At 53.1% G+C, this 115,343-nt stretch carries 99 protein-coding genes and 4 tRNA genes (3 of these 103 running past the window's edge); 43 read left to right on the forward strand and 60 right to left on the reverse strand.

All coding sequences use genetic code 11. The features are described from left to right. Window positions 1–11 carry the 3' end of an ABC transporter permease gene (locus tag J6J34_RS00250; protein ID WP_301719817.1) on the forward strand. It extends 1,657 nt beyond the left edge of the window, so 11 of the gene's 1,668 nt are visible here — the last part of the coding sequence; its start codon lies beyond the left edge, outside the window; it ends in the stop codon at window positions 9–11. Then, window positions 1–1,107, forward strand: the 3' portion of a protein-coding gene (locus tag J6J34_RS00255; RefSeq protein WP_301898534.1) for an ABC transporter ATP-binding protein. 3 nt of this gene lie to the left of the window's left edge; 1,107 of the gene's 1,110 nt are visible here — the last part of the coding sequence; its start codon lies beyond the left edge, outside the window; the stop codon is at window positions 1,105–1,107. Before J6J34_RS00250 ends, J6J34_RS00255 begins: the two co-directional genes overlap by 14 nt. On the opposite strand, the gene J6J34_RS00260 is transcribed toward J6J34_RS00255, so the two are convergent. Next, entirely contained in the window at window positions 1,084–2,040 is a 957-nt protein-coding gene (locus tag J6J34_RS00260) for a CorA family divalent cation transporter (RefSeq protein ID WP_301719815.1), read from the reverse strand. The genes J6J34_RS00255 and J6J34_RS00260 overlap by 24 nt on opposite strands. A 98-nt stretch (window positions 2,041–2,138) precedes the next feature. Between J6J34_RS00260 and J6J34_RS00265 the strand changes: the two genes are divergently transcribed. From J6J34_RS00265 to J6J34_RS00290, 6 genes are all read left to right on the forward strand, one after another. Beyond that, window positions 2,139–3,104 carry a calcium/sodium antiporter gene (locus tag J6J34_RS00265; RefSeq protein WP_301719814.1) on the forward strand — a complete coding sequence of 322 codons (966 nt, stop codon included), beginning with the start codon at window positions 2,139–2,141 and terminating at the stop codon, window positions 3,102–3,104. A gap of 1 nt (window position 3,105) precedes the next feature. After that, window positions 3,106–3,540 (forward strand): DUF3429 domain-containing protein, encoded by a 435-nt coding sequence (locus tag J6J34_RS00270; protein WP_301719813.1) that lies wholly within the window; start codon window positions 3,106–3,108, stop codon window positions 3,538–3,540. A gap of 91 nt (window positions 3,541–3,631) precedes the next feature. Next, on the forward strand, window positions 3,632–3,856 hold the full coding sequence (locus J6J34_RS00275) for a bacterioferritin-associated ferredoxin (RefSeq protein WP_301774544.1): 225 nt from the start codon (window positions 3,632–3,634) through the stop codon (window positions 3,854–3,856). Window positions 3,857–3,891: 35 nt separating this feature from the next. After that, window positions 3,892–4,368 (forward strand): bacterioferritin, encoded by a 477-nt coding sequence (gene bfr, locus J6J34_RS00280; protein WP_301719811.1) that lies wholly within the window; start codon window positions 3,892–3,894, stop codon window positions 4,366–4,368. A gap of 1 nt (window position 4,369) precedes the next feature. Further along, complete coding sequence (gene bfr, locus J6J34_RS00285) at window positions 4,370–4,840, forward strand: bacterioferritin (RefSeq protein WP_301719810.1); 471 nt, start codon at window positions 4,370–4,372, stop codon at window positions 4,838–4,840. Beyond that, window positions 4,837–5,850, forward strand: a complete 1,014-nt coding sequence (locus J6J34_RS00290) for a mechanosensitive ion channel family protein (RefSeq protein ID WP_301719809.1) — start codon at window positions 4,837–4,839, stop codon at window positions 5,848–5,850. Before bfr (J6J34_RS00285) ends, J6J34_RS00290 begins: the two co-directional genes overlap by 4 nt. On the opposite strand, the gene J6J34_RS00295 is transcribed toward J6J34_RS00290, so the two are convergent. Beyond that, entirely contained in the window at window positions 5,847–7,727 is a 1,881-nt protein-coding gene (locus J6J34_RS00295; RefSeq protein ID WP_301719807.1) for an acetate--CoA ligase, read from the reverse strand. The two genes, J6J34_RS00290 and J6J34_RS00295, sit on opposite strands and share 4 nt — an antisense overlap. Before the next feature lie 190 nt (window positions 7,728–7,917). On the opposite strand from J6J34_RS00295, the gene J6J34_RS00300 reads away from it, so the two are divergent. From J6J34_RS00300 to J6J34_RS00335, 8 genes are all read left to right on the forward strand, one after another. Beyond that, a tRNA-Ser gene (locus J6J34_RS00300) sits at window positions 7,918–8,005 on the forward strand. 503 nt (window positions 8,006–8,508) lie between these two features. Continuing rightward, on the forward strand, window positions 8,509–8,832 hold the full coding sequence (locus J6J34_RS00305) for a c-type cytochrome (RefSeq protein WP_301719806.1): 324 nt from the start codon (window positions 8,509–8,511) through the stop codon (window positions 8,830–8,832). Between the two features lie 102 nt (window positions 8,833–8,934). After that, window positions 8,935–10,650, forward strand: coding sequence for a gamma-glutamyltransferase (gene ggt / locus J6J34_RS00310; protein WP_418055274.1), 1,716 nt, complete (start codon window positions 8,935–8,937; stop codon window positions 10,648–10,650). A gap of 26 nt (window positions 10,651–10,676) precedes the next feature. After that, window positions 10,677–11,723 carry an MBL fold metallo-hydrolase gene (locus J6J34_RS00315; protein ID WP_301898280.1) on the forward strand — a complete coding sequence of 349 codons (1,047 nt, stop codon included), beginning with the start codon at window positions 10,677–10,679 and terminating at the stop codon, window positions 11,721–11,723. 72 nt (window positions 11,724–11,795) lie between these two features. Next, on the forward strand, window positions 11,796–12,194 hold the full coding sequence (locus tag J6J34_RS00320; protein ID WP_301719804.1) for a hypothetical protein: 399 nt from the start codon (window positions 11,796–11,798) through the stop codon (window positions 12,192–12,194). After that, window positions 12,191–12,391 (forward strand): helix-turn-helix transcriptional regulator, encoded by a 201-nt coding sequence (locus J6J34_RS00325; protein WP_301719803.1) that lies wholly within the window; start codon window positions 12,191–12,193, stop codon window positions 12,389–12,391. The genes J6J34_RS00320 and J6J34_RS00325 overlap by 4 nt, the downstream gene beginning before the upstream one ends. A 73-nt stretch (window positions 12,392–12,464) precedes the next feature. After that, a complete protein-coding gene (locus J6J34_RS00330) occupies window positions 12,465–13,241 on the forward strand; it encodes a ZIP family metal transporter (protein WP_301719802.1) in 777 nt (258 codons plus the stop codon). Then, entirely contained in the window at window positions 13,238–14,059 is an 822-nt protein-coding gene (locus tag J6J34_RS00335; protein WP_301719801.1) for an NAD(P)H-binding protein, read from the forward strand. The genes J6J34_RS00330 and J6J34_RS00335 overlap by 4 nt, the downstream gene beginning before the upstream one ends. Before the next feature lie 10 nt (window positions 14,060–14,069). Here J6J34_RS00335 and nadA read toward each other — a convergent pair whose 3' ends face one another. From nadA to aspS, 15 genes are all read right to left on the reverse strand, one after another. Beyond that, on the reverse strand, window positions 14,070–15,119 hold the full coding sequence (gene nadA, locus J6J34_RS00340; protein ID WP_301719800.1) for a quinolinate synthase NadA: 1,050 nt from the start codon (window positions 15,117–15,119) through the stop codon (window positions 14,070–14,072). A 68-nt stretch (window positions 15,120–15,187) separates the two neighbouring features. Next, a tRNA-Lys gene (locus tag J6J34_RS00345) sits at window positions 15,188–15,263 on the reverse strand. Window positions 15,264–15,293: 30 nt separating this feature from the next. After that, window positions 15,294–15,369, reverse strand: a tRNA-Lys gene (locus J6J34_RS00350). Between the two features lie 137 nt (window positions 15,370–15,506). Then, the gene (gene ybgF, locus J6J34_RS00355; protein ID WP_301719799.1) at window positions 15,507–16,253 is read right to left on the reverse strand and encodes a tol-pal system protein YbgF; all 747 of its coding nucleotides are present in this window, start codon (window positions 16,251–16,253) and stop codon (window positions 15,507–15,509) included. 10 nt (window positions 16,254–16,263) lie between these two features. Further along, window positions 16,264–16,803, reverse strand: coding sequence for a peptidoglycan-associated lipoprotein Pal (gene pal / locus J6J34_RS00360; RefSeq protein WP_301719798.1), 540 nt, complete (start codon window positions 16,801–16,803; stop codon window positions 16,264–16,266). 60 nt (window positions 16,804–16,863) lie between these two features. Continuing rightward, window positions 16,864–18,177 (reverse strand): Tol-Pal system beta propeller repeat protein TolB, encoded by a 1,314-nt coding sequence (gene tolB, locus J6J34_RS00365; RefSeq protein WP_301720786.1) that lies wholly within the window; start codon window positions 18,175–18,177, stop codon window positions 16,864–16,866. Window positions 18,178–18,247: 70 nt separating this feature from the next. Continuing rightward, the gene (tolA, locus tag J6J34_RS00370) at window positions 18,248–19,171 is read right to left on the reverse strand and encodes a cell envelope integrity protein TolA (RefSeq protein WP_301719797.1); all 924 of its coding nucleotides are present in this window, start codon (window positions 19,169–19,171) and stop codon (window positions 18,248–18,250) included. 10 nt (window positions 19,172–19,181) lie between these two features. Continuing rightward, window positions 19,182–19,619 carry a protein TolR gene (tolR, locus tag J6J34_RS00375; RefSeq protein ID WP_301720785.1) on the reverse strand — a complete coding sequence of 146 codons (438 nt, stop codon included), beginning with the start codon at window positions 19,617–19,619 and terminating at the stop codon, window positions 19,182–19,184. Between the two features lie 2 nt (window positions 19,620–19,621). Then, a complete protein-coding gene (tolQ, locus tag J6J34_RS00380; protein ID WP_301719796.1) occupies window positions 19,622–20,323 on the reverse strand; it encodes a protein TolQ in 702 nt (233 codons plus the stop codon). Continuing rightward, window positions 20,313–20,738: a tol-pal system-associated acyl-CoA thioesterase gene (gene ybgC / locus J6J34_RS00385; RefSeq protein WP_301720784.1), complete on the reverse strand. Its 426-nt coding sequence runs from the start codon at window positions 20,736–20,738 to the stop codon at window positions 20,313–20,315. Before ybgC ends, tolQ begins: the two co-directional genes overlap by 11 nt. A 390-nt stretch (window positions 20,739–21,128) precedes the next feature. Continuing rightward, window positions 21,129–22,139 carry a Holliday junction branch migration DNA helicase RuvB gene (gene ruvB / locus J6J34_RS00390; protein WP_301719795.1) on the reverse strand — a complete coding sequence of 337 codons (1,011 nt, stop codon included), beginning with the start codon at window positions 22,137–22,139 and terminating at the stop codon, window positions 21,129–21,131. 103 nt (window positions 22,140–22,242) lie between these two features. Further along, window positions 22,243–22,863, reverse strand: a complete 621-nt coding sequence (gene ruvA, locus J6J34_RS00395; protein WP_301719794.1) for a Holliday junction branch migration protein RuvA — start codon at window positions 22,861–22,863, stop codon at window positions 22,243–22,245. After that, window positions 22,860–23,396: a crossover junction endodeoxyribonuclease RuvC gene (gene ruvC / locus J6J34_RS00400; protein WP_301719793.1), complete on the reverse strand. Its 537-nt coding sequence runs from the start codon at window positions 23,394–23,396 to the stop codon at window positions 22,860–22,862. The genes ruvA and ruvC overlap by 4 nt, the downstream gene beginning before the upstream one ends. Further along, window positions 23,396–24,142 carry a YebC/PmpR family DNA-binding transcriptional regulator gene (locus J6J34_RS00405; RefSeq protein WP_301774539.1) on the reverse strand — a complete coding sequence of 249 codons (747 nt, stop codon included), beginning with the start codon at window positions 24,140–24,142 and terminating at the stop codon, window positions 23,396–23,398. Before J6J34_RS00405 ends, ruvC begins: the two co-directional genes overlap by 1 nt. Window positions 24,143–24,155: 13 nt before the next feature. After that, the gene (gene aspS / locus J6J34_RS00410) at window positions 24,156–25,928 is read right to left on the reverse strand and encodes an aspartate--tRNA ligase (protein ID WP_301719791.1); all 1,773 of its coding nucleotides are present in this window, start codon (window positions 25,926–25,928) and stop codon (window positions 24,156–24,158) included. A 168-nt stretch (window positions 25,929–26,096) separates the two neighbouring features. Here aspS and cmoA point away from each other — a divergent pair, with 168 nt between their 5' ends. From cmoA to J6J34_RS00425, 3 genes are read left to right on the forward strand one after another with little or no spacing between them, the layout of a single operon-like run. Next, window positions 26,097–26,834 carry a carboxy-S-adenosyl-L-methionine synthase CmoA gene (cmoA, locus tag J6J34_RS00415; protein ID WP_301898281.1) on the forward strand — a complete coding sequence of 246 codons (738 nt, stop codon included), beginning with the start codon at window positions 26,097–26,099 and terminating at the stop codon, window positions 26,832–26,834. Between the two features lie 44 nt (window positions 26,835–26,878). Continuing rightward, window positions 26,879–27,850, forward strand: coding sequence for a tRNA 5-methoxyuridine(34)/uridine 5-oxyacetic acid(34) synthase CmoB (gene cmoB / locus J6J34_RS00420; RefSeq protein ID WP_301719789.1), 972 nt, complete (start codon window positions 26,879–26,881; stop codon window positions 27,848–27,850). A 13-nt stretch (window positions 27,851–27,863) separates the two neighbouring features. Continuing rightward, complete coding sequence (locus J6J34_RS00425; RefSeq protein ID WP_301898282.1) at window positions 27,864–28,766, forward strand: LysR family transcriptional regulator; 903 nt, start codon at window positions 27,864–27,866, stop codon at window positions 28,764–28,766. A 1-nt stretch (window position 28,767) separates the two neighbouring features. Here J6J34_RS00425 and J6J34_RS00430 read toward each other — a convergent pair whose 3' ends face one another. From J6J34_RS00430 to J6J34_RS00505, 16 genes are all read right to left on the reverse strand, one after another. Next, window positions 28,768–30,318, reverse strand: a complete 1,551-nt coding sequence (locus J6J34_RS00430) for a peptide MFS transporter (RefSeq protein WP_301719787.1) — start codon at window positions 30,316–30,318, stop codon at window positions 28,768–28,770. Window positions 30,319–30,464: 146 nt separating this feature from the next. Next, a complete protein-coding gene (gene galU, locus J6J34_RS00435; protein WP_301719786.1) occupies window positions 30,465–31,349 on the reverse strand; it encodes a UTP--glucose-1-phosphate uridylyltransferase GalU in 885 nt (294 codons plus the stop codon). 15 nt (window positions 31,350–31,364) lie between these two features. Then, window positions 31,365–32,114, reverse strand: coding sequence for an MlaA family lipoprotein (locus J6J34_RS00440; RefSeq protein ID WP_301719784.1), 750 nt, complete (start codon window positions 32,112–32,114; stop codon window positions 31,365–31,367). A gap of 12 nt (window positions 32,115–32,126) precedes the next feature. Further along, window positions 32,127–33,362, reverse strand: coding sequence for a c-type cytochrome biogenesis protein CcmI (gene ccmI, locus J6J34_RS00445; protein WP_301898283.1), 1,236 nt, complete (start codon window positions 33,360–33,362; stop codon window positions 32,127–32,129). Next, window positions 33,359–33,853, reverse strand: a complete 495-nt coding sequence (locus J6J34_RS00450) for a cytochrome c-type biogenesis protein (protein ID WP_301898284.1) — start codon at window positions 33,851–33,853, stop codon at window positions 33,359–33,361. Before J6J34_RS00450 ends, ccmI begins: the two co-directional genes overlap by 4 nt. Further along, the gene (locus J6J34_RS00455; protein WP_301898285.1) at window positions 33,853–34,407 is read right to left on the reverse strand and encodes a DsbE family thiol:disulfide interchange protein; all 555 of its coding nucleotides are present in this window, start codon (window positions 34,405–34,407) and stop codon (window positions 33,853–33,855) included. The genes J6J34_RS00450 and J6J34_RS00455 overlap by 1 nt, the downstream gene beginning before the upstream one ends. Next, window positions 34,404–36,359, reverse strand: a complete 1,956-nt coding sequence (locus J6J34_RS00460) for a heme lyase CcmF/NrfE family subunit (protein ID WP_301898286.1) — start codon at window positions 36,357–36,359, stop codon at window positions 34,404–34,406. The genes J6J34_RS00455 and J6J34_RS00460 overlap by 4 nt, the downstream gene beginning before the upstream one ends. After that, window positions 36,356–36,844: a cytochrome c maturation protein CcmE gene (gene ccmE, locus J6J34_RS00465; RefSeq protein ID WP_301719779.1), complete on the reverse strand. Its 489-nt coding sequence runs from the start codon at window positions 36,842–36,844 to the stop codon at window positions 36,356–36,358. Before ccmE ends, J6J34_RS00460 begins: the two co-directional genes overlap by 4 nt. Before the next feature lie 5 nt (window positions 36,845–36,849). Next, window positions 36,850–37,050: a heme exporter protein CcmD gene (gene ccmD, locus J6J34_RS00470; protein WP_301719778.1), complete on the reverse strand. Its 201-nt coding sequence runs from the start codon at window positions 37,048–37,050 to the stop codon at window positions 36,850–36,852. Beyond that, a complete protein-coding gene (locus tag J6J34_RS00475; protein WP_301719777.1) occupies window positions 37,050–37,820 on the reverse strand; it encodes a heme ABC transporter permease in 771 nt (256 codons plus the stop codon). The genes ccmD and J6J34_RS00475 overlap by 1 nt, the downstream gene beginning before the upstream one ends. A 1-nt stretch (window position 37,821) precedes the next feature. Beyond that, window positions 37,822–38,505 (reverse strand): heme exporter protein CcmB, encoded by a 684-nt coding sequence (gene ccmB, locus J6J34_RS00480; RefSeq protein ID WP_301898287.1) that lies wholly within the window; start codon window positions 38,503–38,505, stop codon window positions 37,822–37,824. Next, on the reverse strand, window positions 38,502–39,125 hold the full coding sequence (gene ccmA, locus J6J34_RS00485; protein WP_301898288.1) for a cytochrome c biogenesis heme-transporting ATPase CcmA: 624 nt from the start codon (window positions 39,123–39,125) through the stop codon (window positions 38,502–38,504). Before ccmA ends, ccmB begins: the two co-directional genes overlap by 4 nt. Before the next feature lie 70 nt (window positions 39,126–39,195). Further along, window positions 39,196–41,145, reverse strand: coding sequence for a prepilin-type N-terminal cleavage/methylation domain-containing protein (locus J6J34_RS00490; protein WP_301719774.1), 1,950 nt, complete (start codon window positions 41,143–41,145; stop codon window positions 39,196–39,198). After that, entirely contained in the window at window positions 41,129–42,256 is a 1,128-nt protein-coding gene (locus tag J6J34_RS00495; protein WP_301719773.1) for a pilus assembly PilX N-terminal domain-containing protein, read from the reverse strand. The genes J6J34_RS00490 and J6J34_RS00495 overlap by 17 nt, the downstream gene beginning before the upstream one ends. After that, the gene (locus J6J34_RS00500; RefSeq protein WP_301719772.1) at window positions 42,246–42,863 is read right to left on the reverse strand and encodes a PilW family protein; all 618 of its coding nucleotides are present in this window, start codon (window positions 42,861–42,863) and stop codon (window positions 42,246–42,248) included. Before J6J34_RS00500 ends, J6J34_RS00495 begins: the two co-directional genes overlap by 11 nt. Further along, window positions 42,857–43,399 (reverse strand): GspH/FimT family pseudopilin, encoded by a 543-nt coding sequence (locus J6J34_RS00505; protein WP_301898289.1) that lies wholly within the window; start codon window positions 43,397–43,399, stop codon window positions 42,857–42,859. Before J6J34_RS00505 ends, J6J34_RS00500 begins: the two co-directional genes overlap by 7 nt. Before the next feature lie 104 nt (window positions 43,400–43,503). Between J6J34_RS00505 and J6J34_RS00510 the strand changes: the two genes are divergently transcribed. Continuing rightward, window positions 43,504–43,890 (forward strand): type IV pilin protein, encoded by a 387-nt coding sequence (locus J6J34_RS00510; protein WP_301898290.1) that lies wholly within the window; start codon window positions 43,504–43,506, stop codon window positions 43,888–43,890. A gap of 12 nt (window positions 43,891–43,902) precedes the next feature. On the opposite strand, the gene ispH is transcribed toward J6J34_RS00510, so the two are convergent. The 6 genes from ispH to murJ form a co-directional block, all read right to left on the reverse strand. Continuing rightward, window positions 43,903–44,844 (reverse strand): 4-hydroxy-3-methylbut-2-enyl diphosphate reductase, encoded by a 942-nt coding sequence (gene ispH / locus J6J34_RS00515; protein ID WP_301719769.1) that lies wholly within the window; start codon window positions 44,842–44,844, stop codon window positions 43,903–43,905. A gap of 47 nt (window positions 44,845–44,891) precedes the next feature. After that, the gene (fkpB, locus tag J6J34_RS00520; protein WP_418055170.1) at window positions 44,892–45,326 is read right to left on the reverse strand and encodes an FKBP-type peptidyl-prolyl cis-trans isomerase; all 435 of its coding nucleotides are present in this window, start codon (window positions 45,324–45,326) and stop codon (window positions 44,892–44,894) included. Then, entirely contained in the window at window positions 45,326–45,838 is a 513-nt protein-coding gene (lspA, locus tag J6J34_RS00525) for a signal peptidase II (RefSeq protein WP_301719767.1), read from the reverse strand. Before lspA ends, fkpB begins: the two co-directional genes overlap by 1 nt. Continuing rightward, window positions 45,831–48,683: an isoleucine--tRNA ligase gene (gene ileS / locus J6J34_RS00530; RefSeq protein ID WP_301898291.1), complete on the reverse strand. Its 2,853-nt coding sequence runs from the start codon at window positions 48,681–48,683 to the stop codon at window positions 45,831–45,833. Before ileS ends, lspA begins: the two co-directional genes overlap by 8 nt. Window positions 48,684–48,734: 51 nt before the next feature. After that, window positions 48,735–49,673 (reverse strand): bifunctional riboflavin kinase/FAD synthetase, encoded by a 939-nt coding sequence (ribF, locus tag J6J34_RS00535; RefSeq protein ID WP_301898292.1) that lies wholly within the window; start codon window positions 49,671–49,673, stop codon window positions 48,735–48,737. Window positions 49,674–49,792: 119 nt separating this feature from the next. Continuing rightward, a complete protein-coding gene (murJ, locus tag J6J34_RS00540; RefSeq protein WP_301898293.1) occupies window positions 49,793–51,334 on the reverse strand; it encodes a murein biosynthesis integral membrane protein MurJ in 1,542 nt (513 codons plus the stop codon). Between the two features lie 275 nt (window positions 51,335–51,609). Here murJ and rpsT point away from each other — a divergent pair, with 275 nt between their 5' ends. From rpsT to J6J34_RS00555, 3 genes are all read left to right on the forward strand, one after another. Then, entirely contained in the window at window positions 51,610–51,870 is a 261-nt protein-coding gene (gene rpsT / locus J6J34_RS00545; RefSeq protein ID WP_301719762.1) for a 30S ribosomal protein S20, read from the forward strand. A 78-nt stretch (window positions 51,871–51,948) separates the two neighbouring features. Then, window positions 51,949–52,025, forward strand: a tRNA-Arg gene (locus J6J34_RS00550). 68 nt (window positions 52,026–52,093) lie between these two features. Next, window positions 52,094–53,707: a tetratricopeptide repeat protein gene (locus J6J34_RS00555; protein WP_301774526.1), complete on the forward strand. Its 1,614-nt coding sequence runs from the start codon at window positions 52,094–52,096 to the stop codon at window positions 53,705–53,707. Between the two features lie 4 nt (window positions 53,708–53,711). Here the strand turns inward: J6J34_RS00555 and J6J34_RS00560 are convergent, their stop codons facing one another. From J6J34_RS00560 to J6J34_RS00570, 3 genes are all read right to left on the reverse strand, one after another. Beyond that, window positions 53,712–55,229, reverse strand: a complete 1,518-nt coding sequence (locus J6J34_RS00560) for a tetratricopeptide repeat-containing sulfotransferase family protein (RefSeq protein ID WP_301898294.1) — start codon at window positions 55,227–55,229, stop codon at window positions 53,712–53,714. 4 nt (window positions 55,230–55,233) lie between these two features. Continuing rightward, window positions 55,234–56,802, reverse strand: coding sequence for a tetratricopeptide repeat-containing sulfotransferase family protein (locus J6J34_RS00565; protein ID WP_301835888.1), 1,569 nt, complete (start codon window positions 56,800–56,802; stop codon window positions 55,234–55,236). A 100-nt stretch (window positions 56,803–56,902) separates the two neighbouring features. Continuing rightward, window positions 56,903–59,743 (reverse strand): TonB-dependent receptor domain-containing protein, encoded by a 2,841-nt coding sequence (locus tag J6J34_RS00570; protein WP_301719758.1) that lies wholly within the window; start codon window positions 59,741–59,743, stop codon window positions 56,903–56,905. Between the two features lie 386 nt (window positions 59,744–60,129). Here J6J34_RS00570 and J6J34_RS00575 point away from each other — a divergent pair, with 386 nt between their 5' ends. Further along, the gene (locus J6J34_RS00575; RefSeq protein ID WP_301835889.1) at window positions 60,130–63,003 is read left to right on the forward strand and encodes a TonB-dependent receptor plug domain-containing protein; all 2,874 of its coding nucleotides are present in this window, start codon (window positions 60,130–60,132) and stop codon (window positions 63,001–63,003) included. Window positions 63,004–63,077: 74 nt separating this feature from the next. Here the strand turns inward: J6J34_RS00575 and J6J34_RS00580 are convergent, their stop codons facing one another. Beyond that, the gene (locus J6J34_RS00580) at window positions 63,078–65,048 is read right to left on the reverse strand and encodes a S9 family peptidase (protein WP_301719756.1); all 1,971 of its coding nucleotides are present in this window, start codon (window positions 65,046–65,048) and stop codon (window positions 63,078–63,080) included. Between the two features lie 224 nt (window positions 65,049–65,272). On the opposite strand from J6J34_RS00580, the gene J6J34_RS00585 reads away from it, so the two are divergent. After that, entirely contained in the window at window positions 65,273–65,623 is a 351-nt protein-coding gene (locus J6J34_RS00585; RefSeq protein ID WP_301719755.1) for a LytR/AlgR family response regulator transcription factor, read from the forward strand. A gap of 185 nt (window positions 65,624–65,808) precedes the next feature. Here the strand turns inward: J6J34_RS00585 and J6J34_RS00590 are convergent, their stop codons facing one another. The 6 genes from J6J34_RS00590 to J6J34_RS00615 form a co-directional block, all read right to left on the reverse strand. Further along, window positions 65,809–66,462, reverse strand: a complete 654-nt coding sequence (locus J6J34_RS00590) for a 3'-5' exonuclease (protein ID WP_301898295.1) — start codon at window positions 66,460–66,462, stop codon at window positions 65,809–65,811. A 5-nt stretch (window positions 66,463–66,467) separates the two neighbouring features. Continuing rightward, window positions 66,468–68,360, reverse strand: coding sequence for a DUF294 nucleotidyltransferase-like domain-containing protein (locus J6J34_RS00595; RefSeq protein ID WP_301898296.1), 1,893 nt, complete (start codon window positions 68,358–68,360; stop codon window positions 66,468–66,470). Between the two features lie 54 nt (window positions 68,361–68,414). After that, window positions 68,415–70,130 (reverse strand): sodium:solute symporter family protein, encoded by a 1,716-nt coding sequence (locus tag J6J34_RS00600; RefSeq protein ID WP_301835892.1) that lies wholly within the window; start codon window positions 70,128–70,130, stop codon window positions 68,415–68,417. 12 nt (window positions 70,131–70,142) lie between these two features. Then, on the reverse strand, window positions 70,143–70,409 hold the full coding sequence (locus tag J6J34_RS00605) for a DUF4212 domain-containing protein (RefSeq protein WP_301719750.1): 267 nt from the start codon (window positions 70,407–70,409) through the stop codon (window positions 70,143–70,145). Window positions 70,410–70,576: 167 nt separating this feature from the next. Beyond that, window positions 70,577–72,541 carry a S9 family peptidase gene (locus J6J34_RS00610; RefSeq protein WP_301719749.1) on the reverse strand — a complete coding sequence of 655 codons (1,965 nt, stop codon included), beginning with the start codon at window positions 72,539–72,541 and terminating at the stop codon, window positions 70,577–70,579. 105 nt (window positions 72,542–72,646) lie between these two features. Further along, entirely contained in the window at window positions 72,647–75,631 is a 2,985-nt protein-coding gene (locus tag J6J34_RS00615; protein ID WP_301719748.1) for a TonB-dependent receptor domain-containing protein, read from the reverse strand. Window positions 75,632–76,215: 584 nt separating this feature from the next. Between J6J34_RS00615 and J6J34_RS00620 the strand changes: the two genes are divergently transcribed. Further along, on the forward strand, window positions 76,216–79,713 hold the full coding sequence (locus J6J34_RS00620; protein WP_301898297.1) for a hybrid sensor histidine kinase/response regulator: 3,498 nt from the start codon (window positions 76,216–76,218) through the stop codon (window positions 79,711–79,713). On the opposite strand, the gene J6J34_RS00625 is transcribed toward J6J34_RS00620, so the two are convergent. The 4 genes from J6J34_RS00625 to acs all read right to left on the reverse strand — a co-directional run bounded on the left by J6J34_RS00625 (window position 79,691) and on the right by acs (window position 87,096). After that, complete coding sequence (locus J6J34_RS00625; protein WP_301835894.1) at window positions 79,691–80,104, reverse strand: hypothetical protein; 414 nt, start codon at window positions 80,102–80,104, stop codon at window positions 79,691–79,693. The two genes, J6J34_RS00620 and J6J34_RS00625, sit on opposite strands and share 23 nt — an antisense overlap. Window positions 80,105–80,122: 18 nt before the next feature. Further along, window positions 80,123–84,361: a S8 family serine peptidase gene (locus tag J6J34_RS00630; RefSeq protein WP_301898298.1), complete on the reverse strand. Its 4,239-nt coding sequence runs from the start codon at window positions 84,359–84,361 to the stop codon at window positions 80,123–80,125. A gap of 104 nt (window positions 84,362–84,465) precedes the next feature. Continuing rightward, window positions 84,466–85,113 carry a response regulator transcription factor gene (locus J6J34_RS00635; RefSeq protein ID WP_301898299.1) on the reverse strand — a complete coding sequence of 216 codons (648 nt, stop codon included), beginning with the start codon at window positions 85,111–85,113 and terminating at the stop codon, window positions 84,466–84,468. A gap of 36 nt (window positions 85,114–85,149) precedes the next feature. Further along, window positions 85,150–87,096, reverse strand: a complete 1,947-nt coding sequence (gene acs, locus J6J34_RS00640) for an acetate--CoA ligase (protein ID WP_301719742.1) — start codon at window positions 87,094–87,096, stop codon at window positions 85,150–85,152. 188 nt (window positions 87,097–87,284) lie between these two features. On the opposite strand from acs, the gene J6J34_RS00645 reads away from it, so the two are divergent. Continuing rightward, window positions 87,285–88,445: a DcaP family trimeric outer membrane transporter gene (locus J6J34_RS00645; RefSeq protein WP_301719741.1), complete on the forward strand. Its 1,161-nt coding sequence runs from the start codon at window positions 87,285–87,287 to the stop codon at window positions 88,443–88,445. 12 nt (window positions 88,446–88,457) lie between these two features. On the opposite strand, the gene J6J34_RS00650 is transcribed toward J6J34_RS00645, so the two are convergent. Next, window positions 88,458–91,190, reverse strand: a complete 2,733-nt coding sequence (locus J6J34_RS00650; protein ID WP_301719740.1) for a putative bifunctional diguanylate cyclase/phosphodiesterase — start codon at window positions 91,188–91,190, stop codon at window positions 88,458–88,460. Window positions 91,191–91,262: 72 nt separating this feature from the next. Continuing rightward, window positions 91,263–91,502: a hypothetical protein gene (locus J6J34_RS00655; RefSeq protein WP_301719739.1), complete on the reverse strand. Its 240-nt coding sequence runs from the start codon at window positions 91,500–91,502 to the stop codon at window positions 91,263–91,265. Between the two features lie 321 nt (window positions 91,503–91,823). On the opposite strand from J6J34_RS00655, the gene csrA reads away from it, so the two are divergent. Beyond that, window positions 91,824–92,015 (forward strand): carbon storage regulator CsrA, encoded by a 192-nt coding sequence (gene csrA, locus J6J34_RS00660; protein ID WP_301719737.1) that lies wholly within the window; start codon window positions 91,824–91,826, stop codon window positions 92,013–92,015. Here the strand turns inward: csrA and gabT are convergent. Together gabT and J6J34_RS00670 are read right to left on the reverse strand one after the other, a co-directional pair. After that, on the reverse strand, window positions 91,976–93,259 hold the full coding sequence (gene gabT / locus J6J34_RS00665; protein ID WP_301898300.1) for a 4-aminobutyrate--2-oxoglutarate transaminase: 1,284 nt from the start codon (window positions 93,257–93,259) through the stop codon (window positions 91,976–91,978). The two genes, csrA and gabT, sit on opposite strands and share 40 nt — an antisense overlap. Next, window positions 93,256–94,737: an NAD-dependent succinate-semialdehyde dehydrogenase gene (locus J6J34_RS00670; RefSeq protein WP_301898301.1), complete on the reverse strand. Its 1,482-nt coding sequence runs from the start codon at window positions 94,735–94,737 to the stop codon at window positions 93,256–93,258. Before J6J34_RS00670 ends, gabT begins: the two co-directional genes overlap by 4 nt. A gap of 125 nt (window positions 94,738–94,862) precedes the next feature. Here J6J34_RS00670 and J6J34_RS00675 point away from each other — a divergent pair, with 125 nt between their 5' ends. The 7 genes from J6J34_RS00675 to J6J34_RS00705 all read left to right on the forward strand — a co-directional run bounded on the left by J6J34_RS00675 (window position 94,863) and on the right by J6J34_RS00705 (window position 105,100). Further along, window positions 94,863–95,807, forward strand: coding sequence for a LysR family transcriptional regulator (locus tag J6J34_RS00675; protein ID WP_301719734.1), 945 nt, complete (start codon window positions 94,863–94,865; stop codon window positions 95,805–95,807). Further along, on the forward strand, window positions 95,807–97,183 hold the full coding sequence (locus tag J6J34_RS00680; RefSeq protein WP_301898536.1) for a serine hydrolase: 1,377 nt from the start codon (window positions 95,807–95,809) through the stop codon (window positions 97,181–97,183). The genes J6J34_RS00675 and J6J34_RS00680 overlap by 1 nt, the downstream gene beginning before the upstream one ends. 137 nt (window positions 97,184–97,320) lie before the next feature. Continuing rightward, a complete protein-coding gene (locus J6J34_RS00685) occupies window positions 97,321–98,502 on the forward strand; it encodes an MFS transporter (RefSeq protein ID WP_301898302.1) in 1,182 nt (393 codons plus the stop codon). Between the two features lie 19 nt (window positions 98,503–98,521). Beyond that, window positions 98,522–100,399 carry a MocR-like pyridoxine biosynthesis transcription factor PdxR gene (pdxR, locus tag J6J34_RS00690; protein ID WP_301719731.1) on the forward strand — a complete coding sequence of 626 codons (1,878 nt, stop codon included), beginning with the start codon at window positions 98,522–98,524 and terminating at the stop codon, window positions 100,397–100,399. Between the two features lie 66 nt (window positions 100,400–100,465). Further along, window positions 100,466–101,323 (forward strand): carbon-nitrogen hydrolase family protein, encoded by an 858-nt coding sequence (locus tag J6J34_RS00695; protein ID WP_301898303.1) that lies wholly within the window; start codon window positions 100,466–100,468, stop codon window positions 101,321–101,323. Between the two features lie 32 nt (window positions 101,324–101,355). Beyond that, a complete protein-coding gene (locus J6J34_RS00700) occupies window positions 101,356–103,776 on the forward strand; it encodes a TonB-dependent receptor (protein WP_301898304.1) in 2,421 nt (806 codons plus the stop codon). Continuing rightward, window positions 103,760–105,100, forward strand: a complete 1,341-nt coding sequence (locus J6J34_RS00705) for a tetratricopeptide repeat-containing sulfotransferase family protein (RefSeq protein ID WP_301898305.1) — start codon at window positions 103,760–103,762, stop codon at window positions 105,098–105,100. Before J6J34_RS00700 ends, J6J34_RS00705 begins: the two co-directional genes overlap by 17 nt. Here J6J34_RS00705 and J6J34_RS00710 read toward each other — a convergent pair. Then, window positions 105,075–106,979, reverse strand: a complete 1,905-nt coding sequence (locus tag J6J34_RS00710; protein WP_301719727.1) for a polysaccharide biosynthesis protein — start codon at window positions 106,977–106,979, stop codon at window positions 105,075–105,077. The two genes, J6J34_RS00705 and J6J34_RS00710, sit on opposite strands and share 26 nt — an antisense overlap. A gap of 200 nt (window positions 106,980–107,179) precedes the next feature. Here J6J34_RS00710 and J6J34_RS00715 point away from each other — a divergent pair, with 200 nt between their 5' ends. Next, window positions 107,180–107,539 (forward strand): hypothetical protein, encoded by a 360-nt coding sequence (locus J6J34_RS00715; RefSeq protein ID WP_301719726.1) that lies wholly within the window; start codon window positions 107,180–107,182, stop codon window positions 107,537–107,539. Beyond that, on the forward strand, window positions 107,539–109,044 hold the full coding sequence (locus J6J34_RS00720; protein ID WP_418055275.1) for an MBL fold metallo-hydrolase RNA specificity domain-containing protein: 1,506 nt from the start codon (window positions 107,539–107,541) through the stop codon (window positions 109,042–109,044). The genes J6J34_RS00715 and J6J34_RS00720 overlap by 1 nt, the downstream gene beginning before the upstream one ends. A 60-nt stretch (window positions 109,045–109,104) precedes the next feature. On the opposite strand, the gene J6J34_RS00725 is transcribed toward J6J34_RS00720, so the two are convergent. Next, complete coding sequence (locus tag J6J34_RS00725; protein WP_301719724.1) at window positions 109,105–109,794, reverse strand: transposase; 690 nt, start codon at window positions 109,792–109,794, stop codon at window positions 109,105–109,107. A gap of 135 nt (window positions 109,795–109,929) precedes the next feature. Continuing rightward, a complete protein-coding gene (locus tag J6J34_RS00730) occupies window positions 109,930–110,319 on the reverse strand; it encodes a cytochrome c oxidase assembly factor Coa1 family protein (protein ID WP_301719723.1) in 390 nt (129 codons plus the stop codon). A 453-nt stretch (window positions 110,320–110,772) separates the two neighbouring features. Here J6J34_RS00730 and J6J34_RS00735 point away from each other — a divergent pair, with 453 nt between their 5' ends. From J6J34_RS00735 to J6J34_RS00760, 6 genes are all read left to right on the forward strand, one after another. Next, on the forward strand, window positions 110,773–111,318 hold the full coding sequence (locus J6J34_RS00735; protein ID WP_301719722.1) for a sigma-70 family RNA polymerase sigma factor: 546 nt from the start codon (window positions 110,773–110,775) through the stop codon (window positions 111,316–111,318). After that, window positions 111,315–112,001 carry an anti-sigma factor gene (locus tag J6J34_RS00740; RefSeq protein ID WP_301774506.1) on the forward strand — a complete coding sequence of 229 codons (687 nt, stop codon included), beginning with the start codon at window positions 111,315–111,317 and terminating at the stop codon, window positions 111,999–112,001. The genes J6J34_RS00735 and J6J34_RS00740 overlap by 4 nt, the downstream gene beginning before the upstream one ends. A 104-nt stretch (window positions 112,002–112,105) precedes the next feature. After that, window positions 112,106–113,722 carry a DUF4331 domain-containing protein gene (locus J6J34_RS00745; protein ID WP_301774505.1) on the forward strand — a complete coding sequence of 539 codons (1,617 nt, stop codon included), beginning with the start codon at window positions 112,106–112,108 and terminating at the stop codon, window positions 113,720–113,722. A gap of 12 nt (window positions 113,723–113,734) precedes the next feature. Beyond that, window positions 113,735–114,016, forward strand: coding sequence for a hypothetical protein (locus J6J34_RS00750; protein ID WP_301835914.1), 282 nt, complete (start codon window positions 113,735–113,737; stop codon window positions 114,014–114,016). Then, window positions 114,003–115,028 carry a tetratricopeptide repeat protein gene (locus tag J6J34_RS00755; RefSeq protein ID WP_301898307.1) on the forward strand — a complete coding sequence of 342 codons (1,026 nt, stop codon included), beginning with the start codon at window positions 114,003–114,005 and terminating at the stop codon, window positions 115,026–115,028. The genes J6J34_RS00750 and J6J34_RS00755 overlap by 14 nt, the downstream gene beginning before the upstream one ends. Before the next feature lie 9 nt (window positions 115,029–115,037). Then, a protein-coding gene (locus J6J34_RS00760) for a hypothetical protein (protein WP_301719717.1) crosses the window boundary here: on the forward strand, window positions 115,038–115,343 show its 5' portion. 126 nt of this gene lie beyond the right edge of the window; only the first 306 of its 432 coding nucleotides appear in the window; the start codon lies at window positions 115,038–115,040; its stop codon lies beyond the right edge, outside the window.

The raw sequence follows: 115,343 nt of genomic DNA on the forward strand, positions 1-115,343 counted from the left end.
TTACAGCTTGATCATTTACAAGTGAATATTGGTCAGCAGGCTATTGTCCGTAGCGTGACGGTGAGCCTGGAAGCAGGGGAAATCGGCTGTCTTCTCGGTCCCAGCGGCTGTGGTAAAACCACCCTACTCCGTGCCATTGCTGGCTTTCAGCCGGTGGCCACTGGCAGTATCAGTCTTGCTGGCAAAACGGTTTCAGCTCCCGCCTTCACCCAAGCCCCGGAAAAACGTGGCATTGGCATGGTATTTCAGGATTTTGCGCTATTTCCTCATCTCACCGTTGCCGACAACATTGGCTTCGGTATGCGCCATGCCAGTCATGCTGAAAAGCTTTTGCGGGTTGATGAACTGCTTGAGCGAATCAGCTTACCGGGTTATCAAAGCCGCTACCCCCACGAGCTTTCCGGCGGTCAGCAACAACGTATCGCGCTGGCCAGAGCACTGGCACCGCGGCCACGCCTGCTGTTACTTGATGAGCCTTTCTCTAGTCTCGATGCCGAGCTGCGCGAGCGACTTGCCATAGAAGTAAGGGAGCTGCTGAAAAAAGAACAAATTACCGCCTTACTGGTGACCCATGATCAGCAGGAGGCCTTTGCTATGGCCGATAAAGCCGGTGTGATGTACCAGGGGGAGTTGTTGCAGTGGGAAACGCCCTATCAGCTTTATCATCAGCCACGGCATCAGATGGTGGCTGACTTTATTGGTCACGGTGTGTTATTGCAAGGCACGGTCAACGCCAGCGGCGCGATGGCATCGCCGCTGGGGATGCTGGAACATCCAAGTCTGAACAACGTGGAGGGTGGAACTCCGGTCAATTTCCTGGTCCGCCCTGATGACCTGGTCCCGGATCCTAAGTCGCGGCTACGCGGCAGAATCAAAGCGCGTGGCTTTCGCGGTGCGCACAACCTGTACAGTGTCGAGCTGGTCAGTGGTGTCGAAGTACTCACTTTGAGCCCCTCCCACGAACAGCTGGAGGTCGGCTCTGAGATTGGCTTACGCCCCGACTTTGACCACCTGGTGGTGTTTGCTGCGGATCACTGCGAACTCCCCGGCTTCCATAGCCAGGCCCCGGCATTTAAACCGGTGTTACCAAAAGCGCAAACGGCGTAGTAAAAGGAATTCGACCACCGCAATCACCGCCAGCGAGCCACAAAAAATCCAGAAGGCCTGATCGCTTTCTACGCCCGGCATACCACCGATATTGATGCCAAAGACCCCGGTCAGGAAGCTGATCGGTAAAAACACACCAGCGATAACTGACAGCCAATAGGTATTACGATTCATTTTCTCGGCAACTTCCTGCTGCAGATGTTCTCGCAACATCCAGACCTGCTCCAGTAACATTTCCAGCGACTCTAACTCCCGCTGCGTACTATCGCGTTCGTTTACCAGCCACTGCACATTGTCTGTCTCCAGCCATTTCACCGCATCTACCGCCAGGCGCTCAATGGCTGTCAGCTGTGGGCGTACAAAGCGGACCAGCCGTAACATGCGCCGGTGTAACTGGGTGAGATGTCGTTGCCGCTCGCTGGTGCCACCAGTCGTATCGTCTTCCAGCTGCTCCATTTCAGCTTCAATCACGTCCAGCAGCTCTTCCAGCCTGTTGTTGATTTCTTCTATCAGCATCACCAGAAAGTCGTGCAGCGACTCTGGTCCTTGTTGCTGTTTTAACCGCTCGCGTAGCACTCCGACCGAGCGCAAAGGCCGTTTGCGGAAGCTGTAAATATTCCCTTTGTAATACAAGATCCGCAGACTCAGCATATCCTCAGGCCGCTCACCTTCGGTCAGATTGACCCCTTTTAAAATCAGTAAGAAACCATGGGCGTTGCGCTCGAACCGTGGCCGGGTATCCTCTTCCAGCACCGCATCAATTAAGGGTTCCGGGATGCCTGAGTTTTGCAACCACTCCTGGATACCGGGCTGATCACGTTGAATGTGAAACCAGCTATTTTGTCGATCATGGAAGTCGCTCTCAATCGCCTGGGCGGGATGAGTGCTGAAGTCCCAACTATCGATCATAAATTCGGGACGTTGCTCTGTCATACGTGCTCCTTGAAATCACATTCCCAACGACTAATGTTTAACGTTACAATAGCAGCCACAAGGCAATTCGACATCAACTATAATCAAAAGGACAGTACATGTTAATCGCTGTTGTCGCAGTACTTTTTGGTCTTGCTTTACTGGTCTGGAGCGCGGATCGCTTCGTTGATGGTGCAGCCGCAACCGCTGACCATTTAGGTATGCCGCCGCTACTTATCGGCATGGTTATTATCGGTTTTGGCACCTCGGCACCGGAGATGGTGGTCTCCGCGTTGGCGTCAATGCAGGGTAATCCAGGACTCGCTCTGGGTAACGCCTACGGTTCCAACATCACCAACATCGCGCTGGTGCTGGGTATTACTGCTGTGTTAGCGCCTATCGCCGTGAGCAGTCAGGTATTAAAGCGCGAAATGCCCATCCTTATTGCGGTTACCTTACTCGCCGCCTGGCCCCTTTACGATTTGACCATCACCGCTATTGAAGCCTGGATGTTACTGGCGATTTTCGCAGCCTACATGGGTTGGAGCATTTATCAGGGCATGCGCGGCAAAGACGACGCCCTCGCGGCAGAGTTCGATCAGGAGCTCAAAGCCCACAAGATGCCCATCGGCAGGTCTGTAGTGTGGCTGGTTGTCGGTTTAATTCTATTGGTCATCAGCTCAAGAATACTGGTCTGGGGCGCGGTTGATATTGCCACAGCACTTGGCGTCAGTGACCTGGTGATAGGCTTGACGGTGGTTGCTATCGGAACATCCTTGCCAGAATTAGCATCGGCCATCGCAGCGGTGCGTAAAAACGAGCATGATCTTGCCTTTGGCAACGTGATCGGCTCAAACATGTTCAACACATTGGCAGTAGTGGGTATCGCCGGGGCCATTCACCCTATTCAGCTCGAAGCTCTGGTCCTTAGCCGTGATTGGCTAACTATGACGGCGCTGACGTTCTTACTGGCAATCTTTAGTTTCCGCATTAATCGCCCCACCCGACTGAACCGAATTCAGGGTGTAATACTATTACTTTGCTATAGTACCTATACTATCTATCTTCTGAAAACGGGGTTCTAAAATGATGCAAGAACGAGCGATCAGTTCAGCACAGCGGCTGGGTTACGCCGGGCTTATACCTTTTCTCGTCTTTACCATGGGCGGGTTACTGGATGTTTACGCTGATCATTCGTTAAGACTCTTCGTCATTTACAGTGCACTCATTCTGAGTTTTCTCGGTGGTGTGCACTGGGGGCTGGCGATGGCACGGGATGATAGTCCCACCCGCGAATTGCGCTGGAGTATGTTACCGACCATCGTCGGTCTGGCACTTCTCTTTGCCGGAGTATGGATCACCCCACTGACCATGCTTATTGTGCTGGCCTTTGCCCACCTGTTCTGGCTCAACTTCGAAAAACGCCATGTTCGCAAACACCTTTGGTACATTGAGCTGCGCTCGCGGCTGACCTTTACGGTCGTAGCGTTGCATGTGATTTTGATCATTATTTCACTGTAACTTACCAGACAGCACAACACAGAAGCAAAACACGGTTGCGAATCGTTCGCATTTGTATTATTATTTGGATCAGGTTTGAAGCGAGGTCCTTATGTACGTTTGTCTCTGTAAAGGTGTAACAGATAAAACTATCCAGCGTGCCGTCCACGATGAAGGCGTCAGCAGCATGCGCGAACTTCGCCAGCAATACGGCGTTGCCTCGCAGTGTGGTTGCTGTAAAAGCTGTGCCAAAGACGTTTTGACTGAAGCTGTTAAAGAGCGAAATACTCGTTTTCTTGAAGATGCCTTATTGCAAACAACGGTATGCTACACTTAAGCTAGATATCATTATCATCTAGCTAGGAGTGTGTAATGCAAGGCGAACCTAAAGTTCTGCAAGAACTTAATCGAATTCTTACCCGCAAGCTCACAGCCATCAACCAGTACTTTCTACATGCGCGCATGTACAAGAACTGGGGTTTTGATGCGTTAAACAGCACCATTTACAAAGCGTCCATTGAAGAAATGAAGCACGCCGATGTCATCATCGAGCGGCTGCTCTTTCTTGGTGGTCTTCCCAATCTTCAGGATCTTAGCAAGCTCTTTATCGGCGAAGAGCCGCGCGAGATGCTTGAGTTAGATCACAAAATGCAGGCCGCTGACGTTGAAGCGTTGCGTGAAGCCATCACCCTTTGTGAAAAGCATCAGGACTACGTTACCCGCGATCAGCTGAGTGACATCCTGGACCAGCAAGAAGAGCATCTTGACTGGTTAGAGACGCAACTGGAACTGATTACCCATCTGGGTCTGAGCACCTACCTACAAACCAAACTTCATAAGGAGTCGTAACATGGCTTTAGATTCCTCCGCAGTTGTTACGCAACTCAATCGCCTGCTGGCCTTTGAACTCACGTCCATCGATCAGTACACGGCGCATTCGCGGCGCTATGAAGATATGGGCTTGAATAAGCTCTACGAGCGCATCAATCAGGAGATTGATGACGAGCGCCTGCATGCTGATCTGTTGATCCGTCGCATGCTGTTTCTCGGCGGCCGACCCGACATGGATAAACGCGAACCACATACCATCGCAGATGATGTGCCCACCATGCTCAGCAACGATCTTGAACTGGAGCGCAACAATGCCAAAACCTTGCGTGAAGTCATTGATTTCTGTGAGCAGGAAGGTGACTTTGTCACCCGCACCATGCTGGTTGGCATTTTACAGGACACAGAGGAAGATCATGCTTACTGGTTGCGTCAGCAACTCGAGTTGATTGATCGCCTTGGACTTGAGCTTTACCTGCAGGCACAAATGTGACGAAAGCGACTACCACAGACGTCGTATCGAACATCGTAACGACAATTAGAGAAGCATTTCACTGGCTCAATAGCGAGCTGTTCAGTGTTGGCGAAACCGCGGTCACTTATGGCGCGGTTTTGCGCTTTGTGCTCATTCTGGTGGCCGCCTGGATCGTCTCGGTACTGTTGCAAAAAGCCCTGCACCGCTATGCCAACTTCCGCAACAGTCTTGCACCTTCCTCGGTCTACGCGCTTAAGCGAATCACCCACTACGTCGTGTTGCTGGTGGGTTTTTTGCTGGCGGTTTCATCCATTGGTATTGATTTAACGAAGTTTGCTATCTTCGCCAGTGCCTTAGGTATAGGTGTTGGTTTTGGTCTGCAGAATCTGATCAGCAACTTTGTCTCGGGGATTATCCTTCTATTTGATAAGACCCTGAAAGTTGGTGATTTTGTTGAGCTGGAGTCAGGTGTCACCGGTGAAGTCCAGGAAATTAATATCCGTAGCACCATTATTACCACCAATGACAATATCGATATTATTGTTCCGAATTCGGAGTTTGTCAGTGGCCGGGTCACCAACTGGACCATGCGCGACACCTACCGGCGTATTAAAGTCTCTTTTGGGGTCGCCTATGGCACTGATAAAGAATTGGTCAAAAAAGCGGTGCTTGAAGCTGCTGAGCGCGTGCCGCATACCTTAACGGACACGCATCATCGTCCGCCACAGGTATGGCTGGTCGAATTTGGCGAAAGTGCCCTCAATTTCGAACTGGTGGTCTGGCTCAGACCAGAGGCGGTCAATCGCCCTGGTGCCGTGCAGGCAGCCTTTATGTGGGAAATTCACACGTCGCTGATGGAACACAAAATCGAGATCCCTTTCCCGCAACGCGACTTGCACGTCAAGACCTGGAACGGCGAGAAAGCACAAGTGCACTTTATGCAAGATCGCTCATCGACAGCATCGACGGAGAACGAGGAGCCCGCTCCGGAGCCTCCTTCCAAAAACGACGCTGCCGAGGAGCTCTAGTCACTTAAGCGTTGACGAAGCTCATCCACGCAACCAGGGTCATCAATGGTCGATGGAATAGCCACCTGGCTATCCCCATCGGCCAGTTGCCGTAACAGGCGCCGTAAGATTTTACCTGAACGTGTTTTTGGCAAGCGCGGCACCACATGGACCTGACGTAAACACGCCACCGCCCCAATTTCATCACGAACCCGCTGCACCAGTCGCTGACTCAACACCTCTGGCGCGATGGTCACACCATCTTTAACAATCACCAAGCCCAAGGGTACCTGACCTTTGAGCTCGTCGGCCACGCCAATGACAGCGCATTCTGCAACGGCCGGATCCATCGCCAGAATCTCTTCCATTTCACCGGTCGAAAAGCGATGACCAGCGACATTAATTACATCATCCGTTCGCCCCATGATGAACACATAACCGTCATCATCTTTGTAACCCCCGTCACCACTGCTGTAAAAACCTGAGAACTCACGCAGGTAGCCGGCCTGAAAGCGTGTTTCATCCCCCCAGATGGTGGTCAGGCAGCCAGGTGGCAATGGCAGCTTAACCGCCACCGCACCCTGCTGATTCGCTTCAAGCTCTGTACCGTCGGGCGCCAGAATACGAATATCGTAACCCGGCACAGGTAAGGTTGCCGAACCTGGCTTTGTGGGGTACTCGGCAATACCCACCGGATTAGCGCACATCGGCCAGCCTGACTCTGTCTGCCACCAGTGGTCATACACTGGCTTGCCGGTAACCTCCTGCGTCCATTCCAGGGTTGGCGGATCCAGCCGTTCACCGGCCATATAAATACGCTCCAGCTTATCCAGCGAGTGCTGCTGCAACAGCGTTGCTTGTGGATCTTCTTTTTTGACCGCACGAAAAGCGGTGGGGGCCGAAAACAAAACCTGCACACCGTACTCTTCACATATCCGCCAGAATGCTCCGGCATCTGGCGTACGAACCGGCTTGCCTTCGTAAAGAACGGTGGTCGCTCCACTGAGTAAGGGTCCGTAAACAATATACGAGTGCCCGACCACCCAGCCCACATCCGAGGCGACAAACATAACTTGCCCGGGTTCGACGCCATACACAGTCCTCATCGAGTAGCGCAGTGCCACAGCGTAGCCGCCCGTGTCACGCACCACTCCCTTAGGTTTGCCCGTAGTTCCTGAGGTATATAGCACATACAGAGGATCTGTCGCCTGCATCACCGCACACTCCGCGGGAGTTACCCCTGCCAGCGCCTGCTGCCAGTCGATATCGCGTGGCTCCTGCAGCCGCGCCTCACAGATTTCGCGCTGCCAGACAATCACATGCTGCGGGGGCGCTGCGGCTAACTCCAAAGCTTCGTCAACATAGGGCTTGTAAGGAATGACCTTGTCCACTTCCACCCCACAAGAAGCGGTGATGACAACTTTAGGCGTGGCATCATCAATGCGCACGGCGAGTTCATGCGGCGCAAAACCACCAAAGACCACCGAGTGCACAGCACCCAGACGCGCGCAGGCCAACATGGCGATGGCCGCTTGCGGGATCATTGGCATATAAATGACCACCCGGTCACCTTTTTTAACGTGTTGTTTCTTTAACAGTCCGGCAAATTGCGCCACTTCGTCACGCAGCTGGCGATAGGTATAGGTTGATTTCGTCGCAGTGACCGGAGAATCATAAATTAACGCGAGCTGGTCGCCTCGACCATTACCCACGTGGAAATCCAGTGCACAAAAAGCAATATTCAGCTCCCCGTCAACAAACCAGTCCGCCGTGCCATTTTCATTAGGCCGCAGTCCTTGCTTTGGTTCGGCAAACCAATGCAGCTGCTTCGCTTGCTGCAGCCAGAATTTCTCGGGTTGCTGCAGGGATAATTCGTATTCATGCGGATAATTGTTCATAACGGCGGTCCTTGACGTGCTGCGATAAAGATAACTTTAGCTCAGCCCCAGTTTTTTCCTATTCGACTTCGGTCGTACAAAATGACAGCACCGCTGGTCATTTCTTCGGCTTAATCGCTCAAACGAACCGCATTCCGCTGTTTTTGTCGTTGAAATTAAAGCCCTAATGCCCTATTATTGCGGCCGTTTTGGAGAGGTGTCCGAGTGGCTGAAGGAGCACGCCTGGAAAGTGTGTATACGGCAACGTATCGAGGGTTCGAATCCCTCTCTCTCCGCCAGATACAAAAGAACCGCCCTTGTGGCGGTTTTTTTGTGTCTGATGGAGTGAGCGGATTTGATGAGAAGCCTCAGGGTTCGACAAAACGGCAGGAGCCGTTTTGCACAGCGCAGCGCGCTGCCCGCAGGGCGAGGGCCATGGATGGCCCGAGTGAATCCCTCTCTCTCCGCCAGATACAAAAGAACCGCCCTTGTGGCGGTTTTTTTGTGTCTGATGGAGTGAGCGGATTTGATGAGAAGCCTCAGGGTTCGACAAAACGGCAGGAGCCGTTTTGCACAGCGCAGGGCGCTGCCCGCAGGGCGAGGGCCATGGATGGCCCGAGTGAATCCCTCTCTCTCCGCCAGATACAAAAGAACCGCCCTTGTGGCGGTTTTTTTGTGTCTGCTGCCTGCTTTTTCTTTGTTGTAAAGCAATCTAGCCAGCCAGAACTTGCGTACTCTTTAACATCGGGGCTATTTGCGGTTAAGATGGCTTTGATGTTTTTTTCACCAAGGAGTCGTAATCATGTTAGGTAAAATCTTAGGTTGTTCTTTGGTTCTCAGCGGTCTGATGCTGGCAGCGCCCGCGCACGCCAACGAAGCGGCTGAAAAACTCGCGAAGCAAAATGCGTGTACAGCGTGTCATGGCATCGACAATAAAATTGTCGGTCCGGCCTATAAAGATGTTGCAGCAAAATACGCAGATGACCCTGAAGGTCTCGCAAAAGTAAAAGACAGCATTAAAAACGGTGGTAAAGGCAAATGGGGACAGATCCCAATGCCCGCGCAGCCACAGTTAAGCGATGAGCAGGTCACTCTGTTGGCAGAATGGATTCTTGGTTTAAAGTAAGTCAGCTAAACTAAGCCGTAAGTCATCGAATGGATAGTGACATCTGTCGAATAAATTAACACCTTAAGCGTCGCCTCGTTATAGTGAAGCAACTTAGCTCACTTGGAGGCGACCATGAAATCCTCATTATTTTCCTTTGCACTAGCAACAAGTCTTACCCTGATGACCGGTGCCGCCGCAGCAGCGGATCGCATTACCGGCCATCATTTTGCTACCCGCTCTGAAGCGATGGCACCCAATGCTATGGCAGCGACCAGCCAGCCACTGGCTACCCAGGTAGCGCTGGATATTATGCAGCAAGGTGGTAACGCCATTGACGCCGCGATTGCCGCGAATGCCGTTCTGGGCCTGGTTGAACCCACCGGTAATGGCATTGGTGGCGATCTCTTCGCCATTGTCTGGGATGCAGAAAGCGAACAACTTTATGGTCTGAATGCTTCTGGCCGCTCACCTCAAAGCCTGTCTCTGGAGTACTTTACCGAGAACGGTTTCGATAAGATTCCGGCGCGCGGGGTACTGCCAATTTCAGTCCCCGGCACTGTCGACGGCTGGTTTGAGCTACACGATAAGTTTGGCCAGTTGCCTATGGAAAAAGTGCTGGCACCTGCCATTGAATACGCACGGCAGGGATTTCCAGTCACTGAAGTTATCGCCTACTACTTCGAACGCAATGCGGCAGTGATTGGCGATCAGCCAGGCTTCGCTGAAGTTTTCCTGAAAGATGGACAGCCGCCGCAAAAAGGTGAACGTTTCAAAAACCCTGACCTTGCCAATACCCTTGAAAAAATTGCCGAACAGGGACGCGACGTGTTTTACCAAGGTGATATTGCCAAAACCATCAGTGATTTTGTCGCCGAACATGGTGGTTTTCTCAGTTACGATGACTTAGCACAACATGAGTCAAGCTGGGTCGAGCCGGTCTCTACCAATTACCGTGGTTATGACCTTTGGGAGTTACCGCCGAATACACAGGGCATTGCCGCACAACAAATTCTGAATATGTTGGAGAACTACGATCTCGCAGCAATGGGATTCGACAGCCCGGAATATATCCATCATTTCGTTGAAGCTAAGAAATTAGCCTTCGCCGATCGTGCTAAATACTATGCTGACCCAGAGTTCAGTGACGTGCCGGTCGAAGGATTGCTGGATAAGGAGTACGCCAAACAACGTGCGCAACTCATCCACCCCAACCGTCCTGCCGCCGCAGTGGAGCCGGGTAACCCGCCAACAGAAGGCGATACCATCTACCTGACCACAGCTGATCAGCAAGGCAACATGGTGTCGCTGATCCAAAGTAATTACCGTGGTATGGGCTCGGGCGTGACTCCTACAGGACTCGGCTTTGTCCTGCAAAACCGTGGCGAGTTGTTTGCTCTGGAGGAAGGTCATGCCAATGTATTTGAACCGGGCAAGCGCCCCTTCCACACCATTATTCCTGCCTTTGTGACGAAAGATGATAAACCCATCATGAGTTATGGCGTCATGGGCGGTGCTACGCAACCACAGATGCATGCACAGATCCTGATCAACATCATCGACTTCGGTATGAACCTGCAAGAAGCCGGTGACGCGCCGCGCATCTTACACACTGGCTCAAGCCAGCCGACCGGTGAAGAGATGACCGATGGTGGGGTGATCAGCCTGGAAAATGGTTTTTCTGCTCATACGCGCCGTGAACTGATTAAAATGGGTCATACCCTGCAAGAAGCCGTGGGTCCTTTTGGAGGTTATCAGGCGATCTGGAAAAACCACGAAGAAGATGTCTATTATGGAGCTTCTGAAAGTCGCAAAGACGGCCACGCTGCTGGTTTCTAACCAGCAGCCACGTCAGGACAGTTATTGTGCGTTGGATCATTCTACTCGTTATCGGTGTTACCGCGTTAGTTGCGCTCAGCTCGTGCAGCTCACCGGGGATCTATGCAGATCGCAACCACTACATCGAGACTAAGGATACCAATGCCATTGATTTCTTTATGATGCGTTGGTTTGGAGAGGACGACTGGGCCGATCAACAGGCAGAAATCGCCGCAAATCCCGACTTGGTGCCGATGACTGAGATTTCCTTCGCCCGCATTCTGACGCCCTCAGCACAGCCCCAACTCACTTGGTTGGGGCACGCAAGTTTCCTGCTGCAATACAAAAATCTCAATGTTTTAACGGATCCTATTCTCAGCGAACGTGCCTCGCCAGTGAGCTTTGCTGGTCCTGAACGTTTAACCCCTGCTCCTTTAACTGCTGCTGAGCTCCCCCCTATTGATTACGTCGTCCTCAGTCACAATCATTATGACCATCTCGACGAAGAAACCATTTTGGCCCTGGGCGATAACGTGGTTTACCTGGTGCCCCTGGGCCTGACCGAATGGTTCGTTGCGCATGGTATCGAGGCCTCACGGGTGCGGGAGTTCGACTGGTGGCAGCAGGCCAGCATAGGTCCCTTGGAAATTACTTCCACGCCAAGCCAACACTGGTCGGCGCGTAGCCTTTGGGATAAAAACGACACGCTCTGGACCACCTGGCATATTGCAATTGCCGACTGGCAGGTCTGGTTTGCCGGAGACACCGGTTATAACGCCCATCAATTCAAAGAAATCGGCGAACGCTTTCCTGCTATTGACCTGGGACTCATTCCAATCGGAGCCTATCAACCGCGTTGGTTTATGAAGCCACAGCATGTCAATCCAGCAGAGGCATTACAAATGCATCTTGATATTGGCGCCCGGCATTCCTATGCCATGCATTGGGGCACCTATCAATTAGCTGCGGAAGGCCTTGCTGAGACCCATCAGGATTTTACCGATGCACTGGCGTCAGCTGAGCTTGAGAATCCTGGATTTACCCGGATCAAAATTGGTGAAACCCTGGTGATGGATAAAAAACCAGCAAATTAATGTAAAGCTCGCTTGACTTATAGAATGCTTTAGACAACTATATGTCAAACACACTTTACTTATAGGTCACTTATGTCTCGTCAATCAACACTTAAACATCTCACCACTCGACTCGCAGTCTGGACTGCTGCCTGGGTACTATCAACCGCTGTTGTGAGCTTCGGCTCCACCCTACTCTGGCCTGAACAGGAACTTCTTAAAGTAGGGGTTCTGCTGCTTAATTTGGCGTTGGGTGTGGGCATGATCGAATCCAACCGCCGCTATATTCTTGCGCTGGATGAGTTACAGCAAAAGATTCACCTACAAGCTGCGGCAATCAGTCTAGGTGCAGCAGTCATCGGAGGCATCGCCTACTCCCTTGCTGATATCACCAATGTCATTCCTGTTGACGCGGAAATTTCGTTTCTCATTATGCTGATAGGTATCACCTATCTGATCAGCTTACTGGTTGGCATGCGGAGCTACCGATGAAAAATCGTCTAAAGGTTTTACGCGCTGAGCGGAACTGGACTCAGGCCGACCTTGCCACCGCAGTGGACGTTTCCAGGCAAACGATTAACGCTATCGAGAAAGGTAAGTTCGACCCGAGCCTACCACTGGCGTTTAAATTCTCACGTTTGTTCGAACTTCCCATCGAAGCCATCTTTTTCGATGACGACGATAGTTAAATCAGGCTGCCATTCAGTCCGAGCCTAGGTTAAGCTAAGGTTTATTAGCTATTTTTTACCTGATGAGGGCTGTATGGATTTGGTCTTGACCGCACTGATAGCAAGTTTCCTCACTGGCGCACTGACTTCGGTCGGTGCGCTACCGGTTTTACTGGGTCGCAAACCGTCAGAGCGTTTCAACGATACCCTGCTGGGATTTGCTGCAGGGGTAATGTTGGCAGCTTCATTCTTCTCGCTGATTGTTCCCTCCATCGAAATTTCGACCCTTATGTATGGCGAAGGCCCAACCCCCGCTTTAATTGCCGTGTGTGGGATCTTGCTCGGTGCGGCGGCCATTGCTGCCTTGGACCGTTTATTACCGCACGAGCACTTCATTACCGGCCCTGAAGGTCTTGCCACCGATAAGATCGCCGGCGTCTGGCTATTTGTGTTTGCCATCGCTATTCATAACTTTCCCGAAGGACTCGCTGTCGGCGTGGCCTACGGCAGTGGCGATGTTGACGCGGCCTTCTCCCTGGCATTGGGCATTGGCTTGCAGAATATTCCTGAAGGGCTGGCGGTAGCAGTAGGACTGGTCGCAGTAGGTTACAGTCACCTGAAAAGTTTCGTGGTGGCCTCATTAACCGGTCTAATTGAGCCTATCGGTGGTGTCATTGGCGGTCTTTTTGTGAATATTTCGCAAGTTTTGCTGCCATGGGGGCTAGTTTTCGCTGCAGGTGCTATGCTGTTTGTTATCAGTCACGAAATCATTCCGGAAACGCATCGCCGCGGTCATCATCAACGTGCGACAGCTGGCCTGATGGTGGGTTTAGTGATCATGTTATTCCTTGACGTATGGTTAGCAGCATGAAAACAGTCGCATTTATTGGTTTTGGTGATATCGCCGAGCGTACCAGCATCGCCTTAAGCTTTGCCGGCTATACGCAACTGCGGGGGTTATGCCGACATCCTGAAGTAAAACGGAACCCCGCGCATGTCGAACTGATTGCAGGTGATGCCGCGAATGGCAGCGACCTGGCAAAATTAATCACGAGCGACACAGAGGTCGTCGTCATGACCCTCACCCCCGACCGTTCCAGTGACGACAGCTACTTCGACGGTTACGTCGTACCGGCGCGGTTGCTACAAAATCATCTGCAAAGTAATGGCCTGACGCCACGTATCATCTATATTTCCAGCACCGGCGTCTATGGCGAGCGCAATGGCGAGTGGATCGATGAGGAGACACCGGCGAGACCTAACGACCATCAAGGTGAAATGTTACTTCAAGCAGAACAAACCGTACAAAGTGCCAGTGAGAACGTAAGTATTTTGCGCTGCTCGGGAATTTACGGACCGAACCGTTCGCGGCTGGCTGAGTTGCTCATTTCTGGTAAAGCCGTCATTACCCCGGCATGGACCAATCGTATCCACGCGGACGATGTCGCCGGCTTTATTGCTTATTTAATCCAACACCCTGAGCAACAGCGGCCGCTGTTTCTGGTCAGTGATGATGAGCCCTTGCAGCAAGAGGATGCGTACGGACGACTCGCCAAGCGTTTAGGCGTAGATCTACGCGCCCTGTCGCGGGAGGATGAAATCGGACGCCGGGGAAGTAAGCGGATTAATAACCGCTCACTCCATGCGAGCGGTTACCAGTTACTGTTCCCAACTTACGCGCCCAAATAACTCAGGGAAGTTAACTGTTCTTGAAGTTCAGCATGCGCTGCAATGGTTTCATGGCTTTCTCAGCCAGCGCGGGGTCGACCTGTATTTCATGTGCCTTGCCGCCGTGCTCTAACGCCTCAGCAATCGCCACAAGGCCGTTCATGGCCATCCAGGGGCAATGGGCACAACTGCGACAAGTAGCACCGCTACCAGCTGTAGGCGCTTCGATAAAGTGCTTCTCAGGAGACAGTTGCTGCATTTTGTAAAATATGCCGCGGTCTGTGGCCACAATGAAAGTTTCATTGGGCATCTCCTGACTGGCTTTGATTAACTGAGAAGTCGAGCCTACCGCATCGGCCAATTCCACCACCGGCGCTGGCGACTCAGGATGCACCAGAATAGCGGCCTCAGGATAAACCTTCTTCAGATCTTCAAGGGCTTTGGTTTTAAACTCATCATGCACCACACAAGCACCTTGCCACATGATCATATCTGCGCCGGTCTGCTTCTGGATATAAGCGCCAAGATGCTTATCCGGGCCCCACAAGATGGTTTCCCCTTCCGCGTCTAAATGATCGACAATATCCAACGCAATGCTTGAGGTGACGACCCAGTCGGCACGCGCCTTAACTGCCGCTGAGGTATTGGCGTAGACGACCACGGTACGCTCAGGATGCGCGTCACAGAACGCTGAGAACTCTTCAATGGGGCAGCCAATGTCAAGGGAGCAGGTCGCTTCCAACGTTGGCATCAGAACGGTTTTGTTGGGTGTCAGTATCTTGGCGGTTTCGCCCATGAACTTCACGCCCGCCACGATCAGGGTGTCGGCAGTATGGTTGGCGCCAAATCGTGCCATTTCCAGCGAGTCAGAGACACAACCACCCGTTTCTTCAGCTAAGGCCTGAATCTCAGGATCCGTATAATAGTGTGCCACAAGCACAGCGTTCTTCTCTTGCAAGAGCTGCTTAATGCGCGCTTTATAAGCCGCTTGTTCCTGCTCGGTAAGCGGTTTCGGCTTGGCCGGGAACGCATAGTCAAGTTTGTCGATAACGCGGGCTTGGATTTCTTCAGTGATACTCATGCTACTACTTCACTACATGGGAAACGTTTGCATAGTATAAAGGAAAATTCAGTGCGGGTAAAAAATCGTGGTGGGTCGTGCAGGATTCGAACCTGCGACCAATTGATTAAAAGTCAACTGCTCTACCAACTGAGCTAACGACCCACGAAAGGATACTGATGTGCGACGAGAGAGTGGTGGGTCGTGCAGGATTCGAACCTGCGACCAATTGATTAAAAGTCAACTGCTCTACCAACTGAGCTAACGACCCAATCTCGTCTGTTGCTACTTATCAGCGGCAACGGCGGCATAGTTTACTTAAAATGCCGCACGTTGCAACTGCAAATTTCAGATAACCGGTGCGTTTGCTCAATTTGCGAACATTTACCGTGATTACTTACAAGGTTATTACAAATTCTCTAAGCGTTTTGCTGCTAAATCCGCCGGCGTACTGCCCGGGTAATCGGCAATGACCTTTTTAAAGTAGCTTTCAGCGAGTGCTTTTTCGCCCTGCTGCTGAGCAACAATACCCAACTTCAATAAGCTGTCAGCACGTTTGTTGCTGTCAGGGAAGCGCTCCGCCACAGTACTGAACTCTTGCTTAGCACCGCTATAGTCACCTTCGGCGTAAAGCAGTTGTCCTAACCAGTAGTGCGCATTAGGTACATAGGTTGAGTTCGGGAACTGCTCTATAAAACTGCGAAACTCGGGAATCGCTGCGTCGTAACGACGATCCTCCATCACCAGGCGGATCGCTTTGTCATAGGCATCGTTCTCGCTCAGATTACTCGAATAGGACGGTGAACCGTCTGCTCCTGAGCTTGCACTGGACGACGATGTGCCTACACTCGCAGAAGGCGCTGGTGTTGCAGTTAAGCGGCGATCGATCTCCTGATAAATCTCACGCTGCCGTTGCAAAATTTGTTCAAGCTGATAGGCATGCTCTTCAGTTCTGCCGCGCAGCTCTGCGACTTCATCTTGTAATGTCGACATTTGATCGAGCAGCGCCATTTGTGCAGCATTACGAGCATCCATCACTCGCTCGAGCTGCGCTAAGCGCTCCTCAACACTGCCACTACCTAACTTCGATACCGGAGCCTGCGCAAACAGGACTCCGGGAACAAGAAAGGCCACTACTAGAATTAGTTTTTGCATTGGCTTAACCTTAGTAAACTAGGACAGCACGGCGGTTTTTAGCGTAAGCAGCTTGAGTAGAAGCTTTGATCAGAGGCTTCTCTTCGCCGTAAGAAACTGTTTCCAGCTGGCTTGAGCTTACACCCAGATTTTGCAAGTACTGTGCAACGGCTTTCGCACGACGCTCACCCAAAGCAATGTTGTACTCAGGTGTACCGCGCTCATCCGCATGACCTTCGATGGTCACAGAAACATTTGGGTTCTGAACCAGAAATTCAGCATGATCAGCCAGCAGCTGACCGTACTCAGAACTTACCCGCGAATCATCAAATGCGAAGTAAATAATATTTTCGCGCTGCAGGGTTTCCATTTTCTCAGCACGAACTTCGGCTGGAGTTTTGGTCCGCTCTGCTGCATCAACTTCAACGCCAGAACCGCTTTGCTGACCCTGCTGTTGCTGATTGGTTTGCTGGCTTGCCGCATCATCTGCGCCCTGGCTAGAGCTACATGCTGCCAACGTCAGCATAGGTACAGCGATAAGAAGGCTTTTTAGTAACTGATTTGCGTTCATGTCCGCGATCCTTAGTTCAAATGTAATTTTAATTGTTAAGAGTAACTTTCACGTTTTGTATTAACGCAAAAACGGTGACCACGCGGGCGATTTCACCTCGCCTTCGCGCGCTGGAAGTCTTGCTTTAAAACGACCATCGACCGAAACCAACGCTAATACTTGCTGGTTATTATGTGTGGTGCTGTAAATCACCATGCTGCCATTCGGCGCTAAACTCGGTGACTCATCTAACGATGTCTGGGTGAGCACTTGCAACGCACCATTCGGATAATCCTGCTTAGCAATATGATAGTTGCCTTGCGTACGATTTACCATGACCACCTGCTGACCGTTTGGGGTCCAGGTACCGCCAAGGTTCTGCTCACCTTCGAATGTCAGGCGTCGCACCTGACCTGAATCTAAATTTACGCTATATAATTGCGGTCTGCCACCCCTTTCTGACGTGAAGATCAAGGATTTCCCATCTGGTGACCAGTTTGGTTCCGTATCAATCGCATGGTGTCGTGTTACCCGTTGCAACTCTTTACTGAAAATGTTCATCACATAGAGTTCAGGATTGCCATCTTTGGATAACACCATGGCCAGACTATTCCCATCGGGAGACCAGACCGGACTACTGTTTATGCCGGAGAAAGAGGTGATTTTTTCCCGCCGCGTAGTGTAGATATCCTGGGTGAAAATTTCCGGACGCTTATTTTCGAAGCTCACATAAGCAAGCTTGTTGCCATCGGGTGACCATGACGGTGACATCAATGGCTCGGGGCTGCGCAACAACACCTTCTCGTCATAACCGTCGTAGTCGGCGACGACCAGCTGATAAGGTTTTTCGTCGTTATAATTCACCGTGACGTAGGCGATTCGGGTCATAAAAGCACCGCGTTCACCGGTCATGGTTTCGTAAAAGACATCCGAGATTCGGTGCGCATATTGACGAAACTGTTCGCCATTAATAACGCTGCGTCGGGCATCCAGAATGTGATCTTGCGCGGTGACCAGCTCACCGTCGCGCAACATACGCGTACCACTGGTGATTTGTCCTCTGAGGATATCAATAATCTGGAAAGAGACCGTGTAGCGATCGACCGCATAAGGTTCAATGGTGCCCACCAGCACAGCTTCTACACCCAGACTCGCCCAGCTGGGATAATCAATCTCGCCCTCGCTGCTGGGAAACTGTGGCATGGCGTTGCGCGGGATCGGATTGAATTTACCACTGCGCATCAAGTCTGCGGCAATAACCTCGGTCAGCCCCTCCGGTGCGGGGCCGTCACCTAACCAACGAAAAGGTACAACCGCTATCGGTCGGGCACTGTTGACGCCATCGGTGATAACAATTTCCAACGAGGCATTAGCAGGCCGTTGCAGAACGGTCATTAACGCAACAGCGGTGATCAAGAGTAAAACAATTTTTTTCATCATAGTGTTATCACAATTACTTCACTGGTTAATTGAATTCGGGCTGTACCGTCAAAGAGATAGTTTCCATCTCTTTAAAGATCTCAGGGTCGTCCGATACTGGCAAGGTCCCTGCTTTAAATACCGCATTCTGGGTCGCCTGGCAAACCGCAGTGTCACCACTCAACGTGTCGACCGAGATAACGAAACCGCTGGACGCGACGCGGATCCGAACTTTACATTCTTTACCGCGCATCGACGGGTCCGTGATCAAATTACGTTGAATCGTGTTCTTAATGAGCGTGTTATATTTGCTAACTTCGCTTTGGATCTGTCGCGTCCGTGCCGCGGCACGGCGTTCACGTTCTGCTGCCAACTCTTCCTGCAGCTGACGTTCCCGCTCAGCGCGCTCGCGAGCTTCCTGTTCCTTACGTTTGCGCTCTTCTTCCAGCCGTCGGGCTTCTTCTTCACGCTTCTTTCGTTCCGCCTCAGCTTTACGGGCCGCCTCTTCTTCACGCTTACGCCGCTCAGCAGCGGCCTCAGCAGCTTGTTCCGCTTCCTGCTTTTTCTGCTGCGCTGCAGCTTGCTCACGGGCCAGGCGTTCACGCTCGGCACGTTGCTGTTCGGCCAGTTCGCGCTGGCGTTGCTGCTCGGCCTCGCGTTGCTTTTTGGCCGCTTCCGCGCGGCGCTCCAGCTCGGCAATCTCTTCCTCGCGCTTGGCTTCCTGTGCCTTAATCTCAGCAATCTGCTCGTTAATCTTTGCCTTGTCGACCGTCGCTGCACTGACGATCTCTTCTTCCGGCACGGCTTCGTCCTCTAAAGGCGCGGTCAGATGCGCTTCCATCGCTTCCGGAACGCTTGGCGAAAACTTAAAACCGGCGAACAAAATCACCACAATTCCCAGATGCAATGCAATTGAGAGCAGTAGCGGCACCGTTAGTTCAGTCGGCCATGTAAATTTCCCGATCTTCACATGTGCCTCTCTAATTATCCGTGTCTTCGGTCATCAGACCAACAGAATCAACACCGAGCTGTTGCAACAGCACCATCAGCCGCACAACCTGGTTGTAGGATACGCCGCCATCGCCGTTGACCATGATTCTGGTCTCAGGATCCAGTTGCAATTGTGCCTGTATACGCGCCGCCAGAGTCTCAATATCCAAAGGATCATTGGGATCGTTATAATCCGCCAGCGAGCTCACATAATACTGGCCATCACGATCGACTGAGACAATAATCGGCGGCTTGCTTTCCGCATCCAGCGGCTGCGCGTTAGCATTGGGCAAATCAACCTTAACCCCCTGCGTAATCAAAGGCGCAGTCACCATAAAAATGATCAACAGCACCAGCATCACGTCAATGTAGGGTACCACATTGATCTCGGAAACGGGCTTACGCCGTTTGCGATTCGCCGTCATCATCATCATGACGCGGCACCTGCGGCTTTCGGTTGGGCACTACCCTGGCGCTGCAAAATGGCCAACAGCTCATCCATAAAGTTCAGGTACTGGTTATCAACCTTCTCGACCCGATGGGCAAAGCGGTTGTAGGCAATGACGGCAGGAATTGCGGCAAACAGACCCATAGCGGTAGCAATCAGTGCTTCAGCGATACCCGGCGCGACCATGGCCAAGGTCGCCTGCTGCACTGCACCCAGACCAATAAAGGCATTCATGATGCCCCAGACGGTACCGAACAGGCCCACATAAGGACTGATGGAACCAATGGTCGCTAATAAACTTAAATTACTTTCTAACCTGTCCACTTCACGGGAGTGCACCACTCGCATAGCGCGGTAGGAGGCTTCAAGAACCTGCGGCTGACTCAATGAGGGGTTGCTGCGTAAGCGCGCAAACTCTTTAAAACCAGCGTAAAACAGCTTCTCCATACCACTGGCGTTTTGCGCGCGGGCGCCGATTTCCTGATACAAGCGCGCCAAATCCACGCCCGACCAAAACCGATCTTCGAAGGCTGTCGCCTGCTGACTGGCGGTCTGGATCACCTTGCGACGCTGGAAAATCATCATCCAGCCGGCCACGGAAAACGCAAGCAGCAATAACATCACCAACTGCACGACAAAACTAGCTTCCAAAATTAACGCAGTAATTGACATCTCAGCTTGCACGCTTAAGTACCTCTATGATTTCTGTTGGCATAGGTACGGCGCGAACCGCAGTACCTGCTTCCCCTAAATGAACGCAAGCCGCTTTAATTCTGGCTTGGCATAAAACCGTGCCGCTTTGATCCAGCACCTGTTGTGTAAATTCTACGGACGCCCGCTTCAACCGTTCGACCACAACGGTGACGTCCAGTTCCTGATTGAACTTCGCTGGTCGCAGTAACTCCATCTCGACCTTACGGACAACAAAGCCAAGCTTGAGCTCAAGCCAGGTATCTTGTTCAATCCCCAGTGAGCGTAACCACTCGGTGCGGGCCCGCTCAAGAAATTTGAGATAATTTGCATAATATACGATACCGCCAGCATCCGTGTCCTCGTAATAGACGCGGATCGGCCAGGAAAACCTATTCATCTCACTCATCATGACTACTTTTTCTGTTTTGGGTTCATGCTGCAAGTTAAACCAGCTAAATTTAATGTAAAAAATCAATCCGGTTAAAAAATAGCCAGACTTTTATTTATTTGTAAAATTTGACCATAAATTCATTACATGCTGATTTAAATGGACTTTAATGGTCTTACCAATTCAATGGTGGTTTATTTTTGTTCACTGGTTACATACTGCTATTAGAAAAACTTATCTGAACTACAATTTTTCTCGGTTGAACAGAGGTCGGTCCTCCGTATAATGCGCTGCATACCAGATACGAAGAGACCGGTTGTCGCTTCTTCCTGTTATTGTTCCCTGGATTTAACTTCCTTGTTGTTCTGTAGTTTTAGCCCGCTTCCCAGCGGGCTTTTTTTTTGCCTGTCAGTCAGCATTGCCCGGCGCCAGTCCGAAATGGGCATACGCATGCGGTGTTGCGATACGTCCGCGCGGTGTGCGCTGCAAGAACCCTTGCTGAATAAGGTAAGGTTCCAGCACGTCTTCTATGGTGTCTTTCTCTTCGCCAATGGCTGCCGCCAGATTATCCAACCCGACCGGACCACCCAGAAACTTCTCGATGATGGCTAATAATAGCTTGCGGTCCATGTAATCAAAACCCGCTTCATCAACATCCACCATTTTCAGTGCCGCCGAGGCCACAGGCAGGTCAATACGGCCATCGTTTCTGACCTCAGCAAAGTCACGTACCCGGCGTAACAAACGATTAGCAATACGCGGTGTGCCGCGCGAACGACGGGCAATTTCGCGCGCGCCGTCATCGTTCAGGTCCAGATTAAGATAGTTTGCGGAACGCCGGATAATAGTCGTCAACTCAGTTACATCGTAAAACTCAAGGCGTTGCACAATGCCAAAGCGGTCCCGTAACGGTGATGTTAATGCGCCGGCCCGCGTAGTGGCGCCGATCAAGGTAAACGGCGGCAGGTCCAGCTTGATCGAACGTGCCGCAGGCCCCTCGCCAATCATGATATCCAGCTGATAATCTTCCATGGCCGGATAGAGGATCTCTTCCACGACCGGACTCAAGCGATGAATTTCATCGATAAAGAGGACATCGTGCGCCTCGAGATTGGTCAGCAACGCCGCCAAATCACCTGCTTTTTCCAGTACCGGGCCAGAGGTTTGGCGAATATTAACGTCAAGTTCATTAGCAACGATATTCGCCAACGTGGTTTTGCCCAGTCCGGGCGGGCCAAAAATCAGTAAATGATCAAGCGCTTCCTGGCGTTGCCGCGCCGCCTGGATAAAGATTTCCATTTGTTCAACGACATGCTTCTGACCGGTGTAGTCGGCAAGCTTTTTCGGCCGTATAGCCCGGTCAACGACTTCGTCATCGTGTTGTTGTTGTGGCTGATTTATCCGATCCGGTTCAATCATTTTTACGGCAACTTAGTTCAAGGTTAATCCTGCGCGACGCGGTTTCAGCGTGGCAATGTTCATCGTCGCGCCCAACACTACCGGCCGCGACTGCATATTGGTTCTACATGGTTTTCAAAGCAGCCCGAATGAGCTCTTCGCTCGAAGCCTCGCCATGGGTCTTTAATGCCGCAGCAACAGCTTTCTCCGCTTGCGCCGGCTTGTACCCCAGCGCCATCAACGCGCCCGTCGCATCCTCGCGCGGTGAACTTGCAGTCACTGTCGATTGCATATCACCAAAATCGATAGGGGCAGCGTCTGTGGCTGGAGTCGCGCTGGTCCAGTTCTGTAGGCGGTCACGCATTTCCACCACCAATCGCTCTGCTGTTTTACGTCCGACGCCCGGCAGTTTAACCAAGCTCGACACATCATCATGACTGACAGCGGTCACAAACTGTTGCAGGGTCATACCGGACATAATCGTCAGGGCCAGCTTCGGTCCTACCCCTTGTGCTTTTATGAGCTGGCGAAATAAGCCGCGCTCAGCAAAGGTATTAAAGCCATATAAGAGTTGTGCGTCTTCACGCACCACAAAGTGGGTCACCACGGTCACCTGCTCGCCAATGTCAGGCAACTCATACAGGCAGGTCATCGGCATTTGCACTTCATACCCGACGCCCTGCACGTCGATTAAAATTTCTGGCGGCTGCTTACTGATCAGCAGCCCTGTGAGTCGTCCGATCAACGCCCTCTCCTTGTTTGTCTGGTTGCCCGGTTACTCGCCATAGTGGCAGCATACTTGCGGCTATGCGCATGACACAGCGCCACAGCTAAGGCGTCGGCAGCGTCGGCCTGCGGACGATGACTTAATTTCAGCATCGCCATGACCATATGCTGCACCTGAGTTTTATCTGCTGCGCCCGTACCTACCACCGCCTGCTTAATTAGCCGTGCGGCGTACTCTGCGACCGGGAGACTGGCCTGCGCCGCAGCAACAATTGCAGCGCCGCGTGCTTGCCCCAGTTTCAATGCAGAGTCGGGATTACGCGCCATAAAAACCTGTTCAATAGCGAACTCGTCCGGTTGAAACTGCGCGATCAGCTCGCTGACACCATCATGAATGACCTTGAGCTTTTCGGCAAGCGTGAAAGGATTGCGCGCCGTGCCTGCGGCATTGATGCAGCCACTGGCGACATAGGTTAATTGATTGCCCTGCTGGCGAATGATGCCATACCCGGTGAGCCGCGAACCTGGGTCAATACCCAGTATGATGGCCATTAACTGAGGCGCTCCAAAATAGCATCGTCGATGTCTGCGTTATGGTACACCTCCTGCACATCATCGAGCTCTTCAAGCGCGTCAATGAGTTTGAGAAAGGTTTCAGCGTCCGCTTCGGTAAGTGGCGAACGCGTATCCGGTAAGAGTCCGACTTCCGCGTGCAATGGCTCAAAACCTGCAGCTTTCAAGCTATCTTTCACTTTGCCAAAGGTCTCAGGTGTGGTGAATACGTCAAAACTGCCATCCTCGTTGGTGACAATATCCTCTGCGCCAGCCTCAAGGGCAGCTTCCATCAAGGCGTCTTCATCTACCTCTGCGGCAAAACTAAGTACCCCACGTTTGTGAAAGAGGTACGCAACGGACCCGTCAGTACCTAAATTGCCACCGTGCTTACTGAATGCATAACGCACCTCAGACACCGTGCGATTCCGGTTATCGGTCATGGTTTCCAGTAGGATTGCCACACCCCCCGGGCCGTAGCCTTCGTAGGTAAGTTCATCGAGGTTGTCGCCATCGAGGTCACCACTACCACGCTTCACTGCAGTATCAATGGTGTCTTTTTTCATGTTGTTGGCGAGCGCTTTGTCTATGGCTGCGCGTAATCTTGGGTTCGTATCGGCATCACCGCCACCCTCCCGGGCGGCGACCACGATTTCACGAATAAGACGGGTAAAGATTTTGCCGCGCTTAGCATCCTGCGCGGCTTTGCGATGTTTAATGTTGGCCCATTTCGAATGACCTGCCATCGTGCATCCCTCTTTAGTCGTTAGATTCCTCTGCTACCCTAACCGCAACGCCCAGCTCCTGCAAGGCGGCAGGGTTTGCCAGCCCCGGCGCATCGGTCAGTACACAAGCAGCGGTAGTAGTTTTCGGGAAGGCAATGACTTCACGAATAGAGCTCGCCCCCACCATTAACATCACCAGACGATCCAAACCAAATGCCAGACCTGCATGCGGAGGTGTACCGTACTTCAGGGCTTCCAGCAAGAAGCCGAATTTCTCCTGCGCTTCTTCTTTGTCGATGCCCAGAATTTCAAATACAGCTTGCTGCATTGCATTGTCGTGGATACGCACCGAACCGCCACCCACTTCAACACCGTTGAGCACCATATCGTAGGCATTGGATAAGGTCGTCGCCGGATTCGCTTTCAGTTCTTCAGGCGTCACGCCAACGGGTGCCGTAAATGGATGGTGAATCGCATGCAGGCTGCCGTCGTGCTCTTCAAACATTGGGAAGTCAACGACCCACAGCGGACGCCACTCATCACTAACGAATCCGTGCTCTTCACCGACTTTCAAGCGCAACGCGCCAAGGGCTTCAGCCACCACAGTGGCATTATCAGCACCGAAGAAAATAATATCGCCATCCGCAGCCTGAGTTCGCTCGAGGATCCCCTGCAAGGCGTCATCGGGGATAAACTTGAGTACCGGCGACTGCACGCCCTCGCGACCCGCGGCAAGGTCGTTGACCTTCATCCAGGCCAGTCCTTTAGCGCCGTAGATGCCAACAAAGTTAGTATACTCGTCGATGTTTTTACGCGAAATATCGCCGGCTTTACCCGGCACTTTAAGCGCTGCAACGCGACCTTTCGGGTCATTTGCCGGTGCGGCAAACACTTTAAATTCGACCTCTTTAAGCAAGTCGGCAACGTCCACTAGTTCTAACGGATTACGCAAATCCGGTTTGTCGCTGCCAAAGCGCTGCATGGCTTCATGCCAGCTCATACGGGGGAAATTCCCGAGGTCAATTTCGAGCAGTTCATTGAACAACTGACGCACCATCTGCTCGGTGATATCCATCACCTGATCGGCGCTCATAAACGAGGTCTCGATATCAATCTGGGTAAATTCCGGCTGCCGGTCCGCCCGCAAATCTTCGTCGCGGAAGCATTTGACGATTTGGTAATAACGATCAAAGCCTGACATCATCAGCAGTTGCTTAAACAGCTGTGGCGACTGCGGCAAAGCAAAGAACTTGCCTTTATAGGTCCGACTCGGCACTAAGTAATCCCGGGCGCCCTCTGGAGTGGCACGCGTCAGCATCGGCGTTTCAATATCCAGAAAACCGGCCGCGTCCATAAAGCGACGCACGGCACTGGTCACCCGCGCCCGAAACTGTAGATTGTGGTTCATGTTCGGACGGCGCAGATCCAGGTAGCGAAAACGCAGACGAGCTTCTTCGCTGACATGTTGGTTGAAATCGATCGGTAGTGGTTCCGAGCGGCTGAGAATTTCCAGCTCATCGGCCATCACTTCCACAGCGCCGGTAGCCATGGTGGTATTCACCTGACTGTCAGGTCGCGCGCGCACGGTGCCTTTAAGGCGGATACAAAATTCCTGACGCAATTTGTTCGCGGTCTCAAACAAGGCTGCTTGATCAGGGTCGAACACCACTTGCACCAGACCTGTGCGGTCACGCATATCGATAAAAATCAGACCGCCTAAGTCGCGACGTTTGTTGACCCAACCACACAGATTGACCTGCTGATCGACCAGACTTGTTTCAAGCTGTCCACAATAATGGCTACGCATGGGTTTTTCCCTACCACAAATTAAAATTTACAAAGCGCAACATTATAACGGACTGGCAGCGATTGTCAGTAGTACAGACCGGATCGGGCAAAGAAAAAAATGAAGTTTGCCTACCCGTTACGCTAAACTATGTGCATTAGCTTAAGCCAGTGAACAGAAGGATAGCCCGTGCACGAAAGCAAGAAAGATGCGATTTTTGCTGAACCCCTCACTCAGGTGAGCGATTTTGTATTTGATCAGCGCGTGGTTGAGGTCTTTCCCGATATGATTAATCGGTCGGTTCCCGGCTACCAGAGTATCCTGCATGGGATTGGCCAGCTGACTCAGCGCTTCGCGCAACCAGACAGCACCATCTACGATTTAGGCTGTTCACTGGGCGCGGCCACTTTAGCGATGCGACAAAACCTGTCCGGGCACGCCGGCGTGAAGATTATTGCCGCTGATAACTCAGCAGCGATGGTGGAACGTTGCCGCCTGCATCTGCAAGGTTACCGTAGCGATACGCCGGCCGAAGTCGTCTGTACTGACGTGCGCGAACTTGCCATCGACAACGCCTCAGTGGTCACCATGAATTTTACCCTGCAATTTATCCCCCAAGACGAACGCCAGCAGCTGTTACAACGCATCTACACGGGGTTGAAGCCGGGCGGCGTGTTACTACTCTCGGAGAAGTTTAAAAGCGACAATGAGCAACTTAACGAGGTGCTGGTCGATTTGCACCATGAGTTCAAACGCGCAAACGGGTACAGTGAGCTTGAGATAAGTCAAAAGCGTGCGGCCATTGAAAACGTGATGCGGGTCGACTCCCTGGCGACGCATCAGCAACGCTTGCAGGATGCCGGCTTTAAAGCGGTGCAGGTATGGTTTCAGTGCTATAACTTTGCCGCCCTGCTGGCAGTGAAATAACAGGCAGCTCGCCTTTTCATGTACCGAATGATAAATGGATAGCTATGGACGTATTCAAAGATGACCTGATTGCCCTGGCGCAATCGCCACTACGGCATTGGCTCACTCACTTACCGGCGCAGCTGGATCACTGGCAGCGCGAGCAACAACACGGGGAGCTGCGCAAATGGCTGCGCTGCGTCGAGCAACTCCCAACGCTGCCCGCAGAGCAGGTGCAGTTGACCGATACCGTGACCGTGCGTGCCGAGCAGGTCAGTGATGGCCAGCAGCAGCGCATCCGCGGGTTATTGCAGCAACTCACGCCCTGGCGCAAGGGCCCCTTCGATTTGCACGGCGTCAGCATCGACACCGAGTGGCGCTCAGATTATAAATGGCAGCGGGTCGCGCCGCATATCGGTGACCTGACCGGCCAGCAAGTGCTCGATGTGGGGTGCGGCAGCGGCTACCATTTATGGCGTATGCTTGAAAGTGGTGCTGCACAGGTTTGGGGGGTTGACCCCGGACAGTTATTTCTGGCGCAATTTCTCGCCGTTCGGCATTTTATGCCAGCAGAGCTGCAGGCCCGCGCGCACTGGTTTCCTGTCGGCGTGGAAGATCTGCCCGAACTGGCGGCTTTTGATACCGTTTTTAGCATGGGGGTACTTTATCACCGGCGTTCACCGATTGATTTTCTTACCCAGCTGCACGCACAACTACGTAAAGGTGGACAGCTGGTGCTGGAAACCTTAGTGGTTGAAGGCGACGTCACTACCGTACTTGTGCCTGGCCAAACCTATGCAAAAATGCGCAATGTCTGGTTTATCCCCAGTACTCAGGCCTTAGTACACTGGCTGGAGCGCTGCGGTTTTAGCAATGTGCGCGTGGTCGATGAGTCTATGACCGACGTCAGCGAACAGCGGGCTACCGAATGGATGACCGGACAATCTCTGGCTGATTTCCTTGACCCCGATGATCCCAGCAGAACCATCGAAGGCTACCCCGCGCCACGGCGCGCGGTGGTCATTGCTAACGTTTGAGGAAGTGCCGCTTATGTCTACGCCACCGAATTACCGTCCGAAAACCACGCTCGAACAATGGCGTATTCTGCAAGCGGTGGTCGACTACGGTGGTTATGCCCGGGCGGCTGAAGCTATCAACAAAAGCCAGAGTTCAATGAATCATGCTGTGGCGAAATTGCAGGAAAGCCTGGGCGTTAAACTGTTGCAGGTAGTAGGCCGCAAAGCTGAGTTAACCAACATTGGTGAGGTCATGTTGCGCCGCTCGCGGCAATTAACTGTGCTGGTCACCGAGCTCGAACAGCTGGCACAGAACCTGAAACAGGGCTGGGAGCCGGAGATTAAGCTCGCCGTTGAAATGGTCTTTGATCGCAACAAGTTATTACCGGTGCTGCGCGAGTTTCAGCTCCACAGCCGTGGTAGTCGTTTAGTCATTGAAGACACTGTTCTGACCGGCTCCGTTGAAGCCATCATTGACCAGTCTGCAGACATTGTCATCAGCCATCAGCTGCCCCGCGGCATCGTCGGCGAGCCATTAAGCAACTATCGGATGCAGTTGGTGGTGGCCAGTGACCATCCATTGGCACAATTTCCCCAACCCATCAGTCCGGATCAACTCAGTCAGTACCTGCAGGTCGTGATTCGCGATACCGCGCGTAAGCCCGTTGAAGCCGAAGGCTGGCTAAAGGCCGAGCAGCGCTGGACTGTGAACAATTTTAATGAAGCTTTACCGCTGGTAGAGGCCGGCATCGGCTTTTGTTGGCTACCGCCCTTTGTTACCAGAAATGCCGAAAACCTGGTTGAGTTGAGCCTTTCCGGCAGCTCCCGACGCGAGGGTGGCATGTATCTGGTCCTGCCTAAAAACGAAAAAACCGGGCCATGTGCCCGGTTACTTTACGCTATGTTGGTGAGCGAACTCACCAACACGCTAGCCTAATTTAGAATTTAGGTTTATCTATAGGCTCATTAGCATTGATCGCTACGTGCTCAGGATCAGGTTGACCCGCAAGCTCTTCCCATTTACGCGTTTTCAGCGAGACGAAGAAGACCACCACACCAACACCGATACCAAATAAGGTGATCTGCATGTACATGTCAGGCATGGTTGAGGTGTTTTCCGGATCCAGGTTACCAGCAATCAGACCCGCCAGCAGGCTACCGATGGAATAGGTCAGGACGAAAATACCCATCATCTGGCCAGCCATCCGCCGTGGCGCTAATTTACTTACCGCACTCAGTGCAACCGGGCTCAGGCACAGCTCACCAACTGTATGCAGGAAGTACACCGCAACCAGCCAGTTAGGTGATACTTTCATGCCTGATGCAGCTGCCTGTGACGCCAGGAACATCAGGATGAAGCCACTGGCCATGATGATCAGACCCAATGCGCTCTTAAAGCCATAAGATGGGTTAATCATACGTTTGGTCAGGTTGACCCATAACGCAGCAAAGAATGGCGACAACACAATCAGGAAGCCCGAGTTCAGCATCTGGAACCATGGCGTGGGGATTTCAAACGAACCCACCATACGGTCGGTCAGGTCGCGCGCAAACAGGTTCAATGACGACCCCGCCTGCTCGAACCCTGCCCAGAAGCAGATCGAAGCGATACACACCAGGAACAGAGCGCCCAGACGCTTGGCTTCATTTTTGGTAAGGTTGCCGAAAATGAAGATACTCAGGTAATAAACAAAGAACACGATGGTAGCAGCTAAGGCGACGTATTGTGCAATGGCAACCGGATCGATGGTCATTGCGCCGGTCGTGGTACCGATAAAGACAGCCCCCAGACCGATGAGGAACAACACGATCACAGACCAACTAATACGCTGACCACGAGGCGATAGTGGCTTAGGTGCATCAGAACCAATGGCTCCCAGCTTCGGTAAAGTCGCACGGTACTGCACCAAACCGAAGAACATACCTACCGCAGCGGCACCGAAGGCCCAATGCCAGCCTACATTTTCCATCAGATAACCGGTGACCAGGTAACCGATCAGTGAACCAATGTTGATACCCATGTAATACAGGGTGTAGCCAGCATCGCGACGGTCATCACCTTCGTCATAAAGCTGGCCGACCAACGCACTGATATTCGGCTTCAGCATACCAGTACCCAGCACCACCAGGATCAAACCAAGGAAGAACGAGGTATTAGAAGGGATGGCCAGAACAATGTGACCACACATGATCACGATACCGCCGTACCAGGTCGCACGCTGGCCACCGATCAGACGGTCAGCAATCCAGCCGCCGGGCAGGCCCATGAAATAAACTGCACCTGTGTAGAGACCATAGATAGCTGTTGCTACCGCTACAGTCATGCCTAATCCGCCTTCCTGAAGGGCAGCGGTCATAAAAAGTACTAAAAGCGCACGCATGCCGTAATAGCTCATGCGTTCCCACATTTCGGTAAAGAACAAGGTTTGCAAACCGGCCGGCTGGCCGAAAAAACCATTGTCCTGTGGTTGAATATTCTTAGGTTCCATACCTATTTGCCTTCACTAGTTGTTGTTATAAGCGTTCAAAACCGTATTACCCTACCGATTTCGCACGCAAAAGGAAATAGAAAACGATCAATTGCAGAATTAACAGGAGGGGCTGCCCTTAGCGTAAGGGCAGCCCTTGCTTGGAGTTAGAGTTGGGACTTGAGCCAGGCCTGCATCGCTTTGCCCAGTTCGGGGTGACGCAGGGCATGTTCTACGAATGCCTGCGCATAGCCAAGTTTGTTGCCACAATCGTTGCTGCGCCCTTTCATGTAATAGGCATGCACCGGTTGCCGCGCCAGCAGCATGTCCATTGCATCCGTCAGCTGGACTTCATTGCCAGCGCCAACGGGGGTGCGTTCGAGCAGCTCCCACAGCGCCGCAGGGAAGACATACCGGCCGACCACGGCAAGGTCTGACGGAGCTTTATCGACGGCGGGTTTCTCCACCAGCTGTTTGATAGGCGCCTGTTCACCTGGCGCAAGTTCGGCGCCGCTGATATCGGCAATACCGTACTGATTCACTTTGTCACGCGGTACTTTCTCCACCATGACCTGTGCCGCACCGCTATCATCGAAGTTGCGAATCATCTCGGCGAGGTTATCGCGCTTCATATCGCAGCTTGCGCTATCCACCAGTACGTCGGGCAGTACTACTGCAAACGGCTGATCATCAATCAAGGGGCGCGCGCATAACACCGCATGGCCCAGCCCTTTAGCAACGCCCTGCCGAACGTGCATAATGGTTACGCCTGGCGGGGTAATGGCCTGAACTTCAGCCAGCAATTGCCGCTTAACCCGCTGTTCTAGTGTGGTTTCCAGCTCAAAGCTGGTATCAAAATGGTTCTCAATCGAGTTCTTACTCGAATGGGTCACCAGAATAATGTCGGTAAGCCCCGCCGCCGCGCACTCTTCCACGATAAACTGGATCAGAGGTCGATCGACCAGCGGCAGCATTTCTTTTGGGATCGCCTTAGTGGCGGGTAACATCCGTGTACCAAGACCGGCAACGGGGATGACTACTTTTTTTACCATGTCATCAAGTCCTTGTTAGTCGTCAAACTGGTCATAAAAATCATCGCCTAGATCTTCCAGGCCTTCCTCTTCAGTCAACTCCGCTGGCGGGTTGCCGTCGTAGACCTGATCACGCCAGTTCTGAAAGTAAGCTTCGCGAACAAAGCTGTAGGGATCCAGAGAGTTTTGCATCAACGCTTGCTGTTCCTGCAACTGCAGGCGTTTTTCCAATAATTTAATGGACAGCCGGGCGATGCTCAGTGGGGAATTCAAATCGTCCAGCGGGAAATAGAGCCCATCAACCACATCACCGCCACGATCGACAGGGACCGTCGGCCCTAATGCGGGCAACATCAGGTAAGGACCGTCACTTACCCCCCATACCGCCAGCGTTTGGCCGAAAGCTTCTTCACGCACCGTCAGCCCCATCGGCGTGGCCACGTCAAATACCCCAAGCACGCCCACGGTACTGTTAATCAGAAAACGCCAGAACGATACCCCGGCATCCTTAAATTTACCTTGCAGCGTATTATTCAGCAGGTGCGAAGGTTCGCCCAGATTTTCGGCCGCATTAAGTAAGCCCGTACGCACCGGCTGCGGGATCTTGCCATAGGTGCGCGCCACCGGCCACACCACATAATCATCAAGGCTCTGGTTAAAGTCCCAGGCTTCCCGGTTGAATTCTTCAAAGGGGTCGCGAGGGTTGCTGTAGTTATCATCAGGGGCTGTCGCGCAACCGCTCAGCCCAAGTAAAACAATGAGTATAGGTAGAAAATAGGCTTTCAAGAGTCGCTCCTTCTAATCTTGCCGCGATGACGGTTCAAGGATCTGGTCAATGGTCAGGGTCACACTGGCATCTGGCTCCGCTGCGATGGTTTGCGCTGCAGTGCCCAGATCGCCGGCACTTATTTCGATTCGATCATCCGTTGAAATACGTGCCTCGACTTGCCACTGGCTGAGCTGGCTCATTTTATAGTCAGGCAGCATCGCGTTAGCATCAGACAGGCGAACCTCAACCGGGAATTCAGTCACAGCCTGTCGCACCACTGCCGCGGGCATAGGGGCGCCATCCGGCGCTTTCACGAACACGAATAAGGTCGCTTGCTCAGGCACTTGTTCGCGTAACTCGTCGGCGAGCGCGACAGTAACCACTAACTCCTGTTGCGTTCCGGCCAACCGTTGCTCGGCATCCGCTAAAGCGGTTTGCACCGCCGCATAGCGTGAGTCGTCCTCTGGCATCACCTGTAACAGGATTGACCAGGCCTGCACGGCCTGCTGCCAGTCCCCCAGCTGATAGGCGACGGCACCGGTGAGCGACAATGCGTCGGTATTTTGTGGGTCGACTCGCAGCAGTTTGGACAACAGCTGTGCGGCCTGTTGCAAGCGCTCGGCGCCGCCTACGTTAATCAGTAGCTGTGCATAACCCAATAACACCGCCGGACGCTCGTTATCCATCTGATAAGCGCGCTCATAGGCCGCCAGGGCCTCCTCATAACGTTGCAACGCTGCCGCGGCTCGCGCATACAACATCCACGCCAAAGCGTCACCACCGTCCTCTTGCAGACGTTGCCGCAGCCCTAACGCAAACAGCCGCAGTTCCTCGGCTGTAGGTGCTGCCTGCTGATTGGCAATAACTTTCTCAGCCAGTTGCGGCAGTGCCTGTCTGGCCTGCTCAGCGTAACTTTGCTGTTGCCAGCTGCCAAACAAAACGTAACCGATAATCCCCAGGCCGACAATAATAAACGCCGGCAGCCAGATGCCGCTGCCAATCGCTCGCTCCTGCAACTGTTCCAGCTCGGTATTTTCACTGATAAAGCGCTTATCAAGCTCATGTTCCGCAGCGCTGAGCGCCTTATCTGTTAATAAGCCTTCGGCGTGTTCCTGCGCCAGCTCCTGTCGCCGTTGCTCATACAATTCGCGGTTGACGTCCAGACGCGTGTGGCGCTGGGCCTGTTGCCGCGCACCGAACACCACCACCAGAACGAGCGCCAGCAGCGCCAGTACCACCATGCTGGTTATAATCATCCAGCTCATGAATCTTTATCCTCTTGTTGTGCGCTGCGCAGGTGCTCAAGGCGCGCACGATCTTCGTCACTTAGCTCAACTTCAGTTTTGCGCTGGCTACGTACCCGAACCAAAACCACCAATGCACCAATGGCCAATACCGCAAAGGGTCCCCACCACAGAATGCTGGTGGCAACCGTCATCGGCGGTTGATAGTGCACAAAGTCACCGTAACGCGCGACCATATAATCAATCACTTCCTGTTTGCTCGCGCCACGTTGCACCATTAAATAGGTGCGATCGCGTAAGTCCCGGGCCAGTTCGGCATCAGAGTCGGCAATACTTTGGTTCTGGCATTTAGGGCAGCGCAGTTCAGTAATGAGTTCCTTAAAAAGTGCGTCCTTGGCGGGCTCTTCAAAGGTGTAAACCTCCGTCTCCTGAGCCTGGACGGACGTAGCAACTGCCGCTGCCAAGACCACCAACAGCGCTGCGACTAAAGTTGCCTTACAGAAACTACGCATTAGCCTTCCCCTTTTCCAGTTAGCGCCCGATAACGTTGTCCCAGCTCACCTTGCCATACACGTTCATTGACATCACCAACGTGGCGGTATCGAATTCTGCCATCGGCATCAATCAGAAAGGTTTCTGGCGCACCATACACACCAAATTCAAGTGCAACGGCGCCATTTGCGTCAAATAGATTCAAACGATAAGGATCACCTAAGGTATTCAGCCAGTTGATCGCCTTATCTCGAGAATCGTCTTTATAATTCAGGCCGATAATGGTGACGCCCTCTGCGGCCAACTGATTCAGGTACTCATGCTCAGCCCGACAGGTCGGGCACCAGGTGGCCCAGACATTTAGCAACATCGGCTCGCCCTTGAGCACTTCTTCGGTATAAATCTGGGAGGGATCATAAATATCCGGCACGCTAAACTGTGGCACGGGCTTACCGACCAACGCTGAGCTCAGCTCTGTTGGATCGGAGAACAGACCGCGCATCAAAAAGCCCACCAGCACTAAAAATGCCAGCAGTGGCAACAACAATACTACCCATCGCCATTGCTTACTCATCGCTCACCTCCGGCCTTGCGAAAGGCCCGGTAACGTTTGTCGGTTATCGCTAACAAGCCGCCCAGTGCCATCAACAAGGCACCTAGCCAGATCCAACGGATAAAAGGCTTAACGTAGATTCGTACCGCCCACGCATCACTGTTATCCAGAGGCTCACCTAGCGCGACATAGAGGTCACGGGTAAAGCCTGCATCAAGACCTACTTCCGTCATACTCATCTTCTGTACGGTGTAAAAGCGCTTCTCGGTCACCAGCTCAGTGATTTTACGCTCACCGGAGTAGACTGAGAACTCAGCATAATCCGTGAGGTAGTTCGGCCCGCGGCGCTGGCTAAGTTCATCAAACTGGAAGCGGTAACCTTGTACCATGACGCTGTCCCCGGGCGCCAGGCGAACATCACGCTCGATCTCATATTGGGAGACTGCACCGATGCCAATCAACGCCACCGCGAAGCCTAAATGCCCCAGAACCATGCCCCAGTGACTGCGCCCGAGTTTGGTCAGCCCTGCCAGCCCCTGATTGCGCTGTTTGATGCGTAGCTTGAGTTCAGTCACCAGCGTCAGCGTGATCCAGAATGCCATCACCAGTCCCAGCACCGCCATCGCCTGCACCTGCTCGGCCAGCACCGCTGGCAGCAAATATCCCAATCCAAGTGCCAGCGCTAATGCCAATGCCAGACTGTTGCACAGCGGCTGTAAGTCCTGCCGGCGCCAGCGGAATAACGGCCCTAAGCCCATCAGCGCCACAAAGGGCACGATCAGCCAGGTAAACATCTGGTTGAAGAAAGGCACGCCAATGGAAATGGAGCCAAGCCCCAGTTCTTTATGCACCAGCGGCAGTAAAGTGCCCAGCAGCACCACCAGGGTGGCCGCCATCAGCAAGATATTATTGCCCAGCAACATGACTTCACGTGACACCGCTTCGTACTTGGTGTGGCTGTTGACCACGCCACCGCGTAGCGCGAACAACAGCAATGAGCCACCAATGACGACGCCTAATAAGCCCAGTATAAACAAACCACGGGCCGGGTCAGTCGCAAACGCATGCACGGAAACAATCACCCCTGAGCGGACCAGGAAGGTTCCCAGCAAACTCAGACTAAAGGCTGAGATAGCCAATAGCACCGTCCATGATTTAAAGGCGCCGCGTTTTTCTGTTACGGCTAAGGAGTGGATCAGTGCCGTACCCACCAGCCAAGGCATAAAGCTGGCATTTTCAACCGGATCCCAGAACCACCAACCGCCCCAACCGAGCTCGTAGTAGGCCCACCAGCTGCCCAGCGCAATACCCAGGGTCAAAAACGCCCAGGCAGCAGTAGCCCATGGCCGTGACCAGCGCGCCCAGGCGGCATCCAATTTACCGGTCAGCAATGCGGCAATGGCAAAGGCGAAAGCCACGGAAAAGCCAACATAACCCATGTAGAGCAATGGCGGGTGAATGATCATCCCCGGGTCTTGCAGTAACGGGTTCAAGTCACGGCCGTCGACCGGGATCCACGGCAGCACACGGTCGAACGGGTTCGACACGCTGAGCATAAATAAATAGAAGCCGACGCTGATCAGACCCAGAATTGCCAGAACGCGGGCCATCATGGTCACCGGCATACGCCGCGAGAACATCGCCACCGCCGCAATCCAGCCGGCCTGCATCAGCATCCACAACAGAAACGAACCTTCGTGAGAGCCCCAGACCGCGGTGATACGATAGGCCAGAGGCAATTGTGTGTTGGAGTTCGCCGCCACATAAGCAACGCTGAAGTCATTCACAACAAAAGCCCAGGTCAGCGCTGCGTAGGCGATCGCGGTGAACAAAAATTGACCATAGGCCAAAGGCCGCGCCAACAACATCGCGCCGCTATGGCCTTTGTAGGCTCCCCACATCGGATAAACTGCCAGTACCAGCGAGAATGCCAGCGCCAGCGCCAGGGCAAATTGTCCTACTTCAGCGATCATGGGGTGGATCCTTCGAACGCATCAGGCTGGTTCGGGTTGACGTGTTTGATACCTTTCATCTGTTCAGCAAGCTCTGGTGGCATGTATTCTTCATCATGTTTGGCTAACACCTCGGTCGCTTTCATCACCCGCGGCTCGACCATAACACCCTGCGCAACAATACCTTGTCCCTCCCGGAACAAGTCCGGCAGAATACCGGTGTATAAAATTTTGACTTCAGGACCTATGTCCGTAACCCGAAACTCCACCTCAAGGGTTTCCGGATCACGCTTGACCGAATCTTCAACCACCATACCGCCAATCCGCAGGCGTTGACCCACTTCAGGTTTAAGAGCATTTTTGCCTTTGCCCTCAACCACTTCAGTGGGGGTGTAGAACAGATCAATGTTCTGCGATAGCGCATACAGAATAATACTAAAGGCCACAGCCACGCCGGCAATTAAGCCAAGCGTCCAGGTTAACCGCTTTTTTCGTCGGGGATTCATCGCCACTAGGATACCTCTCTCTTCCGTTGCGCCAGACGCTCTTGTCGCCGTTGCTCTTTGACAAATTCACGCTGCAATTTACGCCGTGCAGTTAAACCACTAATGACCAATACGGCGATTGCAGCAAAACTGATCCCAAAGGCCAGCCAAACATAAAAGCCGTAGCCGCCCATTGCAATAAAGGCCTGCAAGTTATCGAACACCATTAGGCTTGCTCCGTCTTACTAAGTTCCGTTGCCCGGTCCTGATTCAACACGTGCTTGACCCAGGGGCGGCGCAGCTCCTGCCGCAGAATTTCATTGCGCATACGCTGCACAATCAAAGCGCCCGCGAGCAGGCCAAAACCCAAAATAGAAACTAATAAAGGAATGAGCATACTGGTTGCCATAGGTGGCCGCTCAAACACGGTCAATGTCGCACCCTGATGCAGAGTATTCCACCACTCCACAGAATAACGGATGATGGGAATGTTGATGACCCCCACCATGGCCAGAATCCCGGCAGCTTTGGCGCCATTCCGCTGATCACTGAAGGCATGATAGAGCGCCAGTACGCCAACGTAGAGAAAGAATAAAATCAGCTGCGAAGTGAGTCGTGCATCCCACTCCCACCAGGTGCCCCACATGGGTTTGCCCCAGATAGCGCCAGTCACCAGCGAGATGAAGGTGAACGTCAGTCCTACTGGTGCAATCGCTGCCAATCCCCAGTCCGCCATTTTCAGCTGCCACACACGTCCGACAAAGGCTGCTATGGCCAGAGCAATATAAAGACTCATGGAAAACATTGCAGTTGGCACATGCACAAAGATGATGCGGTAACTATCGCCTTGCTGATAGTCCGCCGGCGCAAACACTAATCCCCACACAATTCCTAGCCCCAGGGTCAGTGCTGCTGTGATGCTCAGCCAGGGTTGCCAGCGGCCAAGCAAATGATAGACAACTTCCGGTTTTGCGTAAGGATGTAACCAGCGCCACATGTTAATTCACACTCACTCGTATCGCCGCGGCCACTGCAAAAGGCGCCAACAGCAAGGTTAATAGACTTAAGCCTGCTAATAGTAACACTTGCGGCCAGGCAGCTGTACCCATTAGCGCCGCCTCTACCGCACCCGTTGCGAAAATCAGTAACGGAATGAATAACGGCAGCAGCAGCAAGCTCAGGAGCGCGCCCCCGCGGCCAAGGCTCACGGTTAGCGCTGCGCCAATTGCCGTCACCGCGCTAAGGATTGGTGTGCCGACCACCAAGGTCGCCATCAGCGTCAGCCATCCTTCAGCAGGTAGCTTCAGTAATAAGGCACAAAGAGGCGCGAGGATCACCAGCGGCAAGCCGCTCAGCAGCCAATGCACCACGATTTTTGCTCCTGCCAGCAGCGGTAATGGTTGGGGTAGCAGCGTTAACTGCTCCAGCGTGCCATCGAGAAAGTCATCGCGAAACAAACGCTCTGAACCCAGCAGCGCTGATAACAAAGCGGCGACCCAAATCACACCGGCGGCGATACGCCCCAATATATCCGGACCGGGCCCCACAGCCAGCGGGAATAAGCTCACCACCATAAGAATAAATAACAGTGGATTCAGCACATCACTGCGGCGGCGCATGACCACCATCAGGTCACGGCGCATGACCGCAGTAAAAGCTGCCCAGTTGGAGGTATCGTTCATGCGTCACCGCCAGTAATGCGCAAGCGTTGTAGCCGTGTCGGGGTCCAGGTTAAGAGCTGGTGCGAGGTCATGATGATGGCACCTCCTGCCGCCGTATGTTCGGCAAAGCGCTGTTGCAGCAGTTCAATACCATCGGTGTCGAGCGCCGTAAAAGGCTCGTCCAGAATCCATAAAGGCACATTGGAATACCATAGCCGGGTCAATGCAATGCGTCGCTGCTGGCCTGCCGATAACTGCCCTGCCGGCACGTCTTCAAGCCCTAATAAGCCAACCGTGGCAAGTAGCTGCCAGGCGTCATCTATGGCGCATCCGCACAGCTTGGCTTGCAGAGTGAGATTTTCAATTGCGGTGAGTTCGGCCTTGATGCCGGCCTTGTGCCCCATAAACAACAACTGGTTGCGCCAGTCATGGTCGTCAGCAGCATCGGGAAAGAATTCAATTTGTCCTGACTGCAACTGAACCAGACCGACTAAGGCGCGTAGCAATGTGGATTTGCCGGCGCCATTGACGCCTTCGATGTGCAGCACATCACCACGCTGCACGGTGAACGAAAGATCCGAGAATAGCGCACGGCCGGCGCGTTGGGAGGACAGTTGTTTAGCTGTTAAGAGGGTCGACATGATGAATAAGTACGACTACCGAGGCAACGTTAAATTGCCCCGATAGTAGCATAACTTAACCGCTGAAGGATCAGTTTATGCGCATTTCCGTGTTTTGTGTCACGTTGGCGCTAATCGACTGCACTGTGAAACTTGACGGCTCAAAGGTTGTGTTTGGCTGAGTACTGCCAAATGAAATCGTCAGGCTGGTGCCAGCGCGAATACCTTCGCAGGAATAGCCGGTGGTATTGGTGTTGCCAATGGTCGATAACGAACAGGTCACATTCGGTTCGGAGGAGTTCACGACCACATCGCGGAAGTCATTTGATTTACAGGCTTCCCAACTCGCACTATTCCCTTTGACTTTATAAAACAGGCAGTTAATTTCGCCGGTAATCGAGTAGAGCTCGACATTGTCATCCGTCTGCGCGATCACGGTCGCAGCAAGCGCGCTGGTGTAGTTGATACCGCTGTCGTCGGTGTGTATAGCGCCATTACCTAAGATACTGGCATTGCCCGCGGCGACGTCAATATCGACTGTGGTCGTGCCGCCGCTGACCGTCTGCAGGCGCCCGCGGCTGTAGGTGCCGTAATAGTTGTTCTCGGGGTCGACAATGGTCTCGATAGGCTCACTGGTGACGGTCGCGACGCCGGGATCCGATGACTGCCATTCCCCCAACAAGGTCAGGTTCACTTCATAAAAAGGAACTTTGGCTAACCAGTCGGATTCACCGTTCTGAATGGCGGTTTGAATTGCGGTCTGGTGAGCAGATGTCATCTGATCGAGGTAAATGGCGCGGCCAATCATCTGATAAGCGCCGGGCACTACCTCAATATCGCGATCAGCCGGCTGCGCCGGCAACGACTGTCCTAATACCAGCGCTTTAATCACTGCACGGACATAATTCGTGTAGTTGGAACTGGTCGCAGAGTTGACCAGATACTGCGAACTCATGACGCTTACTGCCTTGATATTCCAATCCGGGTAAGTGACATAATAACCATCTACACGACGCATGCGGCAGGACTCTTCATAGACATCGTCAAGTCCGGCCTGAACCAATACGCCGCCGGAATTGGTAAAGTGCCGATGATCGCCACTCGGTAAACGAAGGAAACCATTTTCCTGCCGGTAAACGTTGCCCGCCTGGTACATTTCATTGCTGTCGTGATGATCGCGACAACACAAGCTGCACAGTTCGGGCTGGTTGGTATCTGCTGGTACCCCCACCATTTTGGTGGTCGGCTGCACACCATTTGGATCAAGAACTAAGTAGTCGCCCTCAAGAATCAGGCGCGCCGGTGTTTTGCCGGTATCGCCCACGCCTGCAAACCGACAGGCACAGCTGACTGTGACAAAATCTTCAATGCGCTGGGTTTGCGTCGCCTCATCATAGGTCACCGTATTAAAAGTCACTTGCAAGCGATCACCTCGACGCTCAACCTGCGGCGTCGGCTTGGTGGTTTCTTTGACCTGATACTCTTGCGCACTGTCATCTTCAGTCAGCCGCACAGCGATAACTTCCGGTGCTGCACCTGGGTTATAGGTGACACTTGGCCGCTGTTGTGGACTCGGCTGCGTCACTGCCAGACCGCCATCACGCCCTTCCACACTGGTAAACCATGCGTCCAGAGTAAGCGACTCATTACCACCTGCACGCTCGGTCCAGCCGACCGTGACTAAGACTTCTTTTGCGTCCGGCTCTGCGGGTAGCGGGGTAGGAGCACTTGGATGACTTGCAGTCACCCATGTTCCGGAAACCAGATACTGATCGGTCGCCGTCCAGGCCAGGTTATAGGTCTTGCCTGCACGCTGTTCGGTGTCAGTACCCGCCGCCAGCGAGCTGAAGCGAGTAAAGCGCAGTTCTTCTATTTTCTCCTGCGCCATTTCCATGGCTGCGGTACGCTCGGTCGCGCGGGTCGATGACTGAATAAACATCCGTTGCAGACTAACCAAGCCCGCCACACCTATTGCGATAATGACTAACGCAACCAGCACTTCAACAAAAGTGAAGCCTCGTGCTTTATGTTTTAAAATCATGCCAACTACCTCCTACTCGGTACACGCGCCGAAACTCTTCATTCGTCTCCATGCTTTGGAGTACTTCTGAACTGTAACGGATGGTCAGGTTACCATTGGACAGTTTAGGGTCTTGGCTTGCCAGAATGGAGCCCTCAACAAAGGCTCCACCATTAAGAGTAATCTCGTACTGCGGTGGTGATGCCTGGCCCGGGGTGACGAACTGAAACACCATGCCATACAGGGTGACGCTCCCATTCATTTTAAAGTCGCCATCGTGCACAATAATCAGTGCTGGTGCGTCGGGTCTGCCAATATCGCCATTGGGTGTGTCACAGTCACCATTGATCCAGATGAGGCCGGTGGTATTTGGGCTTAGCGAATTGCAGTTATCAAATTCGTGATTGGCCATCGCCCGCAAGTCTTCCCAGTTTTCCTCCGGCACGCCAAATAAATAATCCAACAGGTCATCGGGAAATGCCGGATCAGCGTCGAGGATATCGATACCGTGATCACCACGCTCACTCAATGTCTGTGACTCACACACACCGTTGTCAAACTCCCACTGCCCACAGGTGGTACCGTTACCGTTGATATCCACATCATCCTTACTCCAAATCGATAAAGGCACGCCATCGCCGCCGCCATTCGGGTTGGCTGCTATCTGGAAACTACCCGACACGTTCACGCCACCGCGAATCGCTAGAGGAACAGTGGGACCACTACGAATCAAAGACATGGCGATCAACTCGATCGCTGCCCGCTGAGTAGCTGAGCCATCGGCAGAATTAGCCACGACCTGCACCTGGACCACATCTACATTACCGCGAGGTGTATTCGGATAGTTTACGTTGGTGATGGTGGCGGTATAGTTTGCGCCGCCAATACTGCTGTTAATAGTACGGTCAAGGTTATTACGATCTTTATCGATTTCCATGATGGTTTGCTCAAGCGCTGCGTCAGCGACAGTGCGAGCTTCCATCAACGCCATGTGGTTGCGCATAATGCGCTGTTCCTGCGCTTTAAACTTAGCAGTATACAAAGTCACCAGAATAATAATGGCCAACAGCAACACCGTCAGTGTTACCGTAGCGAACCCTTGCGGGTGATGTGGCAGTTGCTTAAAACGCATTTCGAATCACCACTTCTGTTGCTAAAACACGATTAATATCATTATCTTCTGGCATCGCAACCTGCAATACCACAGTGACCTGTTGCTCATTGACCAAGCTGAACATCTGCTCGGTCAAGGTAAAATCGAGATCCGTGACCTCAATCATTTCGTTGGTGGTCAGGTTCTGCCAGCCTGTCGCTGTGCAGCCCGCTGAGCTTTGCCGACGCTGTATTCGCCCTGCAACGACGCGATAGCCGAAAGCTTCCGAAGCACCGTCATGAACCCCATCGCCATCCGCATCGTAACTGAATAAAATGCAACTATTGAGCTCTTCACCGGCGAAATTGCCAATCACAATAGTATCGTTAAAGGCAACGCTGGCATTCGTCGGGTCATAGATGAGGGCCGCCGCATCCCCGCGATAGCCGGTGCGGCGCAGGTCCCCAACCATTAAGTCCATAATGGCAGTGGCCTCTTCCTGCAGCTGACTTAACTTTAAACTGCGGGCGTTCACGCCCAGGGTATTTGCGAATACCGCTGTCAACGCCGCCATCAGTAATAATCCCAGGGAAATGGTGATCATCAACTCAACGATGGATAAGCCCTTCTGCTGCCGCTTTAACATGCTGGATAATCCCCAATCTCACCGGACTGCTTACAATAACGGATACGGCCAAGTACGCTGACCACCACCCGAACTTCGGCTTCCACTGTCGCATCGTCCATCAACTGATAGCGGGCAGTACCTGCGTGCCCCTCGGCAAGACCGCGCATACCGTCAAAACGAGTATAGTCGCCCGCGGCAAAAACTGCATTAGCATCGACATTAGTATAGTCGCTACTATTGATTTGCCTTAACACCCCATTGATGCTGCAATCTTCGGTCAGGCAATCACAGTCATTGGTGGTCGCAACCGCTGCGCACCACTGTGTTGCGTTCTCGTCCCAGACCACAAAGCGATCCTCTGTGGTTCGCAATGCGTCCGAGCGGGCGTACTGTAATAACGCATAGGTATCCTGAGCAGCGCCTTGCAAGCGCATCGATTTGGCCAGACCTAACATCATAGGTACGCCGGCCCCGAGAATAATCGAAAGGATCAACAAGGTGACCAACAATTCAAGCAAGGTAAAACCACGGCGTGGAATTACTGAAAACTTCATAAGCTGTCTGCGCATTGCGTATTTGCCAAAAATAGCGTATCTATTAAGGTTAATAGTAACTAGAGTGTAGTTTAAAAAATCATCTTTGACGACAAGGCAAACAAATGCAAGCGAAATCTAACCAGCGCGGTATGACTCTGATCGAAGTAATGATCGTTATCGTCATTATCGGCATCATCGCGGCGGTTGCCTACCCGAACTATGTAAATTACGTTCGTGAAGCTCGTCGTGCGGATGCCATGGCACAGTTGCTGACATTGCAGATGGCAGAAGAAGAGTATCGATTGAAGAATACTACCTACGCCGATGTCGCTACTTTAGGTACCGGCGTAAGCAGTGATTATTATACGTTTTCGGCAACTAATATTGGTGCTGAGACCTATACGCTGACGGCGACCGCGACGGGCAGCCAGACCAATGACACCGGCTGCACGACCATTTCCATTAATCAAAACGACCAGAAAACACCCGCCGCCTGCTGGCAGCGCTAAGCTCGCTGGCAACTATAGTTCAACCACCCGTAATTCCGGTGGAATAGAAAAGGTGATGTTCTCTTCGCGACCACTGCGTTCACTGACCGTGTCGCCGCCCCATTGCTGCAACTGCCCAATGACGTTTTTCACCAACACTTCCGGCGCTGAAGCCCCCGCGGTTACCCCAACCCGCTCAACACCTTCGAGCCAGGCAGGATCAATGCAGCTGGCATCATCAATTAAAAATGCCCGCGTGCCCATTTTTTCTGATAGCTCACGTAAGCGATTGGAGTTCGAGCTATTGCGGGCACCTACCACCAGCAGCAGATCGACTTCCGCGGCAAGCTCGCGCACGGCGTCCTGACGATTCTGAGTGGCGTAACATATATCATCCTTGCGTGGCCCCTGAACCTCAGGGAACTTTTCCCGCAAGGCATCAATGACATCCGCAGTGTCGTCGACGGACAAAGTGGTCTGGCTCATGTAATGCAGCTGCTGTGGATTTTTCACTTCCAGTTTAGCGACGTCGGCCACCGACTCGACCAGATAAATGCCACCCTCTGCATTGGCATATTGCCCCATGGTGCCTTCCACTTCCGGGTGCCCAGCGTGGCCAATCAACACACATTCATGACCTTTGCGACTGGCCCGGGTGACTTCCATATGCACTTTGGTCACTAACGGACAGGTGGCATCAAAAACTTTCAGTCCGCGATTTTTGGCTTCCTGACGCACCGCCTGAGACACGCCATGAGCAGAGAAAATCACAATACTGTCGTCCGGTACTTCTTCGAGCTCATCGACAAATACAGCGCCAGCGTCACGCAGCGAGTCCACCACGTACTTATTGTGAACCACTTCGTGGCGCACATAAATCGGCGGCTCAAAAATTTCCAGCGCGCGCTCAACAATAGTGATCGCACGGTCAACGCCCGCGCAAAAACCACGCGGATTGGCTAGCAAAATCTGCATAAATACTCCAAAAGCCCGCACAACCGCTCATCAATAAACATTGGCGATTACGGATTAACTTCAATAATTTCAACGGCGAAACGTACCCGCTGTCCAGCCAGAGGATGGTTAAAATCTATGGTCACAAACTGTTCGTTAATGGAACGAACTATGCCCGGCAATTCAGTGCCATCGGGTTGCGGAAAGGTAAAGATTTGACCTTCCTCAGGCCGCTCCGCAAACTTTTGCGTCTCTACCTGATAGTAGTTGTCTTTATTGGGCATGCCAAATGCATCTTCCGGCGCCAGTTCAAACTCGCGCGCATCGCCAGCTTTTAAACCGACCAGACAACTTTCAAAATTTTCCGTCAGCGAGCCATCGCCCATCCGGAACTTGGCCGGCTTATTGGACATTTTGGTGCTATCGGCCACGGACTCATCTGCGAGCTTAATGGTAAAGTGCAACACCACCTCACGGCCATGCTCGATAGGAAGACGACTGATCATCCCTGCTGCTCCTGACGTTGTTCAAAGAATGCTTCGAGTAACATCAGCACCGCACCAATGGTAATGGCCATATCGGCCACATTAAATGCCGGCCAGTGCCAGTTGTCGATGTAGACATCAATAAAGTCGATCACATAGCCGTAGACCAGGCGATCGATGACATTACCCACGGCACCGGCCAAAATCAGTGAAAAAGCGAGGTTCTGACGCCACAAATTGGCGGGATTCCGCCGTAACCAAATCAGTAAGATAGCACTCACTGCAATGGCTAACAGGGTAAACAACCAGCGTTGCCAGCCACCCTGATCGCTTAGGAAGCTAAAGGCTGCGCCAAAGTTCTGAACATAGGTGAAGTTCAGGTACGGCATAATGGCCACGCTTTCGTAGAGATCGAAAACGCGGATCACCCACTGCTTGGTCACCTGATCAATGATAATTAACGCCAGCGATAACCACAAAAACTGCAGTCCGCTAATACGCTTTTTAAAATCGGCTTTTTGCTTAGGCAAAATGGCGCTCCTCACCAGCTCCGTCGACATTGGTTACACAGCGCTGACATAGCCCCGGATGCTCGGCAATAGTGCCGACCTCTGGACGATGGTGCCAGCAGCGTTCACATTTTTCATAGCTGGTTTTCGTAACTTTTACCGACAGACCAGCAACCTCTGTTGCCGTGGCATCTTCCGGTGCTGTATCTACCGCCTCCACGACGGCTGCTGAAGTCAACAGCACAAAGCGTAACTCTTCATCCAGACGCTGCAATTGCGCGGCAAGCTCAGGCTTAGCATACAGGGTCACTGTGGCCTGCAACGAGCCACCGATGACATCGTCGCGACGGGCTTGTTCGAGCGCGCGATTGACTGCATCGCGAACTTCCAGTAACTGTTGCCAGAAGGCATTGTCCACGGCACTGACTTTGATCTCCGCGGCATCACGATACCAGGCTTCGGTAAACACATACTCACTGCGCTTCTCGCCGGCACCATTGTGCGCTGGCAATGCCGTCCAGATCTCCTGGGCAGTAAAGCTGCAGATCGGCGCTAACCAGCGCACCAGCAGTTCAGCAATATGGTACAAGGCGGTCTGACATGAGCGCTGTGCGACACTGTTACGTTTCGCGGTGTACTGACGGTCTTTGATCACATCCAGATAGAAACTACCCAGCTCAATCGAGCAGAAGTGCATGAGTTTTTGCACCACGATGTGGAACTGGTAGTCGTCATAGTCACGTAGCAGCTCTTCCTGCAGCTCAACCGCACGCGCAACAATCCAGCGATCCATCGCCACCATGTCTGGCTCTGGCACCGCATGCTGGGTCGGATCAAAATCATTCAGGTTGGCTAATAAGAAGCGCGCGGTGTTGCGGATCCGACGGTAGCTATCTGCTGAGCGTTTCAGAATTTCATCAGAGACGGTCATTTCGCCCGAGTAATCCGTCGCCGCAACCCATAGCCGCAGAATATCGCCACCAAGCTTGTTCATAACTTCCTGTGGCGCCACCACGTTGCCGATCGACTTCGACATTTTCCGGCCCTGACCATCCACGGTAAAACCATGCGTCAATACCTGTTTATAAGGGGCTTCCTGGTACATCGCCACGCCGGTAAGTAGCGAGGACTGGAACCAGCCACGATGCTGATCAGAACCTTCCAGATACAAATCCGCCGGCCACTGCAGGCCAGGTGTCTGGTTCAACACGGCTTCATGGGTAACGCCTGAATCAAACCAGACATCAAGAGTATCGGTGACCTTGCGGTAGTCTTTAGCCTCATCGCCAAGTAACTCTTCAGGCTCTAAATCAAACCAGGCCTGCACGCCGTCTTTCTCAACGCGCTGGGCCACCTGCTCCAGTAATTCCAGGGTACGTGGGTGCAGCTCATCGTTATCACGACGGACAAAGACGGCAATCGGGTTGCCCCAGGTACGCTGGCGGGAAATACACCAGTCCGGGCGACCTTCCACCATACTTTCGATCCGGCTCTGCCCCCACGCGGGTACCCAGCGCACACGCTTGATCTGATCCAGTGCTTTACTGCGCAAGCCCTGCTTGTCCATGCTGATAAACCACTGCGGTGTAGCACGGAAAATAATAGGCGTCTTGTGGCGCCAGCAATGCGGGTAGGAGTGATTGTAGGCTTCGTGATGCACTAAACGGCCAGCGGCCAATAGCGCATCCACAATGTTCGGATTCGCTTTCATCACGTGCTGTCCGGCAAACAACGGGGTGTCGTCTTTGTAGACGCCGTTATCCGCAACCGGGTTGTACACTTCAATACCGTACCGTTGGCCGACCAAAAAGTCGTCCACACCGTGGCCAGGGGCCGTGTGCACACAACCGGTACCGGATTCTGTGGTCACGTGTTCACCAAGGATTAGCGGCACCTGAATGTCACTGTACAGCGGGTGATGAACCTTCATGTTTTCCAGGGTTTCGCCTTTGGCAAAACCAAGCTTGTGATAGTCATCAATGCCCCAGCGCGCCATCGCCGCCGTGACCAGGTCATCGGCCATGACAAAACGTTGCGCCGGACGCTCTTCCGAGGCTTCCACCTGCACCAGTGCATAATCCAATGACGGATGCAGAGAGATCGCGCGGTTTGCCGGAATAGTCCAGGGCGTCGTGGTCCAGATCACCACACTCACTTCGCCTTCACCGGCGTGACCCTCAGGGTGGTTAAAAACATCAACCAGTTGCTGTTGATTGACCGCAGCGAAACTGACATCAATCGCTGGCGAGTGTTTATCCTGATATTCAACTTCTGCTTCAGCCAGCGCTGAACCGCAGTCCGTACACCAATGCACCGGCTTAAAGCCCTGTTGCATATGGCCGTTGGCAATAATTTTACCCAGCGCCCGGATGCTGTCCGCTTCCTGCTTTGGATTCATGGTCAGATAGGGGTTGTCCCAGTCACCAAACACGCCCAACCGCTTAAAATCTTCCCGTTGCTGTTCCACCTGGCCCATGGCGTAGGTACGACACTTTTCACGAAATTCGGCAATCGACAGTTTCTTGCCCGGCTTGCCGTGTTTTTTCTCCACTTGCAGCTCGATAGGCAAACCGTGACAGTCCCAGCCCGGCACATAAGGCGCATCGAAACCACCCAGGGTTTTCGCTTTTACGATGACGTCTTTCAGAATTTTGTTGACCGCATGGCCGATGTGGATCTGACCGTTGGCGTAAGGAGGGCCATCGTGCAGAATAAAGACCGGCTGACCCGCTTTCGCACTTCGAATTTTGCCGTAAAGATCATCGGCATACCACTGTTGCAGCATTTGCGGCTCGCGTTGCGCGAGGTTACCACGCATAGGAAACTCAGTTTCCGGCAAGTTCAGCGTGTGTTTGTAGTCGGTCATTTCGTCGGTTCCTTTTGCTGGGCCCTGTTGGCCCGATACATCATTCTCTGGTTAGGATTTCGTCTGTGCAGTAACCTGGCCTCTGGCGTTTTCTGCGTCGCAGGCGATTTGCGCCTTCAGCTCAGCAAAATCACTGAACTTTTGCTCCGCCCGAATAAAGCGCGTCGGTGTTACTTTTAACTGCTGGCCGTACAAGTCACCAGCGAAGTCGAACAGGTGTACTTCGAGTTGCACCTGCTCACCATTTAGTGTCGGTCTGCGCCCAATGTTAGCAACACCTGGGTGCTCTATGCCATCCTTTGTTGCAACAGTCACGGCAAAAACTCCCTGCAGCGGAGAGCGCAGCCGTTTTAACTGAATATTCGCAGTCGGAAAACCAATGGTGCGGCCTTTTTTCTCGCCATGCACCACCCGCCCGTGAAACTCATAAGGGCGACCCAGCATGGCCGCCGCATCGGCAAAATCACCTTCACTGAGCGCCTGCCGAATCGCTGTGCTGCTCACGCGGCGCTGCTGCTGCCGATAACTATGGGTATCGACCACTTCAAAACCAAGTTCCGCACCTGCTTTTTGCAACAGGGCAAAGTCGCCCTCGCGGCCCCGGCCAAAACGAAAATCATCGCCGACCACCAGAAACTCAACGCCCAGTTGTGCGACCAGCACCTGCTCGATAAATTCCCTTGCCGGCAGGCTGGCAAACTTCCGGTTAAACTCAATCACGATATGTTGGTCCAGCACCTGTGCACGTAAAGCCAGGTGTTTTTCCCGAAAGTTAGTCAGCCGCGCGGGAGCCTGCTCGGGCTGAAACAGCTCTTGTGGCTGCGGTTCAAACGTCATCACTGCAGCCGCTACGCCTCGTGCCAGTGCTTGTTGTTTTACCTGCGCCAGCACCGCCTGATGGCCTAAATGCACGCCATCAAAGTTACCGATGGTCAGCACGCAACCGCGTTGCTCGCGAGAAATGTTGTGGATGCCACGAATTAATTGCATAAGACTCGAGGTTTGTATCAGGTACGGCGACCAAATGTGTTCAAGAAAGCCGCGATTATAGCAGGCTCGGCACGCCGCCACCAGAGAGGCGACCTGCATTTGCTAGCAAGCCGGAGCGATTAGCGAATCTTCACGCGCAACACCAACAAACTGACCAGGTAGAGCAAGCCCCCCGAACCGATCAACATGGCTAACTGCCAGACCCGGGTCATAAACTCTGCACTCAGCCACCAGTCACGACCCGGCAACAGGTACAGCAGTAGCGCAATCATCACCGCCACCGCCAGCGCCACCCTGCCCAGATAGGTAAAGGTGCCCGGATAACGCTGCAGTACCCCGTCCCGCCACAGGTTGTAGCCAAGTAGGCCAGCATTGACCGCGGCCGATAAGGACGTCGCAATCGCCAGCCCTACGTAACCATAAGGAATAGCGAAGATGACGTTGAAGACCATATTCAGAGCCATGGCAATGATGCCGTACTTCACCGGCCGTCTGGTGTCCTGCCGCGAATAAAAACCAGTGGCCAGTACTTTCACCAACATAAAGCTAAGTAAGCCTGAACCGTAAGCATACAGACTATAGGACGCGAACCTTGCGTCTTCAGGTGAAAACTCGCCGCGCATGAACAGCACCATTAGCATGGGCTCAGCCAGCACAATCAGACCCGCCATGGCCGGCAAGCCGAGTAACACAACTTTACGAATTCCCCAGTCCAGCGTACGGCTGAATTCATCCGCCGACTTATCCGAGTGCCGCGATGACAAGGCCGGTAAAATGACCGTCGCGATGGCAATGCCAAAGAGCCCCAGTGGGAACTCGAGCAGACGGTCAGAATAATACAGCCAGCTGATTGAGCCGGACATTAAAAAGGATGCGATAAAGGTATCCAGCAGCAGGTTGATCTGACTCACCGAAACCCCAAACAACGCGGGAATCATTAACTTGCGGATGCGGGTTACGCCGGGATCCCGCCATCCCCAGCGCGGCCTGACCAGCAGTCCGGCGCGTTTCAAAAAGGGGATCTGAAACAGAAACTGTACGGCACCACCGGTAAAGACACCCCAGGCCAGTGCATACTCCGGATTCTCTAACTGTGGACCCAGCCACAGCGCAAACACAATAATCGAAATATTTAAAAATACCGGGGTAAAGGCCGCAACGGCGAACTTGCCCAGAGTATTGAGGATCGAGCCGGCCAATGCGGTAAAGGTGATAAACCACAGGTAAGGGAAGGTTATGCGCAGCAGATCCGAGGCCAGCACGAATTTATGCCCCTGCGGGCCGTCATAATACCAATCCAGAAACCAGCCGGTACCAAATAGCGCGGCCACTACGGGTGAAGCTATTACCCCGACTAAGGTCACCAGGGTCACCAAGGTTCCTAAAGTGCCCGAGACCCGCGCGATCAGTAACCGCTGCTCGTCAATACTTTTGCCCTGCCGATACTCGCTCAAGACCGGTACGAAGGCCTGCGCAAATGCGCCTTCTGCGAACAAACGGCGTAAAAAATTCGGAATTTTATTGGCGAAGAAGAAAACGTCAGCGGCCGCCCCTGCCCCCATCAAATTGGCGATCACAATATCCCGCACCAACCCCATCACCCGCGAGATGAAGGTCATAGCGCTGACAATAATCCCCGATTTCATCAGTGACTTGGACAAAATAACCCCGTTTTTGTTGTTTTTTCGCGCACTTTTTTACCAGAATTCGGTATAATTGCTAGCGATTGTTTGGGTGATAATAAATGATTTTGGCACGATCGAATATAGCCAAATGCGTAAGTAACTGGTTAGGACTGCTCTGGCTGTGTTTACTGGCCACTGGCAGGTACAGGTCAATTCTAACGCGATTCAGGCTTGACTTTGATTCCAAAAACAGGCATATTCCCCGCCCTATTAAACCAATGCACACAGATAACGAATTTTAGGAGTTCACCTTGGCTAACATTAAGTCTGCTAAAAAGCGTGCGGTACAAGCGGAAAAGAACCGTCGCCACAACGCGAGCCGTCGCTCAATGATGCGTACCCAGTTGAAGAAAGTAATTGTTGCGATTGAAGCAGGCGATAAAGCCGCTGCCCAGCAGGCATTTACTGGCCTTCAACCGATTCTTGACCGTTACGCAACTAAAGGCCTTATCGGCAAGAATAAAGCTGCTCGTCATAAGAGCCGCTTAAACGCGAAAATCAACGCGTTGTAAGATTCCTTCCCGGAATCGAACACCCTATTTTGAAAAAACCGGCCTCGTTGCCGGTTTTTTTACGTCCCTACTTTTTACGTCTCCGTAGCTCAGCTGGATAGAGCAGCCCCCTCCTAAGGGGCAGGTCGCAGGTTCGACTCCTGCCGGGGACGCCATTACCAAAACTTGCTAACTTTCCTACACTCTGTTAAAAAAACTGCATAACAATTAAACAAAGCAGTTTATGAGTGACTTACAGCAGCTCTACCAACAAGCAGGAAAGGCATTCCAAACAGGTCATTTTAGTGACGCGGAGCACCACTGCCGCAAGCTTTTACGCTATAACGGCAAGCACTCTGACGTCCTGCATTTACTGGCACTTAGCCTGCAAAATCAGCATCAGGTAAAAGCCGCGGCCACACACCTCAACAATGCCCTTAAGTATCAGCCGCTGCATCATCCTTCGCGTAAAACCCTGATTAGCCTCTATACCGAAAACGGCCAGTTTGACCTTGCCCAGAAACACTGTCAGATTCTCCTTGGCCAACAATCGCAAAACCCGGACGCCTACTTCCTGGTCGCCAAGCTTTACCGTTCCATGGGGCTGACTGAGCGCGCGCTAAAGGCGTTATTAACCGCACGGCAGGCGCTGCCTGAGCCATCACCGCTGATCGACTACCTGTTGGCCTGTGTCTACTATGACATGGATGAGCACCAGCAGACCGAAGCGATTTTGCAAAACCTGGTCCGCCAGCTACCTGAGTACATTGATGCCCACATTGCTTTGAATAAACTGTATTGGGAGCATGGCCCTGACGATAAGTTTCTGACCTCGCTGCAGGATGCACTTGCCCAGCATCCCGATTCCAGACCCTTGCATCATAGTTTGTGTGCTCACTTGCTGATGGCCGGACGCCCTGAAGACTGTGAGCAGGCCTGCGAACAAACGTTAAGCAAATTTCCTGACGGTGCGGAATTTTTTCATCTGCGTGGTTCGGCCTTATGCCGTTTGCAGCGTAGTGACGAAGCTTTGCGCTGCTATCAGCGCGCAGTCGAACTACAGCCCGACGTACTGCGCCATCGCATTGATTATGGCACCTCATTGCTACGTAGTGGTGACTTTAAGGCAGCGCTAGCTCAGTACCTTGCCGTTGAGAAAATGCACCCTGACAGCCAGGAAATGCTGGCGTATAAGGCGCTTTGCTTGCATGCTCTGGGCGATCCTGAGGCGGAGCAACTGAACAACTACAATGATTTCGTCCAAATCATTGCGCTTGAGCCACCGGCCCATTATCCGAGCCGCGAAGCCTTCATGGCTGAACTTGCTGATACCTTACAGGGCTTGCATAAAACCCAACAACAGCCGCTGGATCAAAGCGTGCGTAATGGCACCCAGACCGTGGGTAACTTACTGGCCCAGCAGGCACCAGTTATTGGCGAATTCAAAACCATGCTGGAGCACGCAGCCAAAACCTATCTGGCCAAGCTACCTGACGATGCCCGGCACCCGCTGTTACGGCGCAAAACTAACGGTGTGCGCTTCACCGGGGCCTGGTCCGTGCGACTTAGCGAAAATGGCTTTCACTCCAATCATGTTCACCCCGAAGGCTGGGTCTCTTGCTGCACCTATATTCAACTACCCGCGCAGGTTCGCGCCGATGACGACAGCCGCGCGGGTTGGATCAAATTTGGTGACTCCGGGTTGGAATTGCCCGGTACGGAAATTCCTCAGCATGCAGTCTGTCCGCAGGTGGGCTATTGCGTGTTCTTTCCCAGCTACTTCTTCCACGGCACTGTGCCGTTTCAGGGAGAAGGTGTGCGCATGACCGCGCCCTGCGATATTTCCCCGGCCTGGTAACCGTCTAAGGCTGCTTCGGCAGCTCTGGCAACTCTGGCAGAAAGTCGGCGTAGTTGCGCCAACGTCCTGACGAGCTTTGATAAAGCGGCTGCCGCACCTGCCACACACTGGCCGTACGAACGCTATTGTTACGCCGGTGAAAGTCCAGACAACTCTCCTGCCAGTCTAAACCAAGCTCGGCAAGCACCGGCTCCAGCTGCTGCTGTGGGGCTGCGACCAATTGATCGTAATTGACCACCTGTAAATCATCGCCGAGTACCTGCTGCCAGTGTCGTAACAGATCGTTCTCAAGCTCTATATAGCACAGGATATCCTCGAACCGGTTGGCATACGCCATCGAAGAACCCAATCGGGTAAAGTACACCGATAAGGCATTATCCAGGGGGTGGCGACGGGTGACGATAAATTTTGCCTGCGGCAAAGCACGCTTAATTAAACCAAGCAACCAGATACTGTCAGGACGCTTATCGGTAAAATAGCGAACATCGCCTAATCGTTCCCTCACAAAGGCAAGGTAGTCACGTCCCAGCGAGACAAAGTCCTGATCACGTTGCTGCGCGAGGTAGTCCCTCAGGCCGCCATCGCCCTGCGCCTGAATCCGCTGCCACAAGCGCGGGAAAAATTCTAACTCGCCACCGCTACTTATCGCACTATGACCGCCCAGCATTTGCTCAAGCAAAGTTGAGCCCGAGCGGAACATACCGCAAACAAAGACCGGTTGCTGGGCCGCGTCTGCATCGACGGTAGCGCGCGGTAACGGCAGGTTGAATTCAACCTGCAAACTCTGCAGCAACGCTCGCTGCCGGGTCTCATCCCAGGCGGGCATGGTGGTCGCGTTCCATTGATTCGCTTGTTGATAATACTGCCACGCCTCAGCGTAAGCGCCACAATCGTTGCACAACTTGCCCAGCGCATAAGCCGCATCAATACGCTCGTTTAACGGCACCCGCTGGGTGGTCACCAACTGTTGCAACTTAGCAATGAGGGGATCAGCGCTGGTCTCTGCCCTATGCACGTCCGCAAGACGCACGTAGGCCATGGCAAAATTTGGGGCATAATGAATGACCCTGGAAAAATAGTGTGCCGCCTGTTTTTTGTCACCGTTTTGTTCATAGCAATTGGCGAGATTATAAAGTGCCGGCACGTAGCCAGGCGCGATGCGCAGGGCTTCCTGAAAGGCTGCGATGGCATTGTCGTTCTGCAGTAAGCCTTCGTTGTAGATCACACCAATATTGGTGTACACCTCTTCCGGCTGGCTAATCCCCAGCTCCAATGCCCGCTGGTAGTGAGCAATAGCTTGCGGATACAGACCCGCAGCGCGGCAATAATAACCGCAATTAAACTGCGCACCCGCATGGCGCTGGTGGTGCGCGATATAATCAAGGTAAAGCGTTGCCGCCCGCGCCTGATCGCCCTGCTGTACCGCTAATGCGGCAGCTTCGTCCAACAACTCCAGCCGCTGCGGAGACGCAGCAAGCCGCTGACAGAGCGCATCAAACTGGCGGGCAACTGCGGGGTTCACCGAATCAAACCTCGCCGTCTAACGCGCTTTGCAGCGCCTGTAGCTGTTTTGCATAAGCTTTGCTATGACCGATGCCATGCTGGTAGATACGCGTCGTCAGCGGCTCGCCACGAGCTGTGGTGACACTTGGTACCTGCTTGACGAAGTCATCCTGCGCAGAGGCGGCTTGCAAACCACAGAAATCGAGAATTTTTTGCTCTGTCGTTTCGGTGTCTTCAACAAAGGCCTCGTAGGTCACTGTAAGCAGCTCGTCACCCAGACTCTGCTGCCAGGCGGACATAATCGCCTGATAATGGCGATAATAACGGCCAAGCTCTTCCTGATCGTAGGCGAACGCATAACGGTCGGCGAACAAGGTGCGATAAATCGACCAGCAGGTGTCGAGTGCATCACGCTCTACATGAATGATTTTGGCGTTCGGTAAGGCTTTTTTTAACATGCCACAGTAAAGGAAGTTAAACGGCAGTTTATCCACGACGTAACTGTTTCCGTCGGCAACGTCCTGCAGCTGTTTCAGATAGGCTTTGCCGAGTTCGCCGTAGTTGATCGCGGCGATGGCCTGCGCCCGTGTTGCGCCCGGATGCGCCGCCAGATAGGCACTGATCGCCTCACCCAATAACTGTGGAAAATCTGGAAACTCACCGGCGGAGGTCACTTGCGGATGCGCATGCAAGTAGCGCTCAATTAAAGTTGCGCCACTGCCTGGCATACTCACGACAAAAATAGGGGTCAATTCGGCGTTTTTGTTGGCGCGTCCCTGGCTCTTCCAGGTGCTGGCAACATCCGCCATTTGCGTCAGCGCATCAAGCTCTGCCGCTTCATTGTAGGGGGTAATCTTCTTCTGTAAGGCATTCCCCGAGGTTACAGCGGCAAATGCTTGTTCGTGCAGCCCCAAGTCGTCGGCTTCTTTGCCTAACGCAAACCAGATCGGTGTGTCCGCGACTTCATCCTTACGTGCACGATCTGCCAGTTGCTCCACGTGATTTTTTGTTTTGGTTTGTTTACGGAGCAGTGCGCGGACGTAAAACGCCATACTCGGCGCATCTTTTTGCTCACAGACAGCATTCGCCAGCTTCTCTGCAGCTTTGTGTTTACCAACGAACCACTGATTCAAAGCCTCATCGAAGGCTAACACAGAGTCTTCTTCGTGCGCTTTGCGAAGGAGTGTAAGCAGTTCAAGGGCCTGCTCAGGTCGATTAAGTTGGGTGTAGAAACGGGCAAGCTGTTGCTGGTAGTTTTTGTTGTCCGTGGCTAACTTCTTCGCGTGTTCTAATGCTTTAGCCAGCTGTTTACGCTCGCGCAGGCTGGTTAATAAATGCAGTTTATCGATGTGCAAGGCAGGCTGATCGGGCATCAGCTCAATGGCGCGATTCAAATGGGCCAGGGAGCTTCTGAGTGCGCCTGTTTTATGATGCAGCTGTGCCGCTAAATGCACTACCGCTGCTGAATCCGGTGCACGTTGCACCTGCGCATCAATATAATCCCGGGCTGCTTGCTGTTGCCCACCTTTCAACAACGCATTCAGGTACTGACCAAGCTGTTGTACTGAAGGAACCTCTGACTGATCATTCATACTTTCATTCCCTATGCATGACAGGTGTCATTTTTCGATCTGACAAATAAAAACGGCGACAAAAATGTCGCCGTTTTATTTAACGCTAATTTACTCGCTATTAGAAGCGGAAAGTCACGTTTGCGTGGATGTAACGACCCAATGTGTCGTAGAAACCAGCAATTGTGTTTGCGTTAGTTGCGATTGCACCGCCAACCAGTGGTGGCTCTTTGTCAAGGATGTTGTTCACACCGAATAACAATGACGTGTTCTCGTTCAGATCGAACGTGGTTACGATATCAAGGTAGCTTTGCGCTTTGATACCGCCGTCAGCGATCAACAGTTGGTCGACATCTTCGTCATAGCCGATATCGCCGAAGTAACGCCATTTCGCCTGAGCAGTCCAGAACGAGTCAGACGAGTAGGTTACTGTTAACGAGTGACGCCAATCTGGCTGCGGGAAACATACTGAGTTAACTAAGCCAGCACAATCCTGACCAGTGCTATCAGCGTATTTCTCAAGGTAGTATGAACCGTTCATACGTGCAGTGACTGTACCGCCCATCACGTCTTCCATGATGTAGTTAGCGTTCAAGTCAACACCACGGTAGGTTTCTTCACCAACGTTTACGTTAGTTGCGATGACGAAGCCATTGCTACCACGCCACAAGCTGCCTGATGGTGCACGGACAACGTTGTCACAGTACTGAGCTTGACCTGTCAGAGCACACTGATCAAGAGTGTTTTGTGCACCAACAGTACCGATAACGTCAGCGATATCGATCGCCCAGTAGTCAACGGTGAAGTTCAGGTTGTCAGTTGGGTTAGCAACGATACCAACGGTGTAGGTATCAGCAACTTCTGGCTCAAGGTTGACGTTACCGCCGAACAAGCCGTTGTACTGAGACGCTGGGTTAGCATCAACGTTACCGTACTGAGAAGCGCTCACGCCAGTGTTCGCACACTGTGCCTGAGTGAACTCAGGGTTGGCGCCGGCACATGGGTCAGTACCCTGCCATAGACCAACTGAAGTTGCAGAGAACAATTCAGCAACGTTTGGAGCACGTACCGCGCGGTTGTAGCTTGCACGCAGTTTCCAATCAGAAGTGATGTTGTAGTCTAAAGCAACTTTATAAGTTGTCTCTTTACCTGAACTGCTGTAATCAGAGAAACGCAGACCTAAATCAACAGTCATGCTCTCGATACCAGCGCGACCTTCAGCGATAGGAACACTCAACTCACTGAAGATTTCTTTAACGGTGTAACCACCAGCTAAGCTGTTAGTAGGACCGCCCTGGCCAGCCAATGCACCTTCTTGATAGATGGTGTCAGCAGTACGTTCGAAGTCGATTTCACGTGACTCGACACCGATTACTGCAGCAGTAGGCAGATCAGATGTTGGGAACGTCGCGTCCAGCTCACCAGTTAAGTAACCGTTCACGATACGCTGTGAAGTGGTACCAGTCATGATGGCAACACCACCAAGTGTGTCAGCCGCTGCACCAGTTACGCCACCTGGAGTGAATACGTTATACGGAGTACAGCCTTCACCACAAGCGTCATAGCCTTCAGCGCCTAACGCCTGACCTACATATGGAATGTAGAAGTCATTAACGTAAGCAGTGCTTGATGAAGTTGAGCCATACTGGAATGACAGGTCATAAGACCAGTTAGCACTCAGGTAACCTTCAGCACCAGCAACGATACGGAACGCGTTGTGCTCAAGGTTGTTCATACGAGGACCGCCCTCAACGTTACGCTTACCGATGTAGGCACCGACTTGCTCAACGTCTGGACCAAACTGGTCATAGAATTGTGAACGTTGCGTGTCGCTAAACAGCGGGCTGTCCACATCTAAAACTGCCTGGAATGCGTAGAACGTACCAGATTCAGCGATTTGCGCTGCAGTACGGTCATGCATGTAGCTGATTTCCATGTATGGACGGAAAGCGTCGCTCACATCATAGTCTACGAAAGCACCCATAGTGTAACGAGTGTCAGGACGCATGAAGTGGTTGACTGGCGCGTAGTTATAAACGTTGCTGCCGTCATATGGAGAGAAGCTACCGTCTTGATTCAGTGACCACCAAACTTCCTGGTCAAGATCATATTCACCATCAACGATTGGTGCGAAGAAGGTATTAGGTAATGGCGCAGTTGAAGAACCACCACAAGCAGTACCCGCTGCGTTCAGTGCACATGACGAGTAGTCACGCGTTTCCTGACGCATTTCGTTGATTTGACGCCATGTTGCATAGGCTGTCGCTTGACCTTTACCGCCAGCGAAGCTGCCACCCATGGTCAGGTCGATGTTGTACGTTTTACCTTCGATACCTGAACCACCGTTCGGGTAATCAAAGTTACGCTCATCCATCAAACCCTGGATGTATTCGTTGTTGTTGTTGTGCTGGTAACCTGAAGCGCCGACGTTGATTTCAACGCCTTCAAAGTCATCTTTCATGACAAAGTTAACAACACCAGCTACCGCATCGGCGCCGTAAGTTGCAGAACCACCACCAGTCAGAACTTCTACACGCTCAACCAAAGCAGCTGGTACTTGGTTAACGTCAGGTGCTTGTGAATAAACACCACCTGGCTGTAGGCGACGGCCGTTCATCAGAACCAAGGTACGGTTAACACCGATACCACGAAGGTCAAGTGTAGCAACACCAGACGCGCCGTTAGCGATGAATGAAGTTTGCGCAGCTTCTACCTGAGGCAGGCTGTTCATCAAATCTTCGATACGGGTAAAACCAGAAGCTTTAATTTCTTCTGAAGAGGTGATTTGTACTGGGCTTGATGATTCATAGTCAGTACGTTTGATACGCGAACCTGTTACCGTGATTCGCTCTTGAGCTTCTTCTGCTTGCTCGTCGTCAGCCTGCGCTTGAGCTGCAGCAGTTCCTGACATGGCAAGAGAAGCGCCACCGAACATTAATGCTAAGCGGATAGACTTAGCCATTTTGCTATTCTTATACATTATTTCTTCTCCCTGGATCACTTAGGATTAGTGATTTTCAAACAAACTAAACCGCTTTAAAACCGCTGGTCTAGCAAGTACTTGAATCGACAGTAAGCATGATTTTCAGGCCTAATTACGATCAAGTCTCCTTGATACTAATTAAAAAGTAGTGAGAGCGCAAGCACCTAAAGTGTACGAATTTACGCCAGGAGCGGCATTACAGTAAGATTAACCTTTAGGCTAACTTCTCCCTACATTTGCTTTTTTCTTCACCTATAAACTCCGTTTGATACCTTTTTTGCCGCATCGCTCACCTGAGCCGCTAGCTTGCCGCCTGCTTTAGCAAAGCGAAATAAAACAACAATCCATCTCTAGGGAGTATCACCATGATGCAAAAATCCTTTGTTGCGCGGTCAGTGCAGGCAGCCTTAACACTTGCCGTGCTGGCAACGACGCCAGCGATAGCGCAAGATATCAGTAATGATGAGCAGGGTGAACCGGCACCAGAACGTATTCAGGTTACCGGCTCAAGAATTCCCCAATCCACTAACGTGGTCAGCTCCAGTCCGGTATCTCAGGTTACCGCCGAAGAGTTTGAATTTTCCGGTGCTGTCCGTACCGAGGACCTGGTCAACGATCTGCCGCAGGTGTTTCCTGGTCAGGCTTCCACAGATACCAACGGCGCCACTGGCACCGCCACTGTATCTTTGCGCGGGTTAGGTTCTTATCGCACACTAGCTTTGATTAATGGCCGGCGCATGGTCATGGGGTCGCCCGCACAGTCGGGTATCGCTGCCGACTTGAACCAGATCCCCGCAGCACTCATCAAAAACGTCGAGCTTCTTACTGGCGGCGCCTCAGCAACCTATGGTTCCGATGCCGTGGCGGGTGTCGTCAACTTCATCATGGACGATGAATTCGAAGGGGTTAAATTCAGCTACCAGAACAGCTTTTACCAGCATAACAACAATAATAACGGTCCCGCGGCACAAGCCAACAAAGCATCGGGCTTTGCGTTACCTGATAGCAGCGTTACTGACGGCCATATGAATGACTACTCCTTGATCATGGGTGCTAACTCAGCCGATGGTAAAGGCAACGTCACCGTCTACGCCACCTATCGGGATATTCAGGGTATTACTCAGGACCAGCGTGAGAACAGTGCCTGCGCCTTAGCCGGTTCACCGGATAATTGGCGTTGCTCAGGCTCGGCCACCATTCCCGATGGGCTTTGGCTCGCGGGTAACAATGCATGGGTTCATGATGGCGCCGACTTCATCAATTACGATGGCCGCGTCTACAACTATGCCCCATTAAACTACTTCCAGCGGCCTGATACCCGTACCACTCTGGGTGGCTTTGCCAAGTACTACGTCAATGAACATGCGGAGTTCTTTGCTGAAGTCGGTTACATGAAAGATCACAGCCTGGCGCAAATTGCCCAGTCTGGCTCGTTCTTCCTCGATGTAAACTTCAACTGTAGCAACCCACTGTTATCGGAAGCACACTATCAGGCTATGTGCGCCGACCGTGGCTACGGCCCCGATGACAGCTTCAGCGCTACCTTTGCGAAACGCAACGTCGAAGGCGGGCCCCGCTATGCTGACTTACAGCATATCTCCCATCGACTGGTGGCCGGTGTACGTGGCGAAATCACGCGCGACTGGACCTACGATCTGTCCTTCAATGCTGGGGATGTGGCCTATAGCGAAATGTATCAAAACGATTTGAGTAACACGGCCATCAAGCGCGCTTTAGACATCGTTGCCGATCCAGCAACCGGTGAAGCGGTATGCCGTTCGGCCCTTGAAGGTCTGGACCCCAGCTGCGTGCCATGGAATGTATTCCAGCCAAATGGCATTACCGATGAGCAACTGGCTTACCTGACCCTACCTTTATATGCTAACGGTGAAACTCAGCTTCGTGAGTTTAACGTTTTTACGGTAGGCGATTTGAGCATGAGCGAGCTGAAATCCCCCTGGGCTTATATGGGGCCGTCGATTCTATTCGGCTACACCCATCGTAGTGAAGCTTTACGCTATCAACCCGACTCAGCATTTCAGAGCGGTGACGGTGCTGGTCAGGGTGGCCCGTCCGTGCCGGTAAATGGTGACCTGAGTGTTGACGAAATCTACACCGAGATCCAGATCCCATTAGTCACTGAAGCCAGTTTTGCGGATACCATGATGCTCGATCTGGGCTATCGCTACTCCGACTACTCGACAGGCATCGATACTGATACCTATAAAGTCGCGCTGGGCTGGGACGTCACCGACACCTTTAAAATTCGTAGCAGTTTCCAAAGCGCTGTGCGCCACGCCAATATCCGTGAGCTGTTCCAGCCGCAGGGACTGAACCTGTTCGATATGGCAGAAGACCCTTGTGCCGGTGCCAACCCAACCGCCAGTCTGGAAGCTTGTGCGAATACCGGTGTCACTGCCGAACAGTACGGTTCGATTTTTGACAATCCAGCCGGTCAGTATAACTACATGCAAGGCGGTAACCCGAACCTGGATGCCGAAAAGTCTGAGACCAAGGCTATTGGTTTTGTCTGGCGCCCGCACCTGGCAAACGATTTTGATATCTCGGTGGACTACTTTGATATCGATGTCGAAGACGCGGTTGGCATTGTGGACCCGATCTTTTCACTCAACCAGTGTCTGGAAACGGGTGATGCCACCTACTGTGACCTGATCAATCGCAACGAAAACGGTTCCATCTGGCAAGGTGCTGAAGGCTATATTACCGCCACTAACGTGAACATCGGTTACTTGCGCCGCACTGGTGTCGACATTAACTCAAACTACCTTGTCCGACTGAGTGATATGGGTCGTCTGAAGTTTAACCTGGTGGGTACTTACTTCATGAACTTCGATGAACTGCCGCAACCTGGCAGCGACCTCATCCAGTGTGCGGGCCTTTGGGGCGGCAGCTGTGGCGGTCCGAATCCTGAGTGGCAGCATAACTTGCGTTCAACCTGGGTCACCCCATGGGATATGACACTGTCGATGAATTGGCGTTACCTGGGTGGTGTTGATCACATCAACAGTGATTTTAACCTCGGCGCTGAAAACTACATTGACCTCACCGCACAGTTTAGTGTGTTAAGCGGTGGCCAAATCAATGTCGGGGTCAACAACGTGTTTGATAACGATGCGCCATTAGTGCCGAATCAATTAGGCGATAACGGTAATACCTTTCCATCTTTCTATGATGCTTTAGGTCGTTACTTCTTTGCCGGCTTTGAATACAAATTCTAAAGCTGTGCAGTTCACCAAAAGAAAAGCCCCGCCAGCTGGCGGGGCTTTGTTCTATTTTGGGCGCACCAACCTTGCTAGTCTTTTGGCAATAAATAGCTCTCGAAAAACAGCACCGTCGCCTGTTCATAAATATCGCGGTTCTCTTTTTTCCGATAACCATGACCTTCGTTGAGGGCATTCATGTACCAGACGGTTTTGTTATTGGCCTTAAGGGCAGCAACAATCTGGTCGGCTTCAGAAACAGGAACACGGGGGTCATTTTCGCCCTGCACAACAAACATAGGGACGTCGATTTTATCGACATGATTATTCGGACTAATGGCTGTCAGATGCGCCCGCATTTCTGGGTCCCGCTCGTCGCCATATTCCGCGCGGCGCAGGTCGCGCCGGTAATCCTCGGTATTGGTCAAGAAGGTGACAAAGTTGGAAATACCTACGATATCGACGGCAGCTTGCAAGCGATCGCTGTAATGCACCGCGCTGGCAAGCACCATATAGCCTCCGTAGCTGCCACCTATGACTGCCACCCTGCTCGCGTCAAGATCCGGCTGGGCCTCGACCCAGTCCAGCAGTGCGCCGATATCCTTGACTGAGTCTTCACGGTTAAAGCCATTGTCCAGACTCACGTACTCGCTGCCATACCCTGCCGAACCACGGACATTCGGTGCGATCACTGCCGCGCCAAGCTGCTGGATCCACATTTGAATGGTGCCACTGAAATAAGGCCGGTACTGGGATTCCGGTCCGCCATGAATAGAGATAATCACCGGGTGCGGGCCTTGCTGTTGGGGTTTGTACACAAAAGCTGGCACTTGCAGGCCATCAAAACTGTTGAATTTAACCAGCTCCGGCTCGACAAAGTTCTCTGTATTCAAACCGCCAACTTCACTGTAAGTCCAGCGAGTTAACTGATCCTCATTATTCAGCACATACACATCAGTGGGAGATTTGGGAGTGTTAATACTTAGCGCCAGGCGGCTGCCGTCCGGACTGTAGGTCAGGCCCCCTACTACGCCAACCGGAAGCCCCTCGACGCGCTGCATGGCAAAGGTTTCCGGGTTCAGCCGATAGAGCTGACTGATGCCCTCCTCATTAATCGTAAACGCAGCCCGCTCACCATCATCGCTCAAGGCAAAGTTATCGACATTCCAGGCAATGTCATCGGTAATAACCGCAACTTCGCCCGTTGTCGTATTACGAAACGCTAGCTGAGTAAAGTCCGAAAACTGATCCGTAGTAAAGAAAAAGCCCTCACCATCTTTGCGGTAGGCGAGCGGGAAATTGGCATTGCTGCCCATCTCATTCCCTTCGAGCAAACTTAATTCACCTTCTTGCACGTCAAGCTCATGGATACGCACATCGGTAATGCTACGGTATTGCACCACCAACAGTTTGCTTCCGTCATGATTCCAGTCGACTGGGCCCCACCAACTGCCATCAGGCGCAGCAACGACCAGCTCAGCTTGTTCCGGTTGCTCAGGGTCCATGACCCAGATGTCGTTGGAGCGCCCATCACGCCGGGTACTCTGGTAAGCAAACTTACTGCCATCATGGCTCCAGACCACTGCCCCATTACGGGACTCACCATCACTGAGCATGTGGTAGTCGCCGGACGCCGGATCCAGCTTGAACAGCTGACTAAACTCATTACCACCGGCATCCATGCTGAAAATCATGGCGTTACTGCCCGGCTGACGGGCAATACCTCCGACCGGTTCAGCAAAAAAGGTTAACTGCTGCCGATAACCCCCTGCTTCGCTCACTTTGTGGATCTGTGCTACATCGCCAAACCTTGTGCTGATATAAATCGCATCACCATCAGCGTTAAAACTGCGAAAAGCGGCCGAACGAATATTCTGATAGCGGGTCAATTGTTCGCCAATACGGACTGGAATTGTTGGAATACTCTCCAGTACCAGATTGCCATTGTTAAGGGTTCGGGTTGCAGATGGCTCAGTGCTGTCCTCCGTCTGTGCCAGTAAATTAGCGGAATAACTTAAGGTCAAACCGAGCAGAGCAACACTGAACATACGAAAGTTCGCCATCGAAGGTCTCCTGATGCAAAGGTAATAAGAAGATTAACCATAGAACTTTTTTCTGAAAAAGAACAATCCACTTCGTGCCGGTCAAATATTATCTCATTGTTTTTGCTCCGTTTTAATGGAATTTAAGAACTTTTCAGAAAGCTTAAATACCTTTCTTTTGCTGACCCTGCCATAGTCTTCACCAATTCAACCACTCACATAACATAACGACAACGAGGTGATGTATGGCGAGCACGATCAACTATATTCCGGTGAAATCTATCGGCCGAATCCGCTTTATCGCGATTGAAGATATCGTTTGGATCAAGGGCGCAGCGAACTATGTTGAAATTCATCTCCAGGACAGCATGGTGCTGCATCGTGAGACCCTGACCTCACTTGCGGAAAAACTTGGGGACGAGCAATTTGTGCGCGTTCATCGTTCGGCAATTGTGAATATTGATCATTTACATGAAATTTCCAGTGAACTTGGCCGCTACTCGCTGGTCGAATTGAAGAACGGGCAAGAAATTCGCATTGGTAATGCTTATCGGCGCGACTTGTTCCAGAGTTTGGGGTTAGAGCAGGCGAGTTAATGCCAAGTCTTGCTCCATTCGTCACAAATGAAGTCACACAGCGCATTGAAGTAGTAGGATGAATACAGGTTCTACAGACAGTTATCACGTTTCTCCCTGGATCACGATAACTTTGTAAGTTAGCCTGCCTTCCGTTTTGACTGCTCTCTGTGGGGATCCCTAGGGTGACCACATTGAGCAGTTTTTTATTTTGCCTTAGCTAATAACTCCTGCAATGACGCCTCGCTACTCCCGGCATATTGATACGCCTGAGCCAGAAACAGCTCGCCGCAGGCTACGGCATCGCTGTAGGCATGATGCGCTTCATACATGGGTAAACCAAACCGCTGCCGACACGCAACCAAGGTTAAACTGCCTCTGGCGATATGATGTTGTTGCTGCCGTAACCGCGCGGCTTCGAAGGTTAAGGTGTCGAATTTTGCTAACGGCTGTAGTTTAACCTGATGCTGCTTGGCCAACCGTTGCAAAAATTGCCAGTCAAACTGCACGTGGTGGCAGACCAGAACCGCCCCGTTTAACACTGTCGCTAATTGCTCCAGCGCTTGCTGAGGCGGCGTGGCATCAAGAAAGTCCCGACGCACCAGACCGTGCACCACGGGCGACTGCTTCAAATCAGGTTGCGCCTGAGTGACAAAGTACTGCGCCTGCTGGTAATCCAACACTGGCGGCTCGATGACCACCCAGCCCATCGCCAGCACTTGGTCGGACTTTGGCTCAAGCCCACTGGTCTCCAGATCGAGCGCCACATAACGCTGTTGGCGCCAGCTCTTACGCAACCGTCGCTGCCGCTGCCAATAGTTCTGTAAGGCTGCTTTCCACTTGCCCAGCAACGCTTTCATTTGCATTACCCAATGCGGCCAAATTTCAGGCCGACCCCTTGCTGGCAATCCTTCACGATGCGAAACGCTGATTTCAGCTGCCGCCGTTTTAGTGTACTCAACTCATCAGGGTCCAGCGCATTCTTCGGTTGCGCGGTGCCCCACACCGCCAGCTGATGCTGCAAGCGCAACTGCGTCAGAAATTGCCAGGCCTCGGCAAGCGCTTGGTTGTCTTTGCGATTAAGCAGCTTGCAGGATTCCAATAATTGCAACCGGGTCAGCGTGCGCGGCTCGGTTAACCCTTCGTGCAAGCTATAGAGACGCACAATGTCATTGATAAGCGCAATCCCGTAGCGTTTGATATCCACCCAGTCACTGTCTTTACCTGACTCGGTGCCGCGGAACCTGTTAAATAAGCCTAATGGCACCTGTACGTTACTCTGTAAGCGGGCCAGATTGCCCAGGAAAAAGTCCGAGCGTCCCAGCTTCGCGACATCCTCGCGGTAGGCTTGATAAAGACGTTTATTGCCGCGCACATTGCGGCTGTCGAAAAATATCTGGCAATACATCAGCGCTTTCGGCGTCGGACTCTCTGTCCAGCTCTGGAAACGTTCAAGCCAGCCAGCGCGAGTGCGCCGGCACTCGGGATTAGAGGCCATAATATTACCCGGGCATTTTGGCACACCACAGTCGGCCAGGCCCTCACAAACAAATTCTCCCAGCCCCGCAAACCAGTCTAACTGTGCTTGGTTCAAATCATTGGCCAGCAATAAGCCATTGTCCTGATCAGAGCTTAAGGTCTGATCTTCCCGTCCTTGCGAGCCGAACGCCAGCCACACATACGAGGCCGGCGCGACACCGTGCTCCTGCTCGTAGAAATCAATCAATTTGCGCGTCATGGTATCGGTAAGACTGGCCAGCAAGCGTCCCACCGCAGCAGCATCATTGACCCGCGCCGCAAAGCTGTGCATGTACTCCGGGATGTGAGCCGCCTCGGCAACCAATGCCTCGCGGTCGCCAACCTTATTCAAAGCACTGATGAGCATCACCGGTTCGCTCTTCTGCTCGCGCATCATGTCCGTATTGGTCAACATGCCGATAGGTTTGCCGTCCTCTTCAACCACCGGGAGGTGATGAATATTCTCCTGAGTCATCAATGCCAGCGCATCCACCAGACTCTGTTTCGCGCCGATCGTCGCAGGCGCCTGCGTCATCACCGCGTTGATATGAATGTCATAATTCAGCCCCTGGGCCACCACGCGATTGCGTAAATCGCGATCCGTCAGAATACCCACCAGGCGTCCGTCATCGACCACCATAATCGACGACACCTTCTCCGCACGCATCGCCTGCGCCGCCTCCTGAATCGTCGCCGTACTACACAAACACACCGCCGCCCTCTGCACCACCTCCCCAGCAAGGGCAGCCCTCTGTGGATAACTCGCCGAAGAAAGGGCTGCCCTTTCTGGATAAGTTTTGGGGTGGGGTTGGGGCTGGCTGAAGCTGGATTCGGTTAAGAACCGTTGTTCGTGTGCGCGAATGAAGTAATGTTCGAAGGCGCGGGAGGTCTGGCGCAAGTGATCAAAATCGGCGGCGGCGACGATGTAAATGATACCGTCCTCGACGACCTCCAGTTGATTGACGATCGCACGGCCAGTCAACAATGAGGGGTAACCAAATAAGTCATGGGACTCGAGTCGCTCAATAAGCTGGCCATCGGGAGCAAGCAAATCAAAACCGCCTGAACGAACGATGTATAACGCGGGACTGTAGTTGGCGAACAGTTCATCCACGTTATGTTCGTTGATATAGGCGGCTTTGATTTGCCCGGCTATCCACTGACGTTGGTCAGCATTGAGCTGATCAAACGGCGGACAGTCCAGTAAAAAACGATTTAATTCCGCGAAATCCGGCTGCATATAAACTCCTTTGCGGAGGTGATAAAAAAGCCCGGCCGAAGCCGGGCTAAACACTTAGTGGCTGGTTGCCACACCCGCACCTTTCGGATACCGGATAGATTCAACCAAATCCTGTGTTGCTTGCGGGGCATCACCCGTTAACTTGTGCACGATATAAGATACCGCAAAGTTTATGAGCATACCTAAAGTTCCGATACCTTCCGGCGAGATACCAAACAGCCAGTTCTCAGCGTTGTTCGCCGCCGGGTTCATGAACTTGAAGTAAATAATATACGCCAGGGTGAACAGCACACCCACCACCATACCAGCAATAGCACCGGTACTGTTCATGCGCTTGTAGAAGATACCCAGAATGATCGCAGGGAAGAAGCTCGCCGCGGCTAAGCCGAAGGCAAAGGCCACCACCTGCGCCACGAAGCCGGGCGGATTAATACCAAACCAGGTCGACAATGCAATCGCCAGCCCGGCCGCAATCCGCGCCCACATCAACTCTTGCCGGTCAGTAATATTCGGTGCCAGAGTTCGCTTCAGTAGGTCGTGCGAAACCGACGTCGAAATAACCAGTAACAAGCCTGCTGATGTTGACAATGCGGCGGCAACACCACCGGCTGCCACCAAGGCCACCACCCATGCTGGAAGATCAGCGATTTCCGGGTTAGCAAGAACCATAATGTCACGGTCCACGGTCATTTCGTTGCGCTCATCGCCCGAGTAGAACATACGACCATCATCATTCTTATCTTCCCAGGTAATGAGTCCGGTTTGCTCCCAGGTTTTAATCCAGGAAGGCGCCTGCTCATACTTCACACCCGTCAGGTCAGGACCATTGACGGTATTGATCAGGTTGACCTTAGCAAAGGCGGCAATCGATGGTGCCGTCAGATAGACCACGGAAATGAATACCAGTGCCCAACCGGCCGAGCGACGCGCGTCACGTACCTTAGGCACGGTAAAAAAGCGTACGATAACGTGCGGCAGACCGGCAGTACCGACCATCAGTGCAGCGGTAATCGCAAACACATCGATCTTCGATTTCACCCCGGAGGTATAGGCCGCCAGCCCCAACTCTTCGGACAAACCATCGAGTCGCTGCAACAGGTATTGACCTTCACCCGCCACGCCTTCGGCGATAGTGGCGCCAAAGCCAGTTTGCGGCAGGAAGTGTCCGGTCATGTAGATGGAGATGAAGATCGCAGGAACCAGATACGCGAAGGCAAGCACGCAGTATTGGGCAACCTGAGTGTAAGTAATCCCTTTCATGCCGCCAAGAACGGTATAGAAAAATACAATCACGGCGCCGATGAAGACACCCGTCGCAATCTCAACTTCCAGAAAGCGTGAAAACACCACACCCACACCACGCATCTGACCGGCAATATAGGTGAAGCTGATCAGGATGGCACAGATAACAGCAATGGTACGCGCGGTTTGCGAGTAATAACGGTCGCCAATAAAATCAGGCACCGTGAACTTACCGAACTTGCGCAAATAAGGCGCAAGACACAGGGCAAGCAACACGTAGCCACCGGTCCAGCCCATCAAATACACGCTACCGTCATAACCGGCGAAAGAGATAATCCCCGCCATGGAAATAAAGGATGCCGCTGACATCCAGTCGGCCGCAGTTGCCATCCCGTTCATGACAGGATGAACACCACCACTGGCAACATAAAAATCATTTGTCGAGCCCGCTCGCGACCACACCGCAATAGCGATATAAAGTGCGAAGGTGAGGCCGACGATAATAAACGTGAGCGTTTGAATATCCATGAATCGGCCCCTTTAGTCTTCGTGAACTTCGTATTTGTTATCGAGCGCCGCCATTCGTTTGATGTAAATAAAAATCAAAATGACGAAAGTAATAATTGACCCTTGCTGCGCGAACCAGAAGCCCAGCTTAAAGCCAAAAAAGGTGATCTGGTTCAGCCAGTCCACCAAAATGATTCCAAAACCATAAGACACGAGGAACCAGACTGCTAATAGCTTCAGTACCAGTCCAATGTTCTCGCGCCAGTAGGCTTTAGCGAGTTCTTCGCTCTTAAAAGCCATAACGCCTCCAGGTTGTTCTGTTGTTATTGTGATTTGTTCATCTAGCAATCTAGTCGGCTTCCGCACAAACACAAATACGACATTGGTCGAATGCAGCTAATTTCAGCAACCCACAGGCATAAAAAAAACACCGCCAGAGCGGTGTTTTTAAAGAACTAACGGGAGACTTACTCGCCGATATACTTATCGAAAAACGCGAGCATTTTTTGCCAGCGTTCGACATTGTTCTCTGGCTTGTAAAAACCATGCCCTTCGGCCTCTTTGTACATCCACTCGTACGGATGGTCTCGCTCTTTGAGCGCATCGCGCAAGGCAAATGCGTGAGCTTCAGGTACGCGCACATCAGCACCACCCTGGATGATAAATACTGGTGCCTTCAACTTGTCCACGTTATAGACAGGTGACTGGGCTTCACGGCCTTCTTCCGCTGACGGTAACACCTGGTCCAGGTAGTTGCGACCCGCACGCGCTTGCTGAATATCCCCTTGCTCGTACATCAGGTTCAAATCGTAAACGCCAACAAAACCAACGATGCACTGATAAAGGTCAGGCTCGCGCACACCACTTTGTACCGCTGCGTAGCCACCATAAGAGGCGCCATACACACAAACACGGTCTTGGTCTGCAATACCTTCTTTAATCAAATGCTGCACACCATCGGTCATATCGTTGATCATGGTGGTGCCCCAGTTTTTATAGCCAAGTTCCAGGAACTCACGACCATAACCACCTGAGCCACGGAAGTTGGGCTGAAATACCGCATAGCCGTGCTCGGCAAAGACCTTGGCATCACTGTCCATACGCGACATGGTATCGCGAATGCCGTGCGGGCCACCGTGAGGTAATAAAATCAACGGCAAGTCCTTGGCGTCGCTGCCATTAGGTAAGGTCAGCAAGCCGTAGATATCCAGACCATCGCGGCTTTTGTAGACGATGGTTTTGGTTTTCGGAATCGGGTGCCCTTCCAGCCATGGTTTCGCCGCAGCGATCGAGGCTAGTTTGCCTTTGTCGCGGTCAAACATGTAAAACTTAGTAGGCGAATTCACCGACTCCACCCGTACCGTCAAAATACGATTGTCGCGAGTTGATGAATTAATGGATACGGACTGCCCCGGGAAGGTTGCAATCAAGCTCTGCACCAGGTTCGAGTAATCCTTATCTTTCACATCAGAAAAGAAAAAGGTATCGATGCCCTGCTGTTCAAAGGCAGCACCAATCACTTCGTTGGCACGACCATTTTTCACACTCATGATCGGCATCAGGTCGGTTGCCGGATGCTCGGCAAGGATAGTTTCTTCTTTACTGCTGATATCCAACACGCTCAGCGCGCGGGTATCAGATTCACTATCACTTAACCCAACCACCTGGTCGGTGCCAGGCAACATCAGCAGAGGGACAAAACCGCCCTCTTCTTCATAATAACTGGTCACTTCGTACCAGTCCTGATTAGCACCGTCACGGCCCAAAATCACAGTTTTATTACCGTCTTCTGGATCGATGCCCAATACCATGCGCGATACACCCTGATCGTCGAGAACCACCTGCACGTTAGTGCTGCGGTAAGCTTTGAGCGGGATCCGACCTTCCGAACGTTTACGCCCAGAGGTTATTTTCATGGTGTACAAATCAAGGTAAGGCTCGGCCGAGGTGAACGAACGCTGATAAATCATAATGGCATCAGGTTGTTCTGGTAGATAATCCACCACCTGGGCAAACACGTATTCACCGCTTTCTGAGCGAGGTCCAGTCAGAATCACTTGCTTGGAACCGTCAGCGTCCATCGCAAACAGTTCACCGGTTGGCACCGGTTGATCCAGAGAGCCCACTTCGCGCACCATGGTCATGACCAAACGCTCGTTGTTGGCCCATTGAAAGGAGCCGACTGACTCATTTCCCTGCCCCTGAGTGACAGAAAGAATTTTGCTGTCATCGATATCGATGACCGTCAACTGCACAGAACCATCAGTAATGCGTGAGGTCGCTGCCAGGTAATCACCTTTAGGCGAAATTTTTACATCAAGGTACTGCGCATGCTTTGCGTAATTTTCCAACAGCTCCGTGTCTACTGTAGAGCTGAAGCTCAATGCCGGGATGACTAACGCCGCCAGCCCCACCAATATTGAATACTTCATAAAGCCCTCGTTCTCTGTAGTTATAAATTATTGTAGTTATTCAATAAAAAAGCCCCACCAAGGTGGGGCTTTGGTCATTCAAATTTACATATCGAATCTAATTTCTTAGAAGCTGTATGAAAGGTTGAAGAACGCACGACGGCCTAAGTAGTCAAGCTGTGATGCGAACAACGGCACATTACCAAATGTGTACGATGCTGTAGGGCTAACTTTAGGCGGCTGCTTGTCGAACAAGTTACCGATACCGAAGGTTACGTCCATATTGTCATTGAACGTAGTTGTCGCTGACAATGAGTGCAGGACGTAGGTCGGAGTTTCGGCTACGAATCGAACCTGGTTTTCACGATAAGTCGTGTCGTCAAAACCGTAGTACGAGTAGTCTTCAGTTTTGTCGTAGTACGACATATTCCAGTTGAAGCTCCAGTCATCACGGTTCAACGTGGTGTTCAAGCTACCAACATGGCGTGGGTTACCCACTAAGCCGATGTTATTCTGTGGTTCATCCGTTGGGAACTGCTGGAATGAACGTTGGATCTGATTCGTATGATCCAATTTCACGCGCAGGTCACCAAAGTCAAACGAGTCTTGGTAAGTGACCACGATGTCAACACCGCGAACCACTTGTTCAGCTGTGTTCAAGTAACCACCACGAACCTGGATGATGCTCCAGTCGCCGTCATCAGAACCGTCGTTACGTTGGAACTGATCACAGAATGGTTCGTTTGCGAAGTCTTCTGAGTTGTAACACTGGCTCAGCACTGCGCCACCAGAAACGTTCGAGATCTGGTTGTTGATGACCACGTCATAGTAATCGATTGACGCCGCGAAAACGCCTTCTGGGCTGGTGTAAACCAAGCCGATACCTTCAGAGATTGAAGTCTCAGCTTTCAGCTGACCTGCACCACCACCAGAGATAGACAGAATTGAACCTGAGCTACCTAAAGTATCGGTGTAAGTTTCTGGAACGCCGTCTGCCGCACAGTTTTGACGTACGCGTTCGTTGGTTGATTCAACCCAGTTCAAACATGGATCAGAATTTTGACTAATGAAGCCTGTTTGATTCTCTAAGTACAGCTCATAAAGTGCCGGAGCACGGAACGAAGACCCACGTGATGCACGAACACGGAAGCCCGCACCGATAGTCCAGTTAGCGCTTACTTTAAACGTAGTATCGCTACCGTAGGCACTTACGTCAGTCCAACGACCAGAAGCGGTCAAATCAAGGCTTTCAACGCCTGGAAGGTCACGCAATAGTGGCATTTGGAATTCAGCATAAACTGCACGAGTAATTGCGCTACCTTGAGTGATACCAGCGCCGCTCAAGCCCCAAGAGTTCCCTGCAAGAGTGTTTTCTCCAGGAGTGTCTTTAAGCTCATCACGCTGCCAGTAAACACCAGCCGCAACACCCACAGGACCCGCAGGCATGTTGAACAAGTCGCCAGTGATGTAAGCATCAAAGGTATCTTGCTTATAGGTTGTGTTACCTACGTCCTGACCAAACAAGAAGTCACGTGCTTCCTGGTTTTGGTTACCAAACATATTTTGTGGATCGAACCAGTCGTATTCGTAACAAGCACGACCCGATGTCTCAGTGACACGGCCTTCACAAGGAATACCCAACAGGTTTTCCTGAGCCATGATCATAGAGTCAAATAAGATGATGTCTTGCTTGTATTCGCCGCTGTTGTGCGAACGCTGGTAAGACGCATCCCAGTTCCAGAAACCGATTGAACCTTCTAAGCCAACCACTGCACGTGAGTAATCGACAGTAGTGTCGTTACCGTAGTGGTCAGTGTAATGTACTGGAAGTACGAAACTGCTACCTTCAAAACCTGGTACTGCGCTAATTGCCGAATAACCAATTTCCCGGGTCCAGAATTGACGTACGCTTTCAGATTTAGTGTTACGGCTGCTGTGTAACAACTCACCATACATAGAGGTGGTGTCAGTCAGGTCGTAATCACCCTGAAGGTAAACAGAGGCTACTGTCGTTTCAGGAATAACTGTTGCGTTCATACGTGCTGGGTGACGACCGCCATCCAACAAGCCGTCACCTTCTTTGTTATAGCCAGCCCAGTACCAACCGTCTGGCACAGCAGTTACGTAAGGGTTAGAGCCTTCACTGCCAATCTCTGGGTAGTAAGGGTTGATTGTAGTCGGGTCCTGAGCGTCGAAACCATCGTAGTTATACTGGAAACGGCCGCCAGAAGTACCGGGCGGAAGACGGGTACCGGTTGCATGGAACAAACCAAAGCCACTTTCAGAACAGTGGTATTCACCGGTGCGTGGATCGATTGGATCGGCACGCTCACCTGTTTCATAATCGAACAGGTAACGCTCTGAACAGTCAAAGTAATCGCGGTCACCACGCTTAACACCCGTGTTCACGTTGTAGTCAGCAACTACACGCCATGAACCACGGTCAAACGCTTTACCGTAAGTACCGTTTACACGATAAGTTTCACCGCCACCTTCGAAAGGAGCAAGGCCAGAAACGTTAACTTCACCGCCTTCGCCTTTTTTAGTGATGATGTTGATAACACCAGCAACAGCGTCAGAGCCGTAAAGTGAAGAAGCACCGTCTTTCAGGATTTCAACACGCTCGATGATGCTGATAGGTAATGCGTTCATGTCAAATGCAGAAACCGCACCACGTGTACCTGCAGGACCGGCACGACGGCCGTTCAACAGGACGAGGGTACGACTTGCACCTAAACCACGCATAGAGATTGACTCTGCACCACTACCACCGTTGGTAACGAAACCAACAGAGTAGGCTGCGATCAACTGGTCAGAACCAGCCGCCACAGTTGAGGTACGAAGTAATTCACCAAGAGTGCTTAAGCCCTGGTCTTCAGCGATATCAGTAGTGATAATCTCGATTGGAGTAGCGCTATCAAGACCGTCGGTACGGATACGTGAACCCGTAACCTGAATTTTCTCAACAACTGTTTCTTTTTCATCCGCACCTTGATCTTCTTCAGACTGTTGGTCTTGCGCAAAAGCTGGAGCGCCAGCCAATAACGCAGTACCAAAACCTGCCATCATGATAGAACGGATTGAACTCGACAAATATGACTGCTTAGCCATGTGAGTCTCCCTGATAATTTTTATTGTAAGTTAGGTTTCAATGGAACTTTTTATAAAATTCAATTGGTACAACCGTAGATTATGGTTCCACAGAAGATGCTGCTAGGCTGCAGCTTGCCTTCCGAGTCTCAGTCAACCACAGTTCCAGGCCTTTTACAATAGTTTTAAGGCAAGTTGTAAACACTTTGAATGTAATAATTCGGTGTAATAATTTGTGAGTATTTTTCAATCGAGCTCTATTCTATTTTGTTATGTAGCTAAGCCAATGTTTTTCTTTACATTTTTGACTTTAACCCCCTCTAAATATACCATATGTTATGTGTGAGCTGCGATTTCACAATTTTTGTCTATACAGCCTGCCAAGAGCAGCTTTCCGGTGGATGCCGCCAACGCCTATGTTTCGAGATGTTAATCAGTCAAATCGCCGGATAGTGCCGAGCGAAGGCACGTTCGGGACACGCGCTATGACGTTGTATAACTTTTAACCAGCCGGTAAGGCTCGTCGCTAGACCAAGGTCGTGCTTGACCGCTTCCCCTCCCCAAGCTACTGTTTTTGCTTTCGCCGAGAGTCCAGAACCACGACCATGACCTTACTCCTGATTGTCGCAGCGCTCGCCTACGTTGCCGCCTTATTTGCAGTAGCACACTTTGGCGATAAAACCGGCTCCTGGGCCAACCGCCTCAGCTATAAGCCGACGGTCTACAGTATGTCGCTGGCAATCTACTGCACCTCATGGACCTACTATGGTGCGGTTGGCAACGCGGCGAACTTTGGCTGGGCCTACCTGCCTATTTTGCTCGGCCCTATGCTGCTCTTTTTATTCGGTCTGCCGCTGGTCGAAAAGCTGGTTTCGGTAAGTAAGCAGCAGAACATTACCTCCATCGCCGACTTTATCGCTAGTCGTTACGGCAAGCGCCAGCGCCTGGCCTTATTTGTCACGCTTATCGCCGCTTTGGCAACCATTCCCTACATCGCGCTGCAGCTCAAAGCCGTAGGGCTGACCTTTGTGGTGCTGACCGAAAACACCACCGCTCTTACCGAGTTTTCAATCAACGAGCTCGCAGCAGCGGCACTGATGGCGGTGTTCGCCATGCTATTTGGCACGCGGCACATCGAAGTTACTGAATATCGCAATGGTATGATTCTGGCCATTGCCTTTGAATCGGCAGTCAAGCTCATTGCGCTACTGGCCGCGGCGTGGTTTGCCTGGTCAGTGTTTAGCGATGCCTCACCATTGAGCATGCTCGAGAGCATCCCGCTTGACGAGCGCAGCGACTGGTCCTGGCAGGCTTTCACCCGCTTTGACTTCATTGTGCAGACCCTGATGGCCGCCGGAGTTATTCTTTGCCTCCCCCGGCAATTTCACGTCACCGTCGTGGATAATGTAAATATTGACCATTTACGCACCGCGCGTTGGGGTTTCCCGCTGTATTTATTCCTCATCGCGGCCGCCATAGTGCCTATCGCCGTCGCCGGTCAATACTTCTTCGGCAACAGCGTGGACGTCTCAACCTATGCGCTGCAACTGCCGCTCCTGCATGATCAGACCTGGCTAGCCGTAGTGATTTTTATCGGTGGTTTCTCGGCCGCCACGGCAATGGTGATTATCGCGTCCGTGACCCTAAGTACCATGATCACTAACGATGTGATCATGCCACTGATTCTGCAGCGCGGTCATCGCTTCCCGTTCGGCATGCCCGCCGGACAGCAGCAAACAGAAGTACGCTCGTTTCAGGGGAGGTTGCTGTTAATTCGCCGCATCGCCATTGCCACCATCTTATTGTTTTCCTACTTGTGTTATTACCTGTGGGCAGCCAATACCAGCCTGGTCAGCATCGGCTTACTGGCCTTTTCCGTGGTGCTGCAGCTACTACCTGCCATTATTGGCGGTATGTATTGGCGCCGCGGTCACGCCCGCGGCGTCTATATTGGCCTGGCCCTCGGCCTGTTGGCCTGGCTGTTCGCGGTCGCCTTCCCCATGTATCTGCCGCATACCACCAGCGACACCAGTATCATCACCCAGGGCACCGTCATCAGCCTCAGCCTCAATCTCGCTGCCTATATCATTTTCTCGCTCGTGGCCCAGCCACGCCTGGTCGATCGCATCCAGGCCACGGCTTTTGTCACGCCGCGGAAGGTGGTACAGGAACATTCCATTAGTCGTCATCATCAGGCCACTAACGGCGACATGGTGCTGCTCCTCAAGACCTTCGTCGGCAATGAACGCACCGCGCAGTTGCTGGCATTTTACAGTGACGCCCAGCAGATCGTGATTAACGACACCAACAAGGACGATGTCGCCAGCCGGGAATTTATCGATTACGTGGAGCGCGCCTTATCCGGCGTGCTGGGAGCCGCTACCGCACGTTCCCTGGTCGAAGCCGCGTTACGTGATCGCCGCTTGCACTTAGAAGAAGTTGTGCACTTTTTCGATGACACCACCCAGGCACTGCAGACCCAGCAATCGATACTGTTCAGCTCGCTGGAAAATCTAGCGCAGGGCATCAGTGTAGTGGATGCCGAACTGCGTCTGGTGGCCTGGAACAAGCGCTATCTGGATCTGTTTGACTACCCCGACGGCATGGTTAAACCCGGCCAGCCCATCGCTGCCCTCATCCGCTATAACGCGGAGCGCGGCGAATGCGGCCCCGGGGAAACCGATGAACTGGTCGCTAAACGTCTGAACTACATGCAAATGGGCTCTCCCCATCGTTTTATCCGTCGCCGTGGCGACGGGCGCGTCATTGAAATGGTCGGCAACCCCCTACCCAACGGCGGTTTCGTGACCAGTTTCACCGATATCACCGAACACGTGGAAACCGCGCAGGCGCTGGAAGAAGCCAACATCGACCTGGAACAGCGTATTCACGTGCGCCAGCGCAAAATCCGGGAAATCAACAACGAACTCACGGAAGAAATTGACCGTCGCCGCAAAGTTGAAGTTGAGTTGAAAAAAGCCAAGCAAGAAGCCGAAGAGGCCAACGCCTCAAAAACCCGGTTTTTGGCACTGGCCAGTCACGACATTCTGCAGCCGCTGAATGCCGCACGTCTGTATTTGTCGGCCATGGATGAAACCACCTTATCCACTCAGAACTTGCAGCTGACAGGTAAACTCGATACCGCCCTGGCCTCCACCGAGCACTTGCTCAGTACCCTGTTGCAAATTGCCAAAATGGACCAGGGCGCGTTGCAGCCAAACTTTCGCCACGTGCAGCTCAGCAGCATCGTGCAGCCGCTGATCCATGAATACAGCGTACTGGCCCAACAGCGCGGTATTGAACTCAAAACAAGCTGGCAGGATGCAGTCATCTATACAGATCCTACTTACCTGCGGCGCATCATCCAGAACTTTCTGTCCAATGCCATCAAGTACAACCGCGAGCAGGGCAAAGTGTTGTTGGGTATTCGCCGACGCGGTAGCAATCTGCGAATTTCAGTTTGGGACACGGGCCCCGGCATTACCCAGCAGCAGCGGCATCGCATTTTTGATGCTTTCTACCGCGGTCAGAACACCCGGGTCGAAGGCGTCGGCCTCGGTCTTAGTGTCGCCAAGCGTATGAGTGAGCAGTTGCACTGCGAGCTCAAGCTGAAGAGTACCGAAGGTAAAGGCAGCTGTTTTTCAGTTACTGTGCCACTTGGCTCGGCGGCAGAGGTCGTCAGCCAACCCTATGAACGGGAGCAGGCCCAACCCACGAATGCCCTGACTCTGGTTTGTGTTGATGATGATCAGGAAAACCTCAGTGCGCTACGCGCCCTGCTTGAAAAATGGGGCTGTACAGTAGAAACCTTTACCAGCAGCGCCACTGCACTGGAGTATGCCCGCACCCATGAGCGACCGGATGGTATCTTGCTGGATTACCAGTTAGGCGATGACGAACACGACGGTTTGAGTCTTGCAGGGGCGTTACGTGAACGGTGGGGAGAGCGCCTTCATGGAGCCCTGGTGACCGCTATGCGGGACGATAATTTAAGGAAAGAAGTGCGGGCCTGCCAGTTACACTTTTTGGCGAAACCGGTCAAACCCGCGGCTTTAAAGGCATTACTGAACCACTTGCAGGTTAACGCTCAGCGGTCGGACTAGCGATACAACGCCCACCCTGCATGGTCAGTTGTGGACGCGGAATCACTTCACAGGTACCGACCACATCGTGCCGTTGCTGATAGTTGATCTGCAACTGCCGATGTTCGGCGATCAACTTCTGTAACACCGCTTCGTCGACGGTAGTCGTTGAATAGGCGATGTAGTACTGGGGCCCACCACAAGGCCGGTGGCCAACTTCCGCCAACCGGCATTGCTCGAGATTATCAGCGTACGCCATACCAATCATCGAGCGGATCTGCTGGTCCAGCCCCGCCATTTGCGCCTGAGGATCCTCCGCAGCCGCAGTTGGCTGGGATTGTAACGGTTCCTCACTGGGTCCGTTACAGCCCGTCAACAGCGCTAGCGTTGCTCCTGCGATAAGGTATTTCATAGCTGCTCCTTGTCTGTTTTAAGACTGCGTCCGACGACGCAGCCAAATCAGTGGTAGTGCCAGCAGGCCTAACCAGGCGCCAAAGCTGCCTGATGACTCGTCGCCATCAGTGCCAGACTCCTGAGGAAAGACACTAATGGTCACTTCATCGGTGTCTTCCAGGGAACCATCGCTGACAGTTAACCGGAACGTCAAATCCTGTTCAGTGCTCACTGAAGGGGCGGTAAAGGTCGCCGTGACCTCGTCAGTGCTGGATAGGGTCACGGCTGGTCCTGCGGTTTGTTCCCAGCTGTAAGCCAGCGTATCGCCGTCTGGATCGCCACTACTTTCACCGCTTAACGTCACTTGCTGCCCACTAGGTACGCGCGACAGCGCACTATTCGCATTAGCGTTAGGTGCAGTGTTCGCTCCCTTAAAGGTCACAGTGACAGTAGCGGTATCCTGTTGCTGACCGTCGGAAACCGTTACCTCAAACTCTGCAGTTGCACTCTGCTCCAGCGCTGGCACCACGATACTGGCGATGGCCTGATCGCTGTCGGCAATTTCAACATCAGGTCCTGACAGCTGTTGCCAGCTGAAGCTCAGGGTGTCGCCGTCAGGGTCGCTACTGCCGCTGGCATCAAGTTCGACGATAGCGTCGGCTTCTTTGGCCCCGTCAACCGGTGCCACCACGGCTTCCGGTGGATTATTGACCACCGTTACCTGCACCGTACCTGTTGTGGTTGACTGTCCCGCCGCATCAACACCGCGGTAGGTAAAGCTGTCCGTACCGACAAAGTTTGCGTTGGGCAGGTAACGCAGGTTGTTGTTACTTAACACTTCTACGGAACCATTGCTGGCAGTGCCAACGACTTCCACAGTAACATCGCCATCGGCAGCAATCTGCTGTGGCAGCGCAGCACTGTAGCTTGCTGAACCTGAGCTCACTGTTGCCATGGTCAGCAAGTCGCGACCTGGTGCAGCAAATTCGCTGCTCAAGTCAACAGTGACTGACTCATCACGCGTTGTCTGCACGGCACGATTTGGCGCATCGGCGATAGTGTCCACCACCAAGTCGAAGCTCAACTCAACAGCGGCGCGTTCGCCACGCTCAAGGCTGGGTTGCAATGCCGTGCCGGCATTCGGATAAGTTCCCAAACCGTCGTGATAACGTTGAATCCCAAGAATACCCAGAGCATCGGCAGGCGTCTGCGCGCCGATAGTCAGGCTTGCCGGTGCGCCCGTTGGTAAATCGATGTAATTGAAGTAAACGTTCGCGGTACCCAGCTCGTACCAGACCGAGAAGGTGTAACGATCACCTGAGTCATCGTTCCACTCACGCACACTTGCAAATTCAATCACCAGATAGTCGGTGGTGCCATCACTCAGCACTGCGTAGTTAATTTGACCACCGCCCACATTGGATCCCATCTCCAGATCGGTCCAGAACGGCGCCCAGAAACCTGCCGAGCGACTGTCATCGGGAATGGGATTATTGCTTGCCGTGCCACTCATCGCCCCAGACTGTTCGCCGGCGGCAATAATACCGTTGGTCGAAAGCGTCAGACTGTTATAGAGCACGTTATCCAGGTAAACGCCACCAGCATCGCCAATCGGCAGGGTAAAAATGTCGTCATCACAGCCATCTGCGCAGAGGAAATTCGCAGGCGCAGAACCGGTTAAGTCTTCAATCGTCTGACCAGCAAAAAACTCACTGCTCGCCGCAGTAATGGTGTTGATGCTTTCTTCGTCAGTTTGCGAGCCGGTCCAGCTGATGCTGCGGCCGTCTGCTGCCAGCCCTTTTGAGGTCGCCGCGGAACGCGTTTCGGTGAAGCTCAGTGAGCCATCCACCACGGTCGCACCTTCCGGGATCTGCACATCAATAGTGACCGGATCACTGGTGCTGCCCAGTGCTCCACGGGCATCAATGGTAAACGGCGTGCCCACTTCGACAGTACCGGCCGAATGCGCCACAGTAACAATGGCTTCGTTATCGGAAGACGAAGCATACACCGCCACCGGCAGACGCAGGTTCGGGTGGCTGCTTGAGCTGCCAGTCACCAGCACCTCGGCAAAGGCCCAGCCGTCCGGCAACCAGCGGGTATCAAGGTCGAACTGGATTTCCTTACTCTCGCCCGCGGCCAGGTTGAAAATAGGCTCATCAATTACCGCAGTCATTTCCGGGTTTGCACTGGCAAACTCAACCGAAAAACTGACCGCTGCAGTGCCGGTGTTGGTGAAAGTGCGGGTGAACGAGCAGCTCAGTGAGCAGGCATTATTCGCCAGCGAAGGCTTGTCTACTACCACAAAGCTGTCTGCGGCAGTACTTACGTTAAGCCGGCCAGCACCGCGATCGAACGGGGTGGTTGCACTGACAAAGTCATCGTCGCGCAGCCCGCTGTCCGTTGAGGTCATCAATAATGACTTCAGCTCATCAGCATCCAGATTGGGGCGCTGATCTAACAATAAAGCTGCCGCGCCGGCAACGTGAGGCGATGCCATGGAAGTGCCTGATAAACTACCGATACTGTCATCAGGTACCGGTGCCAGAATATTGCTACCCGGCGCAGTAATATCAGGCTTGAGGAAGCTTGAGTCGCCATTTGGTCCGCGTGAGCTAAACAAGGACATGCTATCTTCAGCATCTTCATTAATGCGCGCTTCTGGCGCGTTAATGGTCGCCGTCGCTGCAGATGTCCATTCGGCGCGAATCGCGTCACCGGCCTGTTGGGTGATCATCACCGAAGGCAAGGTGGTCGCATTCATCGACATAGTTAGCAAACCGGCTTCGTTGTTGTACACGATCATGGCGACCGCGCCAGCATTTTGCACGTTCGTTGCTTTGCTTTCAAAAGTACAGGTGCCACGTTGCACCAGCACAATCTGGTTATTAAAACTGCCCGCAGGAAATGCCGAGCAGGCAAGGTTATCACCGGCATTACTGGCCAGCGCCAGCGCCGCAGAAATATCCTGAGAGATAGTGAAGTTACCGTCACCAATGACCGCATTCACTTCAGGCAATCCAGCCGCTGCAACCGTAGGACTGAGGTCCCGGCCATGCTGGCTACTGGCGACGGTCAAGCCGTCTTCGATACAGGCCGGACAGCCAATGGTGCGATCACCCGGGCCATCGTTTCCTGCTGCTGTGACCGTCAACACCCCAGCTGCACGCGCCGCCGCAAATGCGGCCTGGTACGGACTATCGGCCGGATCGCCGCCAGGACCACCGCCCCAGGAGTTATTAATCACATCCGCGCCATCAGCAACGGCATCTTCCAGAGCAGGCAGCAGCATAGACGAACTGCCGCTGCCGCGGCCATCGGGGTCACTGAAAAGCGCTTTATACACCATCAGGTGCGCACCCGGTGCAACACCGGTAATATTCAGACTCACTCCATTGATGGTATAAGTACCGGGATTGCCCGCTGCAGTGCCTGCTACGTGGCTACCATGGCCATTGTAATCCGCCGGCGTTTCGGTTTCGTCGGGATGCACATCACCCGTTGGCTCATACCAGCGCGCGACAATAATTTTGTCATTACAGAAGGTAGGTGTGGTGGTGCAATAATCGGCTTTGCTGGGGCGACTGACACTCGGGTGACCGTTGTCTTCGAACAGCGGATGGTCGTGATCAATACCGCCATCGATGATAGCGATTTTGACATTACGCCCGGCCTGACTCTGGCCGCCAAGTTGACTCCACACGCCGGGTGCCTGAATCAGATCCATTGACGTGGGCGTCGAAGCATAATATTTCGTGTCGGGGTAAACGCGTTTCACCCCCGGCACTTGTTGTAACTGAGCAAGGAGGGCCTGCTGGTCATGTTGCTTACCTGGCAACTCCACCACCATACCGTTGAAGGTCAGAGTTAAGTGATGCTTCACATTCAATTGACCAACGCGCGCTTGCAGGCCACGCAGAACCTCGTTCTGCTGACTCAGCAAATGTTGCTGATAGGTCTTGACCGGTTGCGAGCCTAACTGCAGACGCTCACTGCCGTTCGCCTTAGCTGAGGTCGGCGCAAATCCTGCGATACCTCCCTTGTACACTGCGGCGGCCGGGTCTTTGAGCTCAACAATAAAGCGGGTGACATCATATTTTTTCACCACGCCCTGCGCCAGCGCGGACTTTTTCTCCACACCGTGCTGCTGAACCAGTTGCGGCGACTGCATCGTTTTCATACGCAATTCCTGCGCCGATGCCGCCGTCACTGTCAACGAGGACAGTACCGCCAGCGCGACCAGTGCAGGCCGCATCGCTTGAGAAGCATCTTTCATAATAACTACCTTCCTGTTTATCGTTTTTATAGTTAAACGATACCACGACATGCAAGGATCAGGTACAGAAAGTGTGTAAAGAATGTTACAAAACTTAACAGGATTTAACTGACAGGAGCTTCCAGCTGCAGCCGCTCGGCTAACAGTACCGCCTGGGTGCGGCTATACACGCCAAGTTTGCGAAAAATAGCAGTAATATGAGCTTTCACTGTAGCTTCGGTGATGTTGAGCTGGTAGGCGATTTGTTTATTCAGCAAGCCCTCATGCAATAGGTAAAGTACGCGGTATTGCTGTGGAGTCAGAGCTGCAACCTTACGCGCCAGTTGCTGGTCTTCGGCACTGATGCCATCCAAACGTCCGCGCATCGCCTCGGGCACCCAGGTATCGCCTTGTAAAATGGTATCGATGGCCTGCGCGATTTGGGCGGACGGTAGCGACTTCGGGATAAACCCTAAGGCTCCAAAGCCCATACACTTGGCGACCACACTGGTATCGTCCGAGCCGGAAATAATGGCAACGGGCAACAACGGATAGTCTTCGCGGATGCGGATAAGTCCATACAAATCGCCGCTACCCGGCATATGCAGATCAAGCAACAACAGATCGAGATCATCGTCCTCGCCTAACGCCGCCAACGTTGCCTCAAGATCACCCGCCTCACGCAACTCAAGGTCGTCATAGTGATTCGCGAGCGCGCCTTGCAGCGCCTCGCGAAACAGTGGATGATCATCAGCAATTAAAAACTTCGCCATTTCAGATGGATACCATTAGTGGTGCGCGGTTGTCTGTTAGTCGCGGTTCAAGCGATTGTCTATCAGCGAATCTACCACAGTTGGATCGGCAAGCGTAGACGTATCGCCGAGGTTGTTAAACTCATTGGCAGCGATCTTACGCAAAATGCGCCGCATGATCTTTCCTGAGCGGGTCTTCGGCAGATCCGGCGCCCAGTGAATGAAGTCAGGCGTAGCAATCGGGCTGAGCTCTTTCCGTACCCACTCGCGCACTTCTTTGGTTAAATCTTCGCTGATTTCCGTGCCCGACATGGCGATCAGATAGACATAGATGCCCTGCCCCTTAAGGTCGTGGGGATACCCCACCACGGCAGCTTCTGAAACCGCCGGATGCTCGACCAATACACTTTCAATTTCGGCGGTGCCGAGGCGGTGACCGGAAACGTTCAACACATCGTCAACGCGACCGGTGATCCAGTAGTAACCATCCTCGTCACGACGCGCACCATCGCCGGAAAAATAAAGGTTCTTATAGGCCGAGAAATAGGTTTGTTCAAAGCGCTCGTGATCGCCCCAGAGGGTGCGTGACTGTCCCGGCCAGGAATCCTTAATGACCAGATTGCCATCCACTGCCCCTTCCATTTCTTTACCATCTGCATCCACCAAGGCCGGCTGCACGCCAAAGAACGGCCGTGTCGCCGAGCCTGGCTTCAGGTCTGTTGCGCCCGGCAGTGGCGTGATCATAATGCCGCCGGTTTCCGTCTGCCACCAGGTATCCACGATCGGACAGCGACTGTCGCCCATAACCTTGTGATACCACTCCCAGGCTTCCGGGTTAATCGGCTCGCCCACCGAGCCCAGCGTGCGCAGTGAGGTGCGTTCACTGGTCTCCGCCGCCGCCGTGCCTTTCGCCATCAGCGCGCGGATCGCCGTCGGGGCCGTATAGAGAATATTAACAGCGTGCTTATCAATGACTTCGCCGATGCGGCCAATGCCCGGATAAGTCGGTAAACCTTCAAAGACCAAAGTGGTGGCGCCATTGGCCAAAGGGCCATAAACGATGTAAGTATGGCCGGTGATCCAGCCGACATCGGCGGCACACCAGTAGACATCGTCTTCATGGTAATCAAACACATATTCGTGGGTCATCGAGGCCCACACCATGTAGCCACCGGTAGTGTGCAGCACACCCTTTGGCTTGCCCGTCGAGCCCGAGGTATAAAGGATAAACAGCGGATCTTCAGCATTCATGACTTCCGGCTGGCACTCCGTTGGCACGTCCTTGATCAGTTGCTCCCACCAGCAGTCACGGCTGTCATCAAAACCGACCTCGCCGTGGGTGACCCTGGCCACTACCACGTGCTCAACCGTTGGGCAGCGGTCGTCTTTGAGGGCTTCGTCGACATTGGCTTTCAACGGCGTCGTTTTGCCGCCACGGCGGCCTTCATCGGCCGTGATCACCACTTTGACACCGCAGTCATTGACGCGATCAGCGATGGCATTGGGCGAGAACCCACCGAAAATAACCGTATGCACAGCACCGATGCGGGCACAGGCCAACATTGCGTACGCCGCTTCCGGCACCATCGGCATATAAATAGCGACCCGATCGCCTTTCTCGACACCAAGTTTTTTAAGGCCGTTGGCAAAGCGTGAAACTTCATCATGCAGCTGCTTGTAGCTGATTTCCTCGCTCACTGAAGGGTCATCCCCTTCCCAGATAATGGCCGTCTTGTCGCCGCGTTCAGTCAGATGGCGGTCGACGCAGTTGTAGCAAGCATTCAAAGTACCGTCTTCGAACCATTTAATACTGATGTCGCCCGGCGCAAAACTGGTGTTCTTCACCTTGCGATAGGGGCTGAACCAGCTCAGTCGCTGGCCGTGCTCACGCCAAAAGCTCTCAGGGTCATCAATACTCTGCTGATACATTTCCTGGTAGCGTTCATTGTCAATATGGGCGCGGTTCTTCGCCTCAGCCGGCACCTTATAAATACTATCCTGCATAAAACCTCCTAATCATCGTACGCTTGACAGTCGTTGTTCGTACGCTGGTGTAGTTTGTACTTTGTAGTGTGTATACCTTCAGTTATTCAGGCGCGAGCGACCATTAGACCATAGTCTAGATTGATTAATTGCTGCAACCGTTCGATGCTTTTCCACGCAGATAACATCGAATCTACAGGAGCACAGCAATGCTGCAGAAAACACTAACGAAATCGCTGATTGCCAGTGCCGTCGTGGGCGTTCTCGCCATGGTACCAGCCCACGCAGCTGAACCCGAATGGGACTTCGGCGGCTACATCAAACTTGATGCCTTCGTCTCCGATTATCAGGACGGACAGGCGCCAACGACCGGTTTCATCGGTCGTCAGTTCTATATTCCCAGTACCACGCCTGTAGGCGGCAATGGCGATGACATGGTCACCGATGTGCATGCCCGCCAGTCGCGCTTCTTCTTCAATGTCAGTCAGGATCTGGACAACGGTGAAACCATTAAGGCGCGCATTGAGCTCGACTTTATGACCGTACCCGTTGGCGATGAACGCATCACCAACTCCTATGCTCCGCGCTTGCGCCAGGCCTATTTCACCTACAGCAACTGGTTGGTCGGTCAAGCTTGGTCGAACTTTCAAAATTTAGCAATCCTGCCTGAGTCCGTCGACTTTATCGGTGCCACAGACGGCATTATTTTCATGCGCCAGCCACAGGTTCGCTACACCCAGGGCGGCTTCAGTGTCTCGCTGGAAAATCCGGAAACCACAGTAACACCCTACGGCGGTGGGGGTCGTATAACCTCAAGCGATGGGGTGCTACCTGATTTCACTGCCAAGTATGTCGGTACCTCCGGCGATTTCAGCTACAGTATCGCCGGTCTGGTCCGTCAGCTTACCCATGATGTTGGTGGCGACGGCAATGATGAAACGGTGTCAGGCTATGGTGTTTCGGTAGGCGCCAAATGGCAGCTTGGCCAACATGATCTTCGCGCTTCTGTGCAGACCGGTTCAGGCCTGGGCCGTTACCTTGGACTCAACCTGTTCAATGGTGCCGTTATCGACGCCAGTGGTGACCTAGAAAGCATTGATTCCAGTGGTGTCACGCTTGCCTATCGCCATGTCTGGAACGACACCACACGAACAAATCTGGTGTTCAGTCGGGGTTGGGCCGACCATGCTGTGAATTTGACCGGCAATGCCGTGACCGAGTACACCCAGCGCATTGGCGCGAACCTGATGTATTCGCCCGTGAAAAATGCCACCTTCGGTGCAGAGTTGTCACGCGCGACCCGGGAAACTGAGGCCGGAACTGACGGCGATATGTCGCGCTTGCAGTTCATGGCCATGTACAGTTTCTGAGTCAGTTAGCCGCTAAAGGTTTTCCAGCGGGATGGGGCGGCCGAAGTAGTAGCCTTGCATGTAGTTACAGCCCAGATCCGTGACAAATTCGGCTTGTTGCGGAGTTTCAATGCCCTCAGCCAGGACTGCAAAGTCCAGGCTCTGGGCAATTTTTATAACACTATCGATAAGCACCCGATCACTCTTGTGATGGCGGATACCGGCAATAAAGCTACGGTCGATTTTGACCGTATCAATAGGGAGTCGTTTCAGGTAGCTCAGACTTGAGAAGCCGGTGCCAAAATCATCCAGCGCAATGGTTAACCCATGCTTACGCAGCTCATCCAGGCGCTGGATCGCGTATTGCGTGCCTTCCAGTAGAATCGACTCGGTCAGTTCCAGTTCCAGCCAGTTCGCCCGGCAGCCGGTTTCAGCGAGTGTGTGCAGCACAAAATCGACAAAATTGGCGCGATTAAAATGTAAAGCAGAGACGTTAACCGACATCCGTAACGAGCGCTCCCGCTGCTGCAGCCGCACCGCATCTTCGCAGGCGCGACGGAAAACCCATTCACTTAGCGGCACAATCTGGCCAGTCATTTCCGCGAGCGGAATAAACTCACTGGGCGGAATATAGCTGCCGTCTTCCTGCTGCCAGCGCAACAGCGCCTCCACCTGCACCGCGCGCTGATCGTTACAGCGCACAATCGGTTGGTAATGCAGTTGCAGCTCATTGTTTTCGATGGCTTCCTGTAAGTTACTGCGCATAGACGTCGTCGATAACAAGCGCTGCGCCATGCTCTTGTCGTATTCCTGAACATGGTTGTAGCCATAACGCTTGGCCTGGTGCATGGCCATATCCGCACGCTGTATGAGTTCCAATGGCGTGCGCACGTCGCCGGTCTGATGCGCCACACCAACACTGGCGGTCAGGTAAATTTTATGTTCTTCGATCCGGTAGGGTTGCGCCACTGTCGTCATGATTTCCTGCGCCAGGCTACTCACCCGGTCCGGGAAATTCACCGCACCATGCAGCACCATAATAAACTCGTCACTGGCAAAGCGCGCTAATTCGCTACGCCGCGGTTGCTGCTCCTGCAGGCGCTCGGCCAATTGCATCAGGATAGCATCGCCAATGTGTAAGCCCAGACTGTCATTGATCAAAGTAAAGCCGTCCAGATCGATAAATAATACCGTCACATCCTGGCTTTCATGAAAATGCTTGCCGATATACTCTTCGATGCTGCTGCGGTTCATTAATCCCGTTAACCCATCATGGCGGGCCTGGTAAAACAACTGCTTACCCTGCACCTCAAGGGTGACGTTGCGCTCCACCGCCAAGACCACTAACAACACCAGACCTATGCCGCCAACCACGATCAGCATCTGCAGATTCGACGTTTCCTGCAGGTTATCCAGTTGGTACAAATAGGCCATCACCGGAACATCCTGGGTGTGGTATAAATTGACGTTGCTGGTATCCAGCAAAATCGCGGTATCTTCCAGATAGTTGCGGGTGACCGGGCTCACCCAGAAACCGGAACGATCCATCCACATACCCGGCAGCACTTCATCGTAGGTTTCGATATCCGTATCCAGGGTATTCATCATGGCCGAGTCCAGCATCGCGCGCGCATCCAGCACCGCCAAAAGGCGATAAACCCCTGAGTCTTCGACGCCTTCTTCCTCAACAAAATCAACGGGCACACGAACGATGATTTTTGCGCTTAAATCTTCGGTGGCAAACAGCGGCAGCAAAATATCAGTCGTCTGGTCTTCCTCCGCCAGTGCGTTAAGTACCACAGGATCCGACATCACTTCCTCAAGATAACTGGACCGCGACGGTTTCAATCGCTCAAACACGACTTGTTCGTCAGGCGAGACCAGTAATAAAGCTTCAAGGAAATCGATGTGCTGCAAATAAGCATTCAGATCCACTTCCATCAGACGCGAGTGGACATTATAGGGATAGAGCTGCCAGCGTTCAGCCAGTCGCTCAAACAACTTGACCGTGGTCTCGCCTATCGCTGCGCGGCTATCCCGCAGTTGCTTGATAGAACGGTCACCCTCGGCTTTCAAATCTGACATTTCCGTGTGAAACATGCCCACGCCGAACACCAGAACCAGGAAAATCGCTAACGAAGCAAAGTTTGAGGATGAACTGGATAGCCGCGGTAACGGCCGCCGCCCGCGATAATGGGTGCTATACACCGCCACCCCGGCAAGGATGCCAGTCACACATATCACTAAGCTACCGGTCGGGTGCTTCGCCAATAAGGGAGACTTTAAAAACAGGTGCAGCATGAGAAAGGCTACCGAGAAAGCAGCTAAACCTAACGCATACGCCGCATTTAACTTAATAAACTCTTGCTGCCACTGCTTGCGCTGTTCGGTACCTGAAAACACCGGCACCAAACTGATCGCCATAGGTAAAAAGGCAAGATAAACGAGGGTAGGAATTTGCGCATCAAAACGATCGAAGAGACTACCGATCAAGCCATCGACCACAGCTAAAATTGCAACACAGGCAAGCGCGGACGACAGCCATCTATAGCTTTTCCGCTCACGCCGGTAACAGCGCAATAGCACACTGCCACCAAAGGCAATCATCATCACTTGGAAGGATGAGCTGATGGAGTGATAAAGTAATTGTTGTGTCGGTTCGAGCAGGCGATACCCGAAAATTAGTAACCCAGCAAAAAATAGTGCTGTTGCCGTTACTAACTGTAAAACTGCTCTAGCCTGCAAATCCGTATTTATTATTTTCATCGGCCAGCTGTCTATACGTTTACGCGCACGTCACATCATATAAACACACTTTTTTAAACTTGGGTAGGGCTTTTAATTGACCCGAAACGTCAACCAAATCAGCTTCAAGCGACTAAGATTTCGCTCAAGATGCCACTCACGCCCATTGCGGTCGGTCACCACAGCGTGGGTGAGTCCAGGGTTTCTATGGAATTCATTACGTACGGTATGCAATATTTTCGCGGTGGATTCCGTCGCATGCTGAGAGTAGTTCATGATAGCTTCGCTACCTCGGTACAGAGCCACTTTCCTTAGTTTACGAGTCTTACTCACTGATCGCATCCTTTCATTTGTTGTACGCTATCGCAGCGAAAAAACAGGGCGAAAGCTTACAATGTAAAGTCGTATATTACTAGAATAATTTGTAAATATAATGCTATCGAAATCAGACTGGAGTTGTGCGTTTTTACCATTTCTCAGCTTTGCCGCCAATATGATCTTCGGCAGATAGGGGCTTCGGTCATTGTTCAGATAAGAACCTGTATAAATGCAAAAAAAAGGCTCGAAACCTCACATGAAAATCATTTATACTTCACAATACTAAAACATTCGAAACACTCGGAATAATAAGAATAAACAAGGGATATCAACATCATGCTCATCTTGAGTCGGAAGGCAGGGGAATCATTAAAAATCGGCGACAATGTCACTATCACCATCGCCGAAGTCCGCGGTTCGCAGGTCAGAATACAAATCGATGCACCACGTGACGTCGCAGTGCATCGCGAAGAAGTGTATTACCGGATTCAGCAGGAACTTGCTGCACAGAACAACACTTCGAACTGATCCAGCGCTTCATTAAGCACGGATTCTTCAATGGTCAAGGCTGGCAAAAAACGGATGACATTGCCGTAGTAGCCGCAGGCCAGAAGAATAAGACCGTGCTCGGGCGCCAGTTTTATGATGCGCTGAGTGAGTCCGGTATCCGGCTGCTCCGGATCGCCTTCGTGAACCAGTTCAATAGCTACCATTGCCCCCGTCTGCCGCACTTCTAAGATACTTTCCGGATACTCTTTTTGTAACGCGCCCAAGCGCTGGTTAAATAGGGCGCCAATATGAGTTGCGCGCTGACAAAGGTCTTCTTGCACAATCACCTCAAGCACCGCCAACGCCGCCGCGCAGGCGACGGGCGAACCGCCATAAGTCCCGCCCAATCCGCCAGGCAAAGGCGCGTCCATGAGTTCAGCTTTGCCAACCACCGCTGCCAGCGGCAAGCCGCCAGCAATGCCCTTGGCCATGGTGATCAAGTCCGGCTCTACATCACTGTGTTCACAGCAGAACAACTTACCGGTGCGAGCAAAACCTGTTTGGATTTCGTCGGCGATCAGTACAATACCTGTGTCGTCACAAAGTTTCCGGAGGGCCTGCATAAAGCTCGCAGGAGCCGGATAAAAGCCGCCCTCGCCCTGCACCGGCTCAATGATGATCGCCGCCACATCACTCGGCGCGATGGCAGCCTTAAAAATATGCTGCAGCCCTTTTAATGCATCTTCCTCACTGACGCCATGAGCCGCTACCGGAAACGGTGCGTGGTAGATGTCAGCAGGGAAAGGTCCAAACAGATGCTTGTAAGGTGCGACTTTACCGGTCAGACCCATGGTCATATTGGTGCGCCCGTGAAAACCGCCGGTAAAGGCAATGACACCACGCCGGCCCGTTGCAGCGCGGGCGATTTTTACACAGTTCTCGACGGCTTCCGCACCTGTGGTGACAAACATGGCTTTCTTCACCGAAGGCCCGGGCGCTAAGCGCGTCAGCTTCTCCGCCAGTTCAACGGCTACTTCATAGGGATTGATCATCACACAGCTATGCGAGAACTGTTCCAACTGCTGCTGCGCCGCCTTAACCACTTGAGGATGCGAATGACCGGTATTGCAGACCGCGATACCTGTGCCAAGATCGATATATCTGTTGCCTTCCACATCCCAGACTTCAGCGTTTTTCGCCTTCGTCACATACACGGGGTACACATTGCCCTGACCACGGGCAAAAGCAGCGAGTTTGCGTTGTTGTAATTCCTGATTCGTCATTGTCCACCTACACTTAAATACTTAATTGAAAGATAATCATCCAGCCCGTACTGCGAGCCTTCCCGGCCATAGCCACTTTGCTTAATTCCACCGAAAGGCGCGGCAGCATTGGAGATCGCCGCATCATTCATGCCGACCATGCCAAACTTAAGCGCTTTCGCCACCCGCCACAGCCGCCCGTGATCACGACTGTAGACATAGCTGGCCAGGCCAAACTCCGTATCATTTGCCAGCGCAATCGCCTGTCGCTCATCACTAAAGCGCAACAACGGCGCCACCGGCCCAAAAATCTCCTCGCGCGCAATCGCCATCTCCGCCGTCACCCCCGTCAACACCACCCCCCCAAACCACGAAGAAAGGGCAGCCCTCCCCTTTTGTTCAGAGGGAGGGCTGCCCTTTCTTACAATGGTGGCGCCGGCGGCGACTGCGTTGTCGACGAGGGTGGCGACTTTGGCGGCGGCCTGGGGGTGAATGAGCGGTCCAAGTTCGAGTTGCTCGACCTGCTCCGCAAGGCGCTCAGCAAACTCGTCGTAGATGCTGTCGTGTACCAGAATACGATTAGCGCAGACGCAGGTTTGCCCAGCGTTGCGGAATTTCGCCAGCAGCACGCCTGCAATGGCGGCCTCAATATCAGCATCCTCAAACACTAGAAAAGGCGCGTTGCCGCCCAGCTCCAGTGATAACCGCTTCACCGTGCCACTGCACTGCGCAGCGAGCATCCGGCCAACTTTGGTTGAGCCGGTGAAAGTAAACTTTGCGACAGCGGGGTGTTGCGTCAGTACCTCACCAATCCCCTTCGCGTCGGTACCAACGATTAAGGCAAAGGCGGCGGCAGGAACTCCCGCGCGAATCGCCAATTGCTGCAATGCCAGAGCCGATAACGGCGTTTCCGCAGCCGGCTTTGCGACGATTGCACAGCCAGCAGCCAGCGCCGCAGCAGCCTTTCTCGCCAGCATCGCATTAGGAAAATTCCAGGGCGTAATCGCAGCCACAACTCCCACCGGCTCTTTCACCACCACGATGTCCTTCGCCGGATTAGGCCCCGGAATCGTGGAGCCATACACACGCACCGCCTCTTCTGCGAACCATTCAATATACGACGCACCATAGCCAATCTCGCCCTCTGCCTCGGCCATTGGCTTGCCCTGCTCCAAATGCAAAAGCTCCGCCAACACCTGCTTGTTCTGCATCAGTAGATCCGCCCACCGCCGCAAAATTCCCGCCCGCTCCCGCGCCGACCGTGCAGCCCACTTCTGCTGGCCATCCAGCGCCTGCGTTACAGCAATTTTGGCGTGCTCCGCTGACTGCTCACGTAACCAGGCGAAGCTGGACTGGTCCGCGGGATTTACCACCGCAAAATAGCTGGTGGCCTGCGCTCCGGCTGGCGGCTGCTCAGTGCGCACGGTCGCTGGTAACAGGTTATCGGCAATGACCTGCGCGACGCGGGCGGCTGCAGGTGTTGGCGGGTTAGATGTCATCGTTGGTCCCTCAGTTGTAATTGGCTCGAAACATGTGAGGCTATTGCAGCACGGAAAATTACCCTTTTAAATTTCAACCTATCAATTTATAGTTTGAAAAAAGTCAAACAAAGTAGAGGCTCAAAATGTCGAGTAGTTGGATGCGCCGCGATCTCACCGATTACGACCTCAAGTTGCTCAAGGTCTTTCGCACCGTGGTCGAGTGTGGCGGCTTCAGTGCCGCCGAAACCGAGCTGGGTATTGGCCGCTCAACCATCAGCATTCATATGAATAGTCTGGAAACGCGGCTGGGCTTGCGCCTGTGTCAGCGCGGCCGGCAGGGCTTTTCGCTGACACGCGAGGGCCAGGCGGTGTTTAACGCGATCCTCACACTTACCGACGCCCACGATGAATTTCAGCACCAGCTCGCTCAGATCAACCAGGACCTCAGCGGTGAATTGATCCTGTTAGCAGCTGACCAGCTCGACGCGCCGCGCCAGCGCAACATCGCAAAGGCTATCGGCAAGATCACCGCCGAGGCACCACAGCTGCATATTCATTTTGACCTGTTACCACTGCAGCAAATTGAGCTAGCCTTGTTAAAAAATCAGGCGCATGTAGCACTGATGCCGGGCTACCGACGCATCGATGGCCTGTCTTACACGCCGGCGTTCAGCACCCCTATTTACCTCTGCTGTGGCGCCGAACATCCATTGTTTGCGAGACCCGATACAGAGCTTGATGACCCATTATTAGCAGGCTTTGATGCCATTCACCCCGGCATCAACATCAACCCCGAAGGCCGCAAATTGCTGCAGCGCCTGAACACCACCGCCCGCGCCTACCAGTTCGACAGCCGTCTGAGCCTTATCTTATCGGGTGCTTATCTGGGCTTTTTACCGGACGCCATCGCAGCGCCGTACCTGGCCTCCGGAGAATTGCGTTACATCAGACCGGACACCTATCAGTATGCCTTTGAGCAATTCTATGTCCGCCGCAACCAGCCTCGGGAACCAGAAAAAGTCGAACTGGCTCTGACTGCATTGCTTGCAGCATCCGCCAACGAGTCCGGTAAAAAAGGAGGTATGTGATGTTGCTGCTGGCCAGTGTTTTTGCCTTACAACTCAACTTTGACCGCGCTGAAATTCCGACCGTCGAGACCCGGGTTGCACGTACTGAAGCGGGCCAATTTTACCCGCTTGAAAAGGGTTTCCAAGGTGACAAACCTTTTGGATTCGCACTGCAACCCGGCGCCGAGCTGTCGTTTGTTTTGCGCGAATTCAACGCAAACTGCTTGCACAATGGACGCATCCATCTCTCACAAGAGCAAGAGCAGCAGCTGCTAGACGCTTCGGCGACGATACAATTGTCCGCGACCTATGCATTGACTGAACAAACCTGTGCGTACGAATCCTTTGATTGGCAGGGCGAAGTGCAGGTGCAGGCGACGCCATTGCAGGACGACCTGCCCGTCACGCCGGCAGTCAAGCCGCTGCGTGACGCCCCCTGGCAGCCGCAGCCCCAACAGCAGCAGCCGACAGTTTACGGCTGGGCGCAAACCGATGCTGACGGTAAGTTAATTGCCCATTACAGCAGTCAGCCGCACATCGCGGTGCCTGCTTACTCCCTGAGCAAGACCTTTATTGCCGCCGCCGCGGCGCTATTGATTGAGCGCCATAGTGTTACTGAGATCCTTGCGCTGAGTATCGCTTCGCTCATACCAGAGTGCGAACAAGCCAGTTGGCAACGCACCACCTTGCGCGATGCGCTGAACATGCGCACCGGACACTATCACCAGACAACAGCTAGCGCTGATGAAAGCGCCGAGGCCATGATCAACGACTTCTTTTTAGTCACCTCTCATGCAGAGAAGATCCGCCACGCCTGCAGTTATCCGGCCCAGCAAAGTGCAAGTCCGGCGCCTTTTGTTTATCAGAGCTCGGCCACCTATTTACTGGCCACAGCACTGCAAACGGGACTGCAGCAGAATCGTTTTGGCGAACTTGAGGGTTTGCATAGCGACCGGCGTCTTGATCAATTACTTTACGACAATCTTTGGGACCCGCTGCAACTCAGCCCACTTGCCTACAGCATTGATAGCACTAAAGATGCGCGCGCTCAGATTTGGGGTGGCTACGGACTCAGCCTGTTGCCCGGCGATCTGGTAGCTCTGGCACGATTTGTCCAACATGACCCGATGGAACTAGGCTTTGCTGAAATCCTGGCGCGTCCCGATCTGGCAACACCAGTGCCCGGCAACGAGAGTTTACGTTACCGCGCCAGCATCTGGTTCTGGCAGGATCCGGCCAGTGAGCAATGGTATCCATTTTTAAGCGGCTACGGCGGCATCATGGTGGTATTCCTGGACAGTCGGCACCTTTATTACCTGGTGAGCGACCAACATGACCACCGCTTCGCCGACGTCATCCGTGACTTCCAGCGCTGGCAAACCGAACTGGCCCCATAGAAGCCAGCCAACTGGCGCTTTAGAAAGGGCAGCCCTCCATAGTAATTTGACCGCAACAATGTAAGGGCTGCCCTCCCTATTTTTTTGTCTTGAAAATGTAAGGGCTGCCCTTTCTTATAAAAATAAAAGGAACACACATGCCAAAGTCAGTTGCTGCGAACGGGCATCTTGCCCGGATTATGTTGGCGTTTCTCGCTACGGCGGGATTATTTTATGTGAATATTATGCCGGCACTGGTGTCGGGATTGATCTCGGGGCTGGGATTTTCGAATCAGGATGCCGGATTCGTCGGTAGTCTGAATATCTATGGTGCTGCGGTCGGTGCTTTTTTTGCAATCTTCATCATCCGCCGTATCGAGTGGAAGCCCGTTTGTATTGGCCTGCTAGTCGCGCTGATCGCCGTCGACTTTTGCTCCATGCTGCTGACCACAGAGTTTGCCATGATGGCCTTACGCGCTTTTCACGGCTTTATCGGCGGGATGCTGGTTGGCGTTAGCTTCGCCGTCATCGCCCGCACCGAGCACGTTCATAAAACCTTTGGCATGCTGCTGCTGGTGCAGTTCGGTCTCGGTGGTCTGGGCGTAATGGCGCTGCCGCCGCTGGTGCCGGTATTCGGCAGCTGGATTCTTTTCATGGCGCTCATCGCTTTCAGCGCCACCGCGTTGGTCATGCTGTTTTTCCTGCCCGATTACCCGGTTCAAATTCGTGACCCGGAAGCCATTGTCGCGCCGGTACAAAAACGCCCGCTGGCGGCATCAGTACTTGCGGTATTTTTATTTCAGGCCGCCAACATGGCGCTCTACGCCTATATTATCGATCTGGGCGAAAAAGCCGGGCTGACCCTCGCCACCATATCGCCTGCGCTTGGCGTTTCTGCTTGGATGGGCATTCTTGGCTCAGTTGCGGTCATCGTCCTGTCCACCAGATTTGGCCGGACCCTGCCCATCATGCTGGGTATTTTCGTCACCGCCGCCGGCACCTTTGCCTTGCATTACAGCTTCAGCCCGCTGGTTTTCTGGCTAGCCAATATCGCGGTCGGCATCACCTGGGCCTTCTCCATCGCCTATCTGCTTGGCGTGTGTAGTGAGTTTGATAAAGCCGGGCAAATGGCTGCCCTGGGTGGCTTTGCCTCAAAAATGGGGCTGGCGTCAGGTCCCATGTTTGCCGCCTTTGTGGTCACCGAAAGCAACTATGAGCAACTCATCAATATCGCCGTCGTGCTGTTAGTCATTGCTGCCCTGGCGACGATTTACCCATCGCGCCTGCTTGATCGACAAGGTCGGCAAGCGCTGCAAGCAGCTGTAGACAAAGAGGCCTAAAGCGACCTAAACTGCGGTGATGATGCAACCGCTATTTGTTTTAGACAGCACCAGCACTGCCAACCTGCAGCAGCAGCTGATTCAGAAATTGATTCACGCTATTCATAGCGGGCATTTTGCGTGTGGCAGCAAAATGCCCTCTTCGCGTAAGCTCGCAGAGCAACTTGGCATCGCTCGTAACACCGTGGTCAACGCCTACGAGCAGTTGATCGATGAAGGCTACCTGGTCAGTAAAGAACGTAGCGGAATTTACGTGCGCGACGACATCTACGAACAGCACGCGGCCGAGCCCGAGCAAGCCACAGCGACCAGCGATAGCCCGCAGCTCGAGCAAAAATGGCAAAGTCGCATGAACAAACTGCGGCTTGATAAACTGGCGCCACCGTATCCACATAACTGGCAGCAGTATCCCTACCCTTTTATTGACGGCCAGTTTGATCCGAGCCTGTTTCCTGTCCAGCAATGGCGCGAATGCTCAAAACTCAGCCTGAACGTCAGCGAAATTCGCACCTGGGCCTCCGACAGCGGCCATGATGACGACCCCCTGCTGGCGGAAGAGATCCGCACCAAGGTCCTGCCGCGCCGTGGCATCTATGCCAATCCTGACGAGATCCTGGTCACATTAGGGTCCCAGCACGGCCTGTATTTGCTTTCGCGGCTGTTGCTCAATAACCAGACCCTGGTGACCACCGAAGAGCCCGGCTACCCCGGCATCCGCCAGCTTGCGCATCAATCCTACAGCCCGTTGCACTGTGCCGAAGTCGATGAAAATGGCATCTGTCTCGACCAGATCCCGGCCCATACCGATGTGCTTTATGTTACCCCCAGCCACCAGATGCCGACGGCTGTGACCATGCCACTTGAGCATCGCGAAGCCATTATCGCCAAAGCCAATCAGGATGACTTCATCGTGGTCGAAGATGACTACGCCAGTGAAAGCAATTTTATGTCGCAGCCGCACCCCGCCATCAAGAGCCTCGATAGCGAAGGCCGGGTGATTTATGTGTCCAGCTTTTCCAAAGTGCTCGCGCCAGGGCTGCGGTTAGGCTTTATGGTCGGTCCGGCACCGCTGATCCGTCAGGCGCGCCAGCTGCGTACCCTGATTTCCAGACATCCGCCGGCGAACAACCAGCGCGTGATGGGACTCTTCCTGTCACTTGGCTATTATGACCAAGCCCTGCGCAAGCTCAATCAGGAAATGGCCAGTCGCTGGCAGGAGATGCGCGAGGCGCTGAATCATTATTTATCCACCCGCATCGTGACCTCCCGCACCGTAGGCGGCAGCACCTGCTGGATTGAAGGCCCCAGCCAGCTAAATAGTCAGCAATTCGCTGTTGAGGCGGCCAAACACGGCATTCTGATTGAGCCGGTGGAGCGTTTTTATGCTGGTAGCGAGCATCCTCATCACTATTTTCGCCTGGGGGTCAGCAGTATTCCGACCGAGAAGATCCGTGAAGGGGTCGAGTTGCTCGCTCAGATCATGCGCGAATGGGAACAGCAGGACAGCAAGAACCAACCTGAAATCAGCTGGGGCAAACTGTTAAAAGGCAAAGCACTGCGCGATTTCGCCAGCCGGGTTGAGTTTATTGGCCAGACCGTTTTTGGTGACCCCTATCGCATCAGGCTTTACCACGATGGCAGCATGGCAGGCTGGGAAGGCTATCAGGACGAGCGACAGGACAAAGGTCAGTGGTGGCTGGAAGGCGATCGCTGGTTCCGGCAATGGCGCGACTGGTCCTATGGCGAAACCCTCGGCTTCGATATTTACCTTTATAAAAATCGGATCAATTGGGTGCGCGACGGTAAGCTGGTGGATTCCGCTTTTTACCGGCTGCATGACCCGACAGAAAAGACACCTTCCCCTGCCAGCGATGATCTGGCCCATAAAGTCACCTGAAACTGGCTCTACTCGAAAACCAGTTGCGCTCTTAGGCTGATAGCACTTCAGTCAACGGAGCTATGAATGTCAGCTTTTACCTTAGCCGGGCTTCAACTTAGCCTAAGTGCCAGTGAGGATAACTTTGCGCTCATCGAGCAGCATGTGCTCGCGACGAAACGCCGTTACCCCAATGTGCAACTTATCCTGCTGCCCGAACTGGCGAACTTTGGCCCAGCGCCACGCCATGCGGCAGCCTTTCCCAATGCCACCGACGAAGCCTACCAGAACCTTGCCCGCGAGGCCGGTGTCTGGTTATGCAATGGTTCAATGTTCGAACGTGATGGTGACCAGATTTATAACACCGCCTCGGTCTACGACCCGGCGGGCAACGTGGTCTGCCGCTACCGCAAGATGTTTCCCTTTTTACCTTATGAAGAGGGTATTTCCGCCGGTACCGAACCGCGTACCTTTACCATTCCTGGTGTCGGTGAGTTTGGCCTCTCTATCTGTTACGACATGTGGTTTCCGGAAACCATCCGCGCGCTGGCCTGGCAAGGTGCCGAAGTGATCCTGCATCCGACTCTGACCAACACCATTGACCGTGATACGGAACTTGCCATCGCGCGCTCCAGCGCCGCCACAAACCAGTGCTACATGATTGACATTAATTCGGCAGCACCCCTTGGCAACGGCAAATCCATCGTCGCCGGACCCGGCGGCGAAGTCATCCACCAGGCCGCTGACAATCTGGAAGCGATTGTTGTCGACCTGGATCTAGATTACCTGCGCCGGGTGCGCGAACAAGGGTGGCATAGCCTGGGGCAGCCGTTAAAAAGCTTCCGTGACCACCCGCTCAGCTTTCCACAATATCAGGGCCAACGCTCGCCCGCTCTGGACCAGATGGGTCCACTGGCGAAGCCAAAAGCCAATACAAAAACATAATAAAACTGCATAATAACCACAGGGGAATCCTGATGAAACATACAGACAACTTTAAAATTGCACCACTGGCGATAGCCATCAGTTCCGCGCTCTGGCTCAGTGCTCCGGTACTTGCCCAAGAGACGGCGAGCGACGAAGATAAAGCGCAGAAAGAGCCGGAACGCATTGTCGTTACGGCTACGCGGCGTCCGCAAACGGTCAACGAAATTCCTTACAACATCTCGGTGTTGTCCGGTGAGGATCTGGAAGAACGCCTTATCATCAACTCAGTTGATGTGATGCGGGAAACGCCGGGGATCACCGTGGTCGATCGCGGCTACCGCAACTCCGGCGTGATCAACAACATCGTCATCCGCGGCATGAACGTTGACTCAGCTGGTAACGGTGACTTTGCCCTGAATGCGGTGCCAACTGTGAGTACTTACGTTAACGACACGCCGCTGTTCGCCAACTTCATCCTGAAAGACATCAACGCAGTAGAAATATTGCGTGGTCCACAAGGTACTTTGTACGGTTCTGGCTCCCTGGCAGGTACCGTGCGCTATACCCTGAACAAGCCTGATCTGTATCAGGGCTACGCACGGGTTGATGCACGCTTGAGCCAGACGCAAGGCTCCGACGGTTTCAACCAAAACTACGATGTATTGGTCAATCAGCCGCTCACTGACACCCTGGCAGTGCGCGGTTTTTTTGGCCGCATCGATAACGATGGCATCGTTGATTACGTCAATGTTTATCAACTGAATGACTCGGGCGCCCCGGTTGCTGAAGGCGGTGACATCGCCAGTGGCGACCCGCAATTTACAACCATCGAAGATGCCGACACTGTGGATATCGATTACGGTCGCGTCAGCTTGCTCTGGCAGCCCTCCACCACCTTCTCGGCACTGCTCAGCCATCACTATCAGAGCGATGATATCGGTGGCCGTCGACAAGTCACGACCGGCACCAACTGGGTGGGTGGCACAGAACAGTCCTACGGTGAGTACGAGAATGGTGCGGTACACCGCGAACCTTCCGAGCGCGATGTCAGCCTGACCTCGTTAGAGCTGGAGTGGGACCTGGGCTTTGCTTCGCTGTCGTCCACTACCTCTGACTATGACCACGACGGTAGCTCGATCAGCGACAACACCGGCTTCTACGCACAAAACAACTGGTTTGCCTGGTTCTATGGCGGCAGCCCGCGTCCACTCGCTATCGCCGAACGCTTCTATGAAGAATCCGGCTTTACTCAGGAACTGCGTTTAGTCTCTCAGGGCGAGAATACCTTTGATTGGATCCTTGGTGCGTTCTACATGGACAAAGACACAGCTTCAGGTCAGGACAGCTTTATGCCTGGCTTTAGCGAGTGGGCCGAGGCCAGTGGCTTTGACGACACACTCGCCAGTTGGGGCGGCGTCCTTGGCGATCAGGATTTCCGCTACCGCGATCAGCGCAACATCCGCGACCTTTCCGTGTACGGGGAACTGACCTGGAATGTTACCGACCGCTTTAGCACCACCCTTGGCTTACGTCATTTTACCAATGACATCAGTAATGAGACCACCATCGAGCTGCCAATTTACCCGGGCCCGGCCAACGTTGACTCAGAATTTGATGACGACGGCACCCTGTTTAAATTTAACGCTTCGTACGATATTTCTGACGATATGATGTGGTACGCCACCATCTCTGAAGGTTATCGTCGCGGCGGTACCAGCGCCGTGCCTATCACTGGCGGCTTTGCTGAGAACCCTGAGTACCTGCGTTACAGCCCGGACAGTGTGGTCAACCTGGAAACCGGTATTAAAGGTTCCGTGAACCGTCACAATTACTCGGTGACCGTGTTCCGCATGAACTGGGACGACCCGCAACTGAACGTGGCCACACCGAACTGGGGCTTCTATGCTGCCGTCAACGGTGAGAAAGCGCGATCAGAAGGTCTGGAACTCGAACTCAAAGGTTTCCTGACCGACAGCATCAAGTACAACGTCGGCTATGCTTACGTCAACGCTGAACTTGGCCGCGACCTGGTAGTACCTTCCGGCACGGCAAGTTCGCCTTCCAGCTACGTTTACGCAAAAGCCGGTGAACAGCTGCCATCGATGGCGGAGCATACCTTTAGCGGTGGCCTGAACCATTCGATGGACCTGGCTTCCGGCATGTACCTGGTGACCAACTTCAGTACCTACTTCCAGTCCGACTCACGCAATGCGCTGGGCAATAATCCGAAGTTTGACATTGACCTGCCACGCTTCTTTATCACCAATGCCAGCACCACCTTGCACGCCGATGAGTGGAAGGTTAGTCTGTTCGTTAAGAATATCTTCAACGAAAAAGGGGTTACTGGCGTGTTATCTGAAGCCTACATGGGTACCGACCCGGCTGAAAACTTCTACGGCAATAGCTCGAAGCAGTACATCAGCCAGCCACGCACGGTCGGCGTACGATTCAGCTATGAATTCGGCTGGTAAGTCGAAGGCTGACGCCGCGCTTCGGGCCACCGAGCGCGGCGATTATACCCAGGCCTTAAACCTGTATGCCGAGGCGGTCCACATGACGCCCCGGCATCCGGTTCTGCTCTACAACTACGCCAGCCTCGCCCGCATCACCGGCGACCTGGACCTGGCCTTAACCCTGCTCAATCAAGTCATCGACCTCAACCCCGACGACACCGCCGCCTGGCACATGCGCAGCAACCTCCGCCGCTGGACCCCAGAGCACAACCACATCGCCGCCCTCACCAAGAAAGGGCAGCCCTTACATTCTGACGACACCTCCGCAAGCAAGGGCAGCCCTAAACCGCTCAGCCCCAAGCAGCAGGTCGAGCTAAACTACGCGCTGGCGAAAGAACACGAAGACTGCGGCAACTACGCCGAAGCCAGGCAGCACCTGCTCTGCGCGGCCGCGCTGCGCCGCCAGCACCTCAACTACAACATCCAGGACGACCTCGACACCATCGCCGCCCTCAGCAAGAAAGGGCAGCCCTTAGATTTTAAAGAGGCTTCCAAAAGGAAGGGCTGCCCTTCCTCGAAGTGTGTTTTTGTTTTGGGGTTGCCGCGGGTGGGGTCGACGCTGCTGGAGCGCATGCTCAGTTGCGATAAGCGGGTGGTCGCCGCAGGCGAGCTGCCATTTTTCCCGCAACTGCTGGGCCGTGCGCTGCAAAGCGCCTTTATCAAGCAGAACGGCCCGCACGCCAGGCCGAAGAGCAAAACCGAACTGGTCAGTTACGTCGACAACGTCGACTGGCAGAAGTTAGGCGCAGACTACCTGGCGCAGTTGCCCGAAGGCGAGTTTGTTATCGACAAACTGCCCCTTAACTTCCTGAATATCGGTTTAATTCAGCGCGCGCTGCCCCATGCGAAAGTGATCTACATGCACCGCGACCAGCAAGATCATGAACTCGCCCTGATGAAGCACTTGTTCAACCAAGCTTACCCATGGTCCTATTCGCTCGCCGAAATTCGCCAGTATTATGAAGCCGCAACCGCGCTCTGCGAACGTGCCTGCGCACAGTCGCCCAAGACGATTCACAAAGTCAGCTATGAAGACTTAGTTGGCACACCAGAACAGACATTAAAAGAAGTGTCAGATTACTGTGGACTTAACTGGCAGCAAAAGGATCTACGCCAGGCTCTGCAGTTTGCATCGCACAACCAAAAGGCCAGTACCACCGGCAGCGCCAGTCAGGTGCGGAGTCAGCTGCACCAGCGCTCGGTCGGGCTCGCCAAGAAGTACGGCTGGCCTGCCACAGACCTCAGCGCCACGCAGCTTAGTCCGCCATTCGCGACCAGATAAGATCGTTAATGCCCTCTTCGCTTGGCGCGTAACCTGTCGGAGCGCGTAGCAAAATAGCGCGCAGCTCGTCGATGCGGAAATTAATACAGGCATCATTTAATTCTTCCAGCAAAACCTCGACTGCGGGCCAGTCCAGCGCCAGCTCTTGCGCGCGACAGATGCGCGGGTGATCGCAGGCGACCACATCGTCACCAATCAACAGCTCCTCATAGAGCTTCTCGCCGGGCCGGAGTCCAGAATAAACAATCTCGATATCGCCGTCAGGATGCGCTTCGGAACGCACCTCAAGCCCGCTCAAGTGAATCATTTTTAGCGCCATATCGACGATTTTCACCGGCTCGCCCATGTCGAGCACAAACACCGCACCCGTGTCTCCCATAGTGCCGGCCTGGATCACCAGCTGCGCGGCCTCGGGAATGGTCATAAAATAGCGGGTAATGTCAGGATGAGTCACCGTCACCGGTCCACCCTGTTCAATTTGCTTCTTAAACAGCGGCACCACGGAACCTGACGAGCCCAGCACGTTACCAAAGCGCACCATCGCAAACCGTGTCGCTGAACTATTACGTTGCGCCAGTCCTTGCAGGACCAGCTCAGACAGACGTTTGGTGGTTCCCATCACATTGGTCGGCCGCACTGCCTTGTCGGTCGAAATAAGCACGAATAGCTCAACATTTGCCGCAATCGCTGCCTCAGCCGTGTGCCAGGTGCCGAAAACATTGTTACGCACACCTTCGACCATGTTGAACTCAACCAAAGGCACATGCTTATACGCCGCCGCGTGGTACACCGTTTGCACGTGAAAAGATTTCATCACCGCAGCAATGCGATTGCGCCGCTGCACGGTGCCAATAATAGGATAAATCGTGATGCCGTCGAGCTTATGGCGACTGATGATCTCCCGCAGTTCCCGCTCAATGCTGTACAAACCGAACTCGGAAATCTCATACAACACCAGCGCTTTCGGCTTCTGCATGACAATCTGCCGGCACAGCTCCGAACCAATCGAGCCGCCCGCACCTGTGACCAGCACGACTTTGCCACGAATGTGCTGCTGCATCAGCGCCGGGTCCGGATCTACGGGATCGCGGCCCAGCAAGTCCTCGATACGAACATCCTGTAACTGGTCAATGGCCATCTCACCATTCACCATATCGGCCATACCCGGCACGGTTTGCACACGAACATTAAGGGTTTCGAGTGATTCAAGAATCGTTTTACGCACGGCCCGCGACGCACTTGGCAACGCCAGTAAGATACGCTCGATACCCAGTCCCTCAACTGCATCAGGGACCTGCGCAGGATCGATAACGGGAATACCCAGCAACACCGTTTTTTGCAACGTCTTGTCATCGTCCACCAGCACCACCGGCGAAAACTCTTCTCCATTATTAAGCGCCTGGGCGAGCTGACGCCCCGCTGAACCCGCACCGTAAATCATCACCGGGATTTTCTTACGACTGACCATACGATGGTAAATCGCACGCATGGCAAAACGACTACCGCCGATCAGCAGCAAGGTGGTCAAGCCATAGTTGACGATGCCCGTTGCTGGTAGGTTCACATTAAACGCGAACAGCAAGCCATACAGCAGTAAAGTTGAAAAGATTGCGCCGGTCAGCACCACCCCAAAGGCACGCACTGAGACATAGCGCACCACCGCTCGGTACAGCCCTAGCTTTACGAAGACCGCTATAGATCCAACCAAGAGCCACGTCACCACACCCAGCCAGCTCACTGCCGAACTAATGCTAAACACATCACGGCTTAGCAAAAGCGCCAGAGTCAAAGAGGCCAGGATCGCAAAAATATCGATGATCACGCTAATTGCGCGCTTCGCGGGACGCGGGAGTTGCAGCAATGAGGTAAGTAGCTTCACGGGTATTTACATCCGAGTAAATGGGTGGATTTCTATCTTCCTAATAAGCGCAAGAGTATAGCCAGTGAAGGCCTCACCGACAACCTTTACGATAGTTTTACTTTGCAGATATTCATAACCTGTGTTAGCTTTTTGTTTTTGTCATGTACGAATGATAAATGTTTTTTTGGACCAATTTTACTATGGAATGGTGAGGCTCAATGTTCGTTGCTCTCTCAATTTGCTCAGCCTTAGCGCTTGTTATTGCTAGCTTTAGTGGTAACCCGATGGTCTGGTTGCTTACTATCGGAGCGATTGTATGTAGCGCGGTTATTGGTTTTGGTCACAAAAACTTTATAAATGCCTCACTCGTGAGTGGCCCATTTTTCATTTTGTCGGGCTTTGCTTCACTGCATGTTTCCCTGCTCGGCATGAGTGACGTCACGCTCTACGAGAACCTGCCGGTATTGGTCAGTGCCTTCTCCCTCATTTTAGTGGCGACACTTAGCGTTTGTATTAGCATGGTCGAGCGGGCATCACAGCAACATGAAACTATGCCTGCCAGCGAGTTTAAGCGTTAATGACAGCCCAGCCGCAGGTGAAGCATCACGGTGCTTTCGCGGGTGTGACCGGGTCCTGCCACGAACTTTTTCTGGGCCCCGCGGACTCGGTTCTCATCGATTGCGGCTTATTTCAGGGTGCTGAAACCTCCGGTACAGGCGCAACGTCAGCTTCCTCTGAAATCGACTTTTCGCTTGCCTCGGTACGTGGGTTAGTCATCACTCACACTCATATTGACCACGTCGGCCGCATCCCTTATTTGCTGATGGCTGGGTTTAACGGGCCCATCTTTTGTACCTCGGCAACGGCTCATCTACTACCCCTGGTTATCGAAGATGCCCTGAAAATCGGCTTAACCCGTGACCGCGACCTCATTGCCGGCGTGCTGTCGCGGCTGCGGCGCATGCTGATCCCTTTTGACTACGACGAGTGGCAGCCCCTTGCCTGTGATAACTCGGGTCATGCTGTGCGCGTAAGGTTTCGCCAGGCCGGACATATCTTAGGTTCAGCCTATGTTGAGTTTGAATGGGGCGATTCTGGTGGGGCTTTGCGTGCTGTTGGGGGTGATCGGGGTGATCGGGGTGATCGGGGTGTTGGGGGTGTTGGGGCTGTTGCGGCGGACCAGCCGCTCAAGGTGGCGTCGCTGTATCCGCTTGCCGAGGGCTATCGAGTGGTATTTTCGGGTGATCTTGGCTGTCGCAATACGCCATTACTTCCGGATCCGCAGCCGCTGGAGCGTGCCGACCTGCTATTTTTAGAAAGCACTTATGGCGACCGTTTGCACGAATCACGCCAGGACCGCTCGGTGCGCCTCAAAACCGTGATTGAGCGCTGCGTTAGTGATGGTGGGGCGGTGCTCATCCCGGCATTCAGCATTGGCCGCACGCAGGAGTTGCTCTATGAAATCGAAGATCTCATTGCCAGCAATGCCGGCTTCTGGCCGACCATCACCGTCATTCTCGACTCGCCAATGGCGGCAGAGTTTACTGCACTTTACCAGCAGCTCGCTCATTTGTGGGACCAAGAGGCACTGCAGCGACGCGCCGCAGGCCGCAATCCACTTGATTTTTCACGTCTGCACACGGTCGCAAGCCACGCCGATCACGAACACATCGTCAACTTTTTACGCACCTCCGGCGAACCCTGCATTGTCATTGCCGCCAGCGGAATGTGTGCCGGCGGCCGCATGGTCAACTATCTGAAAGCACTCTTACCAGACCCGCGCACCGACGTCCTTTTCGTCGGTTACCAAGCCAGCGGCACCCCCGGACGCGCCATTCAGGAATACGGCCCCAACGGTGGTTATGTTGAACTTGATGACGAGCGCATCACCATCCGCGCCGGCATACACACCCTCGGCGGCTACTCCGCCCACGCCGACCAGGCCGAACTCATCGACTTCGTTCTCGCCGCCTCACCCCCCGTCGGCGAAGTTCGCCTCATCCACGGCGACAGCGGCGCCCGCCGCGCCCTCGCCACCAAACTCCAAGAAAGGGCAGCCCTTACATTTCATAGCCCAACTTAGAAGGAAGGGCTGCCCTTACATTTCATAGCCCCACTTACAAGGAAGGGCTGCCCTCCCTTATCATTTATCAGTTTTTATTGTTGGTAATTGGTAACCCAGTTTGGTACTCATTCTTTCCCGGAAGGCATCACTTCCATAAGCAGACTGCTTTATTTGCGCACGCCTGATCTCACCTCTAAGAGCATCAAAAACGGCGCTCGTGACATCGGTCTGGTTGACCAGGTTTCGATAGACTTTCTGGCACTCTTGTAAATTCCGGCCCATTCGAAGGAAAGAGAAGTGCGGAACGATGAATGAAGACTGCAGTCCCTCAGCATTGTGACGATAAGATCCCCAGTGCCATTGCCTTGGATGTGCGACCAGCCCAGCCTTTACCGGATTGAGTTCAATATAGCGGTAGATAGTTAGCGCGTAGTCGTCATCATCTACTAAGGCTGAAAAATAGCGCTTTTCGTAAAGGGTCCCAGTGCGCTTATACTTGTTGTTGTAAAACCTAGTGTAAGCGCCACTTATGCACATCATCATCCGGCCTGTGGTTTTGCGTTCTGCCGGCGTCACCAGTAGGTGAATGTGATTCGGCATAAACATCCAGGCGTGCACAGCAATACCATATTTATCGGAGTACTTAATCAGCAATCCCGCAAACCGCTGGTAGTCTTCGGTCTCACGAAAAATGAGCTGGCGATTGTTCCCACGCTGAGTGATATGCAGTGCGACCCCAGGTACATCATTCCTTCTATCGTTAGGCATAACAACCTCCTTGTTGTTTGGAGGTTAATTATAGCAGCAAGGGCAGCCCTCGCTGCTTGAGCAGAAACCAAAAAGGAAGGGCAGCCCTCCCTTTTCAAAATCTCTTTAAAACGGAAGGGCTGCCCTTTCTGGAGTTTAAAGCGAGTCGTTCGGAGCGATGATTTGAAGGCGCTCGTGGGCGCCATCGATATCCACGACTACGCGTTGCAACTGCCACTCCCCTGTATCTCTAATCGCATAAGCAAAAACTGTACCTTCCCCCTTGGGCCCAGAGATACTGTACTGTAGCTCCGCGTTGCCGCCAGGCCCACTGATGTTTACGTTACCGAGTACTAGAAAGCCGGGTTCAATTGGCTCACCAAGCAGCACTTGAACCGCCGCATGCTTAGAAACAGCGGCGAGCGACAAGTCATAGGCTTCGCCTTTCACCAGCGACATCACGAAATAGACGAACAAAACAAAAACCGCCATGAGGGCCGCAGCGATCCCCAATCCAATAATCAGCCACTTAATATCTCTTTTCACGGGTCACCTTTTACTCATAGATAAATATTATTTGACTCACCACTGGCTCACCGTTGACTCATCGCTGACTCACCGATGAGTCATTATTAAGTCTTGTTGAACTCCGTCGTGACTCATCCATGAGCCATAAACGATTCAAACATGAGCTACATGTAACTCATGCATGCACCACCTCAGCTTCACTTAAGCTCACTGATGACTCATCTACGACTCACATTCAAATCGCTACAGTGTAAATACATTCTCGCAGTATATCCCGATCAGGAACGCAGTAGCACTTATATAAAAAAGGGCTGCCCTTGCTCCTGATGACATCCTTAAATCGTTAGGGCTGCCCTTCCTTTTCCAGGCGCGGCAAAATGAAAGGGCTGCCCTTTCTTGGTTTTGCGGTGCATCCAACACGGCGCATCAAACGTACTATACTCTGAAGCATAACTACAATAAGGAGCACATATGAGTACGCCAGAACAACTGGGGCGGCAGCTGCAGCAGATAGCCCTGGGCAACCGGGAGGCATTCCAACAGCTGTATCTCGCCACATCCGACAAACTGTTTTCCGTCAGCCTGCACATCCTGCGCCGCGAAGACTGGGCAGAAGAAGCCCTGCAGGACGCCTTCATCAAAGTCTGGCACAGCGCCAGCGACTACTCAGTTCAGCGCGGCAGCGTCATGAACTGGCTAATCAGCATGGTGCGCTATCGCTCCATCGATATGCTCCGCAGTAAGGGTAACCAAACCCTCGGCAGCGACGCATTACCTGATCTCCCCAGCAGCGAAGATGACCACCTGGACATAAAGTTGAGCAATAGCGAAAACGCCGAACAACTCGAACGCTGCCTCGACGAACTGCAACCCAGCACACGGCAAAGCATTCAGCTCGCCTTTATCTACGGCCTCAGCCATCACGAAGTTAGTGCTTACTTAAGCGAGGCACTAGGAACAGTCAAAAGCTGGATCCGCCGCGGTCTGGACAGCCTGAAGGGGTGCTTACAACGATGAACTATCAATCGACCGAACGCCAACACCAACTCGCCGCCCGTTATGTACTGGGCAGCATGCGCGGCCAGGCACGCGCTAAATTCCAGCGCCTGCTCATGGAGTATCCAAAACTCAGAGACGAAGTCACCTTCTGGGAGCAACATCTGAATGAGCTCGCGGCCCAACTGCCGGACAAGTCCGCTCCGAAAAGCGCCTGGGAGGCCATCGAACGCCGCCTTGGCTGGCGCAGACAGCAAGTCACATCAAACAGAGGGTGGCGCTGGTTGACCGCAACACTGGCGGCAATTCTGGTCGTGGTCACGTTAAGTCAGACCTTGCTCGCCCCCATGCCAGGCGTCCCCCAGGCTGAGCGTATCGCTGTTATCCAAAATAGCGATGCCCGCACCTTGTGGCTGCTCGAACAACGTGAACAAGTGCTCGACGTCGCCGCCGTAGGCGCTATCGACCCGCTCGCCAACGAGGATTACGAGCTCTGGATGCTTCCTGAAGGAGGGGCACCCCCGATTAGTTTAGGCCTGTTACCGCAACAAGGAACACGAACGCTGAACGTACCGGCAAATGTCGATCTGCAAAACATCGCAGCCCTGGCCGTCAGTCGTGAACCACTCGGCGGTTCACCGCTCGCAGTGCCCAGTGGCCCTGTGCTTTTCACAACTGACTTTGTAGTAGTTTCAAAGACTTAAAGTAACACTGGCTATTTTTTCATCTTTTTTTGCATCTAAGTCATCCTCGCAATCGTAGTTAGTTATGCAAGACAACCTAACAACAACGATTGCGAGGAACTACAATGAACAACATTAACAGAAACACTAGCCGCGGCGCGACCGCGAAAAAAAGCTGTGTGGCACTAGCTGTCACCACTCTCTTACTCGGCGGTGCAGCGCAAGCATCGAGTCACCGCGAAGCGCCGAACATCACCCGCTTCCCCACTGTCGATTCGACCGATTTTTATCTTTTCAATAGCTACGAGACCGGTCGCGAAGGCTACATCACTGCGATTGCCAACTACGTGCCATTGCAAGATGCCTATGGTGGTCCGAACTATTTCGCAATGGATCCGGCAGCAGTCTATGCCATCCATATCGATGCTGACGGCGATGCCGTCGAAGACTACACCTTCGAATTTCGCTTCCAGCAAGATCAACCGAACGGCGGCGTAAAACTGACCGTCGGCCCTGAGGGCGACACCCGCGAAGTCAGCGTGCCGCTCAAGCACATCGGCGGCGTCAGCGCCGGCGATAACAGCGCACTGAACTTCCGTGAAACCTATCAGGTTGAACTGGTCAGCGGTCCGCAAGATTCAGGTAGTCGCAGTGCCGTCAACGGTGCCAGCGGTGAAATGGAGTTCGTCAAACCTTACGCCTATGTCGGCGACAAGACCTTTGGCAACCCCAGTGCCTATCAGGACTACGCGGATCAGTACGTGTACGACATCAATATTCCGAACTGTTCCAGCCCTGGTCGCGTGTTTGTCGGTCAACGTAAAGACCCCTTCACCGTTAACCTTGGCGAAACCTTTGACCTGGTCAACTACGTTCCAGTCGAAGGCGATAGCGCGCCGGGCGCAGGCGACGGCGGCGGCTTCCCAGGTGGTATCACCCAGGACACCGCTAACGATGATCTGGCCGATAAAAACGTCAACACCATTGCCTTAGAACTGCCCACTGATTGTGTCACTGCATCAGGTAACGGTGTCATTGGTGCCTGGACCACAGCAAGTTTGCCACAAGCGCGTATCCTTAATCCGGAAGCCGACTTAGCCAAGCCTGAAGTCAACGGCGGTGCATTAGTGCAGGTTTCACGTTTAGGTTCACCGCTGGTGAACGAATTGGTGATTGGCCTTGATGCCAAGGATACCTTCAGCGGAGCCGCGCCAAGCGCAGACGGTCAGTTTGCTGACTTTGTCACTCACCCTACCTTGCCAGTGATTCTGGATCTGCTGTTCCGTGATGCCGTGAATGCGACATTAGGCACCAATTTTGAAACCATCGCGCCGACCAACTATCCGCGTGAAGACCTGGTTGCAGCTTTCTTAACCGGCTTTCCAGGGGTCAACCAGCAGGCCACAGTAACGCCTTCTGAAATGTTACGCCTGAACACCGCCATCCCGGCGACACCGGCGATGTTGCAGTCTCCGTACGGCGTTGCCGGCGATGATTTAGCAGGCTTCCCGAATGGTCGTCGCCCGGGTGACGATGTGGTTGATATCGCCTTGCGTGTGGTCATGGGTGCCCTGTGTCACGACATCCCCGTGAACGGTACGCCAACGAATCTGGGCTACTGCGCACCGGAAGATGCCAACGTCGGCTTTGCACCCTTTACCGATGGCGCGCCGATTGACGCTAGCTTTGTCGACAGCAGCTTCCCGTATCTGATCACGCCAATTTCTGGTTCAGCAGAATAAGGAGAGATCGTCATGAATTTACGTACAAGTTTGACCACCTTGCTGGTCGTAACCGCTGCACTGGCTCTTGCCGGCTGCAACAACGAAGTTAAGCGCGCGGAGACGCCGCCACCTCCTCCTACGGGCGGGGGTGACGACAGCACCTCATTTCGCATCTTAGTACGCGATGCTTACGCGCAAGAATCGACCGCGGCACCGATCACGGTGAACGACAAGGATATCGACTTTGATGTCCTCGATACCGCGGAGTTTGATGACCTTATCGCTTCGGGGACGATCAATGGACGCGACTAACCCGCAGCGCGCTGACGGCACCCGCCGCAGTGGGGCGCTGCGCTCGCTGGCACTGGCTATGCTGGTGCTGGGGAGTTTAGCAACCGCTGCGGCGAGTGCCGCGCCAACGGTTTCCAGGGATAGCTTCACCACGGACGGTGAAGCTAATTTGCTGGCCGAGGCTGATGCCCTGCAGTACGGACATCGTTTCGCCGATGCCCTGGAACTGCTGGCGATACTTCTCGAGCGTGACCCTGCACATGTACAAGCACGACTGATGCAGGCGCGCATTCATTTAGCACAAGGCAGTTTAATGGCTGCCCAACAAAGCTGCCAGGAGCTCCTGGGGCAGACGGATATGACCATCACCGCGACTTGCTTACTGGAAGTTGCCGGCCGTCTTAAGCCTGAGCGTTTGCCGGACACCTATCAGCAACTGCAGCGCCTTTATCTGCAACAACCGGCGACTGTCGCAGTACGGCACTGGCAACAGCAGATCCTTGCCGAACAAGCCTTCGAACTGGGCCAGTACCAGGCCGCGATTGACTGGTTCGGGACGCGCAATTTTGCCGCGCAACCGGTGGTAAACCAGAAACTCATTATCGACGCCTGGCTCTTATTACAAGAACCCCGGCAGGTTTTGTCGCATTACTCAGCCTGCCCGCGGGTGGGACAGTTGCCCGAAGATAGCGTGATTGTGCGCCTGGCGCATGCTGAGCGCCTGGCGGCTGCGGAGGCTGCTGATGTTGCGGACTCGGCTGCTGGCTCGGCTGCTGGCTCGGCTGCCGCGGACCAAGAGCAGCAAGTGCGTCGCTGCTGGCGTCAGCTGGCCTCGGAACGCATGCAAGTCCGCATTGCCCGTGATGATGCACTGCACACCTCCGATATTGCCTATTACTTTCTTTATGTCGACGTCAACGCCACGCAAGCGTTGCACTACGCCGAACTTAACTTTGCAGTCGCGGAAGAGCCCGCTGACCAGCGTCTACTCGATGCTGCCCGCACGCTCACCGGAACTCGCGCACAAAACTAAGGAACTGTTATGCGTCACTCTACCTTTATCGATTCAGTTTTGCTGGTATTGAAGTCACTGCGCAATAAGGCTCTCGTTGTGATACCTCTGGTTGCCATGCCACTTGCTGCGCAGGCCCATGATTTCAGTACCAGCTTCTTAAACTTAGAGCCCGCTGCCAACGCCTCAAAGCTACAGTGGCAATGGCGCTTTACCGAACACGACCTGGAGGTCCTGCTCGGCACCTCGGAGCCCACCGCAGCGTTGCCAGCTTTACCGCAATGGCTGACCCTTGGCAGCTCTTGCAAACTCGAGCCTGTTGCAGAGTTTGAGCAA

This window comes from Pseudidiomarina terrestris (assembly GCF_030466405.1).
In the GTDB taxonomy this organism is placed as follows: Bacteria; Pseudomonadota; Gammaproteobacteria; order Enterobacterales; family Alteromonadaceae; genus Pseudidiomarina; species Pseudidiomarina terrestris.

Excerpts from the sequence above, each read along its gene's own strand:
- J6J34_RS00260 (WP_301719815.1), bottom strand. The coding sequence starts at position 2,040 with ATGACAGAGCAACGTCCCGAATTTATGATCGATAGTTGGGACTTCAGC.
- J6J34_RS00265 (WP_301719814.1), top strand. The coding sequence starts at position 2,139 with ATGTTAATCGCTGTTGTCGCAGTACTTTTTGGTCTTGCTTTACTGGTC.
- J6J34_RS00270 (WP_301719813.1), top strand. The coding sequence starts at position 3,106 with ATGATGCAAGAACGAGCGATCAGTTCAGCACAGCGGCTGGGTTACGCC.
- J6J34_RS00275 (WP_301774544.1), top strand. The coding sequence starts at position 3,632 with ATGTACGTTTGTCTCTGTAAAGGTGTAACAGATAAAACTATCCAGCGT.
- bfr (WP_301719811.1), top strand. The coding sequence starts at position 3,892 with ATGCAAGGCGAACCTAAAGTTCTGCAAGAACTTAATCGAATTCTTACC.
- bfr (WP_301719810.1), top strand. The coding sequence starts at position 4,370 with ATGGCTTTAGATTCCTCCGCAGTTGTTACGCAACTCAATCGCCTGCTG.
- J6J34_RS00295 (WP_301719807.1), bottom strand. The coding sequence starts at position 7,727 with ATGAACAATTATCCGCATGAATACGAATTATCCCTGCAGCAACCCGAG.
- J6J34_RS00305 (WP_301719806.1), top strand. The coding sequence starts at position 8,509 with ATGTTAGGTAAAATCTTAGGTTGTTCTTTGGTTCTCAGCGGTCTGATG.
- J6J34_RS00320 (WP_301719804.1), top strand. The coding sequence starts at position 11,796 with ATGTCTCGTCAATCAACACTTAAACATCTCACCACTCGACTCGCAGTC.
- J6J34_RS00325 (WP_301719803.1), top strand. The coding sequence starts at position 12,191 with ATGAAAAATCGTCTAAAGGTTTTACGCGCTGAGCGGAACTGGACTCAG.
- J6J34_RS00330 (WP_301719802.1), top strand. The coding sequence starts at position 12,465 with ATGGATTTGGTCTTGACCGCACTGATAGCAAGTTTCCTCACTGGCGCA.
- J6J34_RS00335 (WP_301719801.1), top strand. The coding sequence starts at position 13,238 with ATGAAAACAGTCGCATTTATTGGTTTTGGTGATATCGCCGAGCGTACC.
- nadA (WP_301719800.1), bottom strand. The coding sequence starts at position 15,119 with ATGAGTATCACTGAAGAAATCCAAGCCCGCGTTATCGACAAACTTGAC.
- ybgF (WP_301719799.1), bottom strand. The coding sequence starts at position 16,253 with ATGCAAAAACTAATTCTAGTAGTGGCCTTTCTTGTTCCCGGAGTCCTG.
- pal (WP_301719798.1), bottom strand. The coding sequence starts at position 16,803 with ATGAACGCAAATCAGTTACTAAAAAGCCTTCTTATCGCTGTACCTATG.
- tolB (WP_301720786.1), bottom strand. The coding sequence starts at position 18,177 with ATGACCGTTCTGCAACGGCCTGCTAATGCCTCGTTGGAAATTGTTATC.
- tolR (WP_301720785.1), bottom strand. The coding sequence starts at position 19,619 with ATGATGACGGCGAATCGCAAACGGCGTAAGCCCGTTTCCGAGATCAAT.
- ybgC (WP_301720784.1), bottom strand. The coding sequence starts at position 20,738 with ATGAGTGAGATGAATAGGTTTTCCTGGCCGATCCGCGTCTATTACGAG.
- ruvB (WP_301719795.1), bottom strand. The coding sequence starts at position 22,139 with ATGATTGAACCGGATCGGATAAATCAGCCACAACAACAACACGATGAC.
- ruvC (WP_301719793.1), bottom strand. The coding sequence starts at position 23,396 with ATGGCCATCATACTGGGTATTGACCCAGGTTCGCGGCTCACCGGGTAT.
- J6J34_RS00405 (WP_301774539.1), bottom strand. The coding sequence starts at position 24,142 with ATGGCAGGTCATTCGAAATGGGCCAACATTAAACATCGCAAAGCCGCG.
- aspS (WP_301719791.1), bottom strand. The coding sequence starts at position 25,928 with ATGCGTAGCCATTATTGTGGACAGCTTGAAACAAGTCTGGTCGATCAG.
- cmoB (WP_301719789.1), top strand. The coding sequence starts at position 26,879 with ATGGACGTATTCAAAGATGACCTGATTGCCCTGGCGCAATCGCCACTA.
- J6J34_RS00425 (WP_301898282.1), top strand. The coding sequence starts at position 27,864 with ATGTCTACGCCACCGAATTACCGTCCGAAAACCACGCTCGAACAATGG.
- J6J34_RS00430 (WP_301719787.1), bottom strand. The coding sequence starts at position 30,318 with ATGGAACCTAAGAATATTCAACCACAGGACAATGGTTTTTTCGGCCAG.
- galU (WP_301719786.1), bottom strand. The coding sequence starts at position 31,349 with ATGGTAAAAAAAGTAGTCATCCCCGTTGCCGGTCTTGGTACACGGATG.
- ccmI (WP_301898283.1), bottom strand. The coding sequence starts at position 33,362 with ATGAGCTGGATGATTATAACCAGCATGGTGGTACTGGCGCTGCTGGCG.
- J6J34_RS00450 (WP_301898284.1), bottom strand. The coding sequence starts at position 33,853 with ATGCGTAGTTTCTGTAAGGCAACTTTAGTCGCAGCGCTGTTGGTGGTC.
- J6J34_RS00455 (WP_301898285.1), bottom strand. The coding sequence starts at position 34,407 with ATGAGTAAGCAATGGCGATGGGTAGTATTGTTGTTGCCACTGCTGGCA.
- J6J34_RS00460 (WP_301898286.1), bottom strand. The coding sequence starts at position 36,359 with ATGATCGCTGAAGTAGGACAATTTGCCCTGGCGCTGGCGCTGGCATTC.
- ccmE (WP_301719779.1), bottom strand. The coding sequence starts at position 36,844 with ATGAATCCCCGACGAAAAAAGCGGTTAACCTGGACGCTTGGCTTAATT.
- ccmD (WP_301719778.1), bottom strand. The coding sequence starts at position 37,050 with ATGGTGTTCGATAACTTGCAGGCCTTTATTGCAATGGGCGGCTACGGC.
- J6J34_RS00475 (WP_301719777.1), bottom strand. The coding sequence starts at position 37,820 with ATGTGGCGCTGGTTACATCCTTACGCAAAACCGGAAGTTGTCTATCAT.
- ccmB (WP_301898287.1), bottom strand. The coding sequence starts at position 38,505 with ATGAACGATACCTCCAACTGGGCAGCTTTTACTGCGGTCATGCGCCGT.
- ccmA (WP_301898288.1), bottom strand. The coding sequence starts at position 39,125 with ATGTCGACCCTCTTAACAGCTAAACAACTGTCCTCCCAACGCGCCGGC.
- J6J34_RS00490 (WP_301719774.1), bottom strand. The coding sequence starts at position 41,145 with ATGATTTTAAAACATAAAGCACGAGGCTTCACTTTTGTTGAAGTGCTG.
- J6J34_RS00495 (WP_301719773.1), bottom strand. The coding sequence starts at position 42,256 with ATGCGTTTTAAGCAACTGCCACATCACCCGCAAGGGTTCGCTACGGTA.
- J6J34_RS00500 (WP_301719772.1), bottom strand. The coding sequence starts at position 42,863 with ATGTTAAAGCGGCAGCAGAAGGGCTTATCCATCGTTGAGTTGATGATC.
- J6J34_RS00505 (WP_301898289.1), bottom strand. The coding sequence starts at position 43,399 with ATGAAGTTTTCAGTAATTCCACGCCGTGGTTTTACCTTGCTTGAATTG.
- J6J34_RS00510 (WP_301898290.1), top strand. The coding sequence starts at position 43,504 with ATGCAAGCGAAATCTAACCAGCGCGGTATGACTCTGATCGAAGTAATG.
- ispH (WP_301719769.1), bottom strand. The coding sequence starts at position 44,844 with ATGCAGATTTTGCTAGCCAATCCGCGTGGTTTTTGCGCGGGCGTTGAC.
- ileS (WP_301898291.1), bottom strand. The coding sequence starts at position 48,683 with ATGACCGACTACAAACACACGCTGAACTTGCCGGAAACTGAGTTTCCT.
- ribF (WP_301898292.1), bottom strand. The coding sequence starts at position 49,673 with ATGCAATTAATTCGTGGCATCCACAACATTTCTCGCGAGCAACGCGGT.
- J6J34_RS00555 (WP_301774526.1), top strand. The coding sequence starts at position 52,094 with ATGAGTGACTTACAGCAGCTCTACCAACAAGCAGGAAAGGCATTCCAA.
- J6J34_RS00565 (WP_301835888.1), bottom strand. The coding sequence starts at position 56,802 with ATGAATGATCAGTCAGAGGTTCCTTCAGTACAACAGCTTGGTCAGTAC.
- J6J34_RS00570 (WP_301719758.1), bottom strand. The coding sequence starts at position 59,743 with ATGGCTAAGTCTATCCGCTTAGCATTAATGTTCGGTGGCGCTTCTCTT.
- J6J34_RS00575 (WP_301835889.1), top strand. The coding sequence starts at position 60,130 with ATGATGCAAAAATCCTTTGTTGCGCGGTCAGTGCAGGCAGCCTTAACA.
- J6J34_RS00580 (WP_301719756.1), bottom strand. The coding sequence starts at position 65,048 with ATGGCGAACTTTCGTATGTTCAGTGTTGCTCTGCTCGGTTTGACCTTA.
- J6J34_RS00585 (WP_301719755.1), top strand. The coding sequence starts at position 65,273 with ATGGCGAGCACGATCAACTATATTCCGGTGAAATCTATCGGCCGAATC.
- J6J34_RS00590 (WP_301898295.1), bottom strand. The coding sequence starts at position 66,462 with ATGAAAGCGTTGCTGGGCAAGTGGAAAGCAGCCTTACAGAACTATTGG.
- J6J34_RS00595 (WP_301898296.1), bottom strand. The coding sequence starts at position 68,360 with ATGCAGCCGGATTTCGCGGAATTAAATCGTTTTTTACTGGACTGTCCG.
- J6J34_RS00600 (WP_301835892.1), bottom strand. The coding sequence starts at position 70,130 with ATGGATATTCAAACGCTCACGTTTATTATCGTCGGCCTCACCTTCGCA.
- J6J34_RS00605 (WP_301719750.1), bottom strand. The coding sequence starts at position 70,409 with ATGGCTTTTAAGAGCGAAGAACTCGCTAAAGCCTACTGGCGCGAGAAC.
- J6J34_RS00610 (WP_301719749.1), bottom strand. The coding sequence starts at position 72,541 with ATGAAGTATTCAATATTGGTGGGGCTGGCGGCGTTAGTCATCCCGGCA.
- J6J34_RS00615 (WP_301719748.1), bottom strand. The coding sequence starts at position 75,631 with ATGGCTAAGCAGTCATATTTGTCGAGTTCAATCCGTTCTATCATGATG.
- J6J34_RS00620 (WP_301898297.1), top strand. The coding sequence starts at position 76,216 with ATGACCTTACTCCTGATTGTCGCAGCGCTCGCCTACGTTGCCGCCTTA.
- J6J34_RS00625 (WP_301835894.1), bottom strand. The coding sequence starts at position 80,104 with ATGAAATACCTTATCGCAGGAGCAACGCTAGCGCTGTTGACGGGCTGT.
- J6J34_RS00630 (WP_301898298.1), bottom strand. The coding sequence starts at position 84,361 with ATGAAAGATGCTTCTCAAGCGATGCGGCCTGCACTGGTCGCGCTGGCG.
- J6J34_RS00635 (WP_301898299.1), bottom strand. The coding sequence starts at position 85,113 with ATGGCGAAGTTTTTAATTGCTGATGATCATCCACTGTTTCGCGAGGCG.
- acs (WP_301719742.1), bottom strand. The coding sequence starts at position 87,096 with ATGCAGGATAGTATTTATAAGGTGCCGGCTGAGGCGAAGAACCGCGCC.
- J6J34_RS00645 (WP_301719741.1), top strand. The coding sequence starts at position 87,285 with ATGCTGCAGAAAACACTAACGAAATCGCTGATTGCCAGTGCCGTCGTG.
- J6J34_RS00650 (WP_301719740.1), bottom strand. The coding sequence starts at position 91,190 with ATGAAAATAATAAATACGGATTTGCAGGCTAGAGCAGTTTTACAGTTA.
- csrA (WP_301719737.1), top strand. The coding sequence starts at position 91,824 with ATGCTCATCTTGAGTCGGAAGGCAGGGGAATCATTAAAAATCGGCGAC.
- gabT (WP_301898300.1), bottom strand. The coding sequence starts at position 93,259 with ATGACGAATCAGGAATTACAACAACGCAAACTCGCTGCTTTTGCCCGT.
- J6J34_RS00670 (WP_301898301.1), bottom strand. The coding sequence starts at position 94,737 with ATGACATCTAACCCGCCAACACCTGCAGCCGCCCGCGTCGCGCAGGTC.
- J6J34_RS00675 (WP_301719734.1), top strand. The coding sequence starts at position 94,863 with ATGTCGAGTAGTTGGATGCGCCGCGATCTCACCGATTACGACCTCAAG.
- J6J34_RS00680 (WP_301898536.1), top strand. The coding sequence starts at position 95,807 with ATGTTGCTGCTGGCCAGTGTTTTTGCCTTACAACTCAACTTTGACCGC.
- J6J34_RS00685 (WP_301898302.1), top strand. The coding sequence starts at position 97,321 with ATGCCAAAGTCAGTTGCTGCGAACGGGCATCTTGCCCGGATTATGTTG.
- pdxR (WP_301719731.1), top strand. The coding sequence starts at position 98,522 with ATGATGCAACCGCTATTTGTTTTAGACAGCACCAGCACTGCCAACCTG.
- J6J34_RS00695 (WP_301898303.1), top strand. The coding sequence starts at position 100,466 with ATGTCAGCTTTTACCTTAGCCGGGCTTCAACTTAGCCTAAGTGCCAGT.
- J6J34_RS00700 (WP_301898304.1), top strand. The coding sequence starts at position 101,356 with ATGAAACATACAGACAACTTTAAAATTGCACCACTGGCGATAGCCATC.
- J6J34_RS00705 (WP_301898305.1), top strand. The coding sequence starts at position 103,760 with ATGAATTCGGCTGGTAAGTCGAAGGCTGACGCCGCGCTTCGGGCCACC.
- J6J34_RS00715 (WP_301719726.1), top strand. The coding sequence starts at position 107,180 with ATGTTCGTTGCTCTCTCAATTTGCTCAGCCTTAGCGCTTGTTATTGCT.
- J6J34_RS00720 (WP_418055275.1), top strand. The coding sequence starts at position 107,539 with ATGACAGCCCAGCCGCAGGTGAAGCATCACGGTGCTTTCGCGGGTGTG.
- J6J34_RS00725 (WP_301719724.1), bottom strand. The coding sequence starts at position 109,794 with ATGCCTAACGATAGAAGGAATGATGTACCTGGGGTCGCACTGCATATC.
- J6J34_RS00735 (WP_301719722.1), top strand. The coding sequence starts at position 110,773 with ATGAGTACGCCAGAACAACTGGGGCGGCAGCTGCAGCAGATAGCCCTG.
- J6J34_RS00740 (WP_301774506.1), top strand. The coding sequence starts at position 111,315 with ATGAACTATCAATCGACCGAACGCCAACACCAACTCGCCGCCCGTTAT.
- J6J34_RS00745 (WP_301774505.1), top strand. The coding sequence starts at position 112,106 with ATGAACAACATTAACAGAAACACTAGCCGCGGCGCGACCGCGAAAAAA.
- J6J34_RS00750 (WP_301835914.1), top strand. The coding sequence starts at position 113,735 with ATGAATTTACGTACAAGTTTGACCACCTTGCTGGTCGTAACCGCTGCA.
- J6J34_RS00755 (WP_301898307.1), top strand. The coding sequence starts at position 114,003 with ATGGACGCGACTAACCCGCAGCGCGCTGACGGCACCCGCCGCAGTGGG.